The organism is Micromonospora rubida (assembly GCF_009908295.1).
GTDB classification, from domain to species: domain Bacteria; phylum Actinomycetota; class Actinomycetes; order Mycobacteriales; family Micromonosporaceae; genus Micromonospora; species Micromonospora rubida.
In genome coordinates, this window is record NZ_JAAALO010000008.1 from 57,672 (window position 1) to 168,832 (window position 111,161).

The 111,161-nt window shown below is 73.8% G+C and carries 107 protein-coding genes and 4 pseudogenes (2 of these 111 cut by a window edge); 62 read left to right on the top strand and 49 right to left on the bottom strand.

Translation table 11 applies throughout. The features are described from left to right. Window positions 1-781, top strand: partial view of a deoxyguanosinetriphosphate triphosphohydrolase family protein gene (locus tag GVV04_RS25255; RefSeq protein ID WP_161691160.1) — the 3' portion only. 731 nt of this gene lie to the left of the window's left edge; only the last 781 of its 1,512 coding nucleotides appear in the window; the start codon falls outside the window, past its left edge; its stop codon occupies window positions 779-781. Between the two features lie 67 nt (window positions 782-848). Here the strand turns inward: GVV04_RS25255 and GVV04_RS25260 are convergent, their stop codons facing one another. From GVV04_RS25260 to GVV04_RS25285, 6 genes are all read right to left on the bottom strand, one after another. Then, the gene (locus GVV04_RS25260; protein ID WP_161691162.1) at window positions 849-1,988 is read right to left on the bottom strand and encodes an MBL fold metallo-hydrolase; all 1,140 of its coding nucleotides are present in this window, start codon (window positions 1,986-1,988) and stop codon (window positions 849-851) included. A 106-nt stretch (window positions 1,989-2,094) separates the two neighbouring features. Further along, window positions 2,095-3,105, bottom strand: coding sequence for a serine hydrolase (locus tag GVV04_RS25265; protein ID WP_161691164.1), 1,011 nt, complete (start codon window positions 3,103-3,105; stop codon window positions 2,095-2,097). A gap of 131 nt (window positions 3,106-3,236) precedes the next feature. After that, the gene (locus GVV04_RS25270) at window positions 3,237-4,421 is read right to left on the bottom strand and encodes a zinc-dependent alcohol dehydrogenase (RefSeq protein WP_161691165.1); all 1,185 of its coding nucleotides are present in this window, start codon (window positions 4,419-4,421) and stop codon (window positions 3,237-3,239) included. Between the two features lie 281 nt (window positions 4,422-4,702). Next, complete coding sequence (locus tag GVV04_RS25275; RefSeq protein WP_161691167.1) at window positions 4,703-5,464, bottom strand: succinate dehydrogenase/fumarate reductase iron-sulfur subunit; 762 nt, start codon at window positions 5,462-5,464, stop codon at window positions 4,703-4,705. Beyond that, window positions 5,461-7,398: a fumarate reductase/succinate dehydrogenase flavoprotein subunit gene (locus GVV04_RS25280; protein WP_161691169.1), complete on the bottom strand. Its 1,938-nt coding sequence runs from the start codon at window positions 7,396-7,398 to the stop codon at window positions 5,461-5,463. The genes GVV04_RS25275 and GVV04_RS25280 overlap by 4 nt, the downstream gene beginning before the upstream one ends. A 2-nt stretch (window positions 7,399-7,400) precedes the next feature. Then, window positions 7,401-8,084 (bottom strand): succinate dehydrogenase cytochrome b subunit, encoded by a 684-nt coding sequence (locus GVV04_RS25285; protein WP_161691582.1) that lies wholly within the window; start codon window positions 8,082-8,084, stop codon window positions 7,401-7,403. Between the two features lie 77 nt (window positions 8,085-8,161). Here GVV04_RS25285 and GVV04_RS25290 point away from each other — a divergent pair, with 77 nt between their 5' ends. Both GVV04_RS25290 and rfbB read left to right on the top strand, forming a co-directional pair. Beyond that, complete coding sequence (locus GVV04_RS25290; RefSeq protein ID WP_161691171.1) at window positions 8,162-9,097, top strand: LysR family transcriptional regulator; 936 nt, start codon at window positions 8,162-8,164, stop codon at window positions 9,095-9,097. 195 nt (window positions 9,098-9,292) lie between these two features. Next, entirely contained in the window at window positions 9,293-10,333 is a 1,041-nt protein-coding gene (gene rfbB / locus GVV04_RS25295) for a dTDP-glucose 4,6-dehydratase (protein ID WP_161691173.1), read from the top strand. Between the two features lie 15 nt (window positions 10,334-10,348). Here the strand turns inward: rfbB and hrpA are convergent, their stop codons facing one another. Continuing rightward, window positions 10,349-14,389, bottom strand: a complete 4,041-nt coding sequence (gene hrpA, locus GVV04_RS25300) for an ATP-dependent RNA helicase HrpA (protein ID WP_161691175.1) — start codon at window positions 14,387-14,389, stop codon at window positions 10,349-10,351. A 98-nt stretch (window positions 14,390-14,487) separates the two neighbouring features. Between hrpA and GVV04_RS25305 the strand changes: the two genes are divergently transcribed. Then, entirely contained in the window at window positions 14,488-14,931 is a 444-nt protein-coding gene (locus GVV04_RS25305) for a cytidine/deoxycytidylate deaminase family protein (RefSeq protein WP_161691177.1), read from the top strand. A gap of 31 nt (window positions 14,932-14,962) precedes the next feature. Here the strand turns inward: GVV04_RS25305 and GVV04_RS25310 are convergent, their stop codons facing one another. Further along, complete coding sequence (locus GVV04_RS25310; protein WP_161691179.1) at window positions 14,963-15,322, bottom strand: YciI family protein; 360 nt, start codon at window positions 15,320-15,322, stop codon at window positions 14,963-14,965. 140 nt (window positions 15,323-15,462) lie between these two features. On the opposite strand from GVV04_RS25310, the gene GVV04_RS25315 reads away from it, so the two are divergent. The 5 genes from GVV04_RS25315 (at window position 15,463) to GVV04_RS25335 (ending at window position 21,602) form a co-directional block, all read left to right on the top strand. Further along, window positions 15,463-17,523, top strand: coding sequence for a multicopper oxidase family protein (locus GVV04_RS25315; RefSeq protein ID WP_161691181.1), 2,061 nt, complete (start codon window positions 15,463-15,465; stop codon window positions 17,521-17,523). A 53-nt stretch (window positions 17,524-17,576) separates the two neighbouring features. Further along, the gene (locus tag GVV04_RS25320; RefSeq protein ID WP_161691183.1) at window positions 17,577-18,623 is read left to right on the top strand and encodes a FecCD family ABC transporter permease; all 1,047 of its coding nucleotides are present in this window, start codon (window positions 17,577-17,579) and stop codon (window positions 18,621-18,623) included. Beyond that, window positions 18,620-19,684 (top strand): FecCD family ABC transporter permease, encoded by a 1,065-nt coding sequence (locus GVV04_RS25325; protein ID WP_328822569.1) that lies wholly within the window; start codon window positions 18,620-18,622, stop codon window positions 19,682-19,684. Before GVV04_RS25320 ends, GVV04_RS25325 begins: the two co-directional genes overlap by 4 nt. Window positions 19,685-19,770: 86 nt before the next feature. Beyond that, on the top strand, window positions 19,771-20,649 hold the full coding sequence (locus tag GVV04_RS25330; RefSeq protein ID WP_161691185.1) for an ABC transporter ATP-binding protein: 879 nt from the start codon (window positions 19,771-19,773) through the stop codon (window positions 20,647-20,649). 11 nt (window positions 20,650-20,660) lie between these two features. After that, window positions 20,661-21,602 (top strand): ABC transporter substrate-binding protein, encoded by a 942-nt coding sequence (locus GVV04_RS25335; protein ID WP_161691187.1) that lies wholly within the window; start codon window positions 20,661-20,663, stop codon window positions 21,600-21,602. A 108-nt stretch (window positions 21,603-21,710) separates the two neighbouring features. On the opposite strand, the gene GVV04_RS34560 is transcribed toward GVV04_RS25335, so the two are convergent. Together GVV04_RS34560 and GVV04_RS25350 are read right to left on the bottom strand one after the other, a co-directional pair. Next, window positions 21,711-22,610 carry an endonuclease domain-containing protein gene (locus tag GVV04_RS34560; RefSeq protein ID WP_161691188.1) on the bottom strand — a complete coding sequence of 300 codons (900 nt, stop codon included), beginning with the start codon at window positions 22,608-22,610 and terminating at the stop codon, window positions 21,711-21,713. A 277-nt stretch (window positions 22,611-22,887) separates the two neighbouring features. Beyond that, window positions 22,888-23,535, bottom strand: coding sequence for a hypothetical protein (locus GVV04_RS25350; protein ID WP_161691190.1), 648 nt, complete (start codon window positions 23,533-23,535; stop codon window positions 22,888-22,890). A 196-nt stretch (window positions 23,536-23,731) separates the two neighbouring features. Between GVV04_RS25350 and GVV04_RS25355 the strand changes: the two genes are divergently transcribed. Both GVV04_RS25355 and GVV04_RS33480 read left to right on the top strand, forming a co-directional pair. Next, window positions 23,732-24,565, top strand: coding sequence for an alpha/beta fold hydrolase (locus GVV04_RS25355; protein ID WP_161691192.1), 834 nt, complete (start codon window positions 23,732-23,734; stop codon window positions 24,563-24,565). Next, complete coding sequence (locus GVV04_RS33480) at window positions 24,558-25,112, top strand: TetR/AcrR family transcriptional regulator (protein WP_161691194.1); 555 nt, start codon at window positions 24,558-24,560, stop codon at window positions 25,110-25,112. Before GVV04_RS25355 ends, GVV04_RS33480 begins: the two co-directional genes overlap by 8 nt. Before the next feature lie 84 nt (window positions 25,113-25,196). On the opposite strand, the gene GVV04_RS25365 is transcribed toward GVV04_RS33480, so the two are convergent. Together GVV04_RS25365 and trmB are read right to left on the bottom strand one after the other, a co-directional pair. After that, window positions 25,197-27,710 (bottom strand): DEAD/DEAH box helicase, encoded by a 2,514-nt coding sequence (locus GVV04_RS25365; protein ID WP_161691196.1) that lies wholly within the window; start codon window positions 27,708-27,710, stop codon window positions 25,197-25,199. A gap of 78 nt (window positions 27,711-27,788) precedes the next feature. Then, on the bottom strand, window positions 27,789-28,529 hold the full coding sequence (gene trmB / locus GVV04_RS25370; protein ID WP_161691198.1) for a tRNA (guanosine(46)-N7)-methyltransferase TrmB: 741 nt from the start codon (window positions 28,527-28,529) through the stop codon (window positions 27,789-27,791). A gap of 129 nt (window positions 28,530-28,658) precedes the next feature. On the opposite strand from trmB, the gene GVV04_RS25375 reads away from it, so the two are divergent. The 4 genes from GVV04_RS25375 to GVV04_RS25390 all read left to right on the top strand — a co-directional run bounded on the left by GVV04_RS25375 (window position 28,659) and on the right by GVV04_RS25390 (window position 32,378). Next, entirely contained in the window at window positions 28,659-29,447 is a 789-nt protein-coding gene (locus GVV04_RS25375) for a hypothetical protein (RefSeq protein ID WP_161691200.1), read from the top strand. A gap of 68 nt (window positions 29,448-29,515) precedes the next feature. Beyond that, complete coding sequence (locus tag GVV04_RS25380) at window positions 29,516-30,172, top strand: class F sortase (RefSeq protein WP_328822581.1); 657 nt, start codon at window positions 29,516-29,518, stop codon at window positions 30,170-30,172. 445 nt (window positions 30,173-30,617) lie between these two features. Further along, window positions 30,618-31,052 carry an RICIN domain-containing protein gene (locus GVV04_RS25385; RefSeq protein ID WP_161691202.1) on the top strand — a complete coding sequence of 145 codons (435 nt, stop codon included), beginning with the start codon at window positions 30,618-30,620 and terminating at the stop codon, window positions 31,050-31,052. Between the two features lie 825 nt (window positions 31,053-31,877). Next, window positions 31,878-32,378: an RICIN domain-containing protein gene (locus GVV04_RS25390; protein WP_161691204.1), complete on the top strand. Its 501-nt coding sequence runs from the start codon at window positions 31,878-31,880 to the stop codon at window positions 32,376-32,378. A gap of 112 nt (window positions 32,379-32,490) precedes the next feature. Here the strand turns inward: GVV04_RS25390 and GVV04_RS25395 are convergent, their stop codons facing one another. The 3 genes from GVV04_RS25395 to GVV04_RS25405 are packed head-to-tail and all read right to left on the bottom strand — an operon-like array spanning window position 32,491 to window position 34,608. Further along, on the bottom strand, window positions 32,491-32,814 hold the full coding sequence (locus GVV04_RS25395; protein ID WP_161691206.1) for an antibiotic biosynthesis monooxygenase family protein: 324 nt from the start codon (window positions 32,812-32,814) through the stop codon (window positions 32,491-32,493). 38 nt (window positions 32,815-32,852) lie between these two features. Continuing rightward, window positions 32,853-33,650: an exodeoxyribonuclease III gene (locus tag GVV04_RS25400; protein ID WP_161691208.1), complete on the bottom strand. Its 798-nt coding sequence runs from the start codon at window positions 33,648-33,650 to the stop codon at window positions 32,853-32,855. A gap of 37 nt (window positions 33,651-33,687) precedes the next feature. Continuing rightward, window positions 33,688-34,608 carry a proteasome assembly chaperone family protein gene (locus GVV04_RS25405; protein ID WP_161691210.1) on the bottom strand — a complete coding sequence of 307 codons (921 nt, stop codon included), beginning with the start codon at window positions 34,606-34,608 and terminating at the stop codon, window positions 33,688-33,690. Between the two features lie 411 nt (window positions 34,609-35,019). On the opposite strand from GVV04_RS25405, the gene GVV04_RS25410 reads away from it, so the two are divergent. The 3 genes from GVV04_RS25410 (at window position 35,020) to GVV04_RS25415 (ending at window position 37,061) form a co-directional block, all read left to right on the top strand. Beyond that, window positions 35,020-35,997, top strand: a complete 978-nt coding sequence (locus GVV04_RS25410) for a peptidase M23 (RefSeq protein WP_161691212.1) — start codon at window positions 35,020-35,022, stop codon at window positions 35,995-35,997. 87 nt (window positions 35,998-36,084) lie between these two features. Beyond that, on the top strand, window positions 36,085-36,231 hold the full coding sequence (locus tag GVV04_RS32340; protein WP_201754126.1) for a hypothetical protein: 147 nt from the start codon (window positions 36,085-36,087) through the stop codon (window positions 36,229-36,231). A 47-nt stretch (window positions 36,232-36,278) separates the two neighbouring features. Next, the gene (locus tag GVV04_RS25415; protein ID WP_161691214.1) at window positions 36,279-37,061 is read left to right on the top strand and encodes an EcsC family protein; all 783 of its coding nucleotides are present in this window, start codon (window positions 36,279-36,281) and stop codon (window positions 37,059-37,061) included. 100 nt (window positions 37,062-37,161) lie between these two features. Here the strand turns inward: GVV04_RS25415 and GVV04_RS25420 are convergent, their stop codons facing one another. Next, complete coding sequence (locus GVV04_RS25420) at window positions 37,162-38,010, bottom strand: GDSL-type esterase/lipase family protein (RefSeq protein WP_161691216.1); 849 nt, start codon at window positions 38,008-38,010, stop codon at window positions 37,162-37,164. 178 nt (window positions 38,011-38,188) lie between these two features. Here GVV04_RS25420 and GVV04_RS25425 point away from each other — a divergent pair, with 178 nt between their 5' ends. The 7 genes and pseudogenes from GVV04_RS25425 to GVV04_RS33490 all read left to right on the top strand — a co-directional run bounded on the left by GVV04_RS25425 (window position 38,189) and on the right by GVV04_RS33490 (window position 44,176). Beyond that, window positions 38,189-38,452 carry a DUF6343 family protein gene (locus GVV04_RS25425; RefSeq protein ID WP_161691218.1) on the top strand — a complete coding sequence of 88 codons (264 nt, stop codon included), beginning with the start codon at window positions 38,189-38,191 and terminating at the stop codon, window positions 38,450-38,452. Window positions 38,453-38,465: 13 nt separating this feature from the next. Then, window positions 38,466-39,878, top strand: coding sequence for an NADP-dependent succinic semialdehyde dehydrogenase (locus GVV04_RS25430; protein ID WP_161691220.1), 1,413 nt, complete (start codon window positions 38,466-38,468; stop codon window positions 39,876-39,878). A 38-nt stretch (window positions 39,879-39,916) separates the two neighbouring features. Continuing rightward, complete coding sequence (locus tag GVV04_RS25435) at window positions 39,917-40,879, top strand: TIGR03885 family FMN-dependent LLM class oxidoreductase (protein ID WP_161691222.1); 963 nt, start codon at window positions 39,917-39,919, stop codon at window positions 40,877-40,879. Window positions 40,880-40,907: 28 nt separating this feature from the next. Then, window positions 40,908-42,479: a Na+/H+ antiporter gene (locus GVV04_RS25440; protein ID WP_161691224.1), complete on the top strand. Its 1,572-nt coding sequence runs from the start codon at window positions 40,908-40,910 to the stop codon at window positions 42,477-42,479. Further along, window positions 42,479-42,736 (top strand): UBP-type zinc finger domain-containing protein, encoded by a 258-nt coding sequence (locus GVV04_RS25445; RefSeq protein WP_161691225.1) that lies wholly within the window; start codon window positions 42,479-42,481, stop codon window positions 42,734-42,736. The genes GVV04_RS25440 and GVV04_RS25445 overlap by 1 nt, the downstream gene beginning before the upstream one ends. 309 nt (window positions 42,737-43,045) lie before the next feature. Continuing rightward, window positions 43,046-43,453: pseudogene (locus GVV04_RS34115) on the top strand (snapalysin family zinc-dependent metalloprotease); the annotation flags it as partial. A gap of 33 nt (window positions 43,454-43,486) precedes the next feature. Then, on the top strand, window positions 43,487-44,176 hold the full coding sequence (locus GVV04_RS33490; protein ID WP_328822582.1) for a S1 family peptidase: 690 nt from the start codon (window positions 43,487-43,489) through the stop codon (window positions 44,174-44,176). Between the two features lie 78 nt (window positions 44,177-44,254). On the opposite strand, the gene GVV04_RS32345 is transcribed toward GVV04_RS33490, so the two are convergent. Further along, entirely contained in the window at window positions 44,255-44,746 is a 492-nt protein-coding gene (locus GVV04_RS32345; RefSeq protein WP_201754127.1) for a hypothetical protein, read from the bottom strand. On the opposite strand from GVV04_RS32345, the gene GVV04_RS34565 reads away from it, so the two are divergent. Next, window positions 44,651-44,875 carry a GNAT family N-acetyltransferase gene (locus tag GVV04_RS34565; protein ID WP_328822583.1) on the top strand — a complete coding sequence of 75 codons (225 nt, stop codon included), beginning with the start codon at window positions 44,651-44,653 and terminating at the stop codon, window positions 44,873-44,875. The genes GVV04_RS32345 and GVV04_RS34565 overlap by 96 nt on opposite strands. Continuing rightward, the gene (locus GVV04_RS32350; RefSeq protein ID WP_201754128.1) at window positions 44,812-44,964 is read left to right on the top strand and encodes a hypothetical protein; all 153 of its coding nucleotides are present in this window, start codon (window positions 44,812-44,814) and stop codon (window positions 44,962-44,964) included. The genes GVV04_RS34565 and GVV04_RS32350 overlap by 64 nt, the downstream gene beginning before the upstream one ends. A 229-nt stretch (window positions 44,965-45,193) precedes the next feature. On the opposite strand, the gene GVV04_RS25460 is transcribed toward GVV04_RS32350, so the two are convergent. Beyond that, window positions 45,194-47,815: a glycoside hydrolase family 9 protein gene (locus tag GVV04_RS25460; protein WP_161691229.1), complete on the bottom strand. Its 2,622-nt coding sequence runs from the start codon at window positions 47,813-47,815 to the stop codon at window positions 45,194-45,196. Between the two features lie 220 nt (window positions 47,816-48,035). Between GVV04_RS25460 and GVV04_RS25465 the strand changes: the two genes are divergently transcribed. Further along, the gene (locus GVV04_RS25465) at window positions 48,036-48,764 is read left to right on the top strand and encodes a PP2C family protein-serine/threonine phosphatase (RefSeq protein WP_161691231.1); all 729 of its coding nucleotides are present in this window, start codon (window positions 48,036-48,038) and stop codon (window positions 48,762-48,764) included. 175 nt (window positions 48,765-48,939) lie between these two features. On the opposite strand, the pseudogene GVV04_RS34845 reads toward GVV04_RS25465, so the two are convergent. Next, window positions 48,940-49,926, bottom strand: a pseudogene (locus tag GVV04_RS34845) (ATP-dependent helicase C-terminal domain-containing protein); the annotation flags it as partial. Between the two features lie 174 nt (window positions 49,927-50,100). Further along, window positions 50,101-51,606, bottom strand: a pseudogene (locus tag GVV04_RS34850) (helicase-related protein); the annotation flags it as partial. A gap of 327 nt (window positions 51,607-51,933) precedes the next feature. Between GVV04_RS34850 and GVV04_RS25475 the strand changes: the two are divergent. The 3 genes from GVV04_RS25475 to GVV04_RS25485 are packed head-to-tail and all read left to right on the top strand — an operon-like array spanning window position 51,934 to window position 54,717. Beyond that, window positions 51,934-52,560, top strand: coding sequence for a GOLPH3/VPS74 family protein (locus tag GVV04_RS25475; RefSeq protein ID WP_161691235.1), 627 nt, complete (start codon window positions 51,934-51,936; stop codon window positions 52,558-52,560). A 40-nt stretch (window positions 52,561-52,600) separates the two neighbouring features. Further along, the gene (locus tag GVV04_RS25480) at window positions 52,601-54,127 is read left to right on the top strand and encodes an APC family permease (RefSeq protein ID WP_161691237.1); all 1,527 of its coding nucleotides are present in this window, start codon (window positions 52,601-52,603) and stop codon (window positions 54,125-54,127) included. Next, window positions 54,124-54,717 (top strand): GNAT family N-acetyltransferase, encoded by a 594-nt coding sequence (locus GVV04_RS25485; protein ID WP_161691239.1) that lies wholly within the window; start codon window positions 54,124-54,126, stop codon window positions 54,715-54,717. The genes GVV04_RS25480 and GVV04_RS25485 overlap by 4 nt, the downstream gene beginning before the upstream one ends. 156 nt (window positions 54,718-54,873) lie before the next feature. Here the strand turns inward: GVV04_RS25485 and GVV04_RS25490 are convergent, their stop codons facing one another. Further along, the gene (locus GVV04_RS25490; RefSeq protein WP_161691241.1) at window positions 54,874-55,701 is read right to left on the bottom strand and encodes a SigB/SigF/SigG family RNA polymerase sigma factor; all 828 of its coding nucleotides are present in this window, start codon (window positions 55,699-55,701) and stop codon (window positions 54,874-54,876) included. A 469-nt stretch (window positions 55,702-56,170) separates the two neighbouring features. Here GVV04_RS25490 and GVV04_RS25495 point away from each other — a divergent pair, with 469 nt between their 5' ends. After that, window positions 56,171-56,923 carry a hypothetical protein gene (locus GVV04_RS25495; RefSeq protein WP_161691243.1) on the top strand — a complete coding sequence of 251 codons (753 nt, stop codon included), beginning with the start codon at window positions 56,171-56,173 and terminating at the stop codon, window positions 56,921-56,923. Here the strand turns inward: GVV04_RS25495 and GVV04_RS25500 are convergent. Then, window positions 56,872-58,461, bottom strand: coding sequence for a phospholipase D family protein (locus tag GVV04_RS25500; RefSeq protein ID WP_161691588.1), 1,590 nt, complete (start codon window positions 58,459-58,461; stop codon window positions 56,872-56,874). The genes GVV04_RS25495 and GVV04_RS25500 overlap by 52 nt on opposite strands. Window positions 58,462-58,605: 144 nt before the next feature. On the opposite strand from GVV04_RS25500, the gene GVV04_RS34120 reads away from it, so the two are divergent. Continuing rightward, on the top strand, window positions 58,606-58,734 hold the full coding sequence (locus GVV04_RS34120) for a hypothetical protein (protein ID WP_268926345.1): 129 nt from the start codon (window positions 58,606-58,608) through the stop codon (window positions 58,732-58,734). Between the two features lie 55 nt (window positions 58,735-58,789). Here GVV04_RS34120 and GVV04_RS25505 read toward each other — a convergent pair whose 3' ends face one another. Next, a complete protein-coding gene (locus GVV04_RS25505; RefSeq protein WP_161691245.1) occupies window positions 58,790-59,776 on the bottom strand; it encodes a pirin family protein in 987 nt (328 codons plus the stop codon). Window positions 59,777-59,786: 10 nt separating this feature from the next. Next, a complete protein-coding gene (locus GVV04_RS25510; protein WP_161691247.1) occupies window positions 59,787-60,266 on the bottom strand; it encodes a MarR family winged helix-turn-helix transcriptional regulator in 480 nt (159 codons plus the stop codon). Window positions 60,267-60,420: 154 nt separating this feature from the next. On the opposite strand from GVV04_RS25510, the gene GVV04_RS25515 reads away from it, so the two are divergent. Then, the gene (locus GVV04_RS25515; RefSeq protein ID WP_161691249.1) at window positions 60,421-60,951 is read left to right on the top strand and encodes a GNAT family N-acetyltransferase; all 531 of its coding nucleotides are present in this window, start codon (window positions 60,421-60,423) and stop codon (window positions 60,949-60,951) included. Window positions 60,952-61,222: 271 nt separating this feature from the next. Here the strand turns inward: GVV04_RS25515 and GVV04_RS25520 are convergent, their stop codons facing one another. Next, entirely contained in the window at window positions 61,223-62,212 is a 990-nt protein-coding gene (locus GVV04_RS25520) for a DMT family transporter (protein ID WP_328822570.1), read from the bottom strand. Between the two features lie 312 nt (window positions 62,213-62,524). Then, window positions 62,525-63,112: a general stress protein gene (locus GVV04_RS25525; RefSeq protein WP_161691253.1), complete on the bottom strand. Its 588-nt coding sequence runs from the start codon at window positions 63,110-63,112 to the stop codon at window positions 62,525-62,527. A gap of 224 nt (window positions 63,113-63,336) precedes the next feature. On the opposite strand from GVV04_RS25525, the gene GVV04_RS25530 reads away from it, so the two are divergent. Continuing rightward, window positions 63,337-65,181 (top strand): glycoside hydrolase family 15 protein, encoded by a 1,845-nt coding sequence (locus GVV04_RS25530; RefSeq protein ID WP_161691255.1) that lies wholly within the window; start codon window positions 63,337-63,339, stop codon window positions 65,179-65,181. Next, the gene (locus GVV04_RS25535) at window positions 65,181-65,960 is read left to right on the top strand and encodes a glucose 1-dehydrogenase (protein ID WP_161691257.1); all 780 of its coding nucleotides are present in this window, start codon (window positions 65,181-65,183) and stop codon (window positions 65,958-65,960) included. The genes GVV04_RS25530 and GVV04_RS25535 overlap by 1 nt, the downstream gene beginning before the upstream one ends. A 174-nt stretch (window positions 65,961-66,134) precedes the next feature. Here the strand turns inward: GVV04_RS25535 and GVV04_RS25540 are convergent, their stop codons facing one another. Beyond that, the gene (locus GVV04_RS25540) at window positions 66,135-67,496 is read right to left on the bottom strand and encodes a glycoside hydrolase family 6 protein (protein ID WP_161691259.1); all 1,362 of its coding nucleotides are present in this window, start codon (window positions 67,494-67,496) and stop codon (window positions 66,135-66,137) included. A 133-nt stretch (window positions 67,497-67,629) separates the two neighbouring features. On the opposite strand from GVV04_RS25540, the gene GVV04_RS25545 reads away from it, so the two are divergent. Next, on the top strand, window positions 67,630-68,130 hold the full coding sequence (locus tag GVV04_RS25545; protein WP_161691261.1) for a metallophosphoesterase family protein: 501 nt from the start codon (window positions 67,630-67,632) through the stop codon (window positions 68,128-68,130). A 63-nt stretch (window positions 68,131-68,193) separates the two neighbouring features. On the opposite strand, the gene GVV04_RS25550 is transcribed toward GVV04_RS25545, so the two are convergent. Further along, window positions 68,194-68,805: a helix-turn-helix domain-containing protein gene (locus GVV04_RS25550; RefSeq protein WP_161691263.1), complete on the bottom strand. Its 612-nt coding sequence runs from the start codon at window positions 68,803-68,805 to the stop codon at window positions 68,194-68,196. A gap of 150 nt (window positions 68,806-68,955) precedes the next feature. Here GVV04_RS25550 and GVV04_RS25555 point away from each other — a divergent pair, with 150 nt between their 5' ends. Then, complete coding sequence (locus GVV04_RS25555) at window positions 68,956-69,921, top strand: NAD(P)/FAD-dependent oxidoreductase (RefSeq protein ID WP_161691265.1); 966 nt, start codon at window positions 68,956-68,958, stop codon at window positions 69,919-69,921. A gap of 221 nt (window positions 69,922-70,142) precedes the next feature. Here the strand turns inward: GVV04_RS25555 and GVV04_RS25560 are convergent, their stop codons facing one another. Further along, entirely contained in the window at window positions 70,143-71,420 is a 1,278-nt protein-coding gene (locus GVV04_RS25560; protein ID WP_161691266.1) for a cation:proton antiporter domain-containing protein, read from the bottom strand. Window positions 71,421-71,780: 360 nt separating this feature from the next. Further along, the gene (locus GVV04_RS25565; protein WP_161691268.1) at window positions 71,781-73,907 is read right to left on the bottom strand and encodes an ATP-binding SpoIIE family protein phosphatase; all 2,127 of its coding nucleotides are present in this window, start codon (window positions 73,905-73,907) and stop codon (window positions 71,781-71,783) included. A gap of 211 nt (window positions 73,908-74,118) precedes the next feature. On the opposite strand from GVV04_RS25565, the gene GVV04_RS25570 reads away from it, so the two are divergent. Continuing rightward, window positions 74,119-74,994 carry a mechanosensitive ion channel family protein gene (locus GVV04_RS25570; protein WP_161691270.1) on the top strand — a complete coding sequence of 292 codons (876 nt, stop codon included), beginning with the start codon at window positions 74,119-74,121 and terminating at the stop codon, window positions 74,992-74,994. 55 nt (window positions 74,995-75,049) lie between these two features. Here GVV04_RS25570 and GVV04_RS25575 read toward each other — a convergent pair whose 3' ends face one another. Further along, a complete protein-coding gene (locus GVV04_RS25575) occupies window positions 75,050-75,424 on the bottom strand; it encodes a DUF6401 family natural product biosynthesis protein (protein ID WP_161691272.1) in 375 nt (124 codons plus the stop codon). 165 nt (window positions 75,425-75,589) lie between these two features. Here GVV04_RS25575 and GVV04_RS25580 point away from each other — a divergent pair, with 165 nt between their 5' ends. Beyond that, window positions 75,590-76,036, top strand: coding sequence for a hypothetical protein (locus GVV04_RS25580; RefSeq protein ID WP_161691274.1), 447 nt, complete (start codon window positions 75,590-75,592; stop codon window positions 76,034-76,036). 37 nt (window positions 76,037-76,073) lie between these two features. Here the strand turns inward: GVV04_RS25580 and GVV04_RS25585 are convergent, their stop codons facing one another. Beyond that, window positions 76,074-76,286 (bottom strand): hypothetical protein, encoded by a 213-nt coding sequence (locus GVV04_RS25585; protein WP_161691276.1) that lies wholly within the window; start codon window positions 76,284-76,286, stop codon window positions 76,074-76,076. 187 nt (window positions 76,287-76,473) lie between these two features. On the opposite strand from GVV04_RS25585, the gene GVV04_RS25590 reads away from it, so the two are divergent. Next, window positions 76,474-77,670 (top strand): MFS transporter, encoded by a 1,197-nt coding sequence (locus tag GVV04_RS25590; RefSeq protein ID WP_328822571.1) that lies wholly within the window; start codon window positions 76,474-76,476, stop codon window positions 77,668-77,670. Between the two features lie 187 nt (window positions 77,671-77,857). On the opposite strand, the gene GVV04_RS25595 is transcribed toward GVV04_RS25590, so the two are convergent. The 4 genes from GVV04_RS25595 to GVV04_RS25610 all read right to left on the bottom strand — a co-directional run bounded on the left by GVV04_RS25595 (window position 77,858) and on the right by GVV04_RS25610 (window position 80,210). Further along, on the bottom strand, window positions 77,858-78,121 hold the full coding sequence (locus tag GVV04_RS25595) for a hypothetical protein (RefSeq protein ID WP_161691278.1): 264 nt from the start codon (window positions 78,119-78,121) through the stop codon (window positions 77,858-77,860). Between the two features lie 109 nt (window positions 78,122-78,230). Further along, window positions 78,231-78,692, bottom strand: a complete 462-nt coding sequence (locus tag GVV04_RS25600) for an SRPBCC family protein (protein WP_161691280.1) — start codon at window positions 78,690-78,692, stop codon at window positions 78,231-78,233. A 55-nt stretch (window positions 78,693-78,747) separates the two neighbouring features. Continuing rightward, the gene (locus GVV04_RS25605; RefSeq protein ID WP_161691282.1) at window positions 78,748-79,164 is read right to left on the bottom strand and encodes a DUF2795 domain-containing protein; all 417 of its coding nucleotides are present in this window, start codon (window positions 79,162-79,164) and stop codon (window positions 78,748-78,750) included. Window positions 79,165-79,232: 68 nt separating this feature from the next. After that, complete coding sequence (locus GVV04_RS25610) at window positions 79,233-80,210, bottom strand: YihY/virulence factor BrkB family protein (protein ID WP_161691284.1); 978 nt, start codon at window positions 80,208-80,210, stop codon at window positions 79,233-79,235. A 293-nt stretch (window positions 80,211-80,503) separates the two neighbouring features. On the opposite strand from GVV04_RS25610, the gene GVV04_RS25615 reads away from it, so the two are divergent. Beyond that, a complete protein-coding gene (locus GVV04_RS25615) occupies window positions 80,504-80,905 on the top strand; it encodes a ChaB family protein (RefSeq protein WP_161691286.1) in 402 nt (133 codons plus the stop codon). A gap of 45 nt (window positions 80,906-80,950) precedes the next feature. On the opposite strand, the gene GVV04_RS25620 is transcribed toward GVV04_RS25615, so the two are convergent. Then, window positions 80,951-82,384, bottom strand: coding sequence for an aldehyde dehydrogenase family protein (locus tag GVV04_RS25620; RefSeq protein ID WP_161691288.1), 1,434 nt, complete (start codon window positions 82,382-82,384; stop codon window positions 80,951-80,953). A gap of 72 nt (window positions 82,385-82,456) precedes the next feature. On the opposite strand from GVV04_RS25620, the gene GVV04_RS25625 reads away from it, so the two are divergent. Next, complete coding sequence (locus GVV04_RS25625) at window positions 82,457-84,061, top strand: phytoene desaturase family protein (protein WP_161691290.1); 1,605 nt, start codon at window positions 82,457-82,459, stop codon at window positions 84,059-84,061. A 213-nt stretch (window positions 84,062-84,274) separates the two neighbouring features. Here the strand turns inward: GVV04_RS25625 and GVV04_RS25630 are convergent, their stop codons facing one another. Beyond that, the gene (locus tag GVV04_RS25630) at window positions 84,275-85,042 is read right to left on the bottom strand and encodes a polyprenol monophosphomannose synthase (protein ID WP_161691292.1); all 768 of its coding nucleotides are present in this window, start codon (window positions 85,040-85,042) and stop codon (window positions 84,275-84,277) included. Window positions 85,043-85,200: 158 nt separating this feature from the next. Next, a complete protein-coding gene (locus GVV04_RS25635) occupies window positions 85,201-85,629 on the bottom strand; it encodes an SRPBCC family protein (protein WP_328822573.1) in 429 nt (142 codons plus the stop codon). Between the two features lie 315 nt (window positions 85,630-85,944). Here GVV04_RS25635 and GVV04_RS25640 point away from each other — a divergent pair. From GVV04_RS25640 to GVV04_RS25675, 8 genes and pseudogenes are all read left to right on the top strand, one after another. After that, window positions 85,945-87,561: pseudogene (locus GVV04_RS25640) on the top strand (HAD-IIIA family hydrolase); the annotation flags it as partial. Window positions 87,562-87,677: 116 nt separating this feature from the next. Beyond that, window positions 87,678-88,652 carry a glycosyltransferase gene (locus GVV04_RS25645; protein ID WP_161691298.1) on the top strand — a complete coding sequence of 325 codons (975 nt, stop codon included), beginning with the start codon at window positions 87,678-87,680 and terminating at the stop codon, window positions 88,650-88,652. Further along, entirely contained in the window at window positions 88,637-89,854 is a 1,218-nt protein-coding gene (locus GVV04_RS25650; protein WP_161691300.1) for a glycosyltransferase, read from the top strand. The genes GVV04_RS25645 and GVV04_RS25650 overlap by 16 nt, the downstream gene beginning before the upstream one ends. Beyond that, complete coding sequence (locus GVV04_RS25655; RefSeq protein ID WP_161691302.1) at window positions 89,854-90,657, top strand: D-sedoheptulose-7-phosphate isomerase; 804 nt, start codon at window positions 89,854-89,856, stop codon at window positions 90,655-90,657. The genes GVV04_RS25650 and GVV04_RS25655 overlap by 1 nt, the downstream gene beginning before the upstream one ends. A gap of 12 nt (window positions 90,658-90,669) precedes the next feature. Further along, window positions 90,670-92,172: a PfkB family carbohydrate kinase gene (locus GVV04_RS25660; protein WP_161691304.1), complete on the top strand. Its 1,503-nt coding sequence runs from the start codon at window positions 90,670-90,672 to the stop codon at window positions 92,170-92,172. Continuing rightward, complete coding sequence (locus tag GVV04_RS25665; protein WP_161691306.1) at window positions 92,169-92,870, top strand: SDR family oxidoreductase; 702 nt, start codon at window positions 92,169-92,171, stop codon at window positions 92,868-92,870. Before GVV04_RS25660 ends, GVV04_RS25665 begins: the two co-directional genes overlap by 4 nt. Then, the gene (locus GVV04_RS25670) at window positions 92,867-93,865 is read left to right on the top strand and encodes a glycosyltransferase family 9 protein (protein WP_161691307.1); all 999 of its coding nucleotides are present in this window, start codon (window positions 92,867-92,869) and stop codon (window positions 93,863-93,865) included. The genes GVV04_RS25665 and GVV04_RS25670 overlap by 4 nt, the downstream gene beginning before the upstream one ends. Continuing rightward, entirely contained in the window at window positions 93,849-94,832 is a 984-nt protein-coding gene (locus GVV04_RS25675) for a DNA topoisomerase IB (RefSeq protein ID WP_161691309.1), read from the top strand. Before GVV04_RS25670 ends, GVV04_RS25675 begins: the two co-directional genes overlap by 17 nt. 332 nt (window positions 94,833-95,164) lie before the next feature. Here GVV04_RS25675 and GVV04_RS25680 read toward each other — a convergent pair whose 3' ends face one another. From GVV04_RS25680 to GVV04_RS25695, 5 genes are all read right to left on the bottom strand, one after another. Further along, window positions 95,165-96,184: an AraC-like ligand-binding domain-containing protein gene (locus GVV04_RS25680; RefSeq protein WP_161691311.1), complete on the bottom strand. Its 1,020-nt coding sequence runs from the start codon at window positions 96,182-96,184 to the stop codon at window positions 95,165-95,167. A gap of 147 nt (window positions 96,185-96,331) precedes the next feature. After that, window positions 96,332-96,580, bottom strand: a complete 249-nt coding sequence (locus GVV04_RS25685) for a hypothetical protein (protein WP_161691313.1) — start codon at window positions 96,578-96,580, stop codon at window positions 96,332-96,334. Beyond that, window positions 96,577-97,722: a helix-turn-helix domain-containing protein gene (locus GVV04_RS25690; RefSeq protein ID WP_235966999.1), complete on the bottom strand. Its 1,146-nt coding sequence runs from the start codon at window positions 97,720-97,722 to the stop codon at window positions 96,577-96,579. The genes GVV04_RS25685 and GVV04_RS25690 overlap by 4 nt, the downstream gene beginning before the upstream one ends. 49 nt (window positions 97,723-97,771) lie before the next feature. Next, the gene (locus GVV04_RS33495; protein ID WP_235967000.1) at window positions 97,772-97,951 is read right to left on the bottom strand and encodes a hypothetical protein; all 180 of its coding nucleotides are present in this window, start codon (window positions 97,949-97,951) and stop codon (window positions 97,772-97,774) included. Between the two features lie 382 nt (window positions 97,952-98,333). Beyond that, window positions 98,334-99,545: a helix-turn-helix domain-containing protein gene (locus GVV04_RS25695; protein WP_161691317.1), complete on the bottom strand. Its 1,212-nt coding sequence runs from the start codon at window positions 99,543-99,545 to the stop codon at window positions 98,334-98,336. Window positions 99,546-99,917: 372 nt separating this feature from the next. Here GVV04_RS25695 and GVV04_RS34570 point away from each other — a divergent pair, with 372 nt between their 5' ends. Next, a complete protein-coding gene (locus GVV04_RS34570; protein WP_161691319.1) occupies window positions 99,918-100,190 on the top strand; it encodes an SAM hydroxide adenosyltransferase in 273 nt (90 codons plus the stop codon). A 9-nt stretch (window positions 100,191-100,199) separates the two neighbouring features. Here the strand turns inward: GVV04_RS34570 and GVV04_RS25705 are convergent, their stop codons facing one another. The 3 genes from GVV04_RS25705 to GVV04_RS34125 form a co-directional block, all read right to left on the bottom strand. Next, window positions 100,200-100,703 (bottom strand): hypothetical protein, encoded by a 504-nt coding sequence (locus GVV04_RS25705; protein ID WP_161691321.1) that lies wholly within the window; start codon window positions 100,701-100,703, stop codon window positions 100,200-100,202. 74 nt (window positions 100,704-100,777) lie between these two features. Then, complete coding sequence (locus GVV04_RS25710) at window positions 100,778-102,409, bottom strand: RecQ family ATP-dependent DNA helicase (protein ID WP_161691592.1); 1,632 nt, start codon at window positions 102,407-102,409, stop codon at window positions 100,778-100,780. 167 nt (window positions 102,410-102,576) lie between these two features. Continuing rightward, entirely contained in the window at window positions 102,577-102,702 is a 126-nt protein-coding gene (locus GVV04_RS34125; protein ID WP_256371533.1) for a hypothetical protein, read from the bottom strand. Window positions 102,703-102,849: 147 nt separating this feature from the next. On the opposite strand from GVV04_RS34125, the gene GVV04_RS25715 reads away from it, so the two are divergent. Next, entirely contained in the window at window positions 102,850-104,391 is a 1,542-nt protein-coding gene (locus tag GVV04_RS25715) for a glycoside hydrolase family 3 protein (protein ID WP_161691323.1), read from the top strand. Between the two features lie 175 nt (window positions 104,392-104,566). Here GVV04_RS25715 and GVV04_RS25720 read toward each other — a convergent pair whose 3' ends face one another. Continuing rightward, window positions 104,567-104,851: a GNAT family N-acetyltransferase gene (locus tag GVV04_RS25720; protein ID WP_161691325.1), complete on the bottom strand. Its 285-nt coding sequence runs from the start codon at window positions 104,849-104,851 to the stop codon at window positions 104,567-104,569. 151 nt (window positions 104,852-105,002) lie between these two features. Here GVV04_RS25720 and GVV04_RS25725 point away from each other — a divergent pair, with 151 nt between their 5' ends. The 7 genes from GVV04_RS25725 (at window position 105,003) to GVV04_RS25755 (ending at window position 109,296) form a co-directional block, all read left to right on the top strand. After that, window positions 105,003-105,368, top strand: a complete 366-nt coding sequence (locus tag GVV04_RS25725) for a hypothetical protein (RefSeq protein WP_161691327.1) — start codon at window positions 105,003-105,005, stop codon at window positions 105,366-105,368. Between the two features lie 60 nt (window positions 105,369-105,428). Continuing rightward, window positions 105,429-106,253 carry a DUF1206 domain-containing protein gene (locus GVV04_RS25730; protein WP_161691329.1) on the top strand — a complete coding sequence of 275 codons (825 nt, stop codon included), beginning with the start codon at window positions 105,429-105,431 and terminating at the stop codon, window positions 106,251-106,253. A gap of 80 nt (window positions 106,254-106,333) precedes the next feature. Next, window positions 106,334-107,548, top strand: coding sequence for a mechanosensitive ion channel family protein (locus tag GVV04_RS25735; protein WP_161691331.1), 1,215 nt, complete (start codon window positions 106,334-106,336; stop codon window positions 107,546-107,548). A gap of 212 nt (window positions 107,549-107,760) precedes the next feature. After that, window positions 107,761-108,195 carry a phage holin family protein gene (locus GVV04_RS25740; RefSeq protein ID WP_161691332.1) on the top strand — a complete coding sequence of 145 codons (435 nt, stop codon included), beginning with the start codon at window positions 107,761-107,763 and terminating at the stop codon, window positions 108,193-108,195. Continuing rightward, a complete protein-coding gene (locus GVV04_RS25745) occupies window positions 108,192-108,530 on the top strand; it encodes a DUF3618 domain-containing protein (RefSeq protein WP_161691334.1) in 339 nt (112 codons plus the stop codon). Before GVV04_RS25740 ends, GVV04_RS25745 begins: the two co-directional genes overlap by 4 nt. After that, window positions 108,527-108,799: a DUF4235 domain-containing protein gene (locus tag GVV04_RS25750; protein ID WP_161691336.1), complete on the top strand. Its 273-nt coding sequence runs from the start codon at window positions 108,527-108,529 to the stop codon at window positions 108,797-108,799. Before GVV04_RS25745 ends, GVV04_RS25750 begins: the two co-directional genes overlap by 4 nt. A gap of 293 nt (window positions 108,800-109,092) precedes the next feature. Next, window positions 109,093-109,296 carry a cold-shock protein gene (locus GVV04_RS25755; RefSeq protein ID WP_088962828.1) on the top strand — a complete coding sequence of 68 codons (204 nt, stop codon included), beginning with the start codon at window positions 109,093-109,095 and terminating at the stop codon, window positions 109,294-109,296. Between the two features lie 107 nt (window positions 109,297-109,403). On the opposite strand, the gene GVV04_RS25760 is transcribed toward GVV04_RS25755, so the two are convergent. Further along, window positions 109,404-109,598, bottom strand: a complete 195-nt coding sequence (locus tag GVV04_RS25760) for a hypothetical protein (RefSeq protein WP_161691338.1) — start codon at window positions 109,596-109,598, stop codon at window positions 109,404-109,406. A gap of 179 nt (window positions 109,599-109,777) precedes the next feature. Between GVV04_RS25760 and GVV04_RS25765 the strand changes: the two genes are divergently transcribed. Together GVV04_RS25765 and GVV04_RS25770 are read left to right on the top strand one after the other, a co-directional pair. Further along, window positions 109,778-110,314, top strand: coding sequence for a methyltransferase domain-containing protein (locus tag GVV04_RS25765; RefSeq protein ID WP_161691340.1), 537 nt, complete (start codon window positions 109,778-109,780; stop codon window positions 110,312-110,314). Beyond that, window positions 110,311-111,161, top strand: the 5' portion of a protein-coding gene (locus GVV04_RS25770) for an adenosine deaminase (RefSeq protein WP_161691342.1). Its footprint extends 175 nt past the window's final position; 851 of the gene's 1,026 nt are visible here — the first part of the coding sequence; the start codon lies at window positions 110,311-110,313; the stop codon falls past the right edge of the window. Before GVV04_RS25765 ends, GVV04_RS25770 begins: the two co-directional genes overlap by 4 nt.

Genomic DNA, 111,161 nt, shown 5'->3' on the forward strand with positions numbered 1-111,161 from the left:
CACCGCCGACGACATCGCGTACGCCATCCACGACGTGGAGGACTTCTACCGGGTCGGGGTGCTCCAGCAGGGTGCCGTGGCCGCCGAGCTGACGGCCTGGCAGCGGGAGAACGGGCACTTCCGGGCGGTCACCGAGCCGGCCCTGGCCGGGGCGGCCCGGCGGCCCGGGGCGGCGATCGAGCGGCTGCGCCGGCAACTGCACCGCAAGGACGCCTGGATCGCCGACGACGAGGCGTTCGCCGCCGCCGTCGAGCACGTACGCGAGGAACTGGTCGAGGGGCTGCTGACCATGCCGTTCGACGGCTCGATCGAGGCGGAGCAGTACGTGGCGCGGTTCTCCGCCCGGTGGACCACCCGGTTCGTCGACGCCATCACCGTGACCGAGGCCCCGTCGGTGCGCTCCGGGCACGTGCTGCTCGCCCCGGCGCAGTGGCACGAGGTGCAGGTGCTCAAGTTCGTCCACCACCGGTTCGTGCTGGCGAGGCCGGACCTCGCCCTGCACCAGCGCGGCCAGGCCCGGCTGCTGGGCACCCTCGTCGAGGCGCTGTGGGAGTGGCTGCTCGACCCGGAGGAGGAGTCCCGGCTGCCGCGCCGGCTGCACGACCTGGTCGAGCTGGCCGAGGCGGAGCTGCACCCGCGCACCCCGGACCGGGTCGGCCGGGCCCGGGGGCGGGCGATCATCGACTTCGTCGCGCAGCTCACCGACGGCCAGGCGGTGGCGATGCTGGACGCCCTCTCCGGCCGCTCCGGAGCGCTGTGGACGGACGCCTTCGTGCTGTGACGACGGCCCGGACGGTGCGGCGCGGACGGTGCGAGGCAGCGCGGCGTGGACGGGGCGGCCTGGGTGTTCAGGCGATCGACTGCCACCAGCCGTCGACCGCGGGCGGGTCGTCGACCACCACCCGCTCGCCGGGGCGGGGCACGGCCAGCCGCACGTCGCGGGCCTTCGCCTCGGCCCAGATCCGGTCCACCGGCTCCGACCAGTCGTGCAAAGCCAGGTTGAACGTCGCCCAGTGCACCGGGACGAGCAGCCCGCCGCGCAGGTCGAGGTGGGCCGACACGGCCTCCTCCGGGAACATGTGGATGCCCGGCCACGCCCGGTCGTACGCGCCGATCTGCATCAGCGTGACGTCGAACGGGCCGTGCTCGGCGCCGATCTCGGCGTACCCGTCGAAGTAGCCGGAGTCGCCGGTGTAGAAGAGGCGGCGGTGCGCGCCGGCCACCACCCACGAGCTCCACAGCGTGCCGTCGCGGCGCAGCCCCCGGCCGGAGAAGTGCTGGGCGGCGGTGGCGGTGATCGTCAGCGGCCCCACCCGGTGGCTCTCCGACCAGTCCAGCTCGACGATCCGGTGCTCCGGCACGCCCCAGCGGTCCAGGTGGGCGCCGACGCCCAGCGGCACCAGGAACGGCGCCGACTGCCCGGCCAGCAGCGCCCGCACGGTGGCCATGTCGAGGTGGTCGTAGTGGTCGTGGGAGATCAGGATCGCGTCCACGGCGGGCAGCTCGTCGAGGCCGACCGGTGGCTCGTGCAGCCGCCGCGGCCCGACCACCGCCGACGGCGAGCACCGGTCGCTCCACACCGGGTCGATCAGCACCCGGTGCCCCTCGATCTCGATCAGCGCCGAGGGGTGGCCGTACCCGACGACGTTGAGCTCGCGCTCGGTCGCGGCGGGCGCGGCGGCCGGCCGCCGCAGCGGGACGGCGGCGGCCGGCCGCCGCTTCTGCTTGCCGAAGATCAGCTCGCGGACCAGGTTGCGGTCGGACGCGCCGGACATCGTGCGGGTGCTCGGCCGGTTGTGGAAGGTGCCGTCGCGGAACTGCGGCGACCGGGCCGCCCGTGCGGCGCGCGCCCCGGTCAGCCGCCCGCCCAGCGCCGCCGGAACGTCCCGCGCCACCCAGGCCAGGCCGGCGAGCGCGGCCAGCCCGGCCGCGCCGCGCAGCCGCCGCCCGAGCGCCCGCGCAACGGCCCGTTCCGCTGGTTCCCCCATTGTCGTGCGCCCCCTCCGCCGGTGTCCCGCCAGTACACGGTAGTCCGCCGCCGTGCCCGCGCGCCAAGCGCCGGTCGGCTCGGCCGCGCGGGTGCTCGGGGCCTGGTCAGCCGCCGTTGCTCGGCCGCCGCACGCTCGGCCGGTGGATGGTGCCGACGCCGGTCAGCCCGTCGATGGTGGTCAGGAAGCTGCGCCCCATCCGGGCCCGGGCCTGCACCGCCGGGTGGGTCGCGCCGAAGTTGCCCGCGTCGGCCTGCCCGTCGGCGAACAGGGCGTACGTCAGCACCGCCGCGCCGGCGGCGTCGAAGATCACCCCGGCCTCGTGCCGGGCGTCGTCGAACCAGCCCGCCTTGGTGGCGATCCGGGCCCGCTGCGCGGAGGACATCTCCCGCCGGATGCCGTCGGTGAACGCGACGGGGGAGCGCAGCAGCCCGAGCAGGAACGCCGTCGAGGACGCCGACAGCAGCGTGCCGGCGACCAGCGCCCGCAGCAGGTTGTGCGTCTCCCGGGGGGTGCTGGTGCCGAGGAAGAACCGGTTCGGGTTGGCCACCGGCTGCACCTGCGTGTTCGGGAAGCCCTTCGTCACCAGGATCTGGTTCAGCTCGGCCGCCGGGCAGACCAGGCCGCAGAGCCGGACGGCGGTGTCGTCGGAGACGGTGAGCAGGTTCGCCAGCACGTGCCCCAGGGTGACGCTGCTCGGGTACGCGCCGTCCAGGCTGAAGATCCCGTCCCCGCCGGGCACCACGATCGACGCCGTCACGTCGACCTGCTGGGCGAGCGTGAGCAGCCCCCGGTCGACCTTGTCCAGCACCGCCGTGGCCACCGCGATCTTGTTAACGCTGTAGGCCTCGATCTGGGTGTCGGCCTCGTCGGCGACGGCCACCAGCGGGGCGGCGGACGAGTTGGCGACGGTCACGTACGCCTGCCAGTTGCCACCGGCCAGGGTCGACTCCAGGGCGTACCGGGCAGCCACCCAGCTCGCGGCCTCGGTCGGGTTGGCCGCCGACCGGGGGCGCATGGCGGCGGCGGAGGCCGGCGTGCCGGCGCCGAGCACCGTGCCGGCGGTGGCCACCGTGCCGAGCCCCAGCGCAGCCCTGCGGTTCACCCTGATCGTCATTCGTCTCCCCCGTCGGCGGTTGTGGATCATCCGTTCCACCGCCACCCTAGGGGAAGAGATCGATTCCGGTGGCCCCGGAAACCGGTCATCGGGGCCGGCGACCGACGACGCCGTGGCCACCGCCGTACGGGTCACGGCGCGAGCACGACCTTGACGCAGCCGTCCTCCTTCTTCTGGAACATCTCGTACGCCTGCGCCGCCTGCGCCAGCGGCACCCGGTGGGTCCGCAGGTCCGCCACGCCCAGCGGATCGCCGTCGCCGGAGAGCAGCGGCATGATCTCGTCGGTCCACCGGCGCACGTGGCACTGACCCATCCGCACCTGGACGCCCCGGTCGAACATCTCCATCAGCGGCATCGGGTCGACCTCCCCGCCGTACACCCCGGAGATCGACACCGTTCCGCCCCGGCGGACCGCCCGCAGCGCGGCGTGCAGCACGGTCAGCCGGTCCACGCCCGCCCGGTCGGTCATGGTCCGGGCCAGCTTGTCCGGCAGTATCCCGGCTGCGGCCTGGGCCACCTTGCCCGAGGTGGAGCCGTGCGCCTCCATGCCGACCGCGTCGATCACCGCGTCCGGTCCGCGTCCGTCGACCAGGTCGATCAGCGCGTCGGGCACGTTGTCGAGCCGGCTGACGTCGAGCGTCTCGATGCCGTGCCGGCGGGCCATCTCCAGCCGCTCCGGCACCAGGTCCAGCCCGATCACCCGGTCGGCGCCGAGGTGCCGGCCGATCCGGGCGCAGAGCTGCCCCACCGGGCCCAGCCCGAACACCGCGAGGGTGCCGCCGGGCGGGGTGTCGGCGTACTTCACCGCCTGCCAGGCGGTGGGCAGGATGTCGGACAGGTACAGCCAGCGCTCGTCCGGGCCGGTCGCCGGGACCTTGATCGGCCCGAACTGGGCGTGCGGCACCCGCAGGTACTCGGCCTGCCCGCCGGGCACCGAGCCGTACAGCGAGGTGTAGCCGAACAGGGCGGCGCCCTTGCCTTCCGAGGTCACCTGGGTGGTCTCGCACTGGGCGTAGAGCTGCCGGTCGCACATCCAGCAGGAGCCGCAGGAGATGTTGAACGGGACCACCACCCGGTCGCCCGGCTTGAGTCGGGTCACCCCGGACCCGACCTCCTCGACGATCCCCATCGGCTCGTGGCCCAGCACGTCGCCGGGCTTCAGGTACGGCCCGAGCACCTCGTACAGGTGCAGGTCGGAGCCGCAGATGGCGGTGGAGGTGATCCGGACGATCGCGTCGGTCGGCTCCTCGATGCGCGGGTCCGGCACCTCCTCGACCCGGACGTCCCGTTTGCCCTGCCAGGTCAGTGCCTTCATGTCGTCATCGTCTCCTCGTCGGTGCCGCCCCTACGGAACTGCTACCCGCGTCGGGGCCGTTGAACCGGAGGCATGGGCGCCGGTGGCTCGCGCCCAGACCCCCATCCCCACCCCCACCCCACCTCCCCTGCGCGCACTTTCACGGAATGTGTGGCATCGACGCGCGCTATGGCCCCGCATTCCGTGAAAGTGCGCGCACCGGGACCACGCGGGGAGGGGGAGGTCCGTCGGCCGACCGCCGGCCCTCGGTGGGGCGCGGCGGTCGGGTGCGGTGCTGCGGGTCAGGAGCCCGGGGTGCCGCCGCCCTTGGCGGTCGCCGTGAGGTAGTCGCGGTTGAGTCGGCCGATGGTGTTCAGCGGGATGCCCTTCGGGCAGACCACCGTGCACTCGCCGGCGTTGGTGCAGCCGCCGAAGCCGGCCTCGTCGTGCGCGTCCACCATCCCGATCACCCGGGTGTACCGCTCGGGCTGGCCCTGCGGCAACAGCGAGAGCTGGGTGAGCTTGGCGGCGGTGAAGAGCATGCCGGAGCCGTTCGGGCAGGCCGCCACGCAGGCCCCGCAGCCGATGCAGGCGGCGGACTCGAAGGCGGCGTCCGCGTCGGCCTTGGCCACGGGCGTGGCGTGCGCGTCGGGGGCGCTGCCGGTCGGCGCGGTGATGTACCCGCCGGCGGCGATGATCTTGTCGAAGGCGCCCCGGTTGACCACCAGGTCCTTGATGACCGGGAAGGCGCGGGCCCGCCACGGCTCGATGTCGATCGTCTCGCCGTCGGAGAACTGCCGCATGTGCAGCTGGCACGCGGTGGTGCCGCGCTGCGGCCCGTGCGCGTCGCCGTTGATCATCAGGCCGCACATGCCGCAGATGCCCTCGCGGCAGTCGTGGTCGAACGCCACCGGCTCCTCGCCGGAGAGGGTCAGCCGCTCGTTGAGCACGTCGAGCATCTCCAGGAACGACATGTCGGGGGAGACGTCGTCGACCTGGTAGGTGACCATCCGACCCTTGTCCTCGGGGCCGGGCTGGCGCCAGATGCGCAGGGTCAGGTTCACTTGTAGCTCCGCTGCGTCGGGTGCACGTATTCGAACTTCAGGTCTTCCTTGTGCAGCACGGCCGGCTCACCGGTGCCGGTGTACTCCCAGGCCGCCACGTAGGCGAACCGGTCGTCGTCGCGCTGCGCCTCGCCGTCCGGGGTCTGGTGCTCGGCCCGGAAGTGACCGCCGCAGGACTCCTCGCGGTGCAGGGCGTCGACGCACATCAGCTCGGCCAGCTCGAAGAAGTCGGCCACCCGGCCGGCCTTCTCCAGTGACTGGTTGAGCCCCTCGCCGTCGCCGGGCACCCGGACCCGCTGCCAGAACTGCTCGCGTAGCGCCCGGATCTCGTCGATCGCCTTGCGCAGCCCGGCCTCGCTGCGCTCCATCCCGCAGTGCTCCCACATGAGCTGGCCCAGCTCGCGGTGGAACGAGTCGACCGTCCGGTCGCCGTCGACCGCCAGCAGCCGCCGGATCCGGTCCTCCACGTCGGCGCGGGCCTCGACCGCCGCCGGGTGGCTCGCGTCGACCTTCTCCAGCGGCCCGGACGCCAGGTAGTTGGCGATCGTGCTGGGCAGCACGAAGTAGCCGTCGGCCAGGCCCTGCATCAGCGCCGAGGCGCCGAGCCGGTTCGCGCCGTGGTCGGAGAAGTTCGCCTCGCCGATCACGAACAGCCCGGGGATGGTCGACTGGAGGTCGTAGTCGACCCAGAGGCCGCCCATCGTGTAGTGCACGGCGGGGTAGATCCGCATCGGGACCTGGTACGGGTCCTCGCCGGTGATCCGCTCGTACATCTCGAAGAGGTTGCCGTACTTGGCCTCGATGGCCTTGCGGCCGAGTCGGTCGATCGCGTCGGCGAAGTCGAGGTAGACGCCGAGCTTGGTCGGCCCGACGCCCCGGCCGGAGTCGCAGACGTTCTTCGCGGCCCGGGAGGCGATGTCCCGGGGCACCAGGTTGCCGAAGGCGGGGTAGATCCGCTCCAGGTAGTAGTCCCGCTCGTCCTCGGGGATGTCCCGGGGCGCGCGGTCGTCGCCGGTGGCCTTCGGCACCCACACCCGACCGTCGTTGCGCAGCGACTCGCTCATCAGCGTCAGCTTCGACTGGTGGTCGCCGGAGACGGGGATGCAGGTCGGGTGGATCTGGGTGTAGCAGGGGTTGGCGAAGTAGGCGCCCTTGCGGTGCGCCCGCCAGGTCGCGGTGACGTTGCAGCCCTTGGCGTTGGTGGAGAGGAAGAAGACGTTGCCGTACCCGCCGGAGGCGAGCACCACCGCGTCGGCCATCTCGGTGCTGATCTCGCCGGTGACCAGGTCCCGGACCACAATGCCCCGGGCCCGGCCGTCGACGACGACCAGCTCCAGCATCTCGTGCCGGGCGTTCATCTCGACGTTGCCCAAGCCGATCTGCCGCTCCAGCGCCTGGTACGCACCGAGCAGCAGCTGCTGGCCCGTCTGGCCCCGGGCGTAGAAGGTGCGCTGCACCTGCGCGCCGCCGAACGACCGGGTGTCGAGCAGGCCGCCGTACTCGCGGGCGAACGGCACGCCCTGGGCGACGCACTGGTCGATGATGTTGACCGACACCTCGGCCAGCCGGTGCACGTTCGACTCCCGGGAGCGGAAGTCGCCGCCCTTCACGGTGTCGTAGAACAGCCGGTGCACCGAGTCGCCGTCGTTGCGGTAGTTCTTGGCGGCGTTGATTCCGCCCTGCGCGGCGATCGAGTGGGCCCGGCGCGGGCTGTCCTGGTAGCAGTACGACCTGACCCGGTAGCCCTGCTCGGCCAGCGTGGCGGCGGCCGACCCGCCGGCCAGGCCGGTGCCCACCACGATCACCGTCATCTTGCGGCGGTTGGCCGGGTTGACCAGCTTGGCCTCGAACCGGCGGGTGTCCCAGCGGGCCTCGACCGGCCCGCTGGGAGCCTTTGTGTCGGCGATCGGGTCGCCCTCGGTGAACAGATCCATGGTCAGGCCACCAATCCGGTGAGTACGGCGAACGGGACCGCCAGGTAGCCGGCGCAGAGCGCGACGGCGAAGACGAGTGCGGCGGCACGCGCCCGGCGCTCGCCTCTCGGCGTCTGCTGGCCGAGGCTGCGGAACGCGCTGAACGCGCCGTGGCGCAGGTGGAAGCCGAGCGCCACGATCGCCAGGGTGTAGAAGAGCGTGACGTACCAGCGCTCCGGCGCGAAGTCGGCGACCACGTTGCCGTACGGGTTGCTGGAATCGCCCTGGGGGTTCAGGTGACCGGTGGTCAGGTCCAGGATGTGGTAGATCACGAAGAGCAGGATGATCACCCCACCCCAGCGCATGGTGCGGGCCGCGTAGCTGCCCCGGACCGGCTTGCGGTGGGCGTACCGCACCGGGCGGGCGGCGCGGGCGCGCAGGGCGAGCACCGTGGCGGCGGCGATGTGGCCCAGCACGGCCACCAGCAGCGCTATGCGCTGGATCCACAGGAACCAGGTCGACGGGAGCAGGGGCGTGCCGACGTCGCGCAGCCAGTGCCCGTAGTGGTCGAACGCGGTCTCGCCGGTGAAGATCTTCAGGTTGCCGAGCATGTGGGCGATCAGGAACAGCATGAGGAGGATGCCCGTCACCGCCATGACGGCCTTCAGGCCGACGTTGGAGCGGATGGGCGACCGAGATTTCGTGATTACCACTCGACCGACGCTAGGAGCACATCGATCAGTCGTCCAATGCATGGACCTCGCAGTCTTGATAGCCATAGGCTATGCAGATGCAGCTCCATCAGCTCCGCTACTTCGTCGCAGTCGCGGAAGTGCGACATTTCACCCAGGCGGCCGATGTCGTCGGCATAACCCAGCCCTCGTTGAGTAAGCAAATTCACGCCCTGGAGACCTCCCTCGGGGCGCCGCTGTTCGAGCGGGTGCGGGGCAACATCGCCCTCACCGCCGCCGGCGAGGTGCTGCTCCCGCTGGCCAGGCGCATCCTCGCCGACGTCGAGACAGCCACCCGAGAGGTCCAGGAACTGGTCGGGCTGCGGCGCGGCCGGGTCCGCCTCGGCGCCACCCCGAGCCTGGCCACCGCGCTCGCCCCGCCGGTGCTGCGCCGGTTCCGCGACGCCCACCCCGCCGTCGACCTGCGGGTGGAGGAGGGCGGCTCGCAGAACCTGGTCCGCGACCTGCTCCGCGGCGACCTCGACCTGGCATTGATCATCATGCCCGCCCACGGCGCGGATCCGGGGCTGCGCACCGAGGAGATCCTCCGGGAGAGCCTGGTGGTGGCCTCGCTGGACGAGGTCCCCGGCACCTCTGCGGCCGGCGAACTGCGCATCACCGACCTGCGCGGCCAGCCGCTGGTCATGTTCCGCGAGGGCTACGACCTGCGCGACGCCACCCTCCAGGCGTGCCGGGAGGCCGGCTTCGAGCCGACCCTCTCCGTCGACGGCGGCGAGATGGACGCCGTGCTCAGCTTCGTCGAGGCCGGGCTCGGGGTGGCGCTGGTGCCCGGCATCGTGGTGGCCCGCCGCCCCGCCATCCGGGTCACCCGGCTGGCCCCGCCGGGGGTGCGCCGGACCATCGCCGTGGCCCGCCGCCGCGACGTCGTGCCCACCCACGCCGGGCGCGAGCTGCGCCGCATCCTGATGGACTACGTGCACACCGCGATCGAGTCGGACGGCCTCCCGCCCGGGGTGGAGCCGCGGTGAGGGACCCGGTCGAGGGAACGGTGCGCGTATGTCGCCCCTTGTGCCGCGCTTGAGTTAAATAGTCCTTAAGGGCGTTGTATCAGCCGCGTTGCTCCTGTTGGTCCCCTATGGTGAAGCCTTGCACAGGCACGACGCCCCGTCGGCCTGTCGAAGGCGAAGTCGACACGCGGGCTCGCGTGGCAGGGAGGCCACCACATGAGGATCCTGGTTACCGGCGGTGCCGGCTTCATCGGCTCACACTTCGTCCGGAGCCTGCTCAACGGGCGGTACGTCGGCTTCGAGGACTGCCACGTGACGGTCCTGGACAAGCTGACCTACGCGAGCGACCGGAACAACCTGCCCGCCAACCACCCCCGACTGGCCTTCGTCCGCGGCGACATCTGCGACCGGCCGCTGCTCGCCGACCTGGTCCCCGGGCACGACGCGGTGGTGCACTTCGCCGCCGAGTCGCACGTGGACCGGTCCATCGACGACCCGGCCCCGTTCTTCGAGACGAACGTGATGGGCTCGCACCGCCTGATGGCCGCCTGCGCCCGCGCCGGGGTGGGCCGGGTGGTGCACGTCTCCACCGACGAGGTGTACGGGTCGATCACCGACGGCGCGTGGACCGAGCGCTGCGTGCTGGAGCCCAACTCGCCGTACGCGGCGTCGAAGGCGGCCAGCGACCACGTCGTACGGTCGTACTGGCGCACCTTCGACGTCGACGTGTCGATCACCCGGTGCGCCAACAACTACGGGCCCTACCAGCACGTGGAGAAGGTCATCCCGCGCTTCGTCACCAGCCTGCTCACCGGTGGGGACATCACCCTGCACGGCGACGGCGGCGCGGTCCGCGAGTGGCTGCACGTCGACGACCACTGCCGGGCCATCGCGCTGGTGCTGGGCAAGGGCCGCGCCGGGGAGGTCTACAACATCGGCGGCGACGTCGAGCTGACCAACAAGGCGTTGGCCGAGAAGATCCTGCTGCTCGCCGGGGCCGGCTGGGATCGGGTGCGGCACGTCGCCGACCGCAAGGTCCAGGACCAGCGGTACTCGCTCGACTACACCAAGATCCAGGACGAGCTCGGCTTCGAGCCGCGGATCCGGTTCGCCGAGGGGCTGTCCGAGGTCTTCCACTGGTACCGGGAGAACCGGGCCTGGTGGGCGCACGCGTACCCGGAGGCCCGCCCCGCCGGCCTGACCAACTCCGTGCGGGGGTTCCCGGCCGGCCGGGCGGTGCCCGCCCCGGTGCACTGACCCACCCCGGGTGGCTCAGCGGCCCTCGGCGTCGTCCATCGCCCGGTAGATCCGCTGCTCGGAGACCGGGTACGGGGTGCCGAGCGCCTGGGCGAACACGTTCACCCGCAGCTCCTCGATCATCCAGCGGATCTGCCGTACCGCCGCCGACTGTCGTCGGCTCGGCGGCAGCGCGGCGAGCAGGTCGGCGTACTCCTTCTGCACCACCGCGATCCGGTCCTGCTGCTGGCGGTCCCGCTGCGGGTTGCCCGGCAGCCGGTCCAGCCGCCGTTCGATCGCGGTCAGGTAGCGCAGCAGGTCGGGCAGGCGGGCGTACCCGGCCTCGGTGATGAAGCCGGCGTGCACCAGGCCGGAGAGCTGGACCCGGATGTCGGCCAGGGCGGCCACCACGGCCAGGTTCTGGGTCTTGCCGAGCCGCTGCTCGACGGCGTACCCGGCGGCGAGCACCTGCCGCACCCGCCCCATCACCTCGACCACGGTGTCCACCAGGTCGGCGCGGACCCGCTCGCGCAGCGCGGCGAAGCCCTCGGCGTCCCACGCGGGGCCGCCGGCCTCGGCGATCAGCCTGTCGATCGCCGCCCCGGCCGCGTCGGAGATGAGCTGCTGCACGCCGCCGTGCGGGTTGCGGCTCAACGCCAGCTTCGCCTCGTTGGACAGCCGCCCCTGGAGGAACTTCGCCGGGGACGGCACGGTCAGCCGCAGCAGCCGCCGGGTGCCGGCCCAGTGCGCGGCGGCCTGCTCGGCCTCGGAGTCGAAGACCTTCACCCCGACCGTCGACCCCTCGTCGACCAGCGCCGGGTACGCGGTCACCGCGTACCCCGCGCGGACCTGCTCGATGGTGCGCGGCAGGGCGCCGACTCCCCACTCCGTCAGCCCGGTGCGGGCCACCTCCGGCGCGGCGGCGGCCACCACCTGGCGCACCTCCTGGCGGAGCTGGCGTTGCAGGGCCGGCAGGTCCTTGCCCTCGGCGACGGGCTTGTTCTCCTCGTCGAGCACCCGGAAGCTGACCCGCAGGTGGGCGGGGAGTTTCGCCGGCTCCCAGGCGTCCCGGGGCACGGTCACCCCGGTCATCCGGCGTAGCTGCCGGGTCAGCGCGTCCAGCAGCGGCTCCTCGCCCGGGGTGATCGCGGCGAGCGCCGCCCGGGCGTAGTCGGGGACCGGGACGAAGTTACGCCGGACCGGCTTGGGCAGCGACCGGATCAGCGCGATCACCATCTCCTCGCGCAGGCCGGGGACCTGCCAGTCGAAGCTCTCCACCGGCACCTGGTTGAGCAGCGGCAGCGGGATGTCCACGGTCACCCCGTCGGTCGAGGTGCCCGGATCGAAGGTGTACGTCAGCGGGAAAGTCACCCCCTCCGTCCGCCACTCGTCCGGGTAGTCGTCCTCGGCGACCCCGCCCCGGCCGGCGTTGACCAGCAGCTCCCGGGTGAACATGAGCAGGTCCGGCTGCTCCCGGCGGGTCTGCTTCCACCAGGCGTCGAAGTGTCGCCCGGACACCACGTCGGCCGGGATCCGCTCGTCGTAGAACTGGAAGATCGTCTCGTCGTCGACCAGGATGTCCCGCCGCCGGGCCCGGTTCTCCAGTTCCGCGATCTCGGTGAGCAGCCGCTGGTTGTCCTGCCAGAACTGGTGGTGGGTCTGCCAGTCGCCCTCGACCAGGGCGTGCCGGATGAACAGCTCCCGGGACAGCACCGGGTCGATCCGGCCGAAGTTCACCTTTCGGGCGGTGACCAGCGGCACGCCGTACAGGGTGACCTTCTCGTACGCCAGCACCGCCGCCTGCTTCTTCTCCCAGTGCGGCTCGCTGTAGCTGCGCTTGACCAGGTGCTGGGCCAGCGGCTCGACCCACTCCGGCTCGACCCGGCCGGCCACCCGCCCCCACAGCCGGGAGGTCTCCACCAGCTCGGCGGCCATCACCCAGCGCGGCGGCTTCTTGAACAGCGCCGACCCGGGGAACAGGGCGAACTTCGCCCCCCGCGCGCCCAGGTACTCGTGCTTCTGCGGGTCCTTGAGCCCGACGTGGGACAGCAGGCCGGCCAGCAGCGACTGGTGCACCTTCGGGGTGTCGATCTCCTCCGGCAGGTCCGCGGCGGGGCCGCGCCGGCCGCCGTCCGCCCCGGCCTCCTTCGCGCCGCGCCCGCCGCCGCCCTGATCGGGGGTACGCAGCACCTGGCGGAGCTGGCTGACGATGTCCTGCCACTCGCGTACCCGCAGGTAGTTGAGGTACTCCGCCTTGCACATCCGGCGGAATGCGCTCGACGACAGCTCCCGCTGCTGCTCCCGCAGGTACCGCCACAGGTTCAGCAGCGCGACGAAGTCGGATTCCCGGTCGGCGAACCGGGCGTGCGCCTGGTCGGCCTGGGCCTGCCGCTCCGCCGGCCGCTCGCGCGGATCCTGGAGGGACAGCGCGGCGGCGATCACCATCACCTCGGTGGCGCAGCCGTTGCGCTCGCCTTCGAGGACCATCCGGGCCAGCCGGGGGTCGACCGGGAGCTGGGCCAGTCGCCGGCCCAGCGGGGTGAGCCGCTTGTCCGGGTCGGTCTCGGCCGGGTCGAGCGCGCCCAGCTCGTACAGCAGGTTCACCCCGTCGGCGACGTTGCGCCGGTCCGGCGGGTCGATGAACGGGAACGCCGCGACGTCACCCAGCCCGATCGAGGTCATCTGGAGGATGACCGAGGCCAGGTTGGTGCGCAGGATCTCCGGGTCGGTGAACTCCGGGCGGGACAGGAAGTCCGGCTCGTCGTAGAGGCGGATGCAGATGCCGTCCGAGGTACGCCCGCAGCGGCCCTTGCGCTGGTTGGCCGACGCCTGGGACACCGGCTCGATCGGCAGCCGCTGCACCTTCAGCCGGCTGGAGTACCGGGAGATCCGGGCGGTGCCCGGGTCCACCACGTACTTGATGCCGGGCACGGTCAGCGAGGTTTCCGCGACGTTGGTGGCGAGCACCACCCGGCGCCCGGGGTGCGGGGCGAACACCCGGTGCTGCTCGGCGGACGACAGCCGGGCGTACAGCGGCAGGATCTCGGTGCCGAGCAACGACCGCTTCTTCTCCACCAGCCTGGCCAGCGCGTCGGCCGTGTCCCGGATCTCCCGCTCGCCGGAGAGGAAGACCAGGATGTCGCCCGGCCCCTCGGCGGCCAGCTCCTCCACCGCGTCGCCGATCGCCTGGATCTGGTCGCGGACGTTCTCCTCGTCGTCGGCCTCGTCGGCCTCGGCCTCGGTGACCTCGACCAGCGGCCGGTACCGCAGCTCCACCGGGTACGTCCGCCCGGACACCTCGACCACCGGCGCCGGCCTGCCCTCGGGGTCCGCGAAGTGTTTCGCGAACCGGTCCGTCTCGATGGTCGCCGAGGTGATGATCACCTTGAGGTCGGGCCGGCGGGGGAGGAGCTGCCGCAGGTACCCCAGGATGAAGTCGATGTTGAGGGAGCGCTCGTGCGCCTCGTCGATGATCAACGTGTCGTACTGGCGCAGCATCCGGTCGGTCTGCAACTCGGCCAGCAGGATGCCGTCGGTCATCAGCTTGACCAGGCTGCGGTCGCCGACCTGGTCGTGGAAGCGCACCTTGTAGCCCACCACGTCGCCCAGCTCGGTGCCCAGCTCCTCGGCGATCCGGTCGGCCACCGTCCGGGCGGCCAGCCGGCGCGGCTGGGTGTGCCCGATCAACCCGTGCACCCCGCGCCCCAGCTCCAGGCAGATCTTCGGTAGCTGGGTGGTCTTGCCGGAACCGGTCTCGCCGGCCACGATCACCACCTGGTGGTCGCGGATCGCGGCGGCGATGTCGTCCCGGCGGTCGCTGACCGGCAGCCCGGCCGGGTAGGTGATCACGGGCACGGCCGCCCGGCGGTCGGCGAGCCGCTGCTCGGCCCGGGCCACGTCGGCGATGATCTCGGTCAGGGCAGCCTCGCGCCGCTGCGGGTCGCGCAGCCGCCGGACGCCGTCGAGGCGCCGCTGTAGCCGGCGCTGGTCGCGGAACATCAGGGCGGGCAGGCGGCGGTGCAGCTCGCGGACGGTGTCGGGCGCGGCGGGTGCGGCGGGTGCGGCTGGATTCTGCATGTCGTCGCCAAGGATAGGCAGCCCGAGTGCGGACCGCCCCCTGGTTACCGCCGTCTAGAGTTGACCATCGACCGACACCGACCGCGGGGGCGCCGAGAATGACCATGCGAGACACCGACCGGGCGCTGGTGCAGGCCGCCACGGCGGTCGCCAAGCTGCGCTGCCGAAGCGACAACCACACCGTCGCCGCCGCCGCCCGCACCGCCGACGGGCGGGTCTTCACCGGGGTGAACGTGTACCACTTCACCGGTGGGCCGTGCGCCGAGGTGGTCGCGATCGGCGCCGCCGCCACCCAGGGCGTGGTCGGGCTGGAGACGATCGTGGCGGTGGGCGACCGGGGGCGGGGCGTCATCCCGCCGTGCGGCCGGTGCCGGCAGGTGCTGCTGGACTACTTCCCGTCGATCCGGGTCATCGTCGGGCCGGCGGACGCGCTGCGCGCCGTGCCGGTCGCCGAGCTGCTGCCCACGGAGTACGTCTGGGCCGACCACCAGATCGACGCGGGCGCCGGGGTGCCGACCCCCCGCGAGGGCACCGCGGGCTGACCACCCCGGGGGTCCCGTGGCCCGTGCCGGCTCAGTCGCCCGCCGCCATCTCCAGCATCGACCGGGGGATCGGCACGCCGCCGAACCGGACGTTGCCCTGCGGCACCAGCCAGCTCATCACCCGTACGACGAGCCGGCCGGCCCGGACCGCCGGGTCGTTGCCGTACAGCTCGCGGGCCGCCGCCCGATCGACCGCGAGCACCGCGAAGCCGCGCAGCCGGTCGTCGTCGGGGTCGAGGAAGGGACCTACCGCCAGGACGAGGCCCTGCTCCACCAGCCCCGCCTGGTGGGCCAGGTGGGCGTCGCGCAACCGGTCCGCCGCGTCCCGGGGCAGCTCCGGGGCGTCCTCGGGCCAGGACAGGAGCACGACGGTGTGCTGGTCGAATTCCATGCGACCAGCGTATGGGGGTGAATGGTGCCGCCATCGCCTGAACGGGGGTTTCCGAGGAGATCGCGGCTTTTGCCACTTCAAACGAAATTTCTTCCCTCTAGCCTCGGTCTCGGGACGACGACGCGGGGAGGTGCGGGGGAATGGTCTCCAGGAGAGGTCTGCTCATCGCGGGGGCGGCGGGCGGCGCGGCCGCGCTGGCGCCGGCCGGATGGGCCGTCGCCGGGTCGCGTCCGGCCCCGCCGCTGGACCCGCGTGGCATCCCGAAGTACGTCACCCCGCTCCCCGTCCCCAGGACCATGCCCCGGGACCTCGGGGGCCCCGACGCCGACGAGTACGCGGTCGCGGTGCGGCAGTTCCGCCAGCAGGTCCTGCCCCGGTCGCTGCCGCCCACCACCGTCTGGGGCTTCGGCTCGGCGGCCCACCCCGGCAGCTTCCGGTACCCGGGCCCCACCATCGAGGCCCGGGCCGACCGGCCGGTCCGGGTCACCTGGGTCAACCAGCTCCTCGACCGGCGCGGCCGGTACCTGCCGCACCTGCTCCCGGTGGACCCGACCCTGCACTGGGCCAACCCGGCCGGCGGCGACGAGGGGCGGGACCACGCCGGCCACTTCCGCCGCACGCCGGGCCCCTACCGGGGGCCGGTGCCGCTCGTCGTGCACCTGCACGGCGGGCACAACCGGCAGGAGAGCGACGGCCACCCGGAGGCCTGGTACCTGCCGAGCTGCCGCGACCTCCCGGCCGGGTACGCGCGGTACGGCAGCTCGTACCGCGAGTTCGGCGACCGGTACGCCGACTACCGCGGGACCCGGTGGTCGCCCGGCGCGGCGACCGTCGAGTACGCCAACGACCAGCGCGCCACCGCCCTCTGGTACCACGACCACGCCCTTGGCCTGACCCGGTTGACCATGTACGCCGGCCCGATCGGCCTGTACCTGCTGCGCGGCGGCGACGCCGACCTGCCGCCCGGGGTGCTCCCCGGCCCGGCGACCGGCCCGGCCGGTGGTTCCGCCCGCGGCCACCACGAGATCCCGCTGGTGATCCAGGACCGCAGCTTCTTCGCCGACGGCTCGCTGCGCTACCCCGCCAGCCGGGCCGAGTTCGACGGCCGTCCCGGCCGGTACGCGCCGGAGACGGACGTGCCCCCGATGTGGCACCCGGCCGTCTTCGCCGACACCATCGTGGTCAACGGCCGCACCTGGCCGGTGCTGGAGGTGGAACGCCGGCGCTACCGGTTCCGCCTGCTCAACGGCTGCAACTCGCGGTTCCTGCTGCTGTCGGTGGCGGCGCACCCCACGGCCCGGCCGGCCCGGCCGGCGGTGCCGTTCTGGCAGATCGGCAGCGACGGCGGCTTCCTGCCGGCGCCGGTGCGACTGGGCAAGCTGCCGCTGGGCGGCGGCTCCCGGGTCGACGCGCTGGTCGACTTCTCCGACGTGCCGGCGGGGACCGAGCTGTACCTGGTCAACGAGGGCCCGGACGGGCTGGCCGGCCGGCCGGGGGCGGACGTCGAGCCGGCCGACCCGCACACCACCGGCCAGGTGCTGAAGCTCGTCGTCACCGAGGCGACCGGCCCGGACCGCAGCGTCCCGCCGGACCAGCTCGACCTGCCGTCGTCGCGACCGCTGGGCCCGGCCGAACGGGTCCGCCGGCTGTCGCTGAACGAGACGATGTCGACGTCGCCCGGCGCCGGCCCGGTGGCCGCCCTGCTGGGCACCGTCGACCGGGACGGTGGGGCGGTGCCGCTGCGCTGGAACGCGCCGGTCACCGAGACGCCACGGCTGCACGGCACGGAGGTCTGGGAGTTCCACAACTTCACCCCGGCCGCCCACCCGATCCACCTGCACCAGGTGCAGTTCGAGCTGGTCGGGCGGGGGCCGACCGGCCAGCAGCCGCCGAGCCCGGCCGAGCGCGGGTGGCTGGACACGGTGGCCGTGCTCCCCGGGGAGGTGACCCGGATCAAGGCCCGGTTCGACCTGCCGGGCCGGTTCGTGTGGCACTGCCACCTGCTGGAGCACGAGGACAACGAGATGATGCGGCCGTACGACGTCGTGCCCTCCGGCGGGGCGGCGACCGGCGACGGCGGGCTCCGCGCGGCGGGCTCCTCCGGGCTCGGCCTGGCCGGCGTGGCGGCCCTCGGGGCCGCCGCCCTGGGCGCGGGAATGCTGCACGGCGCACGCGATCCCGGATCGACATCCGCTGGTTAGGCGAGTCCGAGCAGCTCAGCTAAGGTAAGGCGAGCCTAAGCTGAGGGAGTTTCGTGACCACCGTCGCCGCGCGGCCGATCCGGGCCGCCAACCGGCCCGCCCGCGGGTCGGGCCGACGGGTGGCCGTCACCGTGGGGGCGGCGGCGGTGCTGGCGCTCGCCGTGCTCGCCAGCTTCGCCCTCGGCAGCCGGCCGCTCGCGCCCGACGACGTGTGGCACGCGCTGGTCGCCCCCGACGGCGGGGACGCCACCACCATCGTCCGCGAGCTGCGGATGCCGCGCACCACCCTGGGCATCGTCGTCGGTCTCGCCCTCGCCGTCGCCGGGGTGCTGTTCCAGGCCCTGACCCGCAACCCGCTGGCCGAGCCGCGCATCCTCGGCATCAGCGCCGGCGCGTCGTGCGGCGTGGTGCTGGCCATCGCCGTCTTCGGCGTCGGCAGCCTCGCCGGGTACGTCTGGTTCGGCGTCGCCGGGGCGCTCCTGGCCGGCCTGGCCGTGTTCGCCGTCGCCAACCGGACCCGCGAGGGCGCCTCGCCGGTCACCCTCGCGCTGACCGGCGCCGCGCTCGACGCCAGTCTCGGCGCCGTCGTGTACGCGCTGCTCAGCATCGACGCCCGCACCTTCGAGGAGTACCGGTTCTGGGTGGTCGGCGGGCTGACCGGCCGGGACGTCGGCGTGACCGGTCAGGTGCTGCCGCTCGTCCTCGCCGGGCTCGTACTGGCCGCCCTCGTCGCCCGGGGCCTGGACGCACTCGCCCTCGGCGACGACGTGGCCCGAGGGCTGGGCCACCGCATCGGCCTGGTCCGCCTCGGCGGCGGCGCGGCCGGGGTACTGCTCACCGGGGCGGCCGTGGCGGCGGCCGGGCCGATCGCGTTCGTCGGGCTCGCCGTGCCGCACCTGGCCCGCGCCCTGGTCGGCGCGGACCACCGGTGGACCCTCGCCGTCGCCGCCCTGCTCGGACCCGCCCTGCTGCTCGGCGCCGACGTCGTCGGCCGGCTCGTCGCCCCGCCCGGCGAGGTGCCCGCCGGGGTGGTCACCGCGCTGATCGGCGCCCCGCTGCTGGCCTTCCTCGTCCGCCGAGCCCGGGTGGTGACCGCGTGAGCGCCCTCGCCACCGGGACCCGCGCCCGGTCCGCCCCGCCCGGCCGGACCCTGCTGCGCCTCGGCCCACTGCGGGTGCCGGTACGCCGCCGGCCGGTGCTGGTCGCCGCCGCGCTGACCGGGCTGCTCGTCGCCGCCGGGGTGCTCAGCCTCTCCCTCGGCACCCCGTACGTCGCCCCGACCGACGTGCTGCGCGCCCTCTCCGGCGCCGGCACCCCGTACGACCTGGTGGTGCTCGACCTGCGGCTGCCCCGACTCGTGCTCGCGGCCGTGGCCGGCGCGGCGTTCGGCATCGCCGGCACGCTGATCCAGAGCGTGGCCCGCAACCCGCTGGCCAGCCCGGACGTCATCGGCATCACCCAGGGCGCCGGGCTGGCCGCCACCATCGCCCTGACCGGCGGAGCCGCCGCCGTCCTGGTCGCACCGGCGGCGCTGCTCGGCGGGCTGGCCGCGGCGGCACTGGTGCTCGCCCTCGGCGCCCGGCACGGGCTGGCCGCCCAGCGGTTCGTCCTCGCCGGGGTCGCGGTGGCCTTCGCGCTGCGGGCGCTGATCGAGGTGGTCCTGATGACCGCCGACCCGATCGACGGGATGCGCGCCCAGATCTGGCTGGTCGGCACCCTCGCCGGAAAGGGCTGGACCGAGGCGGCGTGGATCGCGGTCACCCTGCTGGCGCTGCTGCCCGTGCTGCTCTGGGCCGGCTGGGCACTGAACAGCACCGCCCTGGACGACGACACCGCCCGCGGGATCGGCGTCCGCCCGGTCGCCCGCCGGATCGGCCTGGCCGGCACCGGGGTCCTCGCCGCCGCGATGGTCACCGCGCAGGTCGGCGCCGTCGACTTCGTCTCCCTGGTCGCGCCCCAGCTCGCCCGCCGGCTGGTCCGGGCCGAGCGCCCCCCGCTGCTCTGCTCCGCCCTGCTCGGCGCGCTGCTGCTGGTCCTCGCCGACCTCGCCGGCCGCCGGCTGCTCGCCCCCACCCAGCTCCCGGCGGGCGTGTTGACCGCCGCGATCGGCGGGCCGTACCTGATCTTCCTGCTGCTGCGCGGACGCCGGAGGCCGTCCTGATGCCCCCGCCCGCCCCCGCCTCCCCGCCGGTCGGGTCTGGCGATGTCCCCGTGTCCCCTTCCGTCGTCCCCTCCCGAGGAGCCGTGATGCTCTCCACCCGCGACCTGGTCGTCGGCTACGACGAGCGGACCGTCCTGGACGGCCTCGACCTCGAGCTGCCCGCCGACGCCTTCACGGTCGTCGTCGGCCCGAACGCCTGCGGCAAGTCGACGCTGCTGCGCACCATGGCCCGGCTGCTCACCCCCAGCCGGGGCGCGGTGCTGCTCGACGGCACCGCGATCCGGGACCTGCCGACCCGGGAGGTCGCCCAACGTCTCGGCGTGCTGCCGCAGAGCCCGCTGGTGCCCGAGGGGGTAACGGTCGCCGACCTGGTCGGCCGGGGCCGGCAGCCGTACCAGCGGTGGTGGCGGCAGTGGTCGGAGCGGGACAGCGCAGCCGTCGACGAGGCGATGGAGCTCGCCGACGTGGCCGGCCTCGCCGACCGGCCGGTGGACACCCTCTCCGGCGGGCAGCGGCAGCGGGTCTGGATCGCGATGACCCTGGCCCAGGACACCGAGGCGCTGCTGCTGGACGAGCCGACCACCTTCCTCGACCTGGCCCACCAGGTGGAGGTGCTGGACCTGCTGCACCGGCTGCGCGCCGAGCGGGGCCGGACCGTGGTCGCCGTGCTGCACGACCTCAACCAGGCCGCCCGGTACGCCGACCACCTGATCGCCATGCGCTCCGGCCGGGTGGTGGCCGCCGGCCCGCCCCGGGAGATCCTCACCGTGGAGCTGGTCCGCGACGTCTTCGGGCTCGACTGCGTCGTCGTGCCCTGCCCGGTGACCGGCGCGCCCCTGGTCGTACCGGCCCTCACCAGCCCCTCCCTGGCCGCCTCCTCCGTCACCTCCTCCCTGGCCGCCCCCGCGCGGGCCGCCTCCTCCATCACCTCCTCCGCAGGCCCACCGGCCAACGGAACCCTCTGAAAGGAACATCGATGCGTCGTCTCGCCGCCGTGCTCACCGCGGCCGTCGCCCTCAGCGTCGGACTCACCGCCTGCGGAGAGAGCGACCCCGTCGCCGACACCGCCGCCGGGGACACCCGGGAGATCACCCACGCCATGGGCACCACCAAGGTCCCGGCCGACCCCAAGCGGGTCGTGGTCCTCGACACAGACAAGATCGACACAACGCTCTCGCTGGGCATCACACCGGTCGGTGCGGCCACCGCGGGCGAGGCGAAGGGCTGGCCGACCTACTTCGGCGAGGAGAAGCTGGCCGGGATCAAGTCGGTCGGGGTGCTCACCGAGCCCGACCTGGAGGCGATCAACGCCCTCAAGCCCGACCTGATCCTGGGCAGCAAGTTCCGCCAGGAAAAGTTCTACGACGAGCTGGCCGCCATCGCCCCGACGGTGTTCACCGAGCAGGTGGGCATCACCTGGAAGGAGAACCTTCTCCTCGACGGCAAGGCGCTCGGCAAGGAGGCGCAGGCCCGTGAGCTGCTCACCACGTACGAGAAGCGGGCCGCGGACTTCGGCGCGAAGCTCGGCGACGCCGCCCAGCGGAAGATCTCCATCGTGCGCTTCATGCCCGGCGCGATCCGGGTCTACGGCCCGGCCTCCTTCTCCGGCATCGTGATCGGTGACACCGGGCTGGGCCGCCCCGAGCGGCAGCAGCTCGCCAACAAGGAGGACAAGCGCTTCGACGCGGTCAGCCCCGAGCGGGTCAACGAGGTCGACGCCGACGTCATCTTCGTGACCGCGTACGGCGAGAAGGCGACCGCCGAGCAGGCCACAGTCTCCGGCGGCACGCTGTGGAAGGGCCTGTCCGCGGTCAAGGCCGGCAAGGCGTACCCGGTCTCCGACGAGGTCTGGATGACCGGCATCGGCGTCGGCGCCGCCAACAAGATCATCGACGACCTCGAAAAGCACCTCTCCTAACCCCCCCCCCCCCCCCCGGGGGGGGGGGGGGGGGGGGGGAGCGCAAATTCCCGGAAAGAGTGGCTGTTCCGCCGGGAACAGCCACTCTTTCTCTGTAAGAGCAGGGGGTCAATGGGAGGAGCGGCGGGAGTGGAGGGCGGAACGGATTTCCGTCAGCACGCCGTCGAAGTCTTCCTTCATTCGTTTGCTCGTCACGTGCAGGACTATCCAGCCGTCGCCGAGCAGGTGGTTCAGACGTTGCCGGTCGCGGTGGAACTGCTCAGGGTCGTGGTGCCAGAGGCCGTCGTACTCGACGGCCACCTTGAGGTCCGGCCAGGCGAGGTCGACCCGCGCCACGAATCGGCCGTTCCGGGTGACCACGTGTTGGGTCACGGGACGGGGCAGCCCGGCGCGGACGAGTCGCACTCGCAGCCGCGACTCGGGCAGGGACTCCGCGCCCGCGTCGACCAGGCTCAGTGTCTCGGTGAACCTCCGGGCACCCCGCTGGCCCCGCCGCCGGGCCAGGTACGCCGTGAGGTCGGCGGAGTGGACGACTCGGTTGTGCAGCAGAGTGTCGATCAACGCCACTGCTTCGACGGTGTCCAGCCAGCAGGCGAGGTCCCAGCAGGTGCGGACGCCCGTGGTGACAGGCATGCCATCGATCCGTTGCACCTCGCCCTCGCGCCAACAGGCAACGTGGATGAGCAGGCCGGCCAGGGGGCCGAAGCGGGAGGTCGGGTGGACGAGCACCTCGACCGGCTCGTGTGGCCCCGGTGTCGGCCCGCCGAGCAGGGCGACGGCCGATCTGCCCGCGACGGCGCATCCGGGTGGGAAGAGCCACGACGCCGCGGCCCGGCACCGGGTCAGGTGCGTTATCTCGACACGGGCGTCGGCATAGACATTGTGGAGAACCTGTTGCCATGCGCTGCTGCGTAGGTCGTTTTTGTTGAGCAGGCCGCGGCGAACCGCGTCCCGCGCGAAGAACACCTGTCCGACCAGCTCGGCCGGCCGACGAGGAATGCGAGCCACCCCCCAACCCTGACGTACCCGCCCCCTCCCCGAAACCCCCTGTGGATAACCCGCCCCTCCCACGCCCTCCCACGCCCTCCCACGCCTGCACTTACACGGAATGAGTGGCTATTCGACGGGGAATAGCCACTCATTCCGTGACTTTGCGCCACGGTCGCGCCGCGGAGCGGCGAGGTGGGGTGGGGGTGGGGGGGGGGGGGGCGGGGGGGGTGGGGGGGGGGGGGGGGGGGGGGGGGGGGGGGGGGGGGGGGGCGCCCGGGGGGGGGGGGGGGGGGGGTTAGGCGGCGGTGGACCAGATGGCGCGGAAGGCGGCGGCCTCGCCGGCCAGCCATTGTTCGACCTGTTGGGGCTTGACGGTGTTCGGCATTCGGTATGCCTCGCCTCGGCGGACGTCTACCAGGACCGGGGTGGCGTGGGGGAGGACGGCGTCCATGTGCCGGGCCATCAGGTGCAGGGTGGCCAGGGCCGCCTCCTCGCTGGGCGGGGCCTCGTCGAAGTGCAGGCGGACGGCCTCGGCGCGGCCGTCGTCGGCGTACCGGATGCCGAAGTGGGGGTTGATCTTGACGGGGAGGTCGCCGAGCATGGCCAGGGCGTCGCGGGTCTGGGCCAGGTCCACGGCGGTCGGCTCGCCGAGGGAACGCAGCCAGGCCGTCGCGCCCGGCACGAGCGCCTGGTAGAGCGGGCGCCAGCGCGGCTTGACCACGTCGGCGACCTGCGCCAGGTGGGTGCCGCCGGTGTGGAAGGCGACGTCGGCCTTGAGTGCCTTGACGAACTGGCCGTGCGGGTTGAAGCCGTGCCGGCTCGCCCGCTGCTTGCGCAGGCCCCCGACGAAGGTTGCCTTGGTGGGCCCGGTGCGGTCGACGTACCGGGTGAAGCCGAGGAGGGTGGCGTAGGGCGGGAGGGTGCTGGAGGTGGGCGCGGTCACGGAAGTCCTCCCAGGTCAGGACTTGGTTTAGTACACACATTCTAATCGACGGGTCTGACATTGCCCAGCGAAAACGAGGGGTCGTGCGGGCCCTCGACGGCCCGTCCCGGCGGCCGGGTGGCGACCTGGGACTTGACGCGCTCGGCTAATCCGACTAGCTTTTAGCTAACGACATTAGCTGAACCTGGAGGCAGTCATGACCGAGTACCTCTCCGTCGACGGCGGGCGCATCGCCTACGAGGTGACCGGCGAGGGCCCGCTCGTGGTCCTCGCCCACGGGATGGGCGACAGCCGCGACGCGTACCGTTTCGTTGTCCCGCGCCTGGTCGCCGACGGCTACCGGGTTGCCGCAGCCGACCTGCGCGGCGCCGGCGAGTCCGATACCAGCTTCACCGGCTACACCCGTACCGATCTCGCGGGCGACCTGGTCGCGCTGATCCGCCACCTCGGTGGGCCGGCCGTCCTGGTCGGCCACTCGATCTCCGGCGGGGCGGTCACCATCGCCGCAGCCACCGCTCCCGAGCTGGTCAGCGCGATCGTCGAGCTGGCGCCGTTCACCCGCAAGCAGTCGATCGGGCTCGCCGACCTGCGGGTCCGGCGCTTCCGGCAGGGCATGACCCGGCTGCTCGGCGCCGGCCTGTTCGGCAGCGTCCCGCTGTGGCTCAGCTACCTCGACGTCGCCTATCCCGGTTCGCGGCCGGCCGACTGGACCGCCCAGCTGGCCCGGATCGAGGCCAAGCTGCGCGAGCCCGGCCGGATGAAGGTGCTCCAGAAGATGGGCGGCTCCACCCCGGCCGACGCCGGCGCCCACCTCGGCGGGGTGCGCTGCCCGGCGCTGATCGTCGAAGGCACGCTCGACCCGGACTGGGCCGACCCGCAGGCCGAGGGCGAGGCCATCGTGGCCGCGATGCCCGACGGGCTGGCCACCCTGGCGCTCGTCGAAGGTGCCGGACACTATCCGCACACCCAGTTCCCCGATCAGGTGGTGGCGCTCATGCTCCCGTTCCTCGCGGCGGCCGTCCGTGCCTAGGGCAGGCCTCGACCGGGCCGCCGTGATCGCCGCAGCCGCCGAGGTCGCCGACGAGCGGGGCTTCGGCCAGCTCACCATGGGCCTGGTCGCCGAGCGGCTCGGCGTCCGCACCCCGTCGCTGTACAAGCACGTGGAGAGCCTCGCCGCGCTGCGCCAGGGTCTCGCCGCGCTGGCGATGACCGAGCTCGGCGACGCGCTGCGCGACGCCACCCAGGGGTACGCCGGGCGGGATGCGCTGGCCGCGGCCGCCCGGGCCATGCGGTCCTACCTGACCGAGCACCCGGGCCGGTACGCCGTTACGGTCGGCGCGGTCGTCGACCCGGAACTCGACGCGGCCGGCGCCCGGGTGGTCGAGTCGCTCGCCGCGGTGCTGCGCGGCTATCGGATCGACCCGGCCGAGCAGACCCACGCGCTGCGGACGCTGCGCAGCACCCTGCACGGGTTCGCCACCCTCCAGACCGCGCACGGCTTCCAGTGGAACGCGGACACCGACCAGAGCTTCGAGTGGCTGATCGACTTCCTCGACCGTGGGCTGCGCCGCCCATGATCGAGCTTCCCTCGACAGGATGCGCCGATGTCACCGACCTGGTGTCGACGCGCGAGCGCGGTGACTTTCGACGGGATCGCCGGCCTAGAGCTGACCCACGTCCGTGATCCGGACGACGGCGGCGCCCACCTCGTCGGAGGCGGCCAGGTCGATCTCGGCGCTGATGCCCCAGTCGTGGTCCTCGTCCGGGTCGTCGAGGATCTGCCGGACCGTCCACCGTTCCCGGCCCTGCTCGATCATCAGCAGCGCCGGGCCGCGGGCGTCCGGGCCGACCCCGATCGAGTCGTACGACTCGAAGTACGGCTCCAGCGCCTCGGCCCACGCGTCGGCGTCCCAGCCGTCCCCGCCGTCCAGCTCCCCGAGGTCGTACCAGCGGCGCAGGGCCGCCAGCTCGACCCGGCGGAACAGCGCGTTGCGCACCAGCACCCGGAACGCCCGGGTGTTGCGGGTGACGGCCGGCGGCCGGTCGTCGAGATTCGCGTACGCCTCGGCGGCCTCGGCCACGTCGGACGGGTTCTTCAGCCGCTCCCACTCGTCGATGAGGCTGGAGTCGACCTGGCGGACCAGCTCGCCCAGCCACTCGATGAGGTCGACCAGCTCCTCGGTCTTGGCGTCCTCGGGGACGGTCTGGCGCAGCGTCTTGTACGCGTCGGCGAGGTACCGCAGGACGAGGCCCTCGGAGCGGGTGAGGGAGTAGAACTGCACGTAATCGGTGAAGGTCATCGCCCGCTCGTACATGTCGCGGACGACCGACTTGGGGGAGAGCTGGTGGTCGGCGACCCAGGGGTGCCCCTGCCGGTACATCTCGTACGCGGCCTCCAGCAGCTCCGCGAGGGGCTTCGGGTGGGTCACCTCGTCGAGCAGTTCGAGGCGGGCCTCGTACTCGATGCCCTCGGCCTTCATCGCGGCGACCGCCTCGCCGCGGGCCTTGAACTGCTGCGCGGAGAGGATCTGCCGGGGGTCGTCGAGGATCGACTCGATCACCGAGAGCACGTCGAGGGCGTACGACGGGGACTCGGCGTCCAGCAGCTCGATGGTGGCCAGGGCGAGCGGCGACAGCGGCTGGTTGAGCGCGAAGTCGAGCTGGAGGTCGACGGTGAGCCGCACCCGGCGGCCGGTCTCGTCCGGCTCGGGCAGCTCCTCGACCACCCCGCCGGCCCGCAGCGCCCGGTAGATGGCGATGGCGCGGCGGATGTGCCGGCGCTGGGCGGCCCGCTCCTCGTGGTTGTCGGTGAGCAGGTGGCGCATCGCGGCGAACGCGTCGCCGGGGCGGCCGATGACGTTGAGCAGCATCGAGTGGCTGACCTGGAAGCTGGAGGTCAGCGGCTCCGGCTCGGCGTCGACGAGGCGGTCGAAGGTGGGCCGGCCCCAGCCGATCGAGCCCTCCGGCGGCTTCTTGCGGACCACCTTGCGCCGCTTCTTCGGGTCGTCGCCGGCCTTGGCGAGGGCCTTCTCGTTGTCGATGACGTGCTCGGGGGCCTGCACGACGACCCGGCCGATGGTGTCGAAGCCGGCCCGGCCGGCCCGGCCGGCGATCTGGTGGAACTCGCGGTTCTTGAGCAGCCGGGTGCGGACGCCGTCGTACTTGCTCAGGCCGGTGAACAGCACGGTGCGGATGGGCACGTTGATGCCGACGCCGAGGGTGTCGGTGCCGCAGATGACCTTGAGCAGCCCGGCCTGGGCCAGGGTCTCGACGAGCCGGCGGTACTTCGGCAGCATGCCGGCGTGGTGCACGCCGATGCCGTGCCGGACCAGCCGGGACAGGGTCTTGCCGAAGCCGGAGGTGAACCGGAACCGGCCGATCGCCTCGGCGATCATGTCCTTCTCGGCGCGGGTGGCGACGTTGACGCTCATCAGCGCCTGGGCGCGCTCCAGCGCGGCGGCCTGGGTGAAGTGCACGACGTACACCGGGGCCTGCTTGGTCTCCAGCAGCTCCTCGAGGGTCTCGTGCAACGGCGTCATCGCGTACGAGAAGATGAGCGGGACCGGCCGCTCGGCCGAGCGCACGACGGCGGTCGGCCGGCCGGTGCGCCGGGTGAGATCGTCGACGAAGCGGGTGGTGTCGCCGAGGGTGGCCGACATCAGCACGAACTGCGCCTGGGGCAGCTCGACGATCGGCACCTGCCAGGCCCAGCCCCGGTCGGGCTCGGCGTAGAAGTGGAACTCGTCCATGATCACCTGGCCGACGTCGGCCCGCGTCCCCTCGCGCAGCGCGAGGTTGGCCAGGATCTCGGCCGTGCAGCAGATGATCGGGGCGTCGGCGTTCACGCTGGCGTCGCCGGTGAGCATGCCGACGTTGTCGGCGCCGAAGACCTCGCAGAGGGCGAAGAACTTCTCCGACACCAGGGCCTTGATCGGGGCGGTGTAGAAGGTCGTGCGGCTGTCGGCCAGGGCGGCGAAGTGCGCGGCGATCGCCACCAGGCTCTTGCCCGAGCCGGTCGGCGTATTCATGATCACGTTCGCGCCGGAGACGATCTCGATGACCGCCTCCTCCTGGTGGGAGTAGAGGTCGAGGCCGCGCTCCTTCGCCCAACTGGCGAACGCGTCGAAGAGGGCGTCGGGGTCGGCGGTTGTCGGCAGCGCGGCGGTGAGCGTCATAACCCGTCCATCGTGCCTGCCGCAGGCCCTCCCGCGCCAACCGGCCCGGCCGCCCTGGGTGAAAGGAAGGGCACCTTATTAACGCATTGCGTTAATAAGGTGCCCTTCCTTCACGTGGATGAGGTCGAAGATCGGGCGGCCGGCGGTCAGCGCCCGGCGCTCGAACTTGGTGACCGGCCGGTGCGCGGGGCGCGGCGCGTACCCGCCGTGCACGTCGAGCAGCCCCGGGTCGGCGGTCAGCGTCCCGCGCATCGACTCGGCGTACTCGGCCCAGTCCGTGGCGCAGTGCAGCGTCCCGCCGACTGCCAGCCGGGAGCGCAGCAGCGCCACGTGCGCCGGCGCGATGATCCGCCGCTTGTGGTGCCGCGACTTCGGCCACGGGTCGGGGAAGAAGACGTGCACGGCGTCCAGCGACCCCTCCGGCAGCGCCTCGACCAGTTCCAGGGCGTCGCCCTGGCCGATCCGGACGTTGCCCAGGCCACGGCGCTCCACCAGGCCCAGCAGGTTGGCGATTCCGGGCGTGTGCACCTCTACGGCCAGATAGTCTCGGTTCGGGTCGGCGGCGGCCATCTCGGCCGTGGCGTCCCCCATCCCGGAGCCGATCTCCAGCACCGCGGGGGCCCGGCGGCCGAAGAGCGCCGCCAGGTCGACGGGGGCGGCGAGGTCGTCGGTGATCGTCAGGCCGTACGCGGACCAGAGCCGGTCCAGGTCGTCGACCTGACGCTCGCTCATCCGGCCGCGCCGGGGGTGGAAGGTGCGGATCCGGGCCGGGTGCGGCGCCGGCACGGTCGCGGCGGGGTTCGGGTCGATGGAGGTCACAGCGACCCGAGCGTACGCGACGGCCGCGCCGGATCGGATGTGAGATGCGACCGGGGATGACGTGATTCATCCCGTACGGCAGGCCGGGCGGCCGCTGCCCGGGGGAGCGCTACCGCGCCGGGAGGGGTCATGGGGTCAGCCGCACGCCTCGGCACCGCGCTGGCGGTCGCCGTGGCCGCGCTCGCCGGCCCGCTCGCCGGGGTCGCCGCTGCCGCCGGTGCGCCCGCGCTCGTGCCCGCCCCCGTGCCGTCGGGTCCCGTGCCGTCGGGTCCCGAGCTGTCGAACCCGGTGCCTTTGGATCCCTGGCCGCTGGAGCCCGAGCGGCCGGCCCCCGTGCCGCTGGACCCCGAGCCGTTGGACCCGCAGTCGGTGGACCCGCAGCCGCTTGCCGGTGCCCCGGGCGCTGAACAGCCCGGCGGCGGTCCGTCGTCCGGCTGGCGGGTCTTCGTCGAGGTCAGCCCCGGCACGGTGCAGCCCGGCTACCTCGTCGGCATCCGGGCCAGCTGCCGCGACAACTCGGTGCCGGCCATCGTAGTCTCCGACGCCTTCGGTCGGGTCGCCGTGCGACCGTACGAGGGGCTGCTCATCGCGTCCCCGATGGTCCGCGAGCGGGTCTGGCCGGGCAACTACCCGGTGAAGCTGGAGTGTCGGGACGGGGAGACCGCGGCCACGATGCTCCAGGTGGTGAAGAAGGTGCCCTCGCCCTCGCCCACCCGCAAGCCGACGCACCAGCCGGCCCCGCACCAGCCGCGCCCCACGATCCAGCATCCGAGCCGGGGACCGAACACCGGCTTCGGCGGTACGGCCGGGAGCGGCACCGACGGGCTGCTGCTCCCCGGGGGCGTGGCCCTGGCCGTGGCCGGGGTGACGATCGGCCTGGCCACGCGTCGCCGGCCCCGAGCCGGGTCCCGCCGCTGAGGCCGGCTGTGACGTCCGCGCGCCCGATCCCGTCGCCGGTGGCGTCCGCGCACGCCATCCCGTCGGCCGTGACGTCCGCGCGGGTGACCCCGTCGGCCGGTCCGGGTCGGCGGTCCTGGTCGGTACCGGTGGCCGTGGTCATGGTGCTGGTCGGGGTCTTCGTCACCGGCGCGGGGCTGGGCCGCACGGGCGGGCCGCTCGAGTGGGTCGCCGGGACCGCCGACCGGCCGACCTCGCAGGTTGCCGACGGGTCGGGGCTGGCGGCCAGTCGCCCCGTCCGGCTGCGCGCGCCGGCGATCGGGGTGGCCGCGTCGGTGGAGCCGGTCGGGGAGGCCGCCGACGGGTCGATCGACGTGCCACCGCTGGAGCGGGCGGACGAGACCGGGTGGTACGACCGTGGTCCGACGCCGGGAGAGTCGGGCCGGGCCGTGATCGTCGGGCACGTGGACACGAAGAACGGCCCGGCGGTCTTCTACGAGTTGGGGAAACTGAAGGTCGGCGACCGGATCGAGGTGACCCGGGACGACCGCACGGTGGTGGTCTTCGCGGTGGACGCGGTCGAGCACTTCGGTAAGGACGAGTTGCCCGCCGACCGGGTGTATGGCGACAACGGCCCGCCGGAGCTGCGGTTGATCACCTGCGGCGGCGCGTGGGTGGGCGGCCGGACGGGTTACGCCGACAACGTGATCGCGTTCGCCTCGTTGGTCGACACTCGCCGCCCCTGACGGGGTGGCGGGGCGGCCTGGCAGCAGGCACCGGCGTCGGTGGCAACGAGGGGCGCAGGGCAGGCGCATCGCGTCCTGGCCGTCCCCTTTGCCCCTCTGGGTGATCCTCGGCGCAGGAGGTGTCGCCGATTGGTGGGGTTCCCACGCCACCTTTGTGTCGGCCGTGTGACGCAAAGAGGGATATTGACCCCTCCCTTTTTGGATTGGGCGTCGACCATTCTTCGCGTCCCTTTCGTGACGGCTCGTGCGCGCTCCGTGTTTTCGGTGCTCAGCAGTTCCAGAGTTCGGGATGCCCAAACGGGAGTTTGCCGGTCGTCAACGCTCATGTAACACTGCTCGGGCGTATCGAAATATCGTTATGCCCCGTATGGCTTGATGGTGGGGAAGGAAAAAAGTGAGGGTTGGAAGAATCAAACGAGTCATTGCCCGGTTGGCAGTGGTAATCGTGGCGATCGGTGCCCCGGCGATGGTCGTGGCGACGCCCGCCCAGGCGCAGTATGTTTCGGTCACCGCCTGGGGGCGGCTGTTTGTTGATGCGTTCGCACAGTCCATGGCCGTGTCAAGCACTTCCGGTAAAGTTTACATGAACAACGAATCGCAACAGTGGTTCATTAAGGACAACGCGCCCAACGGGCATACTATTCTGCACGCCCGGGGCTGCCTGGACAGCAACGCCGCCGGCGCTGTCTACATCTTGGGTTGCAACAACGGCGATTATCAACGGTGGCACTTCAATTTGTTGTCGAGCGACTCCACTGGAAGGCGCTACGAGATCGTGAACAAGGCGACCGGCCTTTGCCTGTCCGCATTGTCCGTGGGATTGGTAAGTACCTATTCGTGCGGCCGTAGTTCCTACGAGGTGTGGAAAATCCGTAGCTGATCTGGAGTCCTCGATAGATGTCGGTTACGCGCCTGGTGCTCGCGAGGTGCTAGGCGCGTAACCGCGATGAAAGCCGCTGTGTGGCCCGCGCCGACTCGCCACCGGGTCAGGGTCGGGAGCGGCAGCTGCGCGACCACGAAACCGATTGGGAGGCATTCCCCGTGTCACTCCTGTTCGGAGTGTTCATATTTCGGGACGTCCATAGCGAAAGTTTGCCACTCATCAGCATCTGTGCAAGACCGAACCTGGCGGCGTGGAAGGTGCGCCGCGGTGCGGTCAAGCGACGCCGTCAGCGCCTCACGCCGCGTCCCTTTGCTGAAGCCGGCAGTGGCGTCCGCACGCGTAATCCGGGTGCGGCTTGAACGGCGTTCACCACTGTTCCGGGCCCCTTGTCAACGAAGGCCCTCGCCTCCGCGATGGTTGGCGCGTCCCTGATGCCGTGGATGCGGGCGGCGGTGGATGGTCTACCTGTTGGTCGCGCAAATCTTTCCGTCATGACGGCGTCGAGTCGTTGTCCTGTGCCGCAAAGTGTCGGCAGGCCTTGCCCGCGCCGCCCCCTACCTCACACATCGGATGCCGCTGCCTGCCCGAATCTTGTTGGGATCACGTCAGTGGGCGACGTGCGCGTCGACTGACAGGGTTGTCGACGTCCCCTATTTGGGTGACGGCCGCTGTCCCTGGCGGGCTTTCTGCCTTACCAATTGACGGCATGCTGTGTCGCTTGTATGCGGGGTGCTATGGGAGGACTTGTGCACTCTTGACGGGCATGCGAAGCTCTGCCCGTAACGTGGCTGTCTCGCCCGCTTACAAGAACAAGGAGAAGTTGTGAAGGTTGGAAGGCTCAAACGAGTCATTGCCAGGTTGGCAGTGGTAATGGTGGCGATCGGTGCCCCGGTGATGGTCACGGCGACGCCCGCCCAGGCGCAGTACGTCTCGGTCAACTACTTCGGAACACTCTACAATTTCGCCACTGGTGGGATTAACGTGGTGAACGGCGACGTCCAGATGAGCACTAGCGTCCATGCCCGGTTCTGGGTGTCGGATAACCCTCCCAACGGGCATCAGATCGCGACGGGGGACGGCAATGTGTGCCTGGACAGCAACTTTGCCGGCGGCGTCTACGTGATGAGATGCAACAACGGTAAGTACCAGCGGTGGCACTTCAACGCCATTGGTTTGAGGTACGTCCCCATCTACGGAGGGATGAGGCAGACCTACCAGGTCATCAACGTGGCAACCGGCCGTTGTCTGGATGGCAACTCGTCCGATGCGTACACCCTCCCCTGTAACAACGGGGATCACCAGCGGTGGAGTTACATCGCCTGATCGGGTGAGGCCTCGGTAGTTGTCGGTTCGCGCCTGGCGCCCTTCGGTGCCAGGCCCGTAATCGAGGCAGGCGGATGAGGGCCTACCACCCGTGCCGACTCGCTGATCCGGATCAGCGCCGGGGCGACACCTGCAGGACCACGTCGAACTCCAGCAGGCTCGCGCCGGAGGCCACCGGCCGCCGCTGCTCGCCACCCTCGCCGCCGCCGGCGTGGGCGGCCCGGGACGGCCCGGCCGCCCACGCCTGGTAAGCCTCTTCGTTCTCCCATTTTGTGTAGACGAAGTAGCGCGTGTCGCCGGCCACCGGGCGCAGCAGCTCGAAGCCGAGGAAACCGGGGGAGCCCTCCACCGCGCCGGCCCGGGCGGCGAACCGCTTCTCCAGCTCCTCGCCCGCGCCGTCCGGAACATCGATTGCGTTGATCTTCACGACTGCCATGGCCCCACCCTAACCGCCGCCGCGCGAAGCGGCGGGGGTCAGCGCGGCGGAGCGACCGGGACCAGGTCGGCATCCACCACGATCGGGGCGTGGTCCGAGGGGCCCTTGCCCTTGCGGGCCTCCCGGTCCACGTAGGCGGCGTGGACCGCGTCGGCGAACGGCGCGGACGCGTACACCAGGTCGATTCTCATGCCCTTGTTCTGGTGGAACATCCCGGCGCGGTAGTCCCAGTACGTGTAGGGGTGCGGGCCCTTCATCGCCGTCGGCACCACGTCGCGCAGCCCGAGGTCGCGCAGCGCCGCGAGGGCGGCCCGCTCGGCCGGGGTGACGTGGGTGGAGGCCGCGAAGAGCGCCGGGTCCCAGACGTCGGCGTCGGTGGGGGCCACGTTGAAGTCGCCGCAGACCGCCAGCGGCAGCCCGCCGGCCAGCTCCCGCTCCAGCGCGTCGCGCAACCCGGCGAACCAGGCCAGCTTGTACGCGTAGTGCGGGTCGTCGACGGCGCGGCCGTTGGGCACGTACACCGACCAGACCCGCAGCCCGGCGCAGGTGGCCGAGATGGCGCGGGCCTCCGGTGCGGGGAAGCCCGGCTCGTCGGGGAAGCCGACGGTCACGTCGGCCAGCCCGACCCGGGACAGGATCGCCACCCCGTTCCACCGGCCGTCGCTGTGGCTGGCCACCGTGTAGCCCAGCTCGCCGACCTCGGCCACCGGGAACGCCCCGTCGGGGCACTTGGTCTCCTGGAGGCAGACGATGTCGGGGCCGGTGGCGGCCAGCCAGTCCAGCAGCCGGGGCAGGCGGGCCTTCACCGAGTTCACGTTCCAGGTCGCCAGGCGCATGCCACCAGCCTGCCCCATCCCCGCCCCGGCCGCCGGGTCAGCTCCCCGGGGTGTCGCCCGGTCGGCCCTGCTCGGCCAGGAACCGCTCCAGCTCCGCGCCGAGCTCGTCGGCGGTGGGCAGGGGACCGACCTCGGCGGCCAGCAGGTTCTTCTCGCCCCGGCCCCGGGCGAACGCGTCGTACTGCTCCTCCAGGGCCGAGACGAGGGCGGCGGCGTCCTCGGTCTGCGCGACCTGCCGGTCGATCTCCACTCGGACCACCTCGGCGGCCGAGCGCAGCCCGTCGCGGGGCAGCAGCAGCCCGGTGCTGCGGGACACGGAGGCGAGCAGCACCTCGGCGGCGGCCGGGTACTCGGTCTGGGCGACGTAGTGCGGCACGTGGGCGGAGAAGCCGAGCGCGTCGCGGCCCTGCTCGCCGAGGCGGAACTCCAGCAGGTGCCCGACGCTGCCGGGGACCTGGACGCGTTGCAGCCACGGCTCGTACCCGGAGATCAGCTCGGGTCTCGTGGCGTGCGCGGTGACCCCGGTCGGCCGGGTGTGCGGCACCGCCATCGGGATCGAGTTGAGACCGACGGTGAGCCGGACGTCCAGCCGGGCCGCCAGCCCTCCGACGGCGGCGGCGAACCGCTCCCACTGCAGGTCCGGCTCCGGGCCGGTGAGCAGCAGGAACGGCGTCTCGTCGTCGTCGTGCAGCAGGTGCACCTCCAGCGTCGGCGCGTCGTACTCCGCCCAGTGGTCCTCGACGAAGGTCATCGGCGGGCGCCGGGACCGGTAGTCGTAGAGCTGGTCGACGTCGAAGCGGGCGACCGGGCGCGCGTCGAGGGAGGTGAGCAGCTGCTCCCGGGCCAGCCGGGTGGCGCTGCCGGCGTCGACGAAGCCGGTGAGGGCCTGGATGAGGACCGGCTGCCCGAGGTCGGGCAGCTCGTCGGAGAGTTCGTAGAGCTCGTGTGGGTCGAGCACCGGTGCGGACCTCCCTGGAATGTGCCAACGGGGTGCCGTGCCGCGCACAGCTCCCGGTTCGGGGAACGTACCCGCCATCCTCGTGCATTCCTGCGTCGACGGTCTCTCGGGAAGGTTCATGATCACAATTAGGTGAACACCCCGCTCCGGCGGCTTCGCCCGTCCCTCCCGGGGCCGGACGGCCGATCGGGCGTCGGCCGAACGGGGGAGGGGGCGGTCTTCCCGGTCTTCGTGGGCGTTGGCTGCCCGGCTCGGCGTGCCTCCACCGGTCCCGGAGGTTCGTCCGGTCCGCCCGGCTCCTGCCGGGGTGGCCCGCCGACTGCCGAGTTGCCCAGCGCGTCGGGCGGAAGTGTGACGATGGCCACCCGCTGGCCCCGAGTCATCCTGATTTGCCCCGCCTAGTGTCGGCGGATGCGTGACGACGGCACCCTCGACGACCAGCAGAACCCGGGCGTGGCGGCTGGCCGTTCGGACGTTACCACCTCGTCCGAACGGCCAGCTACTACCACCGCCACCGACGGCACCCGCCCCGAGTACCACCGGATTCCTTCCCCTGGCGGTACGACTACCCGCTCCGGTCGGTTGCGTAACCTGCTCGCCCTCGGCCGTTTCGCGGCCGGTCCCGCCGCCCCCGGCGGCCCGTCGCGTCGGCCCGGCCGGACCGCGGTCGCCCTGGCCGCCGGCGTGACCTGCTGCCTCGGCCTTGCCGCCCTGGCCCAGGCCCGGCAGGAGACGGGGGCGGACACCGCTGCCCGGGCGGCCGTCGCCGACGCCGACCTGGAGCGGCGTGCCGCCGCCGACGCCGCCGACGCCGCCTCCCGGTCGCTGGACCGGGTGTCCGCGACGACCCCGTCCGCGACCGTCAGCCCGTCCGCCACCACCGCCGATCCGGACACCACCCGCGCGCCGGCCCCCCGCAAGCAGCCCGCGCGCCCGGCCGATCCCGCCCCGGTCGCCGGGCTGACCAAGGTGCAGATGGCCAACGCGAAGGTGATCGTGCGCACCGGCCGGGCGATGGGGGTGCCCCGCAGAGGGCTGGTCATCGCCGTGGCGACCGCGATGCAGGAGAGCAACCTCTACAACGTGGCCAGCGGCGTGCTGCCCGAGTCGCAGGAGTACCCGCACCAGGGGGTCGGCTGGGACCACGACTCGGTCGGGCTGTTCCAGCAGCGGGCCAGCAGCGGCTGGGGCGAGGTGGGCCAGCTCATGGACCCGGCGTTCGCCACCCGGCAGTTCCTCGCCGCGCTCCAGCAGATCCCCGGCTGGCGGGACCTGCCGCTGACCGTGGCGGCCCAGGCCGTGCAGATCTCGGCGTATCCGGACCTGTACGCCCAGCACGAGTGGCGGGCGGCCAAAGTGGTCGACGCCCACCTGGCCGCCGTGAAGTGATCCCCGGGCGCCGCAACGACCACAGTGGACGCATGTAAGTTGCCCCCACGGGGTACACATGGTGGAGGCGACCTATAGGAGGACGACATGTCAGCACTGGTTCAGCGGATCAGCCGGTTCCTCCGTTCCCCGCAAGGGCAGAAGATCGTCGATCGGGGCCGCCGCGAGATGGCGAAGCCGGAGACGCAGCGCAAGCTGAAGCAGTTGGCCTCCCGCCTGTCCACCCGGCGCTGAGCGCCGGCGCCGTCGTACCCGCACGTCACCGACCCCCGGGAGCCTCCGTGACCGACCCCGCCCCCGTCGACGGCCAGCCCAGCGCCCCCGCCCCGGAGCCGGCCGCGCCGCGCCCACCGGTGTTGGCCCCGACCGCCGCCCAGGACGCCCCGGAGGCGCCGCCGGCCCGGCTCTGGGACCGGATGCGGGAGGACCCGCAGTACGCCCCGGAGCACCTCGCCCTGGAGGCGGTGCGCCGGCTCGGGCCCGAGGCGTCCCGGTGGGCGGCGCGGGCGCGGGCGGAGCGGCCGGGCGTGCCGGCCGAGGAACTGGCCGACCAGGCGGTCCGCAAGTTCGTCAACCGGGCCCGGCTCTCCGGCGCGGTCTCGGGCGCGGCCGGGCTGCCCGGCGCGGTGCTCGACGTCGGGGTGCTGGCCTGGACGCAGGCCCGGATGGTGCTGCACATCGCGGCGGCCCACGGGGTCGACCCGACCCACCCCGAGCGGGCCACCGACCTGCTGGTGCTGCAGAAGGTGCACAAGGTCGCCGAGAGCGCCCGGCTGGCGCTGGGGGTGGCCGCCGGGCGGGAACGGGCCGGGGCGCTGTTCGGCTCCGGAGGGCAGAACGCGCTGGGCAAGACGATGATGCGGCTGGGCGTGCGGCTGGCCCAGATGGCCGGGGTGCGGGCGGCGAAGCGGGTCTTCGCCAAGGTGATCCCGGGCGCGGCGATCATCCTCGGCACGTGGGCCAACTCGTCGGCCACCAAGGACCTCGCCGAGCGCTCCCGGCAGCTCTACCGCAGCAGGGGCATCACCGGCTCGGGTGCGGGCTCGGGCTCGGGCTCGGCGTGATCGTCTGACGGGAACCGGCGCGACGCGTTGGGCGGGGTGCCGGTGAAGGTCAGACGATCGTGGCCCGGGCCCCGGGGCTCAGTAAGACGTGCGCCCGGGCTCAGTCGAAGCCGGCGGCCCGCCAGGTCGCGTCCGCCAGCCGGCCCTGCCCGGCGACGTTGGGGTGGAACCAGTCCAGCGCGTTCACCAGGTCGAGGGTGAAGCGCACCCGGTGCACCGCGCCGCCGTCGTACCGGCAGCGCGAACCGTGCGCCCGGCAGGCCGCCTTCAACTGCGCGTTGTAGGCGTCGATCCGGTCCCGCACCCTGGCCCGGCGGGCCACGGCGGCGGGCGCGGTCGAGGTCGCGTCGGCCAGCAGCGCCGGGCAGATGCCGTGCCGCCAGGCCCGCACCGCCCGGGAGTCCGTGTGCCCGACCTCCCACAGCCGGTAGAGGTCGGGGATGCTGACCACCAGCACCCGCGCCTTCGGGCGACCCTTGCGCAGCACCCGCAGGGCCCGGTCCACCTCACTGCGGAAGGTGGCCACCGGGGTCATCGCGTCGACGTCGTCGCGGCACACGTCGTTCGCGCCGATCAGCACCGTGACGTAGTCGGCGCGGTCGCGTACCGCCGCCTCGGCCTGCCCGGCCAGCGCCGCGGCCCGGGCGCCGGGCGTGGCGTGGTTGTACGCCTTCCCGCGCAGCTTCGGGTTCCGGTCGACCAGCCGCTGGTAGTGGCTGTCCACCCGCAGCCCGTCCCCGGTCGACCAGGAGTTGCGCTCGCACGAGTTGAGCATCAGGCAGGAGCCGAAGCCGGCGCTGATCGAGTCACCGAGGGCGGCCATCGCGGCCGGCGTGCCGGGCGCGGGCGACCCGCCCGGCGGCCGGGGCTGGGCGCTGCCCCCGTCCTCGCAGGCGAGCGCGACCAGGGCCGCCAGGCAGGCGACGGCGGCGACCCAGCGTCGAGGCATGATTCCCCAGTCCCGCGGCGGAGTGCGACAGCGCGGTAACCCTATGCGGGACACCGGGTCGGGAGGTGGCCTCCTGTCGGCTTTCCGGCAGTCTGCCCCGTCGTCGCCCAGCGAGTGGTAAAGGGCATGCGGTGCGGCCGGGTCGGTTAACCGCGCCCAACGGGGGTAGCCCGCAGGGATGACGAGATCGCAACCCCGACGTGCCCGCGGGACGGTGGGTCACGCGTACAGCGCGCTCAACCTTCGCCTCGCGCTCGCCGGCTTCGGGCTGGTGACCATGGTGGTCTTCGCCGGGTTGGCGTTCTGGGCCGACCTGGTGTGGCTGGGCGTGGTCTGCGCGGTCTTCGGCGCCGTCGCCGTGGTCGACCTCTTCGTCATCCAGCGCCGTCGGGCCGCGCGCCGCCGGGAGCAGCCGGGCGCGCGGCACTCGCTGTTCGAGTGACAGGAGTACGAGAATGCCCATCGCCACCACCAACCCCGCCACCGGGCAGGTGCTCAAGTCGTACGACCCGATGTCGACCGAGCAGATCGACGCGGCCATCGAGCGGGCCGACCTGGCCTTTCGGGACCTGCACCGGACCACCGTCGCGCAGCGGGGACGGTGGCTGAGTGCCGCCGCCGACCTGCTCGACGCCGAACGCGACGACACCGCCCGGCTGATGACCACCGAGATGGGCAAGACGTACGCCGCCGCGCAGGCCGAGGTGACCAAGTGCGCGTCGGCCTGCCGGTTCTACGCCGCGCACGCCGAGCGGATGCTCGCCGACGAGCCGGCCGACGCCCGCGCCGTCAACGCCATCCGCGCGTTCGTCCGGTACCAGCCGATCGGGCCGGTGCTGGCGGTGATGCCGTGGAACTTCCCGCTCTGGCAGGTCATGCGGTTCGCCGCCCCGGCGCTGATGGCCGGCAACACCGGCCTGCTCAAGCACGCCTCGAACGTGCCGCAGACCGCCCTGTACCTGGAGGGCCTGTTCCGCCGGGCCGGCTTCGCGGAGGGCGCGTTCACCACCCTGCTCGTCGGCTCGGACGCGGTGGACCGGATCCTCAGCGACCCGAGGGTGCGCGCCGCCACCCTCACCGGCAGCGAGCGCGCCGGCCGGTCGATCGCCCAGATCGCCGGCCGGGAGCTGAAGAAGACCGTGCTGGAACTGGGCGGCAGCGACCCCTTCGTGGTGATGCCCTCGGCCGACCTGGACCGGGCCGCCGAGGTCGCCACCACCGCCCGCTGCCAGAACAACGGCCAGTCCTGCATCGCCGCGAAGCGGTTCATCGTGCACACCGACGTCTTCGACGCGTTCGCCGAGAAGTTCGCCGCGAACATGGCCGCGCTGCGGGTCGGCGACCCGATGGACGCCGGCACCGACGTGGGGCCGCTGGCCAGCCCCGGCGGCCGGGACGAGGTCCACGCCCAGGTGCGGGACGCCGCCGACCACGGCGCCACGGTGCTGTGCGGCGGCGAGAAGCCGGCCGGGGACGGCTGGTTCTACCCGCCGACCGTGGTCACCGACCTGACCCCGCAGATGCGGATGTGGACCGAGGAGGTGTTCGGGCCGGTCGCCGGGCTGTACCGGGTCTCCTCGTACGCCGAGGCCATCGAGGTGGCCAACGGCACCGCGTTCGGCCTCGGCTCCAACGCCTGGACCACCGACCCGGACGAGCAGGAGCGCTTCGCCACCGACCTGGACGCCGGCAGCGTCTTCGTCAACGGGATGACCACCTCGTACCCGGAACTGCCCTTCGGTGGGGTGAAGAACTCCGGGTACGGCCGGGAGCTGTCCGCGCTGGGCATGCGCGAGTTCTGCAACACCAAGACCGTCTGGGTGGGCCGGGGCGAGGCGTCGGCCGGCGCCGGGGCGCACGCCGAGTAGCGATTGGCCGGACCCCGTCATGGGTAGGAGGTGCGTTCATGACGGTGTTCGGCTTCCACGCGTCCCACGAGCAGATCCACCCGGCCAAGCTGCTGGAGGCGGTGATCCACGCCGAGCGGGCGGGCTTCGACGCCGCCATGTCCTCGGACCACTTCTCCCCGTGGAGCGCCCGGCAGGGCGAGTCCGGGTTCGCCTGGTCCTGGCTCGGCGCCGCCCTCCAGGCCACGAACCTGCCCTTCGGCGTGGTCAACGCGCCCGGCCAGCGGTACCACCCGGCGATCATCGCGCAGGCGATCGGCACCCTCGGGGCGATGTACCCGGGCCGGTTCTGGGCGGCCCTGGGCACCGGCGAGGCCAGCAACGAGCACATCACCGGGGACGCCTGGCCGCGCAAGGACGTCCGCACCGCCCGGCTGCGCGAGTGCGTCGACGTGATCCGGGCGCTGCTGGCCGGCGAGGAGGTCAGCCACGACGGCCTGGTGACCGTCGACCGGGCGAGGCTGTGGACCCGGCCCGAGGAGCCGCCCGCGCTGATCGGCGCGGCCGTCAGCGTGGCCACCGCCCGCTGGTGCGCCGAGTGGGCCGACGGCCTGATCACCGTGAACGCCCCCACGGATCACCTGCGACAGATGATCGACGCCTACCGGGACGCGGGCGGCCGGGGGCCGCTGCACCTCCAGGTGCACGTGAGCTGGGCGCCCGACCAGGCCGAGGCCGAGGCCCTCGCGTACGACCAGTGGCGCAGCAACGTGTTCGCCCCGCCGATCTGCTGGGACCTGGAGACGGCCGAGCACTTCGACGCCGTCTCCGCCGACGTGCCGATGGCGAAGGTCACCTCGACGGTCAACGTCTCGGCCGACCCGGGCCGGCACGTCGGCTGGCTGGAGGAGTACCTGGAGCTGGGCTTCGACCAGATCGCCCTGCACCACGTCGGGCAGGAGCAGCGGGCCTTCATCGACACCTTCGGCGCCGAGGTGCTGCCGAAGGTGCGGGCGGTGTGATGCGGGTCGGGCTCTAGGCTCGTACCCCATGGAGTCACTGTTCGAGGTCGTCGTCTTCCTCGCGATCGCGACGCTCGGCGCGGCGCTGGCCCGCAAGCTGGGCCTGCTCGCGCCGATCGTGCTGGTGGTGGTCGGCCTCGTGCTCTCCTTCGTGCCCGGCTTCCCCCACGTCCGGCTCGACCCGGACCTGGTGCTGGTGGGCATCCTGCCGCCGCTGCTGTACGTGGCGGCCCTGGAGACGTCGGTGCCGGCGTTCCGGCTGAACCTGCGGCCGATCCTGCTGCTCGCCGTCGGGCTGGTGATCTTCACGGCGTTCGCCGTCGGCGTCGTCGTGCACGCGCTGCTGCCGGCGGTGCCGTTCGCGGTCTGCCTGGCCCTCGGCGCGGTGGTGGCCCCGCCGGACGCGGTGGCCGCCACCGCGATCGCCCGGCGGATCGGGCTGCCCCGCCGGGTGGTGACCATCCTCGAGGGCGAGAGCCTGATCAACGACGCCACCGCGCTGGTGCTGCTGCGGGTGGCCACGATGGCGACGATCGGCACCTCGGTCGGGGTCGGCGACGTGGCCTGGGAGGTGGTGGCCGCCACCGGCGGCGGCATCCTGGTCGGGCTGGCCGGCGTGGTGGTCTTCGGGTTCCTGCACAAGCGGATCAGCGACGCCGTGCTGGACAACGCACTGTCGCTGATCGTGCCGTTCGCGGTGGTCTTCGCCGCCGAGGCGATCCACGCCTCCGGGGTGGTCGCGGTGGTGGTGACCGGGCTCGGGATCGGGCACAAGATGCCGCTGCTGATGTCGGCGGCCTCCCGCCTCCAGATCGGCGCGTTCTGGCGACTGACCCGGTTCCTGCTGGAAGGGCTGGTCTTCCTCCTCGTCGGCCTGCAACTGCGCGAGGTGGTGCGGGACCTCGACGAGCCGTTCGGCTTCCTGATCGCGATCACCGCGGCGGTGCTGGCGACCGTCATCGTGGCCCGGTTCGTCTGGCTCTTCCCGGCCACGTACCTGGCCCGGCTGGTGCCCCGGGTCCGGCAGCGCGAGACGGGGGCGTCGGTGAAGTTCCCGATCGTCATCGGCTGGGCCGGGATGCGCGGCGTGGTGACCCTGGCCGCCGCGCTGGCCCTGCCGCTCACCCTCGCGCAGGACCGCCCCTACCCCCGGGAGCTGTTCATCTGGCTGGCCTTCGCCGTGATCGTGGTGACGTTGGTCGCCCAGGGCGCCACCCTGCCGGCGGTGGCCCGCCGGCTCAGGCTGCCGCCGGACGACCCGATGCAGGACGCGCTCTCCGCGGCCGGCGTCCAGCAGCAGGCCAGCCGGGCCGCCCGGGAGCGGCTCGACGCGCTGGCGGACAGCGCGCCGAAGGCCGTCGTGGACCGGCTGCGCCGAGGGCTGGAGGAGCGCACCAACCTGGCCTGGGAGCGGCTGGGTGGCGTCGATCGGGAAACCCCGTCCCTGGCGTACGGTCGGCTGCGGCAGGAGATGATCGACGCGGAGCGGGAGGTGTTCCGGGCCGCCCGCGACGCCGGCCGGATTCCCGAGGAGGTGCTGGTGCGGGCCTACCGTGACCTGGACCTGGAGGAGTCGTTGCTGCGACAGGAGACCGATTGATGAGCTGTCAGCATCTCACCGAGGCGGGTGCCGTCGAGCCGCTGACCACGGCGGAGTGCCCCGACTGCGTTGCCGTCGGCAACGACGACTGGGTGCACCTGCGGGCCTGCCTGGCCTGCGGGCAGGTCGGCTGCTGCGACTCCTCGCCGTACCAGCACGCGACGAAGCACTTCGAGGCCACCGGGCACCCGGTGATGCGCTCGATCCAGCCGGGGGAGACGTGGCGCTGGTGCTTCGTCGACGAGGAGATCGGCTGACGGCTCTCGCGCCCCGTGGTCGGCTGACGCCTCTCGCCGTGCGTGGTCGCCTGGCGTTTTCGATGATCGTCTGATGTCTACCGACACTCCGCCCGGCGTGTCGTCTCCGTAACCGTCAGACGATCATGGTTTCCGACACGGCTCGTATGACGCAACCGTTATGCGGCGGATCGACCGAGGCCGATCTATTGTCGACGCACATCGATGGAGGCGGCAGCGCCGCCGTGATCCAGAGGAGTGCGCGTGATCCGACGACACCTGCTGCGCACGGTGGGAGCCGTGGCCGCGGTGGTCCTGTCCGCGGCCGGCATGCTGGCCGCCACCGGCACCAGCGCGTCCGCCGTCCGCACCGTCTACTACGACGCCAGCCGAACCGGCGAGTTCCGCACCAACTTCGACCAGGCCGCCCAGATCTGGAACAGCAAGGTCAGCACCGTCCGGCTGCTGCCCGCCACCCCGGGCAACATCACCATCTACGTCGACAACGGCTGGCCCCGGGCGCAGACGACGTCGCTCGGCAACGGCCGGGTGTGGATGGGCTGGGAGGCGGTCAACCAGGGCTACAACCGGACCCGGATCGCCACCCACGAGATCGGCCACATCCTCGGCCTGCCCGACAAGCGCACCGGGCTCTGCACCGACCTGATGTCGGGCAGCAGCGCGCCGGTGTCCTGCACCAACGCGAACCCCAGCGCCGCCGAGGCGTCCCGGGTCAACTCGCTGTTCGCCGGCAGCCTCGCCGCCGCGTCGATCGCCGAGAAGACGTACGTCTGGAACGGCGAGGAGGCCGACGGGGACATCACGCCGAACATCGTCGGCGGCGTCACCGCCTCGGAGAACTACTCCTTCCTGGTGTACAGCTCCGGCTGCACCGCCTCGCTGATCAAGGCCAACTGGGTGGTCACCGCGAAGCACTGCCCGACGCCGGCCTCGGTGCGGGTGGGCAGCACCAACCGCACCAGCGGCGGCACCGTCGCCTCGGTGAGCCGGGCGGTCAGCCACCCGTCGATCGACGTCAAGCTGTTCCAGCTCGCCAGCTCGGTCAGCCACGCGCCGGCCACGATCCCGACCACCTCGGGAGCGGTGGGCACCGCCACCCGGATCATCGGCTGGGGCCAGACCTGCCCGACGTCCGGCTGCGGCTCCGCGCCGACCGTGGCCCGGGAACTGGACACCTCGATCGTGGCCGACAGCCGGTGCAGCGGCATCAACGCCACGTACGAGATCTGCACCAACAACACCGGCGGCGTCGCCGGCGCCTGCTACGGCGACTCCGGCGGCCCTCAGGTGCGCAAGGTCAGCGGCGTGTGGAACCTGATCGGCGCGACCAGTCGGGCCGGCAACAACAACTCCACCTGCGCCACCGGCCCGTCCATCTACGGTGACCTCCCGTCGATCCGCTCGTGGATCAACACCCAGGTCGGCGGCCTCCCCGCCTGATCCTGGCGGGTCACCGTGTTGCAGCGTCACCGGGTAACCCGCGTCACCGGGTAACCCGCGTCACCGCGTCACCCGGCGTCACCGCGTCACCGGGGCGCCCGCTCCTCCCGTAAGTCGAGGGGAGCGGGCGCCCCGGCCCCGTGCAGGGCAAAGCCGGTTGTTGCCCGGGTGGCCACTTGGTGGGGTGTCGGGCATGGAACCGGTACGGGTGCGAGCCGCGACGGTGGGGAACTTGTTGCGCTTCAGCGGATCGAGGTGGACTCGGGGGAACCGTTCCGCGAGATCGGGATGGCGGAGATTGCCGACATGCCACCGCTGCCCCTGGCCGCCCTCGCCGCGTACCGGCATGCCGGCCGTGTCTGGGTGGCTGCCACCCCGGCAGCGGATCTGTCCGCCGTCCCGGCCGTTGCCCGGGCTGGTGAGCCGGGCGGCGGTCCGGGCGCTGACCCGGCGGGCGACCCGGTCGCCTTCGTGGTGGTCGATCTGGTCGACGGTGCCGCCAATGTGCAGCAGCTCAGCGTGCACCCGGACCTCGCCCGACGTCGCATCGGAGCCGTCCTGCTCGACCACGTCTCCGCCTGGGCCGCCGGGCGAGGGCTGCCGGCGCTCACGCTCACCACCTTCCGCGCCGTGCCGTGCCGTGGAACGCGCCGTACTACGCCCGTTACGGCTTCCGGAAACTGGAACCGGACGAGCTGACGCCGGGCCTCGCCGCGATGCTGGCCGCCGAGGCGGCACTGGGGCTCGACCCGGCAGCCCGGCTGGCGATGCGCCGCCCGGCGCCCTGACCCCGCCCCGCCCCGCCCTGACCCCGCCCCGCCCCCGCCCCGCCCGCCGCTTCCAAGACCCGTCGCGGCGAATGACTCGTGCAAATACACGGAATTCGTGGCTCTGCAGCGCGGAAAGGCCACTAATTCCGTGAATTTGCGCGGGCGGGGCGGGGCGGGCGCGGTGGGCGCGGGCGGGGCGGGGCGGGGTGAGCTTGCCGTCTGGGGTGGGGTGGGGTGGGGTGGGGGGTTAGGAGAGGGTGCAGGGGGAGTTGTTGATCGTGATCAGGGTGGGGGCGGGGTTGGCGCCGCCGGCGGTGGTCGCGTTGAAGCCGAAGGTGGCGGTGGCGCCCGGGGCGATTCGGGCGTTGTACGACTCGTTCCTGGCCGTCACCGTGGCCCCGGACTGGGTCACCTTCGCCATCCATGCCTCCCGCACCCGCTGGTCACCGGTGAACGCGAACCGGGCGGTCCAGCCGTTCACCGTGGCGGGGCCCGTGTTGCGGATGGTCACCTGGGCGGTGAACCCGGTCCCGCCCTGCCAGGTGCCGTAGTTGGTGTACGTCACGGCGCAGGTCGGGGCGGGGACGGCCGCTGCGTCGTCCTGGTCGGCGAGGAACGAGGCCAGCCAGGCCAGCGCCGAGTTCCAGTTGATCGCCACCTCGTTGGTCGAGTACGAGTTGATGTCGTCGATGTAGCAGAACTGCGGCTCGCAGCCGGCCAGCAGGTTCGCCGAGAACGGGTCCTGGAGGGCGGCGTTCGCGCCACCGGCGAGTGAGCCGACCGGCGGGTTCGGCAGGGTCGGGTCGAACTGGTTGCCGTACATGCGGCTGTGCTGGTTCCGCGCGGCGTGCTCGCCCCAGCCGGTGACGTACGAGATGTTGAGCGCGTTGCGGCCGAACAGGTAGTCCGCCGCCTGCACCGCCCCGTCCCGGTATTTCGCGTCCCGGGTCAGGTCGAAGGCGGTGCCCAGCACGGCCGCGTTGTTGGCGATGTTGCCGTTGGCGCCCCAGAAGTAGCTGGCGGCGTCGCCGGGCATCGGCAGCCCGTACGCCTGGCCGCGCAGGATCTCCAGGTAGCGGTCGGCGGCGGCGGTCACCGAGGCGCGTGCTCGGTTCCGGTCGACGGTGGGCAGGCCGCTGGGCACGGTGGCCAGGTCGAGCCGGCCCAGCGCGGCGACGCCCTGCCAGCCGAAGCCCTGGTCGCCGAAGACCGCGCCGGTGTGGTGCCTCGAAGCGGTCACGTCGGTCAGGTACGCCGGCTGACCGGTGGTCAGGTACAGCTCCGCCGCGGCCCAGTAGAACTCGTCGCTGACGTCGGTGTCGTCGTACGCGCCGCCGCCGGTGGAGTCGGCCGGGCTGGCGTACACCGCAGGGTGGGCCTTGGCCGCCGCGTACGCGGTCTTCGCGGCGGTGCCGCAGCGGGTGGCGAACGCCGTGTCGTACGGGGCGAACAGCCGGGCGCACTGGGCGGCGACGGCGGCCAGGTTGAGGGTGGCGGCGGTGGACGGCGGGTGCAGCTCGCGCGGCTGCGGGTCGGCGGCCGGGTCGAGCGGCAGGCCGGTCCAGTTCCTGTCGTGGATCTTGTGGTGGGCCATCCCGGCCAGCGGCTTGCCGGCCGGCACCTGCATGCGCAGCAGGAACTCCAACTCCCAGCGAGCCTCGTCGAGGACGTCCGGCACGCCGTTGCCGCGCTCGGGCACCCGCAGCGAGCCGTCGGCCAGGCCCGCGCCGCCGTCGGCGGTGGCCGCCGTCTTGGTCCGCTCGAAGGCGTTCAGCAGTTGGTAGGTGGCGATGCCGCCGTTGACCACGTACTTGCCGTGGTCGCCCGCGTCGTACCAGCCGCCGCGCACGTCGAGGGAGTAGTCGCAGACCCCCGGCTGGCAGGGCACGCTGGTGTCGCCCTGGTTGGGGGCGACGCCGAGGTGGCCGGCGGGGCGGGCGTACTCGTCGCCGACCAGGGCGCCGTCGATGGCGATGCCGCTGCGCTGGATGTAGAAGAACTGGAGGGCGTCGGCGCGCAGCTTGTCGTAGAGCGTGCCGGAGATGTCGAACGGGTGGCTGGTCTCGCCGTCGGCGACCAGGGTGTAGCCGGTGCCCGGGGTGCGGTACGCGGAGAAGTCGACGGTCTGCACGTTCTGGCCGGATGCCCCGTCGACCCCGCGCGGGGTGCTCCGCCCGCCGGCCACCACGACGCCGGCGGCGGAGCGGAGCTGCCAGTCGAGGGGGTCGGTGGCCTCGGTGACCACGGTGGCGTTCTTGGGGCCGCCGGGCAGGTAGCCGACCTGGTTCACCCGCACCCGGGGGCCGGTGTCCGGCTCGTACGGCTGGGGCGGCTCGCCGCCGCGTAGCGAGACGTTGTCCAGGCAGATCGTCTGCTCGGCGGCGGCACCGCCGACCTGGAAGATGAGCTGCGCGCCGGGGTTGTCCTCGCCGGCGGTGAAGGTCTTGGCGAAGTGCTGGCTGCCGCTGGTGGCGGCGGCGTCCACACTGGCGTACTGCGTGTAGGGGGCGGCCCCGAGCTGGAGGACGGCCCTGACGTTCGCCCCGGGGGTGGCGGAGAGGTCGAAGGCCAGCTCGTACTCGGCGCCGGCTTTCAGCGGCACGGCGTCCTGGCCGATGCCGGCGTCCCAGGGGTTGGCGAGCCCGCCGGGGACGGTGGCGCAGAGCCGGCCGTCGGTGACGCCGAGCGGGCCGGTGCCGTAGGAGAACCAGGGGGCGACGCCGGCGCCGAAGTCGCCGTTCTTCAGCTGCTCGGGGGCGTCCGGTGGGACCTCGGCGTGGGCCATGCCGGCGGTGGTGCCGGTGAGGGCCAGGGTGGTCGCCGCGGCGAGCGCCGCGAGGCGGCGTCGACGGCGTCGGGATGGCGTCACGGGGGTTCCTTCCGGGGGACGGGTCGCACCGATTCTGGGAGCGCTCCCAATATCGCTCCGATATTTCCAGCGGGTGTCCGCCGTGTCAATCGAGGAGGCTGGATTTATCGGGCCGGATTCACCGTCGGCCCGGCCCGCCCACGTGAGATTCGCCGCGCCACGCGACGTCGTGGCGATCTCCTAGAGACAACTGCGCCCTCCAACTGGCAGGCTGCGTCCCATGACCCTGAAGCTGCGTTCCGTGGGGGTGAGTGACCGCGGGCTGATTCGCAGCGGCAACCAGGACGCCATGCACCCCGGCGCCTGGCTCGTCGCCGTCGCCGACGGCATGGGCGGGATGGCAGCCGGCGACCTGGCCAGCCGGATCGCGATCGACGCGGTCGGGCCGCTGGACCTGGCGACCCCGGAGGACGCCCTGGTCGCCGCCCTGCAGCGCGGGATCGAGGTGGCGACCGCGGGGATCCGCGAGGCGGTGCGGGAGGACCCGGAGCGGCAGGGCATGGGCACCACCCTGACCGCACTGCTCTTCGCCCGGACCGGAAGCTGCCTCGCCCTCGCCCACGTCGGCGACTCCCGCGCCTACCTCTACCGGGAGGGGGTGCTCAAGCAGATCACCCGGGACGACACCTTCGTGCAGATGCTCGTCGACCAGGGTGTGATCACCGTCGACCAGGCCGCGAGCCACCCCCGCCGGGCCGTGGTCACCCAGGCGTTGCAGGGCGAGGAGGTCTCCCCGTCGTACGCGACGATGGTGCCCCGGGCCGGCGACCGGTGGCTGCTGTGCAGCGACGGCCTGTCCAACGTGGTCCGTTCGGACACCCTTACCGAGGTGCTCGGCGCCCACCCGGACCGGGACGAGTGCGCCCGGCGGCTGATCGACCTGGCGCTGCGCGCCGGCGGCCCCGACAACATCACCGTCGTCGTCGCCGACGTGGTCGCCGAGGACTGACCAGCCCCTGCGCACCGCCCGGCCAGGGCCGGCCAGGCCAGAACCGGTCAGATCCGGCCCCGCGTGGCCGGTGGGTGCGGCGGCGCGGCGGGTGGGTGCGGCGGGTCAGTGGCGGTGCGGCAGGTCAGTGGCGGTGCGGCGGGTCAGCGACGGCGCGGCCGGTGGGTGCGGTGGGTCAGCGGCGGCGCGGGGCGGCCCGGCGGGTGGGCTCGGCCGTGGTCGGGTCCTCCGGCCAGGGGTGCCGGGGGTAGCGCCCGCGCAGCTCGGCGCGGACCTGTGGGTAGCCGGTGCGCCAGAACGAGGCCAGGTCGGCGGTGACCGCCACCGGGCGGCCGGCGGGGGAGAGTAGGTGCAGCAGCACCGGCACCCGCCCGCCGGCGATCCGGGGCGCCTCGGCCCAGCCGAAGGTCTCCTGAAGCTTTACCGCCAGGACCGGGGCGGCCGGGTCGGCGTAGTCCACCCGGACGCGGGAGCCGCTGGGCACGGTGAGCCGCTCCGGGGCCAGCTCGTCGAGCCGGGCGGCCTGCTGCCAGGGCAGCAGCCGGCGCAGCGCGGCGGTGACGTCGACCCGGGCCAGGTCGGCCCGGCGTCGGGCGGCGGCCAGCTCCGGGCCGAGCCAGGCGTCCACCCCGGCGAGCAGCGCCTCGTCGCCCACGTCCGGCCAGTCCGGGCCGAGGGCGTGCCGGCAGAACTCCATCCGCTCGCGCAGCGCCCGCGCGGCCGGGGTCCAGGTCAGCAGCGTCAGGCCGGCGCGGCGCAGCCCGTCGCGCAGCGCCTCGGCCACCAGCGCCGGCTCCGGCCGGACCAGCGCCCGGGCGACCAGCTCGATCGCGCCGAGCCGGACCACCTCCCGGGCCACCACGTCGCCGCCGGACCAGGTCACCTCCCGCGCGGAACGTAGCAGCGGGCCGCCGGCCTCGCGGGCCGTCGCCTCGTCCAGGCCCGTGGCCAGCCGGATCCGGGCGGTCGGCGCGCCGGGGGAGCGGTCGGCCACCGCGATGGCCAGCCACGTCACGCCGGTCAGCCCCGAGCCCGGTGCCAGCTCCGCCTCGGTTCCGCCTGCCATCAGGTACGCCGACCCGCCGGCCCGGCGCACCCGGGCCAGCCGCTCCGGGTACGCCAACCCGACCAGCAGCCCGGCGGCGAGATCGTCGGGCAGCCGGCCCTCCCCGCGTTCCCGACCGGGCGCACGGCCGTCCGGGTCGCGGGAGGCGTCGCGGGAGGTACGGCCGTCCGGGTCGCGGGGCGGGCGGGACGGGTCGAGGGCCGGGCCGGCGGAACCGTGCGGTCCCCCCGACCGGCCGGTGTGCTCCGCGGGCCGGCGGTCGTCCGCCCCGGGGGGCAGGGCGGCGCGGAGCCGGCGCACCTCGGCACGCCAGCGGGCAGTGGTGCCCGGGTCGGCGCCCGAGCGCAGCCGGCGCCACCCGGTGGTCAGGTCGTCGCCCGGCCCGACGACGGTGTCCTCGGCGAGCAGCGCCACCACCTCGGCGGCCCGGTCGGCGCCGACCACCGGCGCCCCGTCCAGCAGGGCCCGGGCCAGCCGGGGATGCGCCCCCGCGCCGGCGATCGCCCGTCCCCGGGCGGTGATCCGGCCGGCCGCGTCCAGCGCGCCGAGGGTGGTCAGGGTCTCCCGGGCCACCGTCATCGCGGCGGCCGGCGGGGGGTCGGGCAGGGCCAGCCCGCTGCCGTCCGGCTCGCCCCAGGCGGCCAGCTCCAGGGCGAACCCGGTGAGGTCGGCGGTGGCGATCTCCGGCTCCGGCTGCGCGGCGAGCCGGGCATGGGTGGCCTCCGACCAGCACCGGTACACGTGCCCGGGGGCCTCCCGGCCGGCCCGGCCGGCCCGCTGGGTGGCGGCGGCCCGGGACACCTGCACCGTGACCAGCGCGCCCAGGCCCCGGGCCAGATCCATCCGGGGCACCCGGGCGAGCCCGGCGTCGACCACCACCCGGACCCCGGGCACGGTGAGGCTGCTCTCCGCCACGGCGGTGGCCAGCACCACCCGCCGCCGGTCGGCGGGGCGCAGCGCGGCGTCCTGCTCCGCCCCGCGCAGCCGGCCGTGCAGCGGCAGCAGGGCGACGGAGCCCCGCAGGTCGGCCAGCCGGCGGGTCACGGCCGCGATCTCGCCCACCCCGGGCAGGAAGACCAGCACGTCCCCGTCCCGCTCGGCCAGGGCCCGGCGTACGGTGGCCGCGACGTGGTCCAGCAGCGCCGGGTCGACGCGGCCGGCCCCGGAAGGGGTGACCGGCCGGGGCGGCGGGGCCCAGACCCGGGTCACCGGGTGCAGGGCCGAGGCGGCCTGGATCACCGGGGCCGGCGTGCCGTCGGCGCCGAGCAGCGCGGCGAATCGGCCCGCGTCCGGGGTGGCCGACATGGCCGCCAGCCACAGGTCGGGGCGCAGCGTCGCCCGCGCCTGGACGGTGAACGCCAGCGCCAGGTCGGCGTCGAGCTGCCGCTCGTGGCACTCGTCCAGCAGCACCGCGTCGACCCCGGGCAGCTCCGGGTCGTGGTGCAGCCGGCGTACCAGCAGGCCGGTGGTGACCACCTCGACCCGGGTGGCGGGGCTGACCCGGCGCTCGCCGCGCACCGCGTACCCGATCCGGTCGCCCACCCGCTCGCCGAGCAGGGCGGCCATCCGGTGCGCCGCCGCGCGGGCGGCCACCCGGCGGGGCTGGGCGATCACCACCCGGCCGGCGACCGCCCCGGCCACGGCCAGCGGGGCGAGGGTGGTCTTCCCGGTGCCCGGGGGCGCCACGAGGACCGCGCCGCCGGCCGTGCGCAGCGCGTCGAGCAGCGCCGGCAGCACGGGCCGGATCGGCAGGTCGAGGGACACGTCGGCGAGCACGTCTCCTACTGTCGCACCGGCGGCGGCGGCGTCAGCAGGCGCGTACCGCGTCGAGGCCAGAGGTTGCCCGTGGACATGCCGGGCCGGCGGGTGGCTGCATCGAGGGTCATCCCTGGGTGTTCGCGCAGCTGGCCGAAGTTTCCGGGCGGTGCGGCGGCGGCGGACGGTCGGGCCTGCGGTCACCCTCCGAGTCCGTCGCGACAAGATCCGCAGGTCGCATGTGTACGGAGTGCAACTGCCAGGACGGGGAGTTGCGTTGCAAACAGAGGGCGTGCATCCTTTCACCCGGCGTCGATCTGTTGTGGACAATCCGTTCAGGAGGCTCGTTTGCTCACCGCCGACGAGTTCTATCTGATCGCCCACAACGACAGCCGGGGCCGGGCGAAGCTGCATCCCAGCGCGGCGGGCATCTGCCTGGCAGCCGGGCTCCTCGGCGAGTTGGTCCTGTCCGGCCGGATCTCCGTCAGCGCCGGCAACGTGACGGTGGTGGACCGCCGCCCGCCGGACGACGCCCTGGCGCACACCGTGCTGGACCAGCTGATCGGCGAGTCCCAGCACCAGTTGGTCCGCACCTGGCTGAGCTTCCTCGGGCAGTCTGCGGCAACGTCGGTGGCGGAGCGGCTGGCCCGGGCCGGGGTGCTGCACCGGCAGGAGAGCCGCCGGCTGCTGCGCACCACCATCGGCTACGTGCCGATCGACCTGAACGCGGTGGCCTGGCCGGCCACCCGGCTGCGGGCCCTGCTGGACCGGCCGGAGCCGCCGGCCGTGCCGGACGCGCTGCTCTTCGGCCTGGTCTCCGCCGCCGGGCTCACCCGCGAGGTGCTGTGGAACGCCGGCCCCCGCGCCCACCAGCGGCTCGGCGTCCTCATCCCCGCGTTGCCCCCGCCGCTGAAGGAACTCGTCGCGCACGCCGAGGCCGCCGTGGGCGCGTCGGTGCTGCGCGGCACGCCCTGACCGGCCGGGCCCTCACCCCTCCCTGGAACCGGAGACCCCCATGTCCCCAACAGCGACCGTCCAACGACCGAGCAACGTCTCCGACGCGTTGGCCCGCGGTCGGCTCGGTGTGCCATCGGTGATCTTCTTCGTGCTGTCCGCGGCCGCCCCGCTGACCGTGGTGGCCGGCGTGGTCACCACCGGGTACGCCGTCACCGGCGTCATCGGCCTGCCGCTGGCCTTCCTCGTGGTCGGTGCGGTGCTCGCCCTGTTCTCCGTCGGCTACGTGGCGATGGCCCGCCGGGTGGAGAACGCCGGCGCCTTCTACGCGTACGTCTCCCGAGGGCTGGGCCGGCCGGCCGGCGTCAGCGCGGCCTGGGTCGCCATGATGTCGTACAACGCGCTCCAGGTCGGGTTGTACGGCGCGATCGGAGCGGCGGCCTCCCCGGTGCTGCAACGGCTCTTCGGCGTCGACTCGGCCTGGTGGGTGGTGGCGCTGGTGGCCTGGGCCATGGTCGCCGTGCTCGGCCTGCTCCGGGTCGACATCAACGGCATGGTGCTCGCGGTGCTGCTGGTCGCCGAGATCGTGGTGATCCTCGTGTTCGACCTGGGGCAGCTCAGCCACCCGGCCAACGGCTCGGCCAGCTTCGCCGCGCTCACCCCGGACAGCCTGCTCGTCCCGGGCGCGGGCGCGCTGCTGGTGATCGCCGCGACTGGCTTCGTCGGCTTCGAGTCCGCGGTGGTGTTCAGCGAGGAGAGCCGGGACCCGAAGCGCACCGTCCCGCTGGCCACCTACCTGTCGGTGGCCATCATCGCCGGGATCTACGCCCTGTCCTCCTGGACGATGACCGTGGCCACCGGCCCGGATCAGGTCTCCGCGCAGGCCGGCGAGCAGAGCGTCGAGCTGATCTTCAACCTGGCCGGGGCGCACCTCGGCGACACCGCCGTCACCATCGGCCAGGCGCTGTTCATGACCTCCGTGCTGGCCGCGATGATCTCTTTCCACAACACCACCGCCCGGTACATCTTCGCGCTCGGCCGGGAGCGGGTGCTGCCGGCGGCGTTCGGGCGGACCTCGCCGCGCACCGGGTCGCCCCGGGTCGCCTCGCTCGCGCAGAGCGTCCTCGGCCTGCTGGTGATCCTGCTGTACGCGACCAACGGCTGGGACCCGGTGCTCCAGCTCTTCTACTTCACCGGCGTCGGCGGCAGCTTCGGCGTGCTGCTGCTGCTCGCCACCACCTCCATCGCGGTGATGGCGTACTTCGCCCGCACCCGGGTCGAGGAGAGCCTGTGGCGGCGGTTGGTCGCCCCCGGGCTGGCCGCCGTGGCGCTGGTCGCCATCATCATCGTGGCGTTGGACAACTTCGCCATCCTGCTCGGCGTGGCCCCCGACTCCCCGCTGCGCTGGGCCGTTCCGGCGGCGTACCCGGTGGTGGCGCTGCTCGGCCTGCACTGGGCGCTGGTGCTGCGCGGCAGACAGCCGGACGCCTACACCCGGATCGGACTGGGCGCGGAGAGCGCGACCATGCCGGTCCCGCCGGGTCCCGCCGGCGAGCAGCCCCCGGTGGGGACGGGGGGCCGGCGGTGAGCGACGTGCGCGTCGAGCGCCTCGGCGCGGCTGAGACCCGGCTGGTGGCCGAGCGGATCGCCCGGGCGTTCCTGGTGCTCCCGGCGACCCACTGGCTGGTGCCCGACGGCTCCGAGCGGGAGGCCGTGCTGGCCGACAACTTCGAGATCCTGGTCGGGCACGCGATGGCGCACGGCCACGTGCACGCCACCGAGGACCGGGCGGCGGTGGCCGTGTGGTTCCCGCAGGTCGGCGACGAGGTCCCGCCGCCGGCGGACTACGACGGCCGGCTGGCCGCCGCCTGCGGGGAGTGGGTCGAGCGGTTCCGGCACCTCGACGCGCTGTTCGCCGCCTGCCACCCGCACGCCGGCCACCACCACCTGGCGTTCCTCGCCGTCGCGCCCGACCGGCAGGGGCAGGGGCTCGGCTCCGCGCTGCTGCGGCACCACCACGCCAGGCTGGACGCCGACGGGGTGCCCGGTTACCTGGAGGCGAGCAGCGAGATCGGCCGGGACCTGTACGCCCGGCACGGCTACCGGGCGCGGGAGGTCTTCCGGCTGCCGGACGGCACCCCGTTCTACCCGATGTGGCGGGAGCCGGCGGAAGCCTGACTCGGCGCGGGGAGGCCCGGAGCGGGAGGGCTCGGAGCGGGAAGCGGCCCGGAGCGGGAAGCGGCACGGCGAAGGGGCCCGGTCGGCGCATCGCCGACCGGGCCCCTTCAGGCGTACAGGTGGTCGGGTCCGCCGACCGGACCACCCGCGGTGCCCCTAGTACGTGCCGTCGAGCTGCCCGCGCAGCTTGGTCAGCGCCCGGGCCAGCAGCCGGGACACGTGCATCTGCGAGACGCCGATCTGGTCGGCGATCTGCGACTGGGTCAGGTTGCCGTAGAAGCGCAGGGTGAGGATCTTCTGCTCACGCTCGTCCAGGGTGGCGAGCGCCGGGCCCAGGGCCACCCGCAGCTCGGCCAGCTCGAACTCGCCGTCCTCGCCGCCGAGCATGTCGCCCAGCTCGGTGGCCCGGTCGCCGTCGCCGGTCGGGGTGGACAGCGACACCGCGTTGTACGCGCGGGCGCCCTCCAGGCCCTCCAGGACCTCTTCCTCGGTGACCTTGAGGTGGGCGGCGATGTCGGCGACCGTCGGGGAGCGGCCCAGCGTCTGCAGCAGCGAGCTGTTGGCGTCGGAGATGGCCAGCCGCAGCTCCTGGAGGCGACGCGGCACCCGGATGTCCCAGGTGCGGTCGCGGAAGTGGCGCTTGAGCTCGCCGATGATGGTGGGAATGGCGTAGCCGGCGAAGTCGACGCCGCGGGACGGGTCGAACTTGTCGATGGCCTTGATCAGGCCGATGGCGGCCGTCTGCGCGAGGTCGTCGGTGGGCTCCCCCCGGCCGCTGTAGCGGTGGGCGAGGTGGTTGGCGAGCGGCAGCCAGGCTTCGATCGCCCTGTCCCGCAGTGCGGGGCGCGACGGGTGGTTGGCGGGCAGCGCTGCCATCGCGTTGAGGATGTCGGCCGCGCTGTCGGTGAGCGCGCGCGGGTCCAGCTTCTTGGTGGCGACGGCCGGCGCTGGCTTCGTCTGCTCGCTGATCGTTGGCGCGGTCATGTGGTGGTCCTCCCTGCACCTCGTCCGCGGATAAAAGACGTGACGCTGTGGTTTAGCTTCGGATCGTCCGTTCGGGACTCACCTTAACCTGATCGGCTCCCCGAAATCTAGCCGAAAGTACGATGTACTTAAGGTATTTTCAGGAACAACTCTCTCGAAAGGTGCGTAGAGACCGGAAGATGTGATCGCGATTACTGGTTCGCTGGCCGATCGGCCGGTCTGGCGCGGGCCGAATGGGTAACGGCGGGTCGCCGTCCGGCGGTCACCGTCACCCCTCTGGCGAGGCCCGGCGGGAGGCTGGGGTTGGCGCGTGGTCGTCCAGTCGGCCACGGTGCCCGATCGGCCGATGATCGAGGGCGGCGTCAAGACGAAAGCCGACAGAAGGCCCCGCCTGTCGGCTTTCCGTCCTTGTCCCGCCCGCTGGGCCGCCCGTAGCGTCGCGGGGAAATCCCCCTGGCCCGGAGGCAGCGTGCTCGATCCCGCCGATCCGCACCTCGTCGTGCACAGCCGGATGATCTATCTGAGCTGGCTGCCGGCGGACCCGGACGCGATCACCGCCCTGCTGCCCGCAGGCCTGCGCGCCGGGGAGCACCGCCGGGTGTTCATGAACCAGTACGTGGTCGACGACGAGACCCAGACCTCCGGGCTCGGCGCGTACTCGCTGACCTATCTCGGCGTGTCACTCGCCGGCCCCGACACCCCGGACCGCCCCCTGCCGGGCGGCTGGTGGACGCACTACCTGTGCTCCAGCGCTCGGATGCGCGGTTACGCCGCCGCGCGCGGCGCCCCGGTCGCCGCCGGCCGCACCTGGCTGGAGCAGCGGGGCGACACGCTGGTGGCGCAGACCGAGGTCGACGGGGTGCCCCTGATCCGCACCCGGGCCCGGGTCGGCGACACCGGGCACGTCATCCGCAGCGGCCACCACCGCTACCTCACGGGCCGGGGCGACGCCCTGGCCAGCGGCGTCTACCCGTACCTGGCCGAGCCGGTGGCCCCGTTCGAGGTCGAGTCGGTGGACTTCTTCGACCCGGGCCACCCGGTCTACCCGCTGCGCCCGGCCAACCCGCTGGTCATCGTCGGCGGCTTCTACTCACCGCGCGCGTCGTTCGCGTACCCCGGTGGGGAGAGCCTGCTCGCCAGCAGCCCGGCGGCGGCGGTCGGCCGGGCCGATCACCAGGTGCCGGCCAGCCGGGCCCGCAGCGGCCTGCCGTCCGGGTCGTAGACCAGCCGGTACGCGGGCAGCGCCCACGCCCGGGTGTACCAGGGCAGCCGCTCCGGCCGGTGCGGGCGCAGCCGGCCCGGCGGCCGGGGCCCGACCCGGCCCGAGTCGTGCCAGCGTTGCAGCGCGTCGGCAGACGAGGTGATCGTCTCGACCGCCGACGCCGGGTCCAGCAGGCCGTCGTCCGCGCCGCCGCCCGGGTCCCGGTCCAGGTGCTCGCGCCACAACCGCAGTCGCAACTCCCGGGCGAACAGCCGGGCCCCGTCGCCGAGGCCGCCCGGGTCGAGCGGGGCCCGCTCGTCCCGGGTGTCGTCGAGCACCACGCAGGACAGCTCGCTGTCGTGGGTCCACGAGCGGCGGTTGAAGTTGTCGCTGCCCACGCTGGCCCACACGTCGTCGACCACGCACACCTTGGCGTGCACGTACACCGGGTCGCCCGCGTGGTTCTCCACGTCGAAGACGTGCACCCGGCCCGGGGCGGCCCTGCCGCACAGCGCCAGCGCCTGCTCCCGGCCGACCATGTTCGGCGGCAGCGCGAACCGGCCGTCCACGTCGGGGTACCGGGGGACGACGGCCACCAGGTGCAGGTCGGGGTTGTCGCGCAGCGCCCGGGCGAAGAGGTCTGCCACCTCGGTCGACCAGAGGTACTGGTCCTCCAGGTAGATCAGCCGGCGGGCCCGGCGTACGGCCTTGGTGTAGCCGCGTGCCACCGTGCGCTCGCCGTCCGGGGCGAAGGAGTAGCGCGGGCGCACCGCCGGGTAGGTGCGCAGCACCTGGATGCGGTGCGGCCCGCATGGCGGGGGCTCGGCCGGCTGGTCGGGCAGTGGGTCCGGGCGCAGGTCCGAGCCGCGCAGCCGGTCCCGCAGGTACGCCAGCGGGTTCTCCGAGTCCAGCGGCATCGGGTCGGTCCACCGCTCGCGGAAGACCGTGTCCAGCGCGCCGACCACCGGCCCGCGAAGGGCGAGCTGCACGTCGTGCCAGGGCGGGGTGTCGCCGTACCGGGGGGACATCCCGACCGCCTGCGGGTCGCCGTGGTGCTCGGCGTCGTCCCGGCGGCTGTGGCACAGGTCGATCCCGCCGGCGAAGGCGACGTCCCGCTCGGGGGCGGCGGGATGGCGCAGCACCACCAGCTTCTGGTGGTGCGAGCCGCCGCGGCGGACCCGCTGGTCGAGCAGCACCTCGCCGCCGGCCGCGCAGATCGTCTCGCTGAGGCTGCGGTTCTCGGCCTCGCTGAACGACAGCGAGTCGAGGTGCGAGCGCCAGAGCAGGCCCTTGACCACCACGCCGCGCTGGGCGGCGCGGCTGAAGAGCTGGGCCACGGTCGGCCCGTCCGGGCGCATCCGCTCGTCGGGGTCGCCGCGCCAGTCCGTGAAGAAGAGGTGGTCGCCCTCCTGAAGCGCCTCCACCTCGCTGACCAGCCGGTCGAAGTACGCCGCGCCGTGAATCAGCGGCTCGGCGAGGTTTCCGGTCGTCCAGACGGGTAACTCGGAGGCTGGGTTGGCGCGTTCCTGCGCGGTGAGGAACCAGTCCCGCATCGGCACGTTCCAGCCTCCAGAGGTCGACAACGTCCTCACCGTAGGGCCCCCGCGCCGGGCCCGCACGCCGTCCGGCACCCCCGGTGACCTGGCCGACGTTTCCGCGCTACACCCGACGACCCTGACGCGAGACACCGAGGAGGCCACACGATGCCCGACGAGACGACCGACGCCGTGACCGAGGACCGCGAACAGCCGGTGGAGAGCGAGCGCGGGGCCCTGGTGGCCGTGTTGGTGATGGTGCTGCTGGGGGTGGCGGGGATCTTCGCGGTCTCCTGAGCCCGCCGGCGGGCGCCACCGGGGGGCACCCGGTGACGCCCGTCACGTCCGGTGGTCAGGGGCGGTCGCCCTGGCCGCCGGTGTGCGGCAGCCGCTCGGTCGGGACCACCCCGAGCCGGCCGGCCTGGAAGTCCTCGAACGCCTGGATCAGCTCGTCCCGGGTGTTCATCACGAACGGGCCGTAGTGCGCCACGGGCTCCCGGATCGGCTGCCCGCCCATCACGTAGAGCTCCAGGGCGGGGGTGTTCGAGTCCTGCTGCGCGTCGGCGGTGACCCGCAGCGCGTCGCCCGGCCCGTGGGTGGCGAGCTGGCCGGTGTGGAACGGCCGGCGGTCGGTGCCCACCGTGCCGCGCCCGGCGAGCACGTAGACCAGCGCGTTGAAGTCCGGCTGCCAGGGCAGACTCAGCTCGGCGCCGGGCTGCACCGTGATGTGGGCGATGCTGATCGGGGTGTGGGTCGAGCCCGGCCCCCGGTGCCCGGCCACCTCGCCCGCGATGACCCGGATCAGCGCGCCGCCGTCCGGCGTGGTGAGCAGCACCGACTCCCGGCCGCGGATGTCCTGGTACCGCGGCGGCATCATCTTCGCCACCTTCGGCAGGTTCACCCAGAGCTGGAGGCCGTGGAAGAGGCCACCGCTGGCCACCAGGTGCTCCGGCGGCGCCTCGATGTGCAGCAGGCCGCTGCCGGCCGTCATCCACTGGGTGTCGCCGTCGGTGATGGTGCCGCCGCCGCCCTGCGAGTCCTGGTGGTCCATGATTCCGTCGATCATGTAGGTCACCGTCTCGAAGCCGCGGTGCGGGTGCCACGAGGTGCCCTTCGGCTCGCCCGGCGCGTAGTCCACCTCGCCCATCTGGTCGAGGTGGAGGAACGGGTCCAGCTCGTGCATCGGCACCCCGGCGAAGGCCCGGCGGACGGGGAAGCCCTCGCCCTCGTGCCCGCTGGGGGCGGTGGTCAGCCGGCGGACCGGCCGGTAGCCGGTGGTCTCGTCGAGCCGGGGCAGGCGGGGCAGGACGAGGACGTCGTCGACGGTGATGGCGGGCATCTCGAACTCCTTATTCGCTGAGGGTGGACGAGGCGTCGCAGTCGGCGCGCAGGCGCCGGCCGAGGCGGTCGAAGACCCGGTTCAGGCAGGCGATCTCGGCGTCGTCGAGGTCGTCCATCAGGTGGGTGCGCGCGGAGCGCAGGTGGTGCGGCGCGGCCTCGCGCAGCGTCAGCAGCCCGGTGGCGGTGAGCACCGCCTCGCTGCCGCGCCGGTCCGCGGGACAGGACTCCCTGGCCACCAGGCCGCGCTTCTGCATCGAGGAGATCTGGTACGTCAGCCGGCTGGGTGAGAAGACCAGCCGGCCGGCCAGCTCGCCCATCCGCAGCCGCTGCCCCGGCGCCTCGGAGAGCAGCACGAGCACGTGGTAGTCGGCGAAGCTCAGCTCGCTGTCGGCCCGAAGGTCGTCCTCGAGCTGGGTGAACAGCCGCTGGCTCGCCTCGATGTAGGCACGCCAGCAGGCCATCCGCTCGTCGTCCAGGCTCTCCGTCATGCCGAAACAGTAGCACTCTTTCAAAATTTAACAACTTCCCCTTGGCTGCTTCCGTGGGTGCCGCAGGCAGATGTGGATGGGAAGCTTCGGATTTGAAGGGAAGTGGCCGGGACTGCCTCCGCGCAACCGGGCCGACGGCGTGTCAGACTGCCCCGTGGAACACGTCGTACTCGCTGCCCCCGGCCTGCTGCTGCGCCCCTGGCGGGCGGCCGACGCCTCCGCCGTGCTGGCCGCCCTGGGTGACCCGGAGGTGGCGACGTGGAACCCGCAGGGCGACATGGACGAGGCGCGGGCGCGCGACTGGGTGCGCCGGCGGGCGGACTGGTCGAGCGGCGAGCACGTGTCCCTCGCGGTGGCCGACCCGGGCGACGCCGAGCTGCTCGGGGCGGTGTCGCTGCACCGGATCGGCGGCGGGAACGCCAGCGTCGGCTACTGGACGGTCCCCGCCGCCCGGGGACGGGGCGTCGCCACGGGCGCGGTCCGGCGGCTCACCACGTGGGGTTTCGCGGCGCTGGGCCTGCACCGCATCGAGCTCTGCCACGCCGTGGCGAACGTGCCGTCCTGCCGGGTGGCCGAGCGGGCGGGCTACCTCGCCGAGGGCACGCTGCGCCAGTCCTACCGCTACGGCGACGGCCGCCGCCACGACGAACACCTGCACGCGCGCCTCGCCACCGACCCGGGCTAGAGCCTGTGTCGAAGTCGGCCTGCCTCGGTTCGGCGCTGTCGGCTCGGTGCTGGATCCCGCTGGTTCAGGGAACAAGGTCGTGCTTGGCCGATCAACGGCGGTTCCCGGGGTGGCCGCCCGGCCCCGGAACACTCCGGAACTGGTGGATCTCCGCTCATCGTCAGGGCAGCGGTCGGTGACGGTTGCTGGCCTGGCGTACGAGGCGGAGCCGGCGGGTCAGCGCTGACCCCGCCTCGTACGGCCGAGCCCGTCGGGACGGACGGCGCGTGCCTCAGCCGGAGCGTGCCGGCGTCGGGTGTTGCGCCGTCCCGGTCGGCGTGGCCTGCTGCGCCGCGTTGGCCCGCTGCTCCCCGAGCGTCAGCGCGACCACGGCCCCGAGCAGCACGACCGAGCCGACGGTGGCGGTCACCGTGAGCCGCTCGTCGAGCAGCAGCACCGCGATGACAGTGGCGGTGACCGGCTCCATCAGCGCAATGACCGACGCGGTGGTCGCCCGGACCGTGGCCAGCCCGGCGAAGAACAGGCTGTACGCCAGCGCGGTCGGGGCGAACCCGAGGTAGGCGACCAGGCCCAGCACCTGGCCGGCGTCGCCCGAGGTGGGTAGGAGCCCTTCGAGCAGGGCCAGGGGGAGCAGGCACGCCATCCCGACGGCGAACCCGCCCAAGGCCGTCGTCTGCGGGCTGCCGCTGGTGCCGTCACGGCCCATCTTCCGGTTGAGTAGGGTGACGCCGGCATACCCGCAGGCGGACAGCAGGGCGTAGGCCAACCCCAGCGCCGGTGCCGAGGCTCTGCCGGCGCTCCCGCCCCCCACCAGGAGGACCAGCCCGACCAGCGCCAGCGTGACCGTCACGGCGCCGGCCCTGCCGATCCGTTCCCCCATCAGGACGCGGGACCCGAGGGCGATGAGGATCGGCCCGGATCCCAGCGTCACCACCGTCGCGACGGCCAGCCCCGCGTAGCCCACGGCGGCGAAGTAGGCGGTCTGGTAGACGGCCAGCCCCACCCCGGTCGTCACCACGTGCCGCCACCGGCCGCGCGCCGGTGCGCCCGCCGGGGCTGCCGTGCGACGTCGGACCACCAGGTGACCGGCGGCGAGGAGCAGGACCCCGCCGGCGAACCGCCAGAAGGATACGGCCACCGGTCCCATGCCGCTGGTGTCGTAGAGGACGGCCGCCGCTGCGCCGCCGGTTCCCCAGGCGACAGCCGCCACGCAGATGTAGAAGATTCCTCGCCCCACGGAAGAGGGCGCGCTTGTGTTCACACAATTCTCCGTTGTCATCGCCGCCCGGGCACCAAAGAACGCACCCGGGCTCAGGAAGGTGAGAGCCGGGTCGGTGGAGGTGTCGTTACCGGGTCGGCGGTGGCGGCGAGACAACGAGGAAAGTCACCAGCACACCGTACCAAACGTCCAGGGTGTATTTGTCGCGGAACCGCAGTCTTTGATCTTGGGGGATCGCCCGTCGCCCGCTCCCGGTGGTGGTTCGGGCGGGTGGTTCAGGTGGGGGCGGGCGGGTGGCTCGGGCGGAGCGACGGCCCCGGAGCCCGGCCCCGGGACCGTCCGTCGGCGTCGGCCTCAGCGGGCCGTCGCGCCCGCCGGCGTCTGGTGCATCCGGCCGAGCAGCTGCCGGGCCTGGTCGGCCTGGTCGGCGTCGACGGTGACCGCGTACTGGCCGGCGCGCAGGGAGCTGGCGGACGTGAAGTCCCGCTGCCCACCGGTCATCGCGTGCGCGACCGCGCCGAACACCGCGCCCCAGATCGCGCCGATCACCAGGCCGACCAGGATCACCGCCACCCAGTTACCGGTGGTGAAGATGCCGAAGAGCAGCCCGATGAACAGGCCGAACCAGGCCCCGGTGCCCGCGCCGAGCAGGGCCGACCGGCCCGTGGTCATCCGGCCCAGCACTGTCTCGACCAGGGTGAGGTTCGTCCCCACGATCGCGGTGCGCTCCACCGGGAACCGGTTGTCGGCCAGGTAGTCCACCACCCGCTGTGCGGACGGATAGTCCGGGTACGACCCGATCGTCACGGTCGGGGTCCCGGCCGGCGGGCCGTGACCGTCGCCGCCGGGTGGGGCGGGACGGCCCGCCGGGCCGGACGGGAGGTCGTTTCCGCCCGATGTTCCGGGTTGCCAGGTCGCGGTGGGGTTCGAGGGTCTGAGCATGAGCATCCTCCTTCGTCGACCTCCCGCCTTCCCCCGGGCGGCGGGCGGTAACGCGCCGCCTCCCCCTGGTCCAGGGGTCCCCGTCCCGATCCGGATGCCCGACGCGCCGGACCGGTCTCCGGTCGCCGAGCCCCCGACCGGGAGGGACGACGCGCGGGACCTGTCCGGCCGCATCCGGCGGTGCCCCGACGAATGCTGGTCGGCGCCGCCGGGTAGGCACGGCCGTGGACAGCGGACGGATCAGCGAACACGGGTTCCTGGCCGACGGCCGCAGCGCGGCGCTGGTCGACCGGGCCGGCTCGGTCAACTGGTGGTGCCCGGCCCGGATCGACGCCCCGTCGGTGTTCGGGCGGCTGCTCGGCGACGACGCGGGCCACTGGTCGATCCGGCCCGACGGCGACTTCACCACCGACCGTTCCTACCTGGAGGACACGCTGGTGCTGCGGACCGTCTTCACCACCCGGGACGGGGCGGTGGCAGTGACCGACGCGCTGGCGCTGGAGAGCGGCGCGCGCGGCCACGACATCGGGCTGCGCTCGCCCCGGGTGCTGGCCCGGCTGGTGGAGGGCGTCTCCGGCGCGGTGCCGGTGCGGCTGCGCTACCGCCCCCGGTTCGAGTACGGCCGGGTCGTCCCGTATCTGGTGCCCACCGGCGACGGGGTGGAGGCGACCGTCGGCGCGGCCCGCCTGCGACTGCGCGGCGACGTGCCCATGCGGTGCGACGAGGGCGGGGCCGCCGCGACGTTCACCGTCCGGGCCGGCGAGTCGTACGGCTTCACGCTGGGGTACGCGCCGACCTACGACGTCGGCCCGCCCATGACCCCCGCCGCCGCCCCGACGGTTGCCGAGGCGGCGGCGGGCTGGCGGTCCTGGGCCGATCTGCACCCGTACCACGGCCGGTTCGCGGAGCAGGTGCGCCGCAGCGCGCTGGTCGTGCAGGGCATGACCTACCAGCCCAGCGGCGCGATCGTCGCCGCGGCGACCACCTCGCTGCCCGAGCAGCTCGGCGGGGACCGCAACTACGACTACCGCTTCGTCTGGGTCCGCGACTTCAGCCTCACCCTCCAGGCGCTCTGGCTGGCGGCCTGCCCCGACGAGGCCAACCGGCAGTTCGCCTGGGTGGCCCGCGCGATGGGCCGCATCGGGAACCAGCCGGTGCCCATCATGTACGGCGTGGAGGGCGAGCGGGACCTCACCGAGCACCGCCTCGACGGCCTCGCCGGGTACGCCGACAGCCAACCCGTCTTCGTCGGCAACGACGCCTGGAAACAGCGGCAGACCGACGTGCTCGGGGAGGTCCTCGACGCGGCGTGGCTGATGCGCCACTACCTCGATCCGATGGACCCCGAGGTGCACCAGCTCCTGCGCGCCCTCGCCGACCAGGCGGTCGCCGACTGGCACCGCCCGGACGCCGGCATGTGGGAGGCCCGGGACGCGGAGCGGCACTACGTCTCGTCCAAGGTGCAGTGCTGGACCGCGCTCGACCGGGCGGTGCGCTTCGGCCCCCGCCTCGGCGACACCGCCGACCTGGCCCGCTGGGCCGCCGCCCGCGACGAGGTCCGCGCGGCCGTGCTGGACCAGGGCTGGAACGACCGGCTCGGCGCGTACACCGGGGCGTTCGGCTCGGACGAGCTGGACGCCTCGGTGCTGATCATGCCGCTGGTGGGGTTCCTGCCCGCCGACGACGACCGGATGCGCTCCACCATGGACGTCATCGAGGCCCGGCTGTCCCGCGACGGCCTGCTGCGCCGCTGGGACGGCGATCCGGCCGGCTTCGTCATCTGCTCGTTCTGGCTGGCGAGCTGCCTGGCGCTGGCCGGCGAGCTGGACCGGGCCGAGCGGATGTTCACGTCGCTCGCCAGCCGGACGAACGACCTGGGCCTGTTCGCCGAGCAGATCGACCAGGCCACCGGGGAGCAGCTCGGCAACTTCCCGCAGGCCTTCTCGCACATCGGCCTGATCAACGCCGCCGGCTGGCTGACCGAGGCCGACGAGCGGCGACGCCAGGGCGCGGACGGCCCGCGCCGGACCGTGCCGACAGGCGCGGGACGAACGGAGGGAGCACGCTGATGACCGGACGGCTCGACGGAAGGACCGCCCTGATCACCGGCTCGGACTCGGGCATCGGCCAGGCCACGGCGATCGAGTTCGCCCGCGAGGGCGCCGACGTGGTGGTGCACTACCTGCACGACCACGCCGGGGCCAACCACACCCGGGACAAGGTGGCGCAGGCCGGCCGGCGGGCGGTGGTGGTGCAGTGCGACATCTCCGACGAGGCCCAGGTCGAGGCGATGTTCGACGAGGCCCTGGCGGAGTTCGGGGCGCTCGACGTGCTGATGAACGACGCCGGGGTGGACGCCTCGGGCATCGCGGTGGCCGACCTGGACACCGAGACCTGGGACCGGGCCATCCGGACCAACGTCTACGGGGCGTTCTTCTGCTCCCGCCGGTTCGTTCGACACCGCCGGGACCAGGGCGGCCACGGGAAGATCATCAACATCACCTCGGTCCACCAGGAGGTGGCCCGGGCCGGCGGCTCCGACTACGACGCCAGCAAGGGCGCGCTGCTGGAGTTCGCCAAGAGCCTGGCCCTGGAGGTGGCGCCGATGCACCTCAACGTCAACAACATCGGGCCGGGGATGGTGCTCACCCCGTTCAACCAGAAGGCCATCGACGACCCGGCGTACCTCCAGGAGCAGGTGCAGAGCATCCCGTGGAAGCGGGCCGCCCAGCCGGAGGAGATCGGCAAGCTGGCGGTCTTCCTGGCCAGCGACGACGCCGACTACGTGACCGGTTCGACGTACTTCATGGACGGCGGGCTGATGCAGAACCAGGGCCAGGGCGCCTGATCGCGTCCCCTCGATCGCCGGCGCGGGCCGGGTGACCCGTGGGCGCTCCCCGGTCAACCGTCGCCGCCACGGACCGGCGGGGCCCGGGGTACGGGCCCCGCCGTCCGGCCGCCGGGGACACGCAGTTCCTCGACAACGGTGGGGGTGGCGCGCGTCGGCGTCGTCGTGGCGGGGTCAGGAGCAGGCAACCCCGTTGAGGGTGAAGCCGACCGGGGTGGGCAGCGTGCCGCCGGAGTAGGTGCCCTGGAAGCCGACGCTCAGCGTGCCGCCGGCCGGCAGGCTGCCGTTCCAGGCCGCGTTGCGCACGGTGATCTGCTCGCCGCTCTGGCTCCACTCGCCGTTCCAGCCGCCGGTGAGCCGTACGCCGGAACCGGCGGTGAAGGCCACCGTCCACGAGCTGAGTGCCCCGCCCCGGTTGGTCACCCGCAGTTCGGCGGTGAACCCGCCGGTCCAGGTGTTCGGGGTGAAGGTGACCGCGCAGCCCCGGGCCGGCGTGGTGGGCGGCGCGGTGGTGGGCGGTGCGGTGGTGGGCGGCGCGGTCGTCGGAGGCGCGGTGGTCGGGACCGGCCCGGCGGCGACCGCCAGGTCGTACGCCCGCTGCGGGACGAACTGGCCGGCCCCGGCGAGGCAGCCGTCGGCCTCGCCGGGCAGCTTCACCCAGAGGTACGCGTCGATCGCGCCGTCCCCGGTGGCGGTGGTGCTCGGCGTGCCGATCGCCCGCCCCGGCGGGTCGCACCACTCCGAGCCGGCCGGGCCGTTGCCGTTGCGGCTGGTGTCGATCACGGCCTTCAGCCGGGACACGCCGGTGGCGGCGATGACCTGCTTGGCGTACCCGACGGACTCGGCGGTGGTCCGGTAGTTCGAGACGTTGAGCGAGATGCCGTCGGCGCTGTTGGCGATGTCCGCGCCGGTCAGCCGGGCGGCGATGTCGGCGGGGGAGAGCCACGCCGAGTGCCCGGCGTCGAAGTAGACCTTCGCCTGCGCCGAGCCGGCCTTGAGCTTCTTGCCGGCGTACGCCATGGACGCCCTGGTCTCGGCCTGCTGGGCGGCGCTCTGGCAGCTCGTCATCAGCGGGAGCACGTCCGGCTCCAGCACGATCGAGGCGGGCCGGCCGGCCAGCCCGGCGGCCACCTGGTCGACCCACTGCCGGTAGCTGGCGTGGTCCGGCGCGCCGCCGCCGCTGGCGCCGCCGCAGTCCCGGTTCGGGATGTTGTAGACCACCAGGATCGGGATTTTCCCCGCCGCGGCGGCGGCCCCGACGAACTGGTCCACCTCGTTCCGTACGGTGGAGGTGTTGGTCCGGGTGTACCAGCGGGCCTGCGGGACGGCGGCGATCCGGTCCCGGATCACGGCGGCGCGCTGGTCGCCCGGATTGGCGGCCACCCACTGGGCGGCGTTGGTCTGCGGGTCGACGTAGAACACGGAGTCGGCGGCCACGGCCGGCGCGGTTCCGACGAGGCCGACCGCGACGGTGGCGGCGGCGGCGAGTGTGGTCGCGCCGGCGGCCAGGGCCGCGAGCGCCGGTCTGCTTCGCATGGGGCGTCCTCCACGTATCGATGAGAGTGCGTGGAAGCGCTCCCACGCGTTCCCGTCAAGGTACGCGCTCGTTGCCGGTGTGTGAAGACCCCGTGACGCCCCCCGCCGGGCCTCGGGGGGCGAGAATTGCGGCATGCGCCTGGTGATCACGGCCGACACCCACGTGCCGAAGCGGGCCCGCGACCTGCCCGCGCCGCTCTGGGCGGCGATCGACGCCGCCGACGTGGTGCTGCACGCCGGGGACTGGGTGGACGTCGCGCTGCTCGACGCCGTCGAGGCCCGGGCCCGCCGCCTGATCGGCGTGTACGGCAACAACGACGGGCCCGAGCTGCGGGCCCGGCTGCCCGAGGTGGCCCGCGTCGAGCTGGACGGCCTGCGGGTCGCCGTGGTGCACGAGACCGGCCCGCGGGCCCGCCGCGAGGAGCGTTGCTCCGCCGCGTACGGCGACGCGGACCTGCTCGTCTTCGGCCACTCGCACATCCCGTGGGACACCGTCGCCCCGGGCGGGCTGCGGCTGCTCAACCCTGGCTCGCCGACCGACCGGCGCAGCCAGCCGTACGCCACCTACCTGACGGCGCGGGTGGCGGCGGGACGGCTCGACCGGGTCGAGCTGCACCGCCTGCCACCGCGCTGACCTACCGCGACCGGCGCGCTTTCTTCAAGATCAACAGGCATGGCCCCGGACCCACCGCAGGGGTCAGCGCTCGTCGGGCCGCTCCGGCGGGTGCTGCGCCTTCGGCCGGGCGCGCAGGTGGGCGCGCTCTCCCTGCCTGCCGAAGAGGCTGAGGAACTCGACCGGCTCGTCGTCGGCGGCCCCGAACCAGTGCGGCACCCGGGTGTCGAACTCGGCGGCCTCGCCGGGGGTCAGCTCCATGTCCCGCTCGCCGAGGACGAGCCGGAGCCGGCCGTTGAGCACGTAGAGCCACTCGTAGCCCTCGTGGATCTGCGGGTCCGGTTCCCGCCGGCGGCTGCCCGCCGGGATCACCAGCTTGTACGCCTGGATGCCGCCGGCCCGGCGGGTCAGCGGGAGCATGGTCATGTTGTGCCGGCTGACCGGGCGCAGGTGGACGCGCGGGTCGCCGGTGGGCGGGGCGTCCACCAGGTCGTCGAGCGTCACGCCGTGCGCCCGGGCCAGTGGGAGCAGCTGCTCCAGGGTCGGCCGGCGAGTGCCGGACTCCAGCCGGGACAGGGTGCTCACCGAGATCCCGGTCGCCGCCGACAGGTCGGCCAGGGTGGTCTCGCGCTGCCGGCGCAGCGCGCGGAGCCGGGGCCCCACCCCGGCGAGCGCGCGGTCGAGGTCGTCGCCCATGCCACCAGTTTGCCAGACCGGCAACGGAGCTTGCGGTCTCCACGCGGCGGGCCAGGCGCGGGTGGCCGGGGAGGGGCGCGCCCGCGCGTGCCGGGGCGCGGCTGTGCGTGCCGGGCGTGGGCCTGGCCGGGCGCGCCCTACCATCACCGGATGGATGCGGACCGGAAACGGGTCGTGGTGGTCGGGGCGGGGATCGCCGGGGTGGCGTGCGCCGCCGAGTTGGTCCGGGCGGGCGTCCCGGTGCAGATCCGCGAGCGCGCCCGGGTGGCGGGTGGCCGGATGGCCAGCAAGCGGTTCGACGGGCGCCCGGCGGACATCGGCGCGGCGTACTTCACCGTCAGCGACCCGGACTTCGCCGAGGTGGTGCGCGGCTGGGCGACCGCCGGGCTGGCCCGGGAGTGGACCGACACCTTCGTGGCGTACTCCGCGCAGGGCCGGCACGAGGTCCCCGGGCCGATGCGCTGGGCGGCCCCGCGCGGGCTGCGGTCGCTGGTCGAGCATCTGGCCGCCGACCTGCCGGTGATGGTCGACCGGCTGGTGCTCGGCGTCGACGCCGGGCCGGCCGTCGACGGCTCGCCCTGCGCAGCGGTGGCGCTGGCCGTGCCCGGCCCGCAGGCGGCCCTGCTGCTCGACCCGGAGCTCGCGGCGGCCACCGCCGCCGTGCAGGCGCAGCGGTGGTCGCCGATGCTGAGCGCGGTGCTGCGCTTCCCAACCCGGCCCTGGCCCGACTTCCGCGGCGCGTTCGTCAACGACCATCCCCTGCTCAGGCTCGTCTGCGACGACGGAGACCGGCGCGGCGACGACGCCCCGGTGCTGGTCGCGCACACCACGCCCACGTTCGCCGCCGGTCACCTCGCCCAGCCGACCGGGGCCGGCAGGGCCATCGAACAGGCCGTCCGCGACCTGCTCGGACTGCCCGAGCCCGCCGCGCTCGTGCAGGTGCACCGCTGGACGTACGCCACGCCGACGGTGCCCGGCGAGGCCGGTACGTACCACCTGGACGCCGACGGCATCGGGCTGGCCGGTGACGCGTTCGGCAAGCCCCGGGTGCAGACCGCCTGGCGCTCGGGCCGCGACCTCGGCCGCGCCCTGGCCACCCGCCTAGCCCCCACCTGACCCTTTACCCGGTGACCAGCAGTTGGCGTCGGCCCAGCCCGACCTCTCTGGATCCCCGGTGAGCGGGGTCGATCCCGGCCACGTGATGCCCCACCCCGGCCGACCCCGCCCCCACTGCCATGGATCTTGCACTTGCGGCCCCCGTTCTGCGGCCTTCGCCCGTGATGCCCGGGCCGTAAGTGCAAGATCGCGGGCGGGGTGGGGGTGGGGTGGGGTGGGGGTTAGGCGGGGGCGGGGGTGGGGGTGGGTTCGGAGGGGGCCTTGGTGCGTTCGCCCGCGCGGTCGAGGAGCTGCATGACCGGGGTTGCGGCGACGCCGTGCACGACCACCGAGACGATCACCACCAGCCCGACCGTGGCCCAGACCAGGTCGGCCTGCGGGAATTCCGCCTTCGTCGTCGCGTACGCCAGGTAGTAGAGCGAGCCGACGCCCCGGATGCCGAACAGCGAGATCACCCAGTGTTCCGCCGGCCGACCTGGCGCGCCGCGCAGCGACAGCCACCCGGCCAGCGGCCGGACCACGAGGACCAGCGCCAGCCCGACCAGCGCCGCCGGCCAGGTCAGCGGGGCGAGCAGACCGCCGACCACCGCGCCCCCGAAGAGCAGCAGCAGCAGTACGGTCAGCAGCCGCTCGATCTGCTCGGCGAAGGCGTGCAGCACCGAGTGGAACTTGTGGGTCCGCTCGGCCGCCCGGATCGCTCGGGCCGCCACGAAGACGGCCAGGAAGCCGTAGCCGCCGACCACCTCCACCAGCCCGTACGCGAGGAAGGTGGCGGCCAGCGCGAGGAAGCCCTCGGCATGCCGGGCGAGCCGCAGCTCGCTCGGGGCCCGGAAGAACAGCTTGCCGAGCAGCCAGCCGACCAGCAGCCCGCCGCCGATGCCGACGGCCAGCTTGTACAGCACGTCCACGGTGAACCAGTCGGCGAACCAGTCCGCCGGGGCGAGGCTGGTGCTGGCGATCGCGATGGCCGCGTACACGAAGGGGAAGGCCAGGCCGTCGTTGAGGCCGGCCTCCGAGGTCAGCGCGAAGCGCACCTCGTCCTCGGAGTCCTCCACGTCGGTCGGCTCGCCGACCTGCACATCGGCGGCGAGCACCGGGTCGGTCGGGGCCAGCGCCGCGCCCAGCAGCAGCGCTGTGGCCGGCACCAGGCCCGCCCACCACCAGCCGAGCAGCGCCACGGCCGCGATGCAGATCGGCATCGCGATCGCCAGCAGCCGCCAGGTGGACGACCACCTGGCCCAGCTCAACGGACGGTCGATCTTGAGGCCCGCCCCCATCAGCGCGACGATCACGCCGATCTCGGTGAGGTGGGTGGCGACCTCGGGGTGCGCCAGCGGGTCCGGGCTGGTCAGCCCGGTGGGCAGGATGAAGATCAGCATGCCCAGCCCGAGGAACGCGATCGGCATCGACAGCGGCTGGCGCTCCAGCAGCCGGGGGAGGATCCCGGCGAGCAGGGCGCCCAGCCCCACCACCGCGAACGCGATGTCTACCGGCTCCACGGGACCACCCTTCCGCCGCCCGCGCGGCGCGGGCAGACGGTGACGGACCTTGCCCCGTCGACCGTCGCGGTATGCGTGCTGTGCGAAAAGGCATTCCGACCCGCCGCCACGCCCGATCGCCGGATGGCCCGCCCCGGTCAGCGCTGGGCCACCGGGCCGGCAGCCGATACCCGCCCGCCGCCCCTGTCTGAACAGGACGATCGGGTGGATCAACCCGTGCGCGTCAGCCAAGCCGGGCGATCGGCGGGTCCGCCAGCGCGCCCAGGTCGTCGTACACGGCCACCGCGCCCGCACCGGCCAGCTCGCCCCGGCTGGTGCCGCCGCAGGCGAGGCCCACGCAGGGAATGCTCAGCTTGCCGGCTACCCGGACGGGACGAGGATCTCGAACCAGACCGTCGAACCGCGCACCGTCGGGTCGGTGCCCCAGGCGTCGCTGAGCTGCTCGATCAGGCCGAGCCCGCGGCCCCGACTGCTCAACGTGTCGGTGCGGGCCCGGGTCACCGTGCCCCGGGTGCCGGAGTCGGCCACCGACACCAGCAGCCGCTCCGGGCTGAGGTCGATCTCGACCCGGGCGGCGGTGCCGGCGTGCAGCAGCGCGTTGGTGGTCAGCTCGCTGGTGCACAGCACGGCGGCCCCGATGACCGCCTCGGGCACCTGCCAGTCGGCCAGCTGGGCCGTCAACCAGTGCCGCACCCGGCTCGGCGCGGTCGGCTCCGCAGGCACCTCCATGCTCGCCGAGCGGCTCGGCATCAGCGCGTGCTCCACCGCCAGCACCGCGACGTCGTCCTCGGTGGCGCCGGCCACGGCGGCGGTCGCCACCGCGCACAGCGCCCGGGGGTCGCCGCTGGCGGCGTCGGCCACGGCGGCGGCCAGGTCGTCCAGCCCGGCGGTGAGGCTCTGCCACCGCCGCTCCACCACCCCGTCGCTGAACAGCAGCACGGTGTCCCCGGGGGCGAACGGGATCGTGGTGGTGCGCGGAGCGCAACCCAGCCCGAGCGGGGCCCCGGGCGGCACGTCCAGGTACTGCGCCACCGGCCGGCCGTCGGGGCCGGCGCGGCGCACCAGCGGCGCGGGGTGCCCGGCGCTGGCCAGGGTGAGCAGCCCCCGCTGCGTGTCGACCACCCCGAACACCACGGTCACGAACAGCTCGTACGTGCCGGTCTCGGTGCCGAGGCTGCCCACCAGGCGGTCCAGCCCGGCGAGCACGGCGTCCGGCCGGGGATCGGCCAGCGCCAGCGCGCGCAACGCCGCCCGGACCTGGCCCATCCGCGCCGCCGCCTGCACGTCGTGCCCGGCCACGTCGCCGAGCACGATGCCCAGCTCGCCGGTGGGCAGCAAAAACGCGTCGTAGAAGTCCCCACCGGCGGCGTTGCCGTCGACGCCGGGGTCGTACCGGGCGGCGATCCGCAGCCGGGGCAGGTCCGGCAGGCGCTCGGGCAGCATGCTGCGTTGCAGGAGCTGGGCGGTGCCGTGCTGGGTCTCGAACCGGCGGGCGCGCTCGGCGGCCTGGCCGATCAGCTCGGCCGAGGCTGCCAGCAGGGCGCGTTCGGCGGCCGGCCACGGGCGGGCCTCGTGGTAGCCGACGGTCAGGCCGCCGCGCAGGACCGACGTCCGCAGCGGCTGGGCGGCCATCGCCCGGACCTTCTGGTCGTGCCGGTCCACCGCGGTGTCCCGTAGCGGCTGCCCGTCGCCGACGAACTGGGGCACGCCGCTGCGGGCGGCCACGATCAGCGGCCCGGGGGAGTCGGCGGGCGAGCGCCGCCAGAGCGGGGGCAGCCGCTCGTCGGCCTCGTCCAGCAGCTCGCCGCGCACCCGCCGGACCGTGCGCCAACCCGCGCCGTCGTCCACGCCGAAGGTGACCCGGTCGGCGTCGAACGCGGTCAGCAGGTAGCGCAGGGCGACCCGGGCGACGTCGTCCAGGGTGAGCGTGCCGGCCAGTGCGGCGGCCACGTCGCTGAGGCTCTGCAACTGCTCGGTGACCTGGCTGGTCTCGGCGGCGACGGTCAGCACCCCGACGATCCGTCCGGTGCTGTCCCGTACCGGGGAGTGGCCCCGGGTGAACACGGCCTGCTCGCGGGAGCCGGGGCGGTGCCGGTCGAACGGGAGCGCCGCCTCCTTCTCCAGGAACGACTCGCCCTGCCGGTAGGCGCGGTCGATCACGTCGCCGACGCCGGGCTCGGCCCACACGTCGGCGAACACCTCGGCCGCCGGCCGGCCCACCGCGCCGGGGTGGCGGTCGCCGATCAGCGCCGCGTACCCGTCGTTGTAGAGCAGCAGGAGGTCGTCGCCGTACGTGAACGCCATCGGCACCGGCGAGGCGAGGACCAGGTCCACCACCCCGCGTAGCCCCGGGTCCCAGCCCTGGGGTGGGCCCAGCGCCGTGCCGGCCCAGGGATGGCCGAGAACGACGTTCGCCGCCCCGGAGGCATCCGTCTCCGACGCGGCGCGCGTCGCTGGCGTGGGCACTCGCCCGACCGTGCCTGGCATGCCCGCAGCCTAGCCGGAGCGCCCGGACGCCGGCCCAATCGCGTGCCGGGGTGGCGGCGCGTGGCCCGCCGCCGTCCGCTCCTGGTACGCATCAGTGCAGGCCAGGGCAGTTCTGAACGGAGATGTCGGGAAATTCGTTGCCCGTCGCGCGGCGTGCTGCCAGGCGGACCGGGTATGCGCGCGCCGAAGTCCATGCGACAGGAGGGACACCATGCAGAAAGCCCTCGCGGTCGGGCAGGTAAACATCGGGGACGCCCTGACCGATATGTGGAGGTCCGTGCTGCTCTTCATCCCGAGGGCGGTCGCGTTCATCGTGATCCTCGTGGTGGGGTGGCTCGTCGCCAGAGCGGTTCTCAAGATCGTGGACACCGTGCTGGAACGGGTGGGGTTCGACCGCGCGGTCGACCGGGGTGGCATCCGGCGCGCCCTGGAACGCACCAAGTACGACGCCAGCGACATCCTGGCGAAGCTCGCGTACTACGCCGTCCTGTTGTTCACCCTGCAGTTCGCCTTCGGGGTGTGGGGGCCGAACGCGATCAGCGACCTGATCCGGGGCGTGGTCGCCTGGCTGCCGAGGGCGTTCGTCGCGATCATCGTCGTGGTGGTGGCCGCCGCGATCGCCAATGCGGTGCGCGACCTGGTCACCGGCTTCCTGGGCGGGCTGTCGTACGGCCGGGTGCTGGCCGACCTGACGGCGATCTTCATCCTGGCGCTCGGCATCATCGCCGCGCTGAACCAGGTGGGCATCGCCACCACCGTCACCACCCCGGTGCTGATCGCGGTGCTCGCTACGGTGTCCGGCATCCTGATCATCGGCGTCGGCGGCGGTCTGGTGCGGCCGATGCAGAACCGCTGGGAGGGCTGGCTCGACCGGGCCGCCGAGGAGTCCCGGTCGCTGCGGGAGCACCGCCAGGCCCAGGCCGCCGGCCGGGGCGACACGGAGCGGCAGATGGCCGACCGGGCGGGTGCCCCGCGCACCCAGGCCGCGCCGCAGACCGCCGGCGCTCGCGGCGGGCAGCAGGGCACGTACCGCTCCGGCGGCACGCCGGGCGACGAGACCCAGCAGTTCGGCCGCCCGGGTAGCTGACGGGAGGAGCACGGGGGAGGGGGTCCCGCGCGGGCCCCCTCCCCGCTCGCGTACGTCAGAGGGTGGGCAGCGGCGCCGGGCCGGTCTCCAGTGCGCGGGCCAGGGCGCAGACCGCCAGCAGGCGGGCCAGCGGCCAGTCGGGCTCCGACCAGTCCGTCGACCGGGTGGGCGGCTGCCAGCCGTGCTCCCGCGCCGCGTCCCGGACGCCCTCGGCGTACCCGGCGAGCGCGGCCGGGCTCAGCGGCCGGCGGTCGCCGCCGAGGCTGTCCCGGACGGCCGCGGCGTGCTGGTCGATCTCGGCGAGCAGCCCGGGCCGGGCCACCGCCGCGGCGAGCCCGGCGGTGCCGATCACGACGGTCAGCCTGGCGAGGACGGTGTTGGCGGAGTCCGCTGCGGAACGGCTGACCACCTGCTTCGACGGCACACGCATGAGAAACGAGGTTAACCGGCCGGTAACCCGGGCGGGGTCGGCCGCTCGGCCGGTACCGGGTCCCCCGCCCATCGGCCGGCACCTGACCGTGTGGATTGACCCGGTCGCGACGGGGCAGAGGGGAGGCTGCGCGCACGCCGCGCGGCCGACACCGTGGAGGGGCAGATGGGACACCAGGACGGGCCCGACGAGCAGCACCGCCGCCCGCCGGGGGTGAGCGACACCACGGTGGCGGCGCTGGGCAGGCTCAGCGAGGCGCTGGAGACCGTGGAGCGGGCGCGCGGGCACCTCTACTCGATGCACCAGCTCATCGGCCACGCCGACCTGATGCTCGACGATGCCGTGGCGAAGTTCCGCGCCGCCGGGCACGACGCGATCGCCGAGCGGATCGCCACCGACCTGCTGGGCCGCAACGTGATTGCCGGCCGGTGGACCTTCCAGATCGTCGAGGACTTCGACGACGGGTACCACGCGCTGTTCCGGGACCTCGACCGCCGGGCGCGCGAGGAGCTGGTCGGCGGCCGGCGACACCTGTACGAGGCGGAGATGAAGGAGCGGCGGCGCACCCAGGGCCGGGCCGGGCACGAGGCGCGGCCGGGCGGCGGGAACTGACCCCGTGCCCTGACCGGGGCGCCGGGCCGGCCGGGGGCTAGTCGGCGGAGGGCGCGCCGGCGGGGCGGCGCCGCGAGGCGTCGTCCGCGATGATCACCGTGGCGACCATCAGGGCGACACAGAGGCTGAACAGCCAGGAGTCGTCGGTGGCGAACTTGGCGGCCACCGGCGCCTGGACGGCGGCGAGGAGGAAGCCGAGCCAGGCGAGACGGCGTTGACGAACGGTAAGGAACCCGGAGCCCTGCTGCATTCCGAAATTCTTACGCGGCGACCGCCGATCGCCGTCACCCAAACGGTCGATTCTGGATGACCTGTCCGCCTTCACGGCCACCCGTACCGCGCTTTTTGTCGTTTCGGGGGTAGCGGTCGCGGCTGGTTCTTGTTCCCGAAGGACGTGGTCGGGCCGGCCGTGGCGGGGTGGGGCAGGATGGTCGGCCGTGTCCACCCCCGCCCCGCCCCGCGCCTCGCTGCTCCTGCTCGCCTACCTCGCGTTCGTCAGTCTCGGCCTGCCCGACGGGCTGATCGGGGTCGGCTGGCCGTCCATCCGGGCGGACTTCGACGTGCCCACCGAGGCGGTCGGCCTGGTGCTCACGGCCGGCACCATGGGCTACCTCACCTCCAGCGTGCTGGCCGGGTTCACCCTGGCCCGCCTCGGCGTCGGTTGGCTGCTGGCCGGCAGCACCCTGCTGGCCAGCCTGGCCCTCACCGGCTACGCCACCAGCCCCGTCCTGGCTGTCATGACGGGCTGCGCGCTGGTGCTCGGGCTCGGCTCCGGGGCGATCGATTCCGGGCTCAACGCGTACGCGGCCGGAGCGTTCGGGCCGCGCCACATGAACTGGATGCACGCGTTCTTCGGCCTCGGTGTGGCCATCGGCCCGTTGATCATGACCGGGGCGCTCGCCGCCGGCCTCTCCTGGCGCTGGGGGTACGGCATGGCCGCCGCCGCCCAGCTCGCCCTCGCCGCCGCGTTCGCCCTCGCCGTGCGGGCGTGGCGGGACCGAGGGGCGGCGGGTGCGGGCGGCCCGGGATCACCAGACCCCGGGCCGCAGGAGGCCGCCGCCCCGGTCCGGGTACGCGAGACCCTGCGACTGCCGGCCGTCTGGCTGGGCTCGCTCGCCTTCGCGGTGTACGTCGCGATCGAGGCCGCGGCCGGGCTCTGGGCGTTCCTGCTGCTCACCGAGGGGCGAGGGCTGACCGCCGAGGTGGCCGGCGTCTGCGTCTCGGGCTACTGGGGAAGTTTGTTCGTGGGGCGGGTGGTCCAGGGCATCGGGTCCGAACGGCTCGGCGCCGCGAAGGTGCTGCGCGGGAGCCTGCTCGGCATGGCCGCGGGTGCCGCGCTGATCGCCCTGCCCGCCCCGGCCTGGGTGGCGGTGGCCGGCCTGCTGGTGCTGGGCTTCGCCGCCGCGCCGGTGTTTCCGCTGCTCATGCTCACCACAGCCGAGCGGGTCGGCGCCGCCCACGCCGACCGGACCATCGGGGTGCAGGTCGCCGCCGCCGGGCTGGGCGGCGCGCTGGTGCCCACCGGGATCGGCGTGCTGGTCGGCAACACCTCGGTCCAGGCCCTCGGGCCCGCGCTGACGGTCCTCGCCGTGGCGCTGTTCGCCCTGCACGCCGCCATCTCCCGGCGACGCTGAGCCGCCGCCACCTTTCGCGGCGGCGCTGGCCCGCCGGGCCCGTCCGGCACGGTGGCGCTGGCCCGCCGGGCCCGTCCGGCACGGTGGCGCTGGCCCGCCGGGCCCGTCCGGCACGGTGGCGCTGGCCCGCCCGCCAGCGCTGACCCGCCCTGCCCGCCCGTCGGGCCGCGGGTGGGCAGGGCGGGCATCACCCGTTGTCCGGGCCGGTCCGTCCCATGGTCGACGCCCGGTACGCCCGGTCGGCGTCCGTGAGCTCGCGCTCCCGCTCGGCGGGCGTCGCGTCGCGGTCCACCGCCTCCGGGCCGTGCCCGAACGTGGCCTCCTCGCCCGCGTCGTTGGCCGTCACGTCGTCGGACTGCCCGTCGAGCGTCGACCGGGCGATCGCCCGGTCCAGTTCCTCCAGCGGGAGCCGTTCCTCGTCGCGCCACACGTGGCTGTCGTTGTCGGTCATGCTGTCGCGGTACCCGGGGCCGGTGATCGCAAACGGCCGGCCGCCGCCGTACCCGGCAACGACGACGACCGCCGGAAGTCGGCGGCCCTCGTCGACGCGTCCCGGTGGATCAGGGCTGGGGGCGGTCGACGGCACCCCGCCAGGCGCCGGTCTCCTGACCGCGCCGCTCGATGAACTGCTTGAACCGCTCCAGGTCGCCCTTGGCGCGGCGGTTGACGACGCCGAGCTTGTCGCCGGCCTGCTCCGCCACACCGTGCGGCTCGAAATCGAGCTGGAGGGTGACCCGGGTCCTGCCCTCGTCCAGGCGGTGGAAGGTCACCACGCCGGCCTGCTGGGTGCCGCCGGTGGACCGCCAGGCGACCCGCTCGTCCGGCAGCTGCTCGGTGATCTCGGCGTCGAACTCGCGCTTGACCCCGGCGATCTCCACCGTCCAGTGGGTCTTCGTGTCGGAGATTTGGCGGACCTCCTGCACCCCCTCCATGAAGTGCGGGAACTCCTCGAACTGGGTCCACTGGTCGTACGCGGTCCGGATCGGGACGGACACGTCAATGTGTTCGGTGATGTCACTCATCGACAAGCCTCCTCAGTGGGCCGGTGTGTTTGTCGGATCTCGTGGGCCGATTCGGTCACCAGCGCGTCGTCTCGTTTCGGTTGCCGAGCGCGGCCCACACCTCGGAAATCGTCTGGTAACGGGTGCCCGGCGGCAGGCCCTCCAGGGCGGCGACGATGTCGTCGGGCGCGTCGTTGCCGCGCGCGTTCGCGACCAACGCGTCCCGGTCGCCGGGCAGGGCGGTCATCGTGATGAACCGCCCGAGCCTGCTGCGCGCCTCCACGTCGGTGGAACTCATCCCCTGCGGGGAGCCGGTGCGCAGCTCGCCGGCCGGCGCCGTGGTCGGCTCCGGCTGGTCCTCGCCCGCGGGCTCGGGCTGCCGGGACTCGTCGACCCGCGAGCCACCGGTCCCCGGGCCCTGCACCAGGCCGTTGACCTCCTGGCTCATCTGCTCGTCGACCCTCGGGCTGTGCTTGCTGCTGCCACGTTCCATGTCTCCTGCGCTACCCGAGGGGGCCGCCGGTAAACCGAAGGGGACGCCTGGAAAGCGGCAAACAGTCACTAATCGGCCGGTGACCGGGGCGGCAGAATCGGCTCGCCCGGGTCGGGGTCGCCGGCCTGGATCTGCCGGCCCCGTTGCAGCTCGGCGTTGATCTGCACGCCCAGCATCAGCGCGCAGTTGGACAGGTAGAGCCAGACCAGGAACGCGATCACCGCGCCGAGGCTGCCGTAGGTGACGTCGTACGAGCCGAAGTTCGCCACGTACAGGCCGAAGCCGAAGGAGGCCAGCGCCCAGGAGACCAGGGCCACCGCTCCACCCGGGGTGAGCCAGCGGAACCGCGGCTGGCGCACGTTCGGGGCGATCCAGAACAGCAGCGACAGCAGCGACATCACCACCATGGCCAGCACCGGCCACTTCACGACGCTCCACACCGTCCGGGCCAGCCCGCCGGCGTTGACCAGGTCGCCCACCGCGTCGGTGACCGGGCCGCTGACGATCAGGCCGGTGGCCACCACGGCCAGCAGCACCAGCGTCACGGCGGCCAGGCCGATCTGCAACGGGCGCAGCCTCCAGATCGGCCGCCCCTCCTGCACCCCGTAGATGGCGTTGGAGGCCCGGGTGAACGCCCCGATGAACCCCGACGCCGACCAGAGCGCGCCGAGCAGACCGAAACTGAGCAGCACCTTCGCCCCGCTCTGCTGGTCCACCACGCCCCGCACGACGCTGACGAAGCTGTCGTTGCCGACCACCGACCCGGCCCCCACCTCGCGGGCCAGGTCGATCACGGTGTCCACCGTCCGCTCGCCGTCGGAGACGAGCCCGACCAGGGCGACCACCACGATGGTGGACGGGAACAGCGCGAGCACCCCGTAGTAGGTGAGCGCGGCGGCCCAGTCCGCGCAGTTGTCCTTCACGAAGTTCCGACCGCTGCGCACCAGCACCCCGCGCCAGGTGTGCCAGCTCAGCTGGCGTACCCGCCGGGGCAGCCGCAGCGGCCCGCCGGAAGGAGCCGTGCCCGGTTCCGTCGTCGCTGTCATGACCGCCCCCTGCGCCCAGGCGGCCCGAGTGTCGGCCACCCCGTCGCTCGCCTGGCCCCGCCGGTACCCAACCCCAAAACTCGCCAAACCCGCCCCTCCCGCCCCTCCCGCCCCTCCCGCTCTTCCCGGTGCGCGCACTTTCACGGAATGTGTGGCTATGGCGCGCGCCGATGCCACACATTCCGTGAAAGTGCGCGCAGGGAGGTGGGGTGGGAGGGGGTGGGGTGGGGTGGGGTGGAGGAACGGTCCGTGGGTAGTCCGTGGGTAAGGAGTCGAGGCGGAGGAGGAATCACATGCCCGGACGCGAGGTACTGCCCAGCACGCTGCGGCGCTCCCCGGAGAAGGCGCAGCGCACCTGGGAGAAGACGCACGACTCGGCGGTGGAGACATACGGCGAGGGGGAGCGGGCGCACCGCACCGCGTTCGCCTCCGTGAAGCACGAGTTCGAGAAGGTGGGCGACCACTGGGAGCCCAAGGGCCGCAAGGGGCCCAGCGACCGCCAGGCGGCCGGCGGCGGCCCGGAGCGGCGGGCCCCCACGGCGGGCGGGGTGGACGCCAACGCCACCAAGGACCATCTGATGGGGGTGGCCCGCAAGCTGGACGTCCCCGGCCGTTCCCGAATGACCAAGCCCGAACTGGTCAAGGCCATCGAGAAGGCCAACGACCGCCAGACCCGCCGGGCCCGCGGGGGCTGACCCCGCCCGACCCGCACCGCCACCGCCCCCGGCCGGGGCGCTCACTCACCAGTGTCCGCCGCCGGGGGCCTGCAGGTGGACGGCCTTGGTGGCGGTGAACTCGTCGAGGAGTTCCGGGCCGAAACCGAACCCCTGACCGCTGGCGCGGCGCGGTTGGGCTGCGCCGCCCGGAGCCCCGCCGAAGACGGCGTTGACCTTGACCGTGCCGACCGGGAGTTCCCGCCAGGCCCGATGGGCGTGGCTCATCGACCCGGTGAGCACCGTGGCGGCCAGCCCGTACGGCGAGTCGGCGGCGCACCGCAGCGCCTCGCTGAACGAGTCCACCACGACCACCGGGGCGACCGGGCCGAACGTCTCCTCGCGGACCAGGGACATGTCGTGCCGGCAGTCGGTGACCACGGTCGCCGGGTAGAACGCCCCAGGCCCGTCCGGCAGCGCGCCGCCGGTGCGCACCCGCGCCCCGTCGGCCACCGCCGCCGTCACCTGCCCGTGCACGTGGTCCCGGTGCCGCCGGTCGACCAGCGGCCCGAGCTCGGTCCCCGGGTCCCGCCCGGGGCCCGTCCGCAGCGCCTCGGCCCGCCGCACCAGGGCGTCGGCGAAGTCCTCGGCGACATCGCGGTGCACGTAGATCCGCTCCACCGCGACGCAGATCTGCCCGGCGTTGGCGAACGACCCCAGCGCCGCCTGCTCCGCCGCCCAGACCGGGTCGATGCCGGCGTCGACGACCAGCGGGTCGCTGCCGCCGTTCTCCAACAGCACCTTCGCCCCGGTCCGGGCCGCCGCCGCGGCGATCGACCGGCCGCTGGCGGTGGAGCCGACGTGCGCCACCACGTCCACGTCGCTGGCGGCCAGCGCCGCGCCGACGTCGCCGCCCCCGGTGAGCAGCGACAGCACCCCGGGCGGCAGCGCGCCGTCCAGCGCCCGGGCCAGCAGCCATCCGGTCGCCGGGGTCCGCTCGCTCGGCTTGTGCAGCACCACGTTGCCGGTCACCAGGGCCGCGCCGAGCAGCCCGCAGGCGACCGCCACGGGGTCGTTCCACGGGGTGAGCGCGGCGACCACCCCGCGCGGCTGCGGGGTCATGAAGTCGATGGCGTCCGCGCCGCCGAGCAGGGTCCGCCCGCCGCGCAGCGGGGCCAGCTCCGCGTACTGTCGCAGGGTCCCGACCCCCGCCTCGACGCCGCCCCGGGCGTCCGCCAGGGGCTTGCCCATCTCGGCGGTGACCGCCGCGGCCAGCTCCTCCGTCGTGGCCTCGACCGCGTCCGCGGCCCGGTGCAGGGCAGCCGCCCGCTCGGCCGGGGCGGTCGCCGCCCAGTCGGCCGCCACGCCCCGCGCGGCCTCCACCGCCTTGCCGACCTCGTCCGCCGTCGCCACCGGCACGGTGCTGACCGGTGAGCCGTCGGCCGGGTCGCGGACGACCAGTTCGCCGCCCGTGCCGCCCGCGCCCCACACTCCACCTATGAGCTGCGAAACCGTGTACATGCGGCGGTGGATGCCCCGGTCCCCCCGACGCAAACGCGTTTCACCCGGTAACCGGCCGGGTAGCCGGATCGGATGATCTCGACCGGGGTGCAGACGGCGGACGCCGTGGTCGTCGGCGCGGGCCACAACGGCCTGGTGGCCGCCAACCTGCTGGCCGACGCGGGCTGGGACGTGCTGGTGCTGGAGGCGACCGGCGCTCCCGGTGGGGCGGTGCGCTCGGCCGAGGTGACGGCCCCCGGCTACCTGAGCGACCTGTACAGCTCCTTCTACCCCCTCGGGTACGCCTCCCCGGTGCTGGCCGACCTGGAGCTTGACCGGCACGGCCTGAGCTGGACCCACGCCCCTGACGTGCTGGCCCACCTGCTGCCCGACGGCCGGGCGGCGGTGCTGAACCGGGACCTCGACGCCACGGCGGCCTCGCTGGAGGCGTTCGCGCCGGCCGACGGCGAGCGGTGGCGCCGCTCGTACGCTGATTGGCTGGACGTGGCCGGGCCGATGCTGGCGGCCATCACCACCCCGTTCCCGCCCGTGCGCGGCGGGCTCGGCCTGCTGCGCCGGCTGAGGGTGGGCGGGTCGCTGCGGCTGGCCCGCCGCCTCGTCGTGCCGGTGCGCAAGCTCGGCGACGAGATGTTCGACGGCGAGGGCGGCACCCTGCTGCTGGCCGGCTGCGCCCTGCACACCGACCTGTCGCCGGACGAGGCCGGCTCCGGCGTGTACGGCTGGCTGCTGGCCATGCTCGGCCAGCAGGTCGGCTGGCCGGTGCCGGTCGGCGGGGCGCAGCGGATCACCGACGCGCTGGTGGACCGGCTCACCGCCCGGGGCGGCCGGATCCTCTACGACGCCCGGGTGGACCGGGTGCTCACCGCCCGGGGCCGGGCGATGGGGGTACGCACCGTCGGCGGCACCGCCTGGCGGGCCCGGCGCGCGGTGCTGGCCGACGTCCCCGCCCCCGCGCTCTACCTGGACCTGGTCGGCCCGGCGGCGCTGCCGCCCCGGCTGGTGGAGGACCTCGCGCACTTCCGGTGGGACGGCTCCACCCTGAAGGTCGACTGGGCGCTGTCCGGGCCGGTGCCGTGGGCCAACCCGACGGTGGCCACCGCCGGCACCGTGCACCTCGGCGCCGACCTCAACGGCCTGACCGGCTACGCCGCCGAACTGGCCCGGGGCGAGGTCCCCCGCGACCCGTTCCTGCTGCTCGGGCAGATGAGCGTCGCCGACCCGAGCCACTCGCCGGCCGGGACCGAGTCGCTCTGGTCGTACACCCACCTGCCGTTCCGGCGGAACTGGCGGGCCGAGGACATCGCCGCGCACGTGGACCGGATGGAGGAGGTGCTGGAGGCGGCGGCCCCCGGCTTCCGGGCCCGGATCGTCGGGCGGCACGTCGCCGGCCCGGCGGACCTGGAGCGGGGCGACCCGAGCCTGGTCGGCGGGGCGTTGGGCGGCGGCACCGCCGCGGCGTACCAGCAGCTCTTTCTGCGGCCGATCCCCGGCCTGGGCCGCGCGGACACCCCGGTGGACCGGCTGTACCTGGCCAGTTCGTCGGCGCACCCGGGCGGCGGGGTGCACGGCGCGCCGGGCGCGAACGCGGCCCGGGCGGCACTGGCCCGCGACCGGGCGGTCACCGGCGGGCTCTACGCCGGGGTGATCGGCGCGGCCAACCGGGCGGTCTACCGCTGAACTCGCCGGCGTAGCGCCGCCGGCCGATCGCCGAGCCCGCCGGCCGGTCACCGTGCCCGCCGGCCGGTCACCGTGCCCGCCGGCCGGTCACCGTGCCCGCCGGCCCATCGACGGACGCCGGATCGTCACCGAGGGCGGCCGACCGGTGACGGGATGGCGGGGTGGCGGCGGGGTGGCGGGCACGGGCGCTTCGGGCACCCGGGCGCAGGGCCGTCAGCGCTCGATGTTGCGGTGCCGGGTGCGCAGCTTGAACGGCATCAGCGCGCTCTCGATCTTGGTGGCGGTGGTCATCTTCGAGTCGCCGTCGCGGCGCTCCTCGAAGCGGATCGGCACCTCCAGGATGGTGTGGCCGAGCTTCGTGGCCAGGTAGTGCATCTCCACCTGGAAGCTGTAGCCGTTCGACTGCACCCGGTCCAGACCGATGTCGCGCAGCGCGTCGGCCTGCCAGATCTTGAAGCCCGCCGTGAGGTCGCGGATGCGCACCCGCAGCAGCGTGTGCACGTAGAGGTTGGCCCAGCCGCTGAGCGCGCGGCGGTACAGGGGCCACGCCTCGTCGAGCTGGCCGCCGGGGACGTAGCGGGAGCCGATGACCACCCCCGCCCGGGTGGACAGCAGCGCACCGAGCATGCCGGGCAGCGCCTCCGGCGGGTGGGACAGGTCGGCATCCATCTGCGCCACGTACTCGGCGCCGCCGTCGAGCGCCCGGGTGATCCCGTCGACGTACGCCCGGCCGAGGCCCTCCTTGCCGGCCCGGTGCACCACCTGCACGCGGTCGGGGTGTTCGAGGGCCAGCTTGTCGGCCACATCGCCGGTGCCGTCCGGCGAGTTGTCGTCGGCGACCAGCACCGTCAGGCCCGGCAGCGGCAGCGCGAGGAGCCGCTCGACCAGCACCGGCAGGTTGCCCGCCTCGTTGTAGGTGGGGACCACGACGGTCAGGCGCGCGTCACGCCACGGCTCGGGCAACAGCACGGGTTCGATCATGACGGACATCCTCGGTTTGCCGACAGGTTCACCAAGAGGGTAGCCAGTTGCCCGTTCCTTGTTGTAAAGGCTCCCCGTCCGGCACGCGTGACGTGGTGTGTTCCCCGGTCGGGCGGCCTTCCTCGGCGACCTGACGGAGAGGCGGCGGGCCAGGCCGGTCACCGATCCGCCTTCTGCCGGGTCGAGATGTCGGCGAGCCGGCGCAGCGTCTCCTTGTTGCGCTGGTGCAGCACCAGGTTGTTGAGCTTGTTCCGGACCCAGCGCAGCGGGCCGGCGGCGAAGTCCTCGCCGATGCGGACCCGGGTGGCGTGCTCGCCGACCGGTTCCAGGGTGAACACCACGATCGCCTCGCCGGCCGGCCACAGCCCGGCCCTGAGCACCAGCTTGCGCGGCGGCTCATGGACCAGCACGGTGGAGACGTCCTGGAGGGAGAACGGCCACGGTCCGGCCTTGTGGTGCAGTCGGGCGCCGACCTGGGGCCAGGCGTCGTCGACGCCGCGCACGTGCACCGTGCCGACCACCCAGTCGCTGTACGTCCAGCCGTCCGCGAGGACGTCGAAGACCCGCTGTGGGGGTGCTTCGATCACTTTCTCCACAATCGCCACTGCGCTCCCATACCCGGCTCCGGGCGGGGCTAACGACGCCGGTGGGTTAGCTTCTCCGGTGCGGCGGGTATCGCCGCACCGGAGAAGACGCGCGACCCACCCGCTCCCGGTCCGCCCGCCGTGACGCGGTCCCGCGACAGGAGCCGGCCCGGCGGGCCGGCCACCCGGGACAGGAGCCGGCCCGGCGGGCGGGGCGGCGGTACCGCGCCGAGGCCGACGTTTACTCCTCGGGGCGCAGGGAACCCGCCGCCCGTGCGACGGGACCAGTTGGAGCCGGATCGGCGCAGGTCAGCCCGGGTGGACCCGGGTGCTGACCGCGCTCGGTCCGGCGGTGTCCTGTTCGACGCGGTGCTGTTGGACCGGGACGGGACGTTGATCGAGGACGTGCCGTACAACGGGGAGCCGGAGAAGGTGCGGCCGATGCCGGGCGCGCGGGAGGCCCTCGACCGGTTGCGGGCGGCGGGGCTGCGACTGGGGGTGGTGACGAACCAGTCGGGCCTGGCGCGGGGGTGTTTCACCGCCGGGCAGCTGGAGCGGGTGCACGCGCGGATCGAGGAGCTGCTGGGGCCGTTCGACACGTGGCGGGTGTGCCCGCACGACGCCGGGGCGGGGTGCGGGTGCCGTAAGCCCGCGCCGGGGCTGGTACGCGCCGCAGCCGCCGATCTGGGCACCACGCCGGGGCGGTGCGTGATGGTGGGGGACATCGGTCGGGACATGACCGCCGCCCTCGCGGCGGGCGCGTCCGGGGTGATGGTGCCGACGCCGGTGACCCGGGCCGAGGAGGTCGCCGCCGCCCCGTACACCGCCCCGACGCTGCCGGCCGCGGTGGAGGAGATCCTGCGCCGGCAGGCCGCCGTCGTTCCCGCCGAGCGGCGTACGGCGGGGACGGTGTTGGTGGTGCGGTCGGACTCGGCGGGGGACGTGCTGGTGACCGGGCCGGGGGTCCGGGCGGTGGCGGCGCACGCGCGGCGGGTGGTGCTGTTGTGCGGGCCCCGGGGGCGGGCGGCGGCGGGACTGCTGCCGGGGGTGGACGAGATCGTCGAGTGGCCCCTGGAGTGGATCGACCCGAACCCGGCCTCGGTCGACCCGCAGCGGATCGGCCGGCTGGTGCGGCGGCTGGCGGCGGTGGGGGCGGACGAGGCGGTGATCTTCACCAGCTTCCACCAGTCGCCGCTGCCGCTGGCCCTGCTGCTGCGCCTGGCCGGGGTGCCCCGGATCGCCGCGATCAGCGACGACTACCCGGGGAGCCTGCTGGACGTGCGCCACCGCGTCCCGGCGGGGGTGCCGGAACCGGAGCGGGCCCTGTCGCTGGCCGCCGCCGCCGGTCACGCCCTGCCCGCCGACGACGAACCCCGACTGCGCCTGCGCCGGGACGCGGTGCCGGCCGCGCCGTCGCAGCTCGGCCCACCCGGGTACGTGGTCGTGCACCCCGGCTCGTCGGCCTCGGCCCGGGCCTGCCCGCCGGAGCTGGCCGCCCGGATCGTCCGGGTGCTCGCCGACGCCGGCCACCGGGTGGTGGTCACCGGCGGAGCCGGCGAGCGGGAACTGACCGCCCTGGTCGCCGCCGCCGGGGGCACGGACCTCGGCGGACGCACCGGACTCGCCGAACTGGCCGGGATCATCGCCGACGCCGGTGCTCTCGTCGTGGGCAACACCGGCCCGGCCCACCTCGCCGCCGCGCTCGGCACCCCCGTGGTCAGCCTGTTCGCCCCCACCGTCCCGTTCGGGCAGTGGGGGCCCTACCGGGTGCCGACCGTCCGGCTCGGCGACGCCGACGCGCCCTGCCGCGACACCCGCTCGGCGGGCTGCCCGGTCGCCGGGCACCCCTGCCTCGCCGGGGTCGACCCGGCAGCGGTCCTCGACGCGGTCCGGCTCCTCGACTTGCCCACGGCGAGGGCCGCCGCGCCACCGTCGGACGAGCAGGAACGCTCAGCCGACGCCACGGCCGGAGCCGGCGGGGTGGCCGGCGCCGACGCCACGGCGGGCGGGTCGCCGGCGGTCGCCGTGCCGGCCGGTGGCGGGAGCGGCCGATGAACGTCCTGGTCTGGCACGTGCACGGCTCCTGGGCCACGTCCTTCGTGCACGGCAGGCACCGCTACCTGGTGCCGGTCACCCCCGACCGGGGCCCCTACGGCCTCGGCCGGGCCCGCACCTACCCGTGGCCCGACGGCGCCGTCGAGGTCACCCCGGCCGAGCTGCGCCGGGCCGAGGTGGACGTGGTGATCCTCCAGCGCCCCGAGGAGTTCGACCTGGCCTCCGAGTGGCTCGGCCGCCAGGTCGGCCGGGACGTGCCGGCGGTCTACGTCGAGCACAACACCCCCAAGGGGGACGTGCCCAACACCCGTCACCCGATGGCCGACCGCGACGACCTGCTGCTCGTCCACGTCACCGGATTCAACCAGCTCTTCTGGGACAACGGCGGCACCCGCAGCACCGTCGTCGAACACGGCATCGTCGCCCCGAACGTCGAGTGGACCGGCGAACTCGACCGGCTCGCCGTCGTCATCAACGAGCCGGTGCGCCGCTGGCGGGTCACCGGCACCGACCTGCTGCCCCGGTTCGCCGCCCTCGCCCCGCTGGACGTCTTCGGCATGGGGGTCGCCGGGCTGGCCGACCGGCTGGGGCTGCCCGCCGACCGGGTCACCAGCCACGACGACGTGCCGCAGGACCGGATGCACGCCGAGCTGGCCCGGCGGCGGGCGTACCTGCACCTGTGCCGGTGGACCTCGCTCGGGCTCAGCCTGATCGAGGCGATGGCCATCGGCATGCCGGTCGTCGCGCTGGCCAGCACCGAGGCGGTGGTGGCGGTGCCGCCGGAGGCCGGCGCGCTCTCCACCCGGGTCGACGACCTGCTGGCGGCGACCCGCCGGTTCCTCGACGACCCGCCGGCCGCCCGCCGGGCGGGCGCGGCGGCCCGGCGGGCCGCCCGGGACCGCTACGGCCTGGACCGTTTCCTCGCTGACTGGGACCGGCTGCTGGAGGAGGAAGTATGCGCATCGCGATGATCTCGGAGCATGCCAGCCCGCTCGCCGTCCTCGGCGGCGAGGACGCCGGCGGCCAGAACACGCATGTCGCGGAGCTCTCCGCCGCGCTCGCGGCCGCCGGTCACGACGTGCGGGTGTACACCCGTCGGGACGCGGTGGACCTGCCGGTGACGGTCCGCAGCCCGGACGGGTACGACGTGGTGCACGTGCCGGCGGGGCCGGCCGAGCCGGTCGCCAAGGACGCGCTGCTGCCGCACATGCGGGCGTTCGGCCGCCGGCTGGTCGACTGGTGGTGCACCGGGGACTGGACGCCCGAGGTGATCCACGCCCACTTCTGGATGAGCGGCCTGGCCGCGCTGGCCGCCGGCCGGCAGACCGGGGTGCCGGTGGTGCAGACGTACCACGCCCTCGGCACGGTGAAGCGCCGCCACCAGGGCGCCCAGGACACCAGCCCGCCCCGCCGGATCGCCCACGAGCGGGAGCTGGGCCGGGCCGTCGACCGGGTGGTCGCCCAGTGCCAGGACGAGGTCGGCGAGCTGGTCCGGCTCGGGGTGCCCCGGTCCCGGATCACCGTCGTCCCGTCCGGGGTCAACCTCGGCACGTTCACGCCGCTCGGCCCGGCCGCCGAGCGGGCCCCGGGGCGGGCCCGCCTGCTCACCGTGGGCCGCCTGGTGGAGCGCAAGGGCTTCCAGGACGTGATCCGCGCGATGCCGCTGGTGCCGGACGCCGAGTGCGTGGTGGTGGGCGGCCCGCCGGAGGGGCTGCTGGAGACCGACCCGCACGCCCGGCGGCTGCGGGCGCTCGCCGAGTCCAGCGGGGTGGCCGACCGGGTGACGCTGGTCGGGGCGGTGCCCCGCGAGGAGATGGGCCGCTGGTACCGCTCCGCCGACGTGCTGGTCGCCGCCCCCTGGTACGAGCCGTTCGGGCTGACCCCGCTGGAGGCGATGGCGTGCGGGGTGCCCGTGGTCGGCACGGCCGTCGGCGGGCTGACCGACACCGTGCTCGACGGCGTGACCGGCGACCTGGTGCCGGCCCGGGACCCGCGCGCGCTGGGCGCCACGATCCGGCGCCTGCTCGACGACCGGATCCGCCGGTTCTCCTACGCCGGGGCGGCCCGCGACCGGGCCCGGCGCAGCTACTCCTGGGCCGCCACGGCCGAGCGGCTCACCGACGTGTACGGCCAGGTGGCGGCGGTGCACCGGCCCGCCCGGGTGGTCGCCTGATGGCCGCCGGCCAGCCCGGTCCCGCCGGCCCGGCCGCCGGCCAGCCCGGTTCCGCCGGCCCGGCCGCCGCACCGGCCGGTCCCGCCGGCCCGGCAATTTCGTCGTCGGTGCTCGACGGGCACCTGGCCAACCTGGCCGCGGCCCTGCTGCCGTACCGCAGGTCGGAGGAACTGCTGGCCCGGTGGGGCGGGGAGCTGGCGCACCGGCTCGCCGCCGGCGGCCGGTTGCTGGTGGCCGGCAACGGCGGCAGCGCCGCCGAGGCCCAACACCTCACCGCCGAACTCGTCGGCAAGCTCCGCGACGACCGGCAACCCCTCTCCGCCATCGCCCTGCACGCCGAGACCTCCGCCCTCACCGCCATCGCCAACGACTACGGCTACGACCACACCTTCGCCCGTCAGGTCCGCGCCCACGGCCGGCGGGACGACATCCTCCTGCTCATGTCCACCAGCGGCACCAGCACCAACCTCCTCACAGCGGCCCGCGCCGCCCGTGAGGTCGGCCTGCGCTGCTGGGCCCTCACCGGTCCCACCCCCAACCCCCTCGCCGACGCCTGCCACGACGCCCTCGCCATCGACTCGCCGGACAGCCAGGTGGTCCAGGAACTGCACCTGGTCTCCGTCCACGTGCTCTGCGAGCACGTCGACCGGGTGCTCCCCGCCGCCCTCGCGGCGGCGGGCGAGCGCGGCCCGGACGGCGCGGCGCCGGCGGTTGGCGCGGCCGGCGGCCCGGAGCGGCCGGTGCGCGCCGGGGTCGAGGTGGTGCTGGACGGCGAGGCCGCCCGGCAGGTCGAGGCGGGCTGAGGAGGCGAGCTGATGGCGGGACCCGTGGTGGTGGTCGGTGACATCCTGCTCGACCGGGACGTCGAGGGGGTGGTGAACCGGCTCTGTCCGGACTCCCCGGTGCCGGTGCTCGACGAGTCGGCGGCCGTGGACCGGCCCGGCGGCGCCGGCCTGGCGGCGGTCTTCGCCGCCGCGCTGGGCGCCGAGGTGGCCCTGGTGACCGCCCTCGCCGACGACGAGGGCGGGGCCCGACTGAGCACGCTGCTCGCGGCCGCCGGGGTGCAGGTGTACGCGCTGCCGCTGCGCGGCGCCACCCCGGAGAAGGTCCGGCTGCACGCCCGGGGTCGGGTGCTGCTGCGGCACGACCGGGGCGGACCGGCCGGGGAGCCCGGCGAGCCGAGCGAGGTCACCCTGCGGCTGCTCGCCTCCGCGTCCGCCGTGCTGGTCAGCGACTACGGCCGGGGAGTGGCCCGGCAGCCGGCCCTGCGCGGCGCGCTCGCGGCGACCCGTGCGCCCGTGGTGTGGGACCCGCACCCCCGGGGCCCGGCGGCGGTGCCGGGGGTGCACCTGGCCACCCCGAACGAGTCGGAGGTGCGCGAGCTGGTGAAGACCGGGCCGGGCGCGTCCCGGCTGGCCACCGCGTCGAGGGGCGCGCAGGAGCTGCGCCGGCGCTGGCGGGCCGGCGCGGTCACCGTCACCCTGGGCGGCGACGGGGCGCTGCTCTGCCACGCCGGGTCGACGCCGCTGGTGGTGCCCGCCCCGGCCAGCGCCGAGGGGGACACCTGCGGTGCGGGCGACCGGTTCGCCGCGACCGCCTGCATCGCCCTCTCCCGGGGCGCGCTGGTCTCCGAGGCGGTGCAGGCGGCGGTCACCGAGGCGTCGGCGTACGTCGCGGCCGGGGGAGTGGCCGCAGCCCTGCCGCCGCCGGCCCGGACGGTCCCGGTGACCGGGTCCCGCACCGGCGGCGGCGACCGGGTCGGGGTGGGTGCCGCCGCCGCGGTGGTCGCGGCGGTCCGCGCGGCCGGCGGCACGGTCGTCGCCACCGGCGGGTGCTTCGACCTGCTGCACGCCGGGCACGTGGCCACCCTGGAGGCGGCCCGCCGGCTCGGGGACTGCCTGGTCGTCTGCCTCAACTCCGACGCCGGCGTGGCGGGGCTGAAGGGGCCGGACCGGCCGGTGGTGCCGCAGGCCGACCGTGGCCGGCTGCTGGCGGCGCTGGGCTGCGTCGACGCGGTGCTGGTCTTCGACGAGCCCACCCCGCAGGCGGCCCTGACCTGGCTGCGCCCCGACGTCTGGGTCAAGGGCGGCGACTACGCCACCGGCGGCGGCGAGCCAGGGCTGCCCGAGGCGGAACTGCTGAGCCGTTGGGGCGGGCACACGGTGGTCGTCCCGTACCTCGACGGGCGCTCCACCACCGACATGATCGCCGCCGCCCGTGCCGGCGGCGGGACGACCGGGCCCGGCGACCGGGTGCCCGGGCCGCCGCCGGGCGTGGCGGTGGGCGTGGACGGCGCGACGGCGAAGGGGGCACGATGACCGGCAACGCTGCGGGGACGGGGCAGACCGTCCTGGTCACGGGCGGTTCGAGCGGCTTGGGGGCGGCCGTGGTGACGGCCGTGGCCCGGGCCGGCGGTCGGCCGCTGGTGCTGGACCGCCACGCCCCGGCCGACGGGGTGCCGTGGATCGAGTGCGACCTGGCCGACACCCGGGCCGCCGAGGCGGCCACCCGGCGGCTCGCCGAACGCTCCGGCGGCCTCGACGCCGTCGTCACCGCCGCCGGCATCGACGTGCCCGGCCGGCTCGCCGACGTGCCCGGGGCGACCTGGGACCGGATCGTCGCCGTCGACCTGCTCGCCACCGCCGCGGTGATCCGGGCCGCCCTGCCCTGGCTGGAGGAGTCGCGGGGCAACGTCGTCACGGTCGCCTCCACCCTCGGCGTGAAGGCCGTCAGCGACGCCACCGCGTACTGCGCCGCGAAGTTCGGCGTGGTCGGCTTCACCCGCGCCCTCGCCGCCGAGCTGGCCGGGGCGGTCGGCGTCACCCTGCTCGTCCCCGGCGGGATGCGCACCGCCTTCTTCGACGAACGGGACGCGCAGTACCGGCCCGGCCCGGACGCCAACCTCAACGACCCCGCCGACACCGCCGCCGCCGTCATGTTCGCCCTGTCCCAACCACCCGGCAGCGCCGTACGCGAACTGGTCGTCTGCGCCGAGCGCGAGTCTTCGTACCCGTGATCCTCGTGCTCCGGGCGCTCGGCGTCGGCGACCTCGCCACCGGGGTGCCGGCGCTGCGCGCCCTGCGCGCCGCGTACCCCGGCCGGGAGCTGGCCCTGGCCGCCCCGCGCTGGCTGGCCCCCCTGGTCGACCTGGTCGGCGGCGTCGACCGCCTGGTGCCGGCGGACGGCCTGGGGAACCTGGCGTGGCCCGGCCCGCCGCCGGAGCTGGCGGTCAACCTGCACGGTCGCGGCCCCCGGTCGCACCGCGTGCTGGCCGCCACCCGCCCCGGCCGGCTGTTCGCCTTCGCCAGTCCAGCCGCCGACCACGCCGACGGCCCCGACTGGCGGGCCGACGAGCACGAGGTCGACCGGTGGTGCCGCCTGCTCGGCTGGTACGGCCTCCGCGCCGACCGCGCCGACCTGGCCCTGCGCCGTCCCGCGCCCGGCGGCGTGCCGACCGGGGCGACGGTGGTGCACCCCGGCAGCAAGGTCGCGGCCAAGCGCTGGCCGGCCCGGCGGTTCGCGGCGCTGGCCCGGGAGCTGGCCGGCCGGGGGCACCGGGTGGTGGTCACCGGTTCGGCGGGCGAGCGGGAACTGGCCGGGTGGGTGGCGTACCACGGGGGGCTGGCGCCGGACGCGGTGCTCGCCGGCCGCACGGACCTCGGCGACCTCGCCGCCCTCGTCGCCCACGCCCGCCTGGTGGTCAGCGGGGACACCGGCGTCGCACACCTCGCCACCGGGTACGGCACCGCGTCGGTGGTGCTCTTCGGCCCCGTCGCGCCGGCGCGGTGGGGGCCGCCGCCGGACCGCCCGTGGCACCGGGTGCTCTGGCACGGCGACGGTGGCCCGCGCGATCGGCCCGCCGCCGGGTCGCCCGGATCGCGGGGTGGTTGGCCCGGGCTCGATGGGGTAGCAACCGATCCGGCATTGGCGGCCGTCGGCCTCGACGAGGTGCTGGCGGCCGTGGACGACGCGGAACGGGCGGTGCGGGTCTCCGGTGCGGTTACGGCGTAGCGATCCGGCCAGGCCGGGGTACGGCCGCCGGCGAAGCGGCAGGGGATGGACGTTCCTCGACCCGAGGGGCGAGCCGGTCCGCACCCCCGGCGAACTGCCCCGGCTGCGGGAGCTGGTGATCCCGCCGGCCTGGCGGGACGTGTGGATCTCGCCGCACCACAACGGGCACATCCAGGCCACCGGGATGGACGCCGCCGGCCGCAAGCAGTACCTCTACCACCCGCAGTGGCGGCGCAACCGGGACGAGGCGAAGTTCGACCACGTGCTGGAGGTCGCCCACCGGCTCCCGGCGCTGCGCGAGCGGGTGGAGCACGACCTGTCCGTCCGGGGGCTGAACCGGGACCGGGTGCTCGCCACGGTCGCCCGCCTGCTCGACATGGGGATGTTCCGGGTCGGCAGCGACCAGTACGCGGTCGGCGACGACGCCACCTTCGGCGTCTCCACGCTGCGCCCCGAGCACGCCCGCAGCCGGCGGGGCTGCGTGGTGTTCGAGTTCCCCGCCAAGGGCGGCGTCGACCAGGTGCGGCGGATCGAGGACCCGGAGCTGTGCCGGGTGCTGACCGACCTGCGCCGCCGACGCCGCCGGGCCGAGCGGCTGTTCGGCTACTGGGACGGCCGGGACTGGCGGGACGTGCGCAGCGACGAGGTCAACGAGTACCTGCGGGCCGCCAGCGGCGGTGAGATGACCGCGAAGGACTTCCGCACCTGGCACGCCACCGTGCTGGCGGCCACCGAGCTGGCCACCCACGGGCCGGCCCGGTCCGCGACGGCCCGCAAGCGGGCGGTGGCGGCGGTGATGCGCGAGGTCGCCGAGCTGCTCGGCAACACCGCGAACGTGGCCCGGGCCTCCTACGTGGACCCCCGGGTGGTCGACCTGTTCCACGACGGGGTGGTGGCCCCGGTGGAATCGGGCATGCCCCGGGCGGAGGCGGAGCGGCGGGTGCTGGAACTGCTGAAGGACGCCTGACCGGCCCCGTCGACGGTCCTGGGGGGAGAGCGACGGGGCCGGAGCCGGCAGCCGGTGACCGAGCACGGGACGTCACGTCGCGCGGCTGGGGGCGCGGACGGACGGCACCGGGCGGCCGCCCGCGACGGTCGGTCGCGGGCGCCTCGCCACGGCCCCCGTTACGTGTGGGCCGCCGGGGCGGTGGTCCCGCTCGCCGGCCCGCCCAAGTATCGCCGGGCGGCGGCGGAACCGGGTTGACGGTGGACGCCGGGTGGTTGACGATCCGTGCCGTTGCGGGCGGTGCGTCCGGGTAAGCGCCCCGCCGGGTGGTACGGGTCACTCCTGCGTGCGGATCAGGCCGTGGGCCGGTCGGGCCGACCCGCCTCCTGCCACCGGCCCTCCCGGAAGGCGCGCGGGCTGGTGCCGTACGCGGCGCGGAAGGCGCGGCTGAAGTGGGTCTTGTCGCGGAAGCCCCAGCGCGCGCCGATGGCCTGGACGGTCTGGTCGCGCAGGAGCGGGTCGGCGAGGTCGCGACGGCAGCGTTCGAGGCGGCGTCGGCGGATGACGCCGCTGACGGACTCGTCCTGGTCGGCGAAGAGGCGGTGCAGGGTACGCAGGGCGACGTGGTGGGCGTCGGCGACGGACTGGGGGGACAGGTCGGGGTCGCCGAGGTTGCGCTCGACGAAGTCGCGTACCTGGGTGAGCAGGGCCTGCTGGCGCATCTCGGCGGGGAGGGCGGCCTCGGCTTCGAGGTGGCGGGCGAGCAGCAGGGAGACCAGGGTGAGGGTGACGTCGGCGAGGTACGGGGCGTCGGTGGCGCGGAACTGCTCGGGATTCCGGGTGATCCGGTGCAGGTGCTGGGCGAGCAGCGCGCCGGGCCCCTGCGCGCCCGAGATCCGCACCGCCGAGAGCCGGTCGACCTTGTCGGTGTCCAGCGGCAGCAGCGCCCGGGGGATGACCACGGTGGCCGAGGCGGCGTCCTCCCGGCCGTGTTGCCGGCTGGCGTGCATGATGTCGTGTGGCCGACCCCAGTCGATGAGCGCGAAGTCACCGCTGCCCATCGCGGTGTCCCGGCGCCGGGCGCTGATCGCGCTGGTGCCTGCGACCGTCAGCGGGATCTGGTAGACCTCCGGGTCGGCCTGGCGGATCAGCCGGGGGGTCCGCCGCCCGACCAGGGACTGGTAGCGGAACCGGGTCAGCTGGATTCCGCCGCCCAGGTCGACCAGCCGGGCGCGGCCCCGGAAGTCGGCCGCGTGGTCGCTGGCGAACGCGATGGGTGCGGAGACCCGGGCCGACATGTCGACCCAGAAGGGCCACCGCTCCGCCGGCGGCAGTCTCGCCGTGTCCACCGTCTCGGCCCGTAGTGTGCCCATCACCGACCTCCCCGTGTGGTGCCCCTGCCGGGTCGACGACGCGGCAGGCCGTCACCCATCGCCGGTCGGCGCGTCCATCGCCCACGTTCCCGTCCGTGACATGACTCCATTGTCGACGCTGGGAGTGGCCGAGCCGCCACCGGAGCCCTACCACGGTTCGTTCCGGTTGCGCGCGAGTGGCCCGGTCGCCGTGCCTCGCTGCTGAACTTCAACCCCGTCGCTGGTCCGTCGGATGGTCGCGAGGAAGTGTTGTGCGGTGGTCGCCGCCGGGCAGTGCGGGAGTCGGCACACCGGGCAGCGTCCGTCCCTGCCGGGCCGGTGCTGGCGCAGGATCGTCCGGGCCGTCAGGGTGAGCCGGTTGCGGATCTGGGCCAGGGAGAGGAACGGGGCGGTCACCGGGCCGGACCGCCCAGGGCGGCCAGGCGTACCACGTCGGCCGGTGCCGGGCCGCCGCGCGCCACCTGGGCGATCACCGTACGCGCCACCGGCCGGCACCGGACCTCAGCAGGCGCGATCCGGTCCGCGTCGACCAGGGCACGGCCCGCCCGCAACAGGTCACCGACCTGCAGGTACGCCCGCGCGGCGTCGATCAGGTGCGCGGCCCGGTGCTCGACCGGCAACCGCCCCCACCCGCTGAGGCCGATCGCCTTCTCATGCCAGGCCACCGCCTCACCACCGTCACCCAACTCCACCGCCACCACCACCCGCGCCGCCTCGACCACCGCAGGCCCGAAGCTGACTCCGCCGTGATGGTCCCGGCCCTCACCGACCCGCTCGGCGACCTCGGCCGCCTGGCCGATCAGCTTCCCCACACCACACACGTCACCGCACACCGCCGCAGCGAGTGCAGCCTCCACCAGCAGCGTCCCGCACAACGACAACTCCTCCGGCGGGCCGTCGTGGGGCACGGGTGGTGAGATCCGGTGCGCGGCGGCGACCGTGGCGGCCATCGCCAGCCGGCCCCGCCCCGCCGTGCGCAGCGCCTGCCCGAGCGGGATCGCCGCGACCGCCCCCAACAGCGGATCATTGGCGGCCACCGCCAACGCCCGGTCGGCCGCCAGCCACGCCAGGTCCGCCTCGCCCAGCTTCACCAGCACCGACGCCACAATCCGGTAGACCTGCACCAGCAGGCCCACCACCTCGCCCGCCGCGCTCGCGGCGTGGGCGTGTTGGGCGTCGCTGAGCAGACCCGGCAGCATCCGCGCCAACTGCGGATAGTCCGCATGCTCGTACGTCAACCAGGCATGCTCCACCCGCCGGCCCAACTCACCGGCCGGCAGAACCGGCCGGGAATCCGGCCCGCCCAGGAGGGCGGGGTAACGCGCGAGCGCAGCCCGCACTCCGTCCACGCCCTCAACGGCGACGGTGGTCGACGACGGCCGGGCATCTCCGCCCACCAACACCGTCGGATCCACCCGAAGCGCCTCCGCGACGTCCCGGACTGCCGAAAACCGGTCCAATGTGCGGACACCGCGCTCGACCTTGTCGACCCAGCTCTTCGACTTGCCGAGCCGGTCGGCCAGCATCTGCTGCGTCAACCTGCGTCGAGTCCGCCACTGGGCCACCCGACGGCCTATCGGCAGATCATTACTGTCCACGACGCCACCGCCGATCCGGCACCGCCCGCGTGGTCTCCTCCACCGGAATCCGATCCGCCTCAGCCTGCGCCAGAATCCGCCGCCTCGCGGCCTCCCGCTCAGCCTGCTCGGCCTGCTCACCACGGCTCGACGTGGCTTCGTCATCGTTACTGGGTTCCATGCCGATCATTCCCCCTCTCTGGTAGGGCGCGGCGGCGTGCTCTTGGAAGGACCGAAGCCGCCGCGCCCAGTTCATGGGTGCCGTTGATTGGGACGCGACGCCGGGCACGACAGGGCAGGTCGGCCCCACACCCACAGATCCGCCGCCACCTCCGCCAAGACCACACCGGCCGATGCCTTCGGGCCAGCGCCAGCGCGGCGGAGACCAGATACTCCTCGAACGAGACACGCCGCACTGGCCCTCCCCTGTCGGGGATGAGGCACTTCGCCTCATCCCCGGGAACTGAGAGAGATGCGGCGACCATGCCAGACTCCACACCGCCCACCGCATCCCGTGAGGGGAAACCTACGGAGCGTTGCGGCGCGGAATGGGTAAGGTTCGTACCCCTAGATCAGGAGACGAGGCCGACCTTCAGCGCGAGATCCCGCACGCCACTGCGCGCGGACCGGGGCCCGTCAAGTAGATCCAGGGTGATCTGACGGGCGTAGCCGTTGAAGCGAATCGTCTCCGGCGCCGAGTCATACGCCTGCCGAAGAGATGCCACCGTGGACTCGGTGTCGCCCTTGCCGAAGTGACCGCGAGCCACCTCGATCAGGTGCCGGGCACGTCGCGGCCTCGATGGAATGGCAGCCGGGTCGAGGCGACCAGCCTGCCGCACCGCCTCACCGGGCTTCTGCAACTCGACGGCAAGGGTCACCGCATGGGCGGCCATAATGACCCGCGAGAACGACGTCTGTGGCTGATAGAAGCCCTGCGGCAGCCGCTGCGCCACCCGGTCCGCGCGGTCCCAGTACCGCCAGGCCCGGCCCTCCTCCCCCGCCCGAGCGGCGACGTAGGCAGCCTCGAAGTTCAGGGCACCCCACAGGGCGAGCAGGTTCGCGTTCGCGTCGGCCGTTCGCGCTTCAAGCGCCGAGATGAGATCGAGCGTCACCGTTGTGGCGGTGTCCCAGTCCCCGGAGTCCCGGTGGACCTGACACAAGAACCAGCCCGCGCGAGCCAGCGCCTCCGGATCACCGGACTCCTGCGCCGCCATCATCGACCGGTCGGCGACGCGCCAGATCAACTCGGCGGTAGGCTGGTAGGCAAGGTACATCTGAGCCAGCCCAAGCACCTCGGCCAGTAGCGCATGTGCCCGACGACGGTCGTCTCCCCTGTACATCAGCGTGGCGCGCTGAGCATCCCGGACCAGGTCCGGCAGCACAGCTCCCAACACCGTCCGGTGGTCCGACGACTCATGGCGTGCCCGCCAGGCTGCGGCAAGACGCCCCTTGATCTGCTCCAACGGCTGAGCGGTCGCATCACCGGGCAACACGAAACGGTTGACGGCGTCGCGGACCGAGGCGAGCGCAGGATGCTCCGGCCCGTTGACGACGGCGGACCGATCGCTCAACTCCCCGACCAGGGCGGAAACATCGACCTTGAGCGCACGAGCAATACGATCCAGCATGTGGACACGCGGCGGCAGAATACGATCGGTCTCCACCGCCTTCACCCACTCGGCACTACGGCCCACCAGCCCGCCCAGCACCGCCCGGGTCTTGCCCGAACGCTCACGGTAGAGCTTCAACCGCTGCCCGAAAGTCAGCCCCGGCATGGAGTCCATCCCGACCTCCTCCTAGCACCACGCGCCGCCGGCCCCCGGGCCGCCGCCGATCCCACGGTACTCACGAGCCTCGAAACTCGTAACCCTCCACGCCGCCGACCAGCGGAGGTCAGCCTCGATCGCCCGACACAGGCGCAAGCATCCACTCCACGCAGCACCGGGAGCCGCAGCGGCTCGTGTTTTCGGCTATCCGTTCGTGGGCTCACATTGGCATTTCGGGACGTTCCCCGGGACGCCTGAAGTTGACACCACCGCCCTGGTCCGGCCTGCCGAGCCGGTGGGCATCCGGGCCGGACGGCTTCACCGCCGAGCTACTGGTCGTGGACCACTTCGCTACGTGCAGCTCGCCGCGCCGGGCGAGCTGCTGACCGCGTGGCCGGCCCGGGTGCAATTGGCCGGCAGTGGCGGCCCACCTTCGGCGACGCCTCGCCCGGCGAGATGGTGGTCCACGTGGACTCCGCTTGCCTGGTCGCGACGGCAGTGAACGGCGGCCGGGCCGTCAACGTGCTCCTGGTCGAGCCGGGCGACATGGTGGCCGTCGTACGGGTGGCCGGCGGACCCGGAGGATGCGCAGACGGCGACGCGCTGCCGGCGGCGTGCGGCGGCCCAACCCGGCCGCCCCCGATCCGGGGACGGCCGGCGTGACGCTCGGGATCAGTCGTTGAGAACCTGGGAGAGCCGGTCGCGGAACCGCCGCTCGGAGTCGCTCACCTGGTCGCCGCCGAGGCCGAGGATGCCGCCGCTGGACGCCGCACCCACCACATTCTCGGCGACCTTCGTGAGCCAGTGCTTGTAGGCGCCGGCCTCGCCCTCGTCGACCTTTGCGGCCAGCAACCGGGCCGCCGTGGCCGCCCGGTTCAGCACGTCCTCGATCATCGCCCGCGGGTCGGCCGGCACGATCACCGGCAGCTCCTCGCCGGCCTCCGGGTCGCCCACCCGGGACACGATCTCGCCGGCCACGGCGGCGACCAGGGGACTGGCCGACTCCCGGCCGGTGGCGATGGTCTCCAGGCCTGCGGCGTTCTCGGCCATGGTGCGACGGGCGCTGTCGTGCTCGGCGACGCTCGCCGCGGTGAGCACCGCCTGCGGCAGGCCGACCAGCAGCCCCCACTCCTCGTCGGAGAAACCGAACCCGGTGTACGCCGGCTGCTCGATCACGTCCGCGCTCCTCTCATCCTGGTCTCACTCGGCTCGATTGCCACCGCACCCCGGTCGCCGGGGCCCGGCTCAGGCTAGTCGAGGGTCAACAGACCCTGTTCGGACACCACGCGCACCGACAGCGTCTTGTAGCCGACCTCGTCGAAGAGCACCGTCATCCGGTCGTCCTCGTAACTGAGCACCATGCCCGGGCCCCACTCCGGGTGCCGCACCTGGCTGTGCACCGGGAACGGCCCGCTGGCGCCGTCGTCGGCGACGCTCGTGCCGGCGAGGCAGTTGTCGCAGTGCCCGCACACCTTCGTCATCTGCTCGCCGAAGTACGCCAGCAGCGCCTGTCCCCGGCAGCCGGTGGTCTCGGCGAAGGCCCGCATCATGTCGGTCCGGGACCGGCTCACGGTCTGCTGGCGTTCCGCCTCGGCCCGCGCGGCCTCGCCGGCCTCGGCCGGCGTGGGGGAGTATCGGGGCACGCCGATCCGCTGCTTCGACCGCGGTTCGGCGGCGCCGATCTGCTCCAGCAGGGCGAGGTACTGCCCGAGCTTGCGCGGCCCCAGGCCGGTCAGCTCCCGCAGCTCCTTCTTCGTGGCCGGCTTCTTGCGCAGCAGGGCGGCTAGGTCGCGCAGCTCGGTGGCGTCCGGCAGGCCGCCGGTGAAGAAGCGTTGCAGGCCGACGTCCTCGGCCTGCCAGAGCAGCACCACCCGGGCCGGCTCCCCGTCGCGTCCGGCCCGGCCGATCTCCTGGAAGTAGCTGTCCGGCGAGTCGGGCAGGGCCATGTGCGCCACCCAGGCGATGTTGGGCTTGTCGATCCCCATGCCGAACGCGGAGGTGGCCACCATGATCGGCACCTGGTCGGCGAGGAACGCCGTGTGCAGCTCGCCGCGCGCCGCGGCGGGCATGCCGCCGTGGTAGTACTGCGACGGGTAGCCGGCGTCGGTGAGTCGGCCGGCCAGCTCCTCGGCCGCGCGCCGGGTCGGCACGTAGATGATCCCGGGCCGCCTGTCCTCGCGCAGCAGCGCGAGCAGCCGCCGCCACCGGTAGTCCTCGGTGGGGCAGTGCGCCACCTCGAGGAAGAGGTTCGGCCGGTCTAGCCCGGAGACCACCACCTCGGCGTCACGCAGCCGCAGCCGGGCGATGATGTCGTCGCGGACCGGCGGCGACGCGGTGGCGGTCAGTGCGACCACCGGGGGGCGGCCGATGCCCTCGATGAGGTGCCCGAGCGCCAGGTAGTCGGGGCGGAAGTCGTGCCCCCACGCCGAGATGCAGTGCGCCTCGTCGATGGCGACGAGGGCCGGCTTGAGCGACTTCACCTCCGCCATCCGGTCCGGGTTGGCGAGCTGTTCCGGGGTGATGAACAGGAACTCCGCCCGGCCCTCGCGGATCTCGGTGATGGCCTCCGCCTGCTGGGCGGCGGTCTCGTCCGAGCTGATCCGCACCGCCCGCAGCTCCGGTCGTCGGCGCTCGTTGAGCGCCGCGATCTGGTCCTGCTGGAGGGCGAGCAGCGGGGAGATCACCACGGTCGGGCCGGGGATCAGGCTGGCCGGGATCTGGTAGATCGCCGACTTGCCGGCACCGGTGGGCAGCACCACCAGGGCGTCGCGTCGTTTCATCACCGCGCGCATGGCGGCGAGCTGGTTGGGCCGCAGGGCGGTCCAACCGAACAGGCTGCGCGCCGCGCGGCGCAGCGTCATCGAGTGCGTGGACAGTTTCATCGAGGGCCGGAGGTACCCGTCGCGATCAGCGGCGAAACCCCACGGCGGGAGCGCGCCGGCCCGCCGCTTCCCGGCCCGTCCGGGGTCGTCGTTCATCGCGGCCGGGCTGCTCGCGCCGGTGCCGGTCGGACAGCCCCGGCGTGGTGCGGGGCCGGCGATCGTGGGGGTCAGCGCCGGCGGAACATCGCCCGGATGGCGGCGAGCAGGAGCAGGCCGCCGACGACCAGGCCGAGCAGCCGAACACCGGGTACGTCGGCCGCGCTGGTCGCGTCGGCGAGGGGCGGCAGTGGCATGTGGGAACTCTCCCACGTCGGGCCGCGCCGCGCCACGGACTAACAGTAAGGTTTATTGACTATTAGCGGACCCGGTGTGACCATGGCAAGCACCGCCGCGGCCCGCGGCCGGGTCCGAAACGGGAAAGACGGGGGTACGGCAGCCGCATGAGCAGCACACCGACGGGAAAACTGGCGAGCCTGGCGGCCGCCGTCCTGCAACCGGGATTCGTCGGCACCACCCCACCGCCCTGGGTCCGCCGGTGGCTCGGCGAAGGGCTCGGCTCGGTGGTCCTCTTCGCCCGCAACATCGTCGACCTCGACCAGGTCGCCGCGCTCACCGCGGCCCTGCGCGCGGAGCGGCCCGACGTGGTGGTCGGCATCGACGAGGAGGCCGGCGACGTCACCCGGATCGAGTCCGGGCAGGGCAGCTCCCGCCCCGGCAACTTCGCCCTCGGCGCGGTCGACGACCCGGAGCTGACCCACGAGGTGGCCCGCGACCTCGGCCGCGAGCTGGCCTCGGCCGGCGTCACCCTCAACTACGCCCCGGACGCCGACGTCAACTCCAACCCGGCCAACCCGGTCATCGGGGTCCGTGCCTTCGGGGCCGATCCGGCCCTGGTCGCCCGGCACACCTCCGCCTGGGTCCGGGGGTTGCAGTCCAGCGGGGTGGCCGCCTGCGCCAAGCACTTCCCCGGCCACGGCGACACCCGCGTCGACTCGCACCACGACCTGCCCCGCATCGGGGGCACCCGGCAACAGCTCGACGCCGCCGAGCTGGTCCCGTTCCGAGCCGCCGTGGCGGCCGGGGTGCAGGCGGTGATGACCGGCCACCTGCTCGTCCCGGCGCTGGACCCGGAGCTGCCGGCCACGCTCAGCCCGCGCATCCTCGGCGGCCTGCTCCGCGACGAGCTCGGCTTCACCGGCGTGGTGGTCACCGACGCGGTGGAGATGAGAGCGGTCGCCGACCGGTACGGCTTCGCCGGGTCGGCCGTGCGCGCCCTCGCCGCCGGCGCGGACGCGATCTGCGTCGGCGGGGAGCGGGCCGACGAGGACTCCGCCCGCGAGCTGCGCGACGCCATCGTCGCCGCCGTCGTGGCCGGCGAGCTGCCCGAGGAGCGGCTGGCCGAGGCGGCCCAGCGGGTCGGCCGGCTGGCGAGCTGGACGACGGCGGCCCAGGCCGCCGTCCCGGCCCGCCCCGGCGTCGCGGTCGACGGCTCCCTGGTCGGGCTGGCCGCCGCCCGCCGGGCGGTCCGGGTGACCGCGCGCACCGGCGCCGAGGCGGCGCTGCCCCTGGTCACCGCCCCGCACGTGGTCGAGTTCGAGCCGCCGCGCAACATGGCGATCGGCCAGGAGACCCCGTGGGGGGTCGCCGCCCCCCTCGCCGGCCTGCTCACCGGCACCACCTCGGTACGCCTCGGCGAGGCCGACCTGCCCGCCGACCCGACCGCCGGGGCGGCCGGCCGCCCGCTGGTGCTGGTCGTCCGCGACCTGCACCGGCACGACTGGATGCGCACCGCCGTGCGGCGGGCCATCGCCGCCCGCCCCGACGCGGTGGTGGTCGAACTGGGCGTGCCCGCACTGGTCGCCGGGGTGGTGCACGTGGCCACCCACGGCGCCACCCGGGCAGCCGCCCGCGCCGCCGCCGAACTGCTCGCCGGCACCCTCGCCCCGCCGCTGGCCGGCCTCGGCAAGCCCGTCGCCGGCTGACGGCCCGTTGCCCGGTCGCCCGTTGCCCGGTCGCCCGTTGCCCGGTCGCCCGTCGGCCGGTCGCCCGTCGGCCGGTGCTCGTCGGCTGGTGCTCGTCGGCTGGTGGGTGGCCCGTCCGCCCGGCGGCCGGCGGGCAATGCGCCGTGAGGCCGGTCGGGCGGGCGTGCCCGCCGGTTCAGGCGGAGATGACCAGGTCCGCGTACTCCGGGTGGCGCTCGATGAACGCGGCCATGAACGGGCACCTGGGCACCACCCGTCCGCCGCGCTCGCGGACCTGGTCCAGGGTGGCCCGCATCAGCGCGGATCCGACCCCCATGTTCTGGAACCCTGGGTCGACCTCGGTGTGGGTGAAGACCAACGCCTCGCCCCGGGGCAGGTACGCGGTGAACCCGGCCAGCGCGTTGTCGACCAGGATCTCGAAGCGACGGCGGGCGGGGTTGTCCTCGACCAGGAAGCTCACCCGGCCATTCTGCCCCGGGCCCCGGGGCAACTCGTCCGGATCGGCCGGCAACCGGCCCACCTCGTCGGCCGGCAACCGGGGTGCGAAGGGCGTTGAGCAGGGGCGGTTGCGTGCGGGCGGGCGTTCGCGCGGGTCTCGTACCCTTGATCGGGTGACGAACCGACCCGGTACCTCCCCGTCCACCCCCATCCGCCGGGCCGTCGGCCTGCTGGCCGGCCTGGCGCTCGGCGTCACCCTGCTGGCCGGCTGCAGCAGCGAGGGCGCCTCCACAGACTGTGGCCTGGACGCCTGCACGGTCACCTTCGACCGTGGCGTCGAGGCCAGCGCCACCATCCTCGGCGTCGAGGCCAAGCTGGTCGGCGCCCAGGGCGACCAGGTGACCGTCGAGGTGGCCGGCGAGCAGCTGTCGCTGACCGTCGGCCAGCAGGCCACCGAGGTCGGCGGCTTCGCCGTCACGCTGGACAGCGTCACCGACCAGGAGGTCAAGATCCGCGTTTCGCGCAATCCCAGCAGCTAGCGTCGCCGCGGCGGCGGTGGCCGACGTTTGGGGATCTCCGCAATCGGAGATTGTGGCGCCATGTCACTCACCCGGAACGCTGAAGCCACCGCCTCGCAGGCCGCGAACAGCCGGTGGCTCGAACTACTCGCCCGGGCCGGCTTCATCGGCTACGGCGTCGTGCACCTGCTGATCGCCTGGCTCGCCCTGCAGATCGCCTTCGGCGGCTCGGGCGGCAAGAGCGGCGACCAGGGCGGTGCGCTGAGCACCCTGGCCGAGAAGCCGATGGGCAAGTTCCTCTGCGTCGCGATCGCCGTCGGCATGCTCGCCATGGCGATCTGGCAGGCCCTGGAGGCGGCCGTCGGCCACCAGGCCGAGCGCGACAAGGAGCGGATCTTCGAGCGCATCGCCTCGGTCGCCCGCACCCTGGTCTACCTCTACTTCGCCTGGACCGCCTGGAAGGTCTTCTCCGACGCCGGCTCCAGCAACGCCGACCAGTCGGAGGCGCTGACCGGCAAGCTGATGACCTCCACCGGCGGCCGCTGGCTGGTCGGGCTGGCCGGGCTGGTGCTCGCCGCCATCGGCATCGGCCTGGTGATCTACGGGTGGAAGAAGAAGTTCGAGAAGCGCCTGAAGACCGGCGAGATGAACGCCCACACCCGCACCCTGGCCCGCCGGCTCGGCATGGCCGGCTACATCGCCAAGGGCGTCGCGTACGGGATCGCCGGCCTGCTGGTCGTGTTGGCCGCCGTCAACTACGACCCGGAGAAGGCCCGGGGCCTCGACGCCGCGCTGCGCACGCTGCGCGACCAGTCGTACGGCCCCGTGTTGCTCGTCCTGGTCGCCCTCGGGATCGCCTGCTACGGCGTCTACTGCTTCCTCCAGTCCCGGTACCGCAAGGTCTGATCTGGTCGGATCGGGAAACAGCGGGCACCATTGGGCCTTTGCCCGGATCCCGGGTGCCCGCTGGAGGGAGAGAGATACCTGTGCAGAGCTACCTCACGACGATCGTCGCCGCGCTCGCCGCGGCGGCGATCGCCCTTTTCCTGGTCGAGGTGGTGCACCGCGCGACCCAGCGGCTCGGCCGGCGCTCGCTGCTGATGACCGAGCTGACCGATCACACGCACCGCTCGTTCCAGGTCGCCGCGACCGTCCTCGCCGTGCAGTTCGCCGTCCGGCTCTCCACCGGCTACGCCGTCGGCACGCAGTGGCGGCAGGTGGTGCTGCACCTGCTGGTGCTCGCCGTCATCGCCGCCGCGGCCTGGCTGGTCGCCTCGCTGCTGGTGGCGGCCGAGGACGTGGCGCTGGCCCGGTTCCGGGTCGACGTGCCGAACAACCGGCACGCCCGCCGGGTGCGTACCCAGGTGGTGATGCTTCGCCGGCTCACCATCGCGGTGATCGTGATCCTGACCGTCGGCGTGATGCTGATGACCTTCCCCGCCGTCCGGGGCGTCGGGGCCGGCGTGCTGACCTCCGCCGGCGTGGCCGGCGTGGTCGCCGCGTTGGCCGCGCAGAGCCTGCTCGGGAACGTCTTCGCCGGGCTCCAGCTCGCCTTCAGCGACGCGGTGCGTCTGGACGACGTGGTGGTCGTCGAGGGGGAGTGGGGCCGGATCGAGGAGCTGACCCTCAGCTACGTGGTCGTGCAGATCTGGGACGACCGCCGGCTGATCCTGCCCACCTCGTACTTCACCAGCAAGCCTTTCCAGAACTGGACCCGGACCGAGGCGGCGGTGCTGGGCACCGCCGAGTTCGACGTCGACTGGTCGGTCAACGTGCAGGCGATGCGCGAGGAGCTGCGCCGGCTGGCGGAGAGCAGCGACCTGTGGGACGGCCGGGTCTGCGTACTCCAGGTGACCGACGCCACCGGCGGCCTGGTCAAGGTCCGTGCCCTGGTCAGCGCGGCGGACGCCGGCAGCCTGTGGGACCTGCGCTGCCTGGTGCGCGAGCACCTGGTCGGTTGGGTCCGTGACCACCGCCCGACCGCCCTGCCCCGGATGCGCGCAGAGGTCGGCGACTCCTCCGGTGCACTGCCCTGGCAGTCGGTGCAGCCCCGGCGCCCGGTGCGCCGGCCGGCCGACACCGACGTCCCCGACGACGCCCGCGTCTTCGGCGGCAGCGACGACGGCGCGGCCCGCAGCGAAGCCTTCATCGGCCCCGACGACACCCTCACCCTCACCCCAACCCACCCCGCCCCCCGCTGAATGCGGCGATCAAGAGGGTTTGCGTCGCTCGGATCGCAGATCCCGACGCAAACCCTCTTGATCATCCGGGCCGGGCGTGGCCGGGTGGGGGGTTTGGGTGGGGGTTTTTCGGGGACTGGTGCGCGGGCGGTCAGTGTTTCTGGCTGCACCGCGCAGGATTGACGGGCGGCTACTCCGGGCATACAGCGCGGTGATGGTGAAAGGAGGACAGCATGGCTGACGTCGCGAATCACCGCACGTCTCGGACCGGGAGCGAGCCGTCTACCGCGGAACTGGTGCAGCGGGCCACGGAGCAGGTCTCGCGCCTCGTCCGGGACGAGCTCGCGCTGGCCCGGGCGGAACTGACCCAGAAGGGCAAGCACGCCGGCATCGGGATCGGCCTGTTCGGCGGCGGTGGGGCCCTGGCGCTCTACGGGCTCGGCGCCCTGGTCGCCGCCGTGATCCTGCTGCTGGCGCTGGTCATGCCCGCGTGGCTGGGCGCGCTGATTGTGGCGGTGGCGCTCTTCCTGGTGGCGGGGATCCTTGCCCTGATCGGCAAGAAGCAGGTCAGCCAGGCGGTCCCGCCCGTTCCGGTGGCGACGGTACGGAGCGTCCGGGCGGACGTGGACACCGTCACCGCCGCGGTGAGGGACAGGGGACGGGCATGACGGGCAACGGGGCCGGCGACACCGAGGCGCTCCGCGAGGAGATCCGGCGGACCAGGGTGGAGCTGGGCGAGACGATGGAGGCGCTGGCCGCCAAGGCCGACGTCAAGGCCCGTCTGAGGTCCTCCGCCGAGCAGGCGAAGGGCCGGATGCGGGAGCAGGCCGCGCAGACGGTGGCCCGGGTGCGGGAGCAGGCGGCGCAGGGCGCCGGGGTGGCCCGGGAGGGGGCGTCCACCGCCGGTGCGGGGCTGCGCGGCCCGGTGCCGTGGGCGGCCGTCGCCGCCGGCGCGGTGGCTACGATGATCGTGTTGTTGATCGTTCAGGGGAGGCGCAGGTGAGCAGGGGCATCGGCAAGGCCGCGTACAAGCCGGTCGGGGTGCTGCTCGGCGTCGCCGCCGGCACGGTCGCGGGCGCGATCTTCCGGCAGGTCTGGAAGGCGACCGCCGGCGACGGCGAGGCCCCGAGCGCCACCGACGAGGACCGTGGCTGGGGCGAGATCCTGGCCGCTGCGGCCCTCCAGGGCGCGATTTTCGCGGTGGTCCGGGCGGCCGTGGACCGGGGCGGGGCGGCCGGCGTGCGCCGGCTGACCGGCCGCTGGCCCGACTGACCGTCCGCACCATGCGAAAGGGCCCTTTCCGGTACGCGGGAAAGGGCCCTTTCGCTCGGCGGCGCGGCCCATCCGGACCGGAATTCGAGCGCCCTTCGGGTCACCTCTCAGAGGATCTTTTCGGGTACGCTGTGCAGAGTTTTCGCTACGTGGTTTGCTGGCCCACGCTGTTGCGAGATGGCGTGGGTTGAGAGAAAGTCTCCTGCACAGGGGGCCGCCTCAGGCGCCGCTGCTCGAAAACGGCCAAACGGCCGCACGGCGTGCTCGGCCGCCAGTTTTAGAAGGAGATTCACATGGCGCAGGGAACCGTGAAGTGGTTCAACGCAGACAAGGGCTTCGGCTTCATCACCGTCGACGGCGGGGGTGCTGACGTCTTCGTCCACTTCTCGGCGATCCAGTCCAGCGGCTACCGTTCGCTGGAGGAGAACCAGCGGGTGGAGTTCGAGATCGCCCAGGGTCAGAAGGGCCCGCAGGCTGAGCAGGTCCGCCCGATCTGAGCAGCCGTGGCCGGCGTGCCGGCCGAGGCCGGGTGATCCGCCCGGATCACAGTGAAACCCCGCGTCCTTGTTCGGGATGCGGGGTTTTCCGTTGCCCGGCCAGGACGTCAGGGTCGGCGGCGGCTGCGCAGGCCGCGCCAGATCGTCACGAGTCCGATCAGGACCAGCAGCGGGCCGGTCAGCGCCCAGATCCACTGGTCGGTCATGATGCTGCCGCCGACGTAGCCGAGGCCCTGCACCGTCCAGACGGCGCCCATGACCATGGCGAGCAGGCCGAGGGTGAGCGGGAGCCACCCCTTCATCGCGTTCCTCCTTCGCCGAGCGGCCGGGCCCGTCCAGCATGCGTGTCGACCACCCCGACGTGCCGCCCGAGTCGGGGGAGGGTGCGCTGCTGCATGCCCCGAGCCTAGTGATCGGCTTGCCCGGTCGTCCGGCGGGCCGCACGGCGCAACAAGACGGGCGTACGGTTTGGGAGGCGGCGATGTGGGACCCGGCGGCGTACCTGCGCTACGACGACGAGCGGGGGCGGCCCTTCCACGACCTGGCCGCCCGGGTCCCGGCCGGGCGCCCCCGGGTCGTCGTCGACCTCGGCTGCGGCCCCGGCACGCTCACCGCCAACCTAACCGCCCGCTGGCCGGGCGCCCGGATCAACGGCCTCGACTCGTCGGCCGAGATGATCGACCGGGCCACCGCCCTGGGCCCACCGGTCGACTTCGCGGTCGGCTGCGCCGCGCTGCTGACCGGTGCCGGCTGCGCGGTCGACGCCTGGGAGACTACCTACGTGCACCTGCTGCCGGCCCTCGCCGACGCCGACCACCCGGTTCTGACCCGGATGGAGGGCACCGCGCTGCGCCCCGCCCGGGCGGCGCTGGACGACGCGCGGTGGGCCGACTTCCGCACCGGGCCGGGGGCGCGCCTCGCGGCGGCGTACCCGGTCCGGAGTGGCCTGGTGTCCTTCCCGTTCCGCCGGGTCTTCATCGTCGCCCGAACCGGCGCCCGCGCAGAGGAGAACTCGTGATCGATCTGTCCACCTTCATCGCCGGACTGCCCAAGGTGGAGCTGCACGTGCACCACGTCGGCTCGGCGTCGCCGCGGATCGTGGCCGAGCTGGCCGCCCGGCACGCCGGCCGCAGCCCGGTGCCGGCGGACCCGGACGCCCTCGCCGACTACTTCGCGTTCCGGGACTTCGCCCACTTCATCGAGGTCTACCTCAGCGTCGTGGACCTGATCCGTGACCCCGAGGACGTCTGGATCCTCACCCACGAGGTCGCCCGCGAGCTGGCCCGCCAGCAGGTCCGGTACGCCGAACTGACCGTCACCCCGTACTCGCACGTGAGCCGGGGCATCCCCGCGCCCGCGTTCTGCGAGGCGATCGAGGACGCCCGCAAGCGGGCCGAGGCCGACTTCGGTATCGCGCTGCGCTGGTGCTTCGACATCCCCGGCGAGGCGGGGCTGCCGGCAGCCGAGGAGACCCTGCGGATCTGCCTGGAGGAACGCCCCGACGGGCTGATCAGCTTCGGCCTGGGCGGCCCCGAGATCGGGGTGCCCCGACCGCAGTTCAAGCCGTACTTCGACCGGGCCCGGGCGGCCGGGCTGCGCTCGGTCCCGCACGCCGGGGAGACAACCGGCCCGCAGACCGTCTGGGACGCGCTGCGCGACCTCGGCGCGGAGCGGATCGGCCACGGCATCTCCGCCGCCGAGGATCCGGAGCTGCTCGCCCACCTCGCGGAGCGGCAGATCGCCCTGGAGGTCTGCCCGACCTCCAACCTGCGCACCCGGGCGGTCGCCTCCCTCGACGAACACCCGCTGCCCCGGCTCGTCGAGGCGGGCGTGCTGGTCACCATCAACTCCGACGACCCGCCGAT

Bases quoted from the DNA above. Each gene is read 5' to 3' on its own strand.
- GVV04_RS25660 (WP_161691304.1), top strand. From the start codon at position 90,670: ATGGCGGGACCCGTGGTGGTGGTCGGTGACATCCTGCTCGACCGGGAC.
- GVV04_RS25695 (WP_161691317.1), bottom strand. From the start codon at position 99,545: ATGGACTCCATGCCGGGGCTGACTTTCGGGCAGCGGTTGAAGCTCTAC.
- GVV04_RS25375 (WP_161691200.1), top strand. From the start codon at position 28,659: ATGGGGTCAGCCGCACGCCTCGGCACCGCGCTGGCGGTCGCCGTGGCC.
- GVV04_RS25410 (WP_161691212.1), top strand. From the start codon at position 35,020: ATGCGTGACGACGGCACCCTCGACGACCAGCAGAACCCGGGCGTGGCG.
- GVV04_RS25335 (WP_161691187.1), top strand. From the start codon at position 20,661: ATGCGTCGTCTCGCCGCCGTGCTCACCGCGGCCGTCGCCCTCAGCGTC.
- GVV04_RS25710 (WP_161691592.1), bottom strand. From the start codon at position 102,409: ATGAAACTGTCCACGCACTCGATGACGCTGCGCCGCGCGGCGCGCAGC.
- GVV04_RS25680 (WP_161691311.1), bottom strand. From the start codon at position 96,184: ATGGGCACACTACGGGCCGAGACGGTGGACACGGCGAGACTGCCGCCG.
- GVV04_RS25280 (WP_161691169.1), bottom strand. From the start codon at position 7,398: ATGGATCTGTTCACCGAGGGCGACCCGATCGCCGACACAAAGGCTCCC.
- hrpA (WP_161691175.1), bottom strand. From the start codon at position 14,389: ATGCAGAATCCAGCCGCACCCGCCGCACCCGCCGCGCCCGACACCGTC.
- GVV04_RS25265 (WP_161691164.1), bottom strand. From the start codon at position 3,105: ATGACGATCAGGGTGAACCGCAGGGCTGCGCTGGGGCTCGGCACGGTG.
- GVV04_RS25760 (WP_161691338.1), bottom strand. From the start codon at position 109,598: ATGAAGGGGTGGCTCCCGCTCACCCTCGGCCTGCTCGCCATGGTCATG.
- GVV04_RS25305 (WP_161691177.1), top strand. From the start codon at position 14,488: ATGACCATGCGAGACACCGACCGGGCGCTGGTGCAGGCCGCCACGGCG.
- GVV04_RS25490 (WP_161691241.1), bottom strand. From the start codon at position 55,701: ATGACCGCGCCAACGATCAGCGAGCAGACGAAGCCAGCGCCGGCCGTC.
- GVV04_RS25615 (WP_161691286.1), top strand. From the start codon at position 80,504: ATGCCCGGACGCGAGGTACTGCCCAGCACGCTGCGGCGCTCCCCGGAG.
- GVV04_RS33495 (WP_235967000.1), bottom strand. From the start codon at position 97,951: ATGATCGGCATGGAACCCAGTAACGATGACGAAGCCACGTCGAGCCGT.
- GVV04_RS25600 (WP_161691280.1), bottom strand. From the start codon at position 78,692: ATGAGTGACATCACCGAACACATTGACGTGTCCGTCCCGATCCGGACC.
- GVV04_RS25595 (WP_161691278.1), bottom strand. From the start codon at position 78,121: ATGACCGACAACGACAGCCACGTGTGGCGCGACGAGGAACGGCTCCCG.
- GVV04_RS25655 (WP_161691302.1), top strand. From the start codon at position 89,854: ATGGCCGCCGGCCAGCCCGGTCCCGCCGGCCCGGCCGCCGGCCAGCCC.
- GVV04_RS25425 (WP_161691218.1), top strand. From the start codon at position 38,189: ATGACGAGATCGCAACCCCGACGTGCCCGCGGGACGGTGGGTCACGCG.
- GVV04_RS34125 (WP_256371533.1), bottom strand. From the start codon at position 102,702: ATGCCACTGCCGCCCCTCGCCGACGCGACCAGCGCGGCCGACGTACCC.
- GVV04_RS25610 (WP_161691284.1), bottom strand. From the start codon at position 80,210: ATGACAGCGACGACGGAACCGGGCACGGCTCCTTCCGGCGGGCCGCTG.
- GVV04_RS25400 (WP_161691208.1), bottom strand. From the start codon at position 33,650: ATGCGCCTGGCGACCTGGAACGTGAACTCGGTGAAGGCCCGCCTGCCC.
- GVV04_RS32340 (WP_201754126.1), top strand. From the start codon at position 36,085: ATGTCAGCACTGGTTCAGCGGATCAGCCGGTTCCTCCGTTCCCCGCAA.
- GVV04_RS25555 (WP_161691265.1), top strand. From the start codon at position 68,956: ATGGATGCGGACCGGAAACGGGTCGTGGTGGTCGGGGCGGGGATCGCC.
- GVV04_RS25550 (WP_161691263.1), bottom strand. From the start codon at position 68,805: ATGGGCGACGACCTCGACCGCGCGCTCGCCGGGGTGGGGCCCCGGCTC.
- GVV04_RS25755 (WP_088962828.1), top strand. From the start codon at position 109,093: ATGGCGCAGGGAACCGTGAAGTGGTTCAACGCAGACAAGGGCTTCGGC.
- GVV04_RS25420 (WP_161691216.1), bottom strand. From the start codon at position 38,010: ATGCCTCGACGCTGGGTCGCCGCCGTCGCCTGCCTGGCGGCCCTGGTC.
- GVV04_RS25535 (WP_161691257.1), top strand. From the start codon at position 65,181: ATGACCGGACGGCTCGACGGAAGGACCGCCCTGATCACCGGCTCGGAC.
- GVV04_RS25525 (WP_161691253.1), bottom strand. From the start codon at position 63,112: ATGCTCAGACCCTCGAACCCCACCGCGACCTGGCAACCCGGAACATCG.
- GVV04_RS25430 (WP_161691220.1), top strand. From the start codon at position 38,466: ATGCCCATCGCCACCACCAACCCCGCCACCGGGCAGGTGCTCAAGTCG.
- GVV04_RS25745 (WP_161691334.1), top strand. From the start codon at position 108,192: ATGACGGGCAACGGGGCCGGCGACACCGAGGCGCTCCGCGAGGAGATC.
- GVV04_RS25740 (WP_161691332.1), top strand. From the start codon at position 107,761: ATGGCTGACGTCGCGAATCACCGCACGTCTCGGACCGGGAGCGAGCCG.
- GVV04_RS25440 (WP_161691224.1), top strand. From the start codon at position 40,908: ATGGAGTCACTGTTCGAGGTCGTCGTCTTCCTCGCGATCGCGACGCTC.
- GVV04_RS25665 (WP_161691306.1), top strand. From the start codon at position 92,169: ATGACCGGCAACGCTGCGGGGACGGGGCAGACCGTCCTGGTCACGGGC.
- GVV04_RS25715 (WP_161691323.1), top strand. From the start codon at position 102,850: ATGAGCAGCACACCGACGGGAAAACTGGCGAGCCTGGCGGCCGCCGTC.
- GVV04_RS25625 (WP_161691290.1), top strand. From the start codon at position 82,457: ATGATCTCGACCGGGGTGCAGACGGCGGACGCCGTGGTCGTCGGCGCG.
- GVV04_RS25330 (WP_161691185.1), top strand. From the start codon at position 19,771: ATGCTCTCCACCCGCGACCTGGTCGTCGGCTACGACGAGCGGACCGTC.
- GVV04_RS25260 (WP_161691162.1), bottom strand. From the start codon at position 1,988: ATGGGGGAACCAGCGGAACGGGCCGTTGCGCGGGCGCTCGGGCGGCGG.
- GVV04_RS25445 (WP_161691225.1), top strand. From the start codon at position 42,479: ATGAGCTGTCAGCATCTCACCGAGGCGGGTGCCGTCGAGCCGCTGACC.
- rfbB (WP_161691173.1), top strand. From the start codon at position 9,293: ATGAGGATCCTGGTTACCGGCGGTGCCGGCTTCATCGGCTCACACTTC.
- GVV04_RS25365 (WP_161691196.1), bottom strand. From the start codon at position 27,710: ATGACGCTCACCGCCGCGCTGCCGACAACCGCCGACCCCGACGCCCTC.
- GVV04_RS25315 (WP_161691181.1), top strand. From the start codon at position 15,463: ATGGTCTCCAGGAGAGGTCTGCTCATCGCGGGGGCGGCGGGCGGCGCG.
- GVV04_RS34120 (WP_268926345.1), top strand. From the start codon at position 58,606: ATGCCCGACGAGACGACCGACGCCGTGACCGAGGACCGCGAACAGCCG.
- GVV04_RS25505 (WP_161691245.1), bottom strand. From the start codon at position 59,776: ATGCCCGCCATCACCGTCGACGACGTCCTCGTCCTGCCCCGCCTGCCC.
- GVV04_RS25435 (WP_161691222.1), top strand. From the start codon at position 39,917: ATGACGGTGTTCGGCTTCCACGCGTCCCACGAGCAGATCCACCCGGCC.
- GVV04_RS25730 (WP_161691329.1), top strand. From the start codon at position 105,429: ATGTCACTCACCCGGAACGCTGAAGCCACCGCCTCGCAGGCCGCGAAC.
- GVV04_RS25540 (WP_161691259.1), bottom strand. From the start codon at position 67,496: ATGCGAAGCAGACCGGCGCTCGCGGCCCTGGCCGCCGGCGCGACCACA.
- GVV04_RS25545 (WP_161691261.1), top strand. From the start codon at position 67,630: ATGCGCCTGGTGATCACGGCCGACACCCACGTGCCGAAGCGGGCCCGC.
- GVV04_RS25355 (WP_161691192.1), top strand. From the start codon at position 23,732: ATGACCGAGTACCTCTCCGTCGACGGCGGGCGCATCGCCTACGAGGTG.
- GVV04_RS25310 (WP_161691179.1), bottom strand. From the start codon at position 15,322: ATGGAATTCGACCAGCACACCGTCGTGCTCCTGTCCTGGCCCGAGGAC.
- GVV04_RS25395 (WP_161691206.1), bottom strand. From the start codon at position 32,814: ATGGCAGTCGTGAAGATCAACGCAATCGATGTTCCGGACGGCGCGGGC.
- GVV04_RS25765 (WP_161691340.1), top strand. From the start codon at position 109,778: ATGTGGGACCCGGCGGCGTACCTGCGCTACGACGACGAGCGGGGGCGG.
- GVV04_RS25565 (WP_161691268.1), bottom strand. From the start codon at position 73,907: ATGCCAGGCACGGTCGGGCGAGTGCCCACGCCAGCGACGCGCGCCGCG.
- GVV04_RS25650 (WP_161691300.1), top strand. From the start codon at position 88,637: ATGCGCATCGCGATGATCTCGGAGCATGCCAGCCCGCTCGCCGTCCTC.
- GVV04_RS25510 (WP_161691247.1), bottom strand. From the start codon at position 60,266: ATGACGGAGAGCCTGGACGACGAGCGGATGGCCTGCTGGCGTGCCTAC.
- GVV04_RS25480 (WP_161691237.1), top strand. From the start codon at position 52,601: ATGTCCCCAACAGCGACCGTCCAACGACCGAGCAACGTCTCCGACGCG.
- GVV04_RS25570 (WP_161691270.1), top strand. From the start codon at position 74,119: ATGCAGAAAGCCCTCGCGGTCGGGCAGGTAAACATCGGGGACGCCCTG.
- GVV04_RS25270 (WP_161691165.1), bottom strand. From the start codon at position 4,421: ATGAAGGCACTGACCTGGCAGGGCAAACGGGACGTCCGGGTCGAGGAG.
- GVV04_RS25620 (WP_161691288.1), bottom strand. From the start codon at position 82,384: ATGTACACGGTTTCGCAGCTCATAGGTGGAGTGTGGGGCGCGGGCGGC.
- GVV04_RS25645 (WP_161691298.1), top strand. From the start codon at position 87,678: ATGAACGTCCTGGTCTGGCACGTGCACGGCTCCTGGGCCACGTCCTTC.
- GVV04_RS25630 (WP_161691292.1), bottom strand. From the start codon at position 85,042: ATGATCGAACCCGTGCTGTTGCCCGAGCCGTGGCGTGACGCGCGCCTG.
- GVV04_RS25290 (WP_161691171.1), top strand. From the start codon at position 8,162: ATGCAGATGCAGCTCCATCAGCTCCGCTACTTCGTCGCAGTCGCGGAA.
- GVV04_RS25580 (WP_161691274.1), top strand. From the start codon at position 75,590: ATGGGACACCAGGACGGGCCCGACGAGCAGCACCGCCGCCCGCCGGGG.
- GVV04_RS25585 (WP_161691276.1), bottom strand. From the start codon at position 76,286: ATGCAGCAGGGCTCCGGGTTCCTTACCGTTCGTCAACGCCGTCTCGCC.
- GVV04_RS25605 (WP_161691282.1), bottom strand. From the start codon at position 79,164: ATGGAACGTGGCAGCAGCAAGCACAGCCCGAGGGTCGACGAGCAGATG.
- GVV04_RS25575 (WP_161691272.1), bottom strand. From the start codon at position 75,424: ATGCGTGTGCCGTCGAAGCAGGTGGTCAGCCGTTCCGCAGCGGACTCC.
- GVV04_RS25465 (WP_161691231.1), top strand. From the start codon at position 48,036: ATGACCCTGAAGCTGCGTTCCGTGGGGGTGAGTGACCGCGGGCTGATT.